This window comes from Umezawaea sp. NPDC059074 (genome assembly GCF_042738955.1).
GTDB lineage: Bacteria > Actinomycetota > Actinomycetes > Mycobacteriales > Pseudonocardiaceae > Umezawaea.
This window is the reverse complement of sequence record NZ_JBHYHC010000013.1, coordinates 1-114330: the sequence shown is the minus strand read 5'-3', so window position 1 is coordinate 114330 and position 114330 is coordinate 1. Positions and strand designations below refer to the sequence as shown.

The window sequence follows — 114330 nt, the reverse complement described above, 5'->3', positions numbered from 1 at the left end:
TCTGGCGTGGGCTGGTCCTTTTGTTTATACGACCCTGGCCCTTGTGGGCCCCCCCGGGCGGCGCCCGGCCGCCCCGCCCCCCCCACGGGGCGCCCGGGAAGGGGTCGTCACCGACCCGCGGGGGCGCGGAGCGGTTCGAGCGTGTTGCGGTCGGGGTTGACCAGGTAGACGCGGGCGGCGGAGATGTCGAAGTACATGCCCACGAGGTTGAGCGCGCCCGCGCTCATGGCCTCGCGGACGGCCGGGTAGGTGAGGAGGTTGTCGAGCTGCTGGGCGACGTTCGTGACGCTGAGGCGTTCGACCACCGGCAGCTCGTCCGCGCCGTGCGGCTCGTGGAAGCGGATGAGGCTGGGGTCGGCGTGGCGCAACCAGGAGCGCAGGGCGCTGCCGGGGCGGGTGGTGCCGTCGACCAGCGCGCCCATCGCGCCGCAGTGCGAGTGGCCGCAGACGGCGATCGTGGAGACGCCGAGGACGCCCACCGCGTACTCGATCGCCGCGCCCACGGAGTCGTCCGTGCCGCTGACCGGCACGAGGTTGCCGATGTTGCGGAGGCAGAACAGGTCGCCAGGCCCGCTGCTGGTGATCAGGTTCGGGACCACGCGGGAGTCCGCGCAGGTGATGAACAGCTGTTGCGGGCGTTGACCGCGCGCGGCCAGCTCGGCCAGGAAGGGGCGGACGAGCGGGGCGGAGTTGCGCTCGAACTCGTGCATGCCGAGGGTCATCGGGTCCGCGTCGCCGCGCTGCTTCGGGAGGACCACGTCGGCGGCGTCGCTCGGGCGGGTGCGCTGCCAGTGCGACCAGGGCGCGAACCAGCGGGGCAGTGGGGCCGGAGGCGTCTTGCGCAGACCGGGTTTGCCGCCGATGGCCTTGCGGAACCAGGTGTCGTGCACCTCGTCGACGTCGACCTGGCCGCCGAGCCGCTGGTAGCCGCCGCGCCAGTCGTCGATCGCCTCGAACGCGGCGTGGTCCAGGAAGTCGATGTGCAGCTCCAGCACGACCCGCTTGCCGAGCGGGATGCGGCGCAGCTCGCGCACGAGCCTGCCCACGCCGAGGAACACCAGCGAGCCGCGGATCGACACGCGCCAGCCGTCCGACTCCTCGTCCACGCGGACACTGCTGTGGGTCAGGCGGTACAGCGCCCGCAGGACGGCGATGGCCATGCCGATCAGCACGCCCTCGACCAGGCCGAACGCGAGCACGCCGAGGACGGTGCCGACGTACGGGGCGATCTCGCCGTGCTGGGCCAGCTTCCGGACGCGGTCGCGGTTCACCAGCCGGAGCCCGACGACGAGCAGCACGCCCGCCAGCGCGGCGAGCGGGATCAGCTCCAGCAGGCCGCCGAGCGCGACCACGAACAGGATGATCCAGCAGCCGTGGAGCACGGTCGAGGCCCGCGTGCGAGCGCCCGCGGCGACGTTGGCCGAGCCGCGGATGATGCCGCCGCTGACGGCGAACCCGCCCAGCGCGCCGGAGACGACGTTCGCGGCGCCCTGCGCCACCAACTCGCGGTCCAGGTTGGCGCGGGGGCCGTCGTGCAGCTTGTCCACGGCCACCGCGGACAGCAGCGACTCCATGCTGGCCACCAGCGCGACGGACACCACGGCCAGCGCCACGGCCCCGACACTGCCCTCGGGGATGCGGGGGAGCACGACGTCGGTCAGCGGCTCGTCCGGCAGGTCCACTGTGGACACGTGCAGCCGCAGCGCGATCGAGGCCAGGGTCGCGGCGAGCACGGCGGCCAGCGGGGCGGGCACGAGCGCCGAACGCGGGATCCTGGGCCACATCACCATGACCGCGATGGCGATCGCGCCGACGACGACCGACCCGAAGTGCGAGCCGCGGAGCTCGGCGGGGAGCTCGGAGAGGTTGGCCACCGTGGTGGCGTGGGCGTGACCGCCCAGGACGATCACGAGCTGGCCCAAGGCGATGCTGATGCCGATGCCCGCCAGCATGCCGTGCACCACGGCGGGCGAGAGCGACAACGCCAGCCGCGCCACCTTCGTCACGCCCAGGACGATCTGCACGAGACCCGCGGCGAGCGTGATGGCGGCCGTCGCGGCCCACCCGTACTTGGCGATCAGCCCGGCCGTGACGACGACGAGCCCGGTCGCGGCACCGCTGACCTGCAACGGCGTGCCGCCGAACAGCCCGGCGACGATCCCGCCGACCGCGCCCGCGATCAGCCCGGACACCAGCGGCGCGCCGGTCGCCGCGGCCACGCCGAGCGACAGCGGGACGGCCAGCAGGACCAGCACGAACGAGGCGGGGAGGTCGAACCGCAACGACGCGGGGAACGGAGGTCCCGCCGTGGTGTGCTCGCCTGCGTGGGACTTGTTGGAACGGGGGCGGTTCATGAGGTCCTCTCGAGATGATCAGCCGTGCGGCCATCGCCCGCGCCCGTGACGCGGGGAAGGAGTGGGGACCGCGCGTTACCGCGGTGCTAAGGGAACGTCGCGTGCCGAGGGCAGCAGAAGGCGCTGCCGGAGGGCGACGAGTGCGAACTCGGCCTCGGCGCGGTGGTAGGGGGACGCCACAAGGCACCTCCGTGTCGGCACCGTGGACGTGTCGGCACAACCCGCGTCGGGACTTCCCGACCGAGACCCGCTCGCGGATCGACGATCGAGAGGTCGCGTCCTGTCCATGATGGACGATGAAGTGGTGCGGATGACACCTGTTTCAGCCGGACGTGTCGATCATCGGCAACAGGTGACGCCAGGTAGCAAAGGACCGTGACGAAACCGACCCCGGTCGGGGGGTTCGAGGTCGGTTCCGCCACGGTCGGTTCCGGACGACGCTTGGTGGGGATGAAGGGGAAGAGCCGCGTCGTCCGGGGACTGGGGAGAACAGCCCGTTCACACCACGAGCACGAGGCCTGCACCTCGGTGGGGCGATGAACGGCCCGTTCGATCGAATCGACGGCTAGCTGTGGCGCGGGCTTTGCGGGGCCTCGCTGCCGGTGCCGGCGATTCGGGGCTGCTGATTCAGGTTTGTGGTGAGGCTGGGCTGCGGGTGCGGCTGGACTGTGGGCCGCGGGTGTGAGGTCGATGGCTTGGTGAGGGTGGACGGTCTGTTCGGTCGGGTCGGGGGCTGGTTGTGGGGCGGGTCTTGCGGGGGCTTCGGTGCCGGTGCTGGTGGTTCGGGGCTGTTGATTCAGGTTTTGTGAGGCTGGCTGCGGTGGTGCGGGTGCGGCTGGGCTGTGGGCCGCGGATGAACGGTCCGTTCATGCCGTGGGTGTGAGGTCGATGGCTTGGTGGGTGTGGACGGTCCGTTTGGTCGGGTCGGGGGCTGGTTGTGGGGCGCGTCTTGCGGGGGCTTCAGTGCCGGTGCTGGCGATCCGGGGCTGCTGATTCAGGTTTGTGGTGAGGCTGCGCTGAGGGTGTACGGCCCGTTCATGCCATGGGTGTGTGGCCTACGGCTTGCTGGGGGATGGACGGTCCGTTTGGTCGGGTCGGGGGTTGGCTGTGGCGTGGGCCTTGCGGGGGTTTCGCTGCGGTGGTGCGGGTGTACGGCCCGTTCAGGCGATGAGCGTGTGGCCTATGGCTCGGTGGGGGCTGGACGGTCCGTTCGAAGCGGGGTGCTGGGCTTGTGGGGCTTGCGGTGGTGCCGGTGGGGCTGGACTGAGGGCTGCGGGTGAACAGTCCGTCCATGCCATGGGTGTGAGGTCGATGGCTTGGTGGGGGATGGGCGGTCCGTTCGGTCGGGTCGGGGGCGGGTGTGGCCTGGCCTGGCCTTGTGAGGCTGGCTGTGGTGTCGGTGCGGGTGGATCGGGGCCTGCCGATTCCGCTTTGGCGGGGTAGGCCGGGTCTGCGCTGATGTAGGGGTGCGGCGGGGATGTGGGTGGGGCGGCAATGCGGGTGAGGCTGGTCTGCGGGGTGGCGGTGTGGGTGGAGTCGGGTGGCGGGGACTTGTGGATTAGCTGGTGAACGGTCCGGTCATGCCCTGTGTGTGGCTGGGGATGAAGGGGGTGCTCGGTGGTGGTGGGGGCTGGCCGTGTGTGGGCTGGTGCGGTGTAGGTAGTGGCTGGGATTCGGGGGCTTGCGGTTTGCGGGTGAACGGTTCGGTTATGCCTGGTGTGGGGCTGGGGATGAACGGTCCGTTCGGTGACTTCGAGAGCGGCTGAGGTACGGGGCCTGCTGTGGAGCGGCCGGCGCGAGGCGCGGTGGTGCCGAGTGCGGGGTGCTGCGGCCGGGTCTGTGAGTGGTGGGCTGGTTGTGGGTGGGCGGTCCGTTCAGCCTGTAGTGCGGTGAGCGCGGCTTGCTGAGGGGGAGCGGTGCTCGGGTTCGCGCTGGTGTGGCGATGTGCGGTGGAGAGGCCCAACTCGGGGCGTGGTCCTGCGGGGTGACTGCTGTGGTGCGGGGGCGCTTCGCCTCATGGGTGAGGAGGCCGCGTCTCGCCTAGGGGCGTTCGCCGGGCGTGGAGGCCGGGTGTGGTGTGTGCCGGAAATGGGCGCGGCGGAAAATGTCGTACCCCGGTCGTACTGTGTGCGTCGGGGGGCCTTGATTTTCGGGGGACTCCTGGTTTGGGCTGGTCAGGGACCTAGCCCACGCGGCGCAGGTGTCTGTGGGAGCCGCCGCCCGAGGACTGTTCGCCTGCCACCGTCAGGCACAGCTGGGCGCTGAGGTAGGCGCGGCACGGGGCCGGTAGGCGGCGGCTCCACCAGCGGGTTCGGCAGGTGGGGCAGCGGCCGTGTTCGTCCGGCTGGTGTTCGTCGAGCAGTGCCTTGATGGCTGCGACGATGCGGGGGAGTTCCGCTCGCGCCAGTTCGGCTACGGTCTGGTCGTCGCCGATCGCGGCTAACCTGGCGACGGTGGCCAGGTGCTCGTGCAACGACTTGTCGAGTTGGCTGAAGACGGTGACTGGCATGTCAGCGCTCCCCAGCCGATCCAGCCGATCGTGCCGGGGGTGTTCTCCAGGCGACGGCCCGCCGTCGTCCCGTGGCGCTGGTCATGCTGCGGCCCTCCGGTTCCTCGGTGCGACCGAACGGTCGCGAAACGTGCTCGTGCAGCCTGCGACCGTTCACCCGCGAACTGCAAGTTGCAGTACACGAATGGATGACGTCCCTTTGCTTGGGTGTCGTCTGGTCACAGACTGTGCATGACCCAGGAGGTGCTGGAGATGGCACGGGGCAGCAGCCCGACGTTGCGCAAGCGCAGGCTCGTGAACGAGCTGCGCAGGCTGCGCGAAGTGGCGGGGCTGACCATCGAGGAGGTCGGCGAACGCCTGGAGTGCTCGGCGTCGAAGATCAGCCGGATCGAGACCGGGCGGGTCGGGGTGACGCCGCGCGACGTGCGGGACATGCTCGACGCGTACGGCGCCGACGACCTGCTGCTCGACGAGCTGGTGCAGCTCGCGCGGGAAGCGCGGCGGAAGGGCTGGTGGGACGAGTACGGCGACATCGCGCCCGGCCGCTACATCGGGTTCGAGGCGGACGCGGAGTCCGTGCGCACCTACCAGGGGCTGATGATCCCCGGCCTGCTCCAGTGCGAGGAGTACACGCGGGCGCTGATCCGCGAGGTCCTGCCCAGCGCGTCACCCGGTGAGGTGGAACGCCGGGTGAAGCTGCGCAACGCCCGCCAGGCCCTGCTGCGCGAGGAGGACCCCCTCCGCCTGCACGTGGTCATCGACGAGGCCGCGCTCCGCCGTCTCGTCGGCGGTCCCTCGGTGCTGCGGGCCCAGCTCCGGCGACTCCTCGAAGTCAGCGCCCTGCCCAACGTCACCCTCCAGGTGGTCCCGTTCGCCTCCGGCGGTCACGCGGCGATGGACGGCCCGTTCGTGATCCTGAGCTTTCCCGAGCGGCTGGACCCCGACGTGGTATACATCGAAAGCACTAGAAGCGGCGTCTATTTGGAGCAACCCTCGGATGTCGAGTGGTACTCCGAGATATTCGAGCGGCTCTCGTCTTCCGCGCTTGACCCGGCGGAGTCGGCGGGCCTCCTCGACACTATGGCGCAGGCACTTTCCTCAGAACTGGAGTGAGTTCGCAGTGGAGACAACAACCGATTTCTCGAGAGCGGTGTGGCGCAAGAGCAGCCGGTCGTCCGCCGGTGGGCCGGATTGCGTGGAGATCGCCCTCGTGCCCGCGGCAGCAGGAATTCGTGACTCGAAGAACCCCTCCGGCCCTGTCCTGGGCTTCGACGCCGACGCGTGGGGCCGCTTCCTCGGCACCACCAAGCACGGCGGATTCGACCTGATCTAGGTCCTCCAGGGGAACGCCCGTTCGGGGTTTCCCTCATTCTTTCCTCAGGGTCTTCTACGACCTCGGTCTGGTTCGTGGTCAGACCAGGGAACCACGCGGTGTAGCCCGCGGTCCGATGTTCGCGACACCCCTTTCCGGTGAACTGTGTCCATTCACCGGAAAGGGGTTCACGTCGTGTCGTCACGCGTTCCCGTTTCCCTCGCGCTCGGGTTGTGCTGCCTCGTGGCCGGACTCGTCCCGGCTTTGCGCGAGGCGACCCGCTACCGCGGTTCCGACCTGCTCGACGGCCACTGGTGGCGTCTCCCCGCGAGCCTGTTCGGCTCCTACCACCTGGCGCACGTCCTGTGGACGCTCCTGCTCGTGGCGCTCGTCGTCGTCACCCTGGAACGGCTCGCCGGATCCGCCGCCACGGCGCTCGTCCTCGTCCTCGGGCACCTCGTCCCGACCTTGGTCGCCTTCGGTTTGGCGAACCTGTTCGCGCTGCACTCCGTGCTGCACCGGCTCGACTACGGCGCTTCGGCCGCGCTCGCGTGCGCCACCGCCGCTCTGGCGCTCCTGCGCCGGTCACGAGTGATCGGGGCGCTCCTGCTCGCGGTGCTCGTGGCCGACCTCTTCTACAGCGACTGGCTCACGGCCGCCGAGCACTGGGCCGCGGTCCTGCTCGGGCTGGGGCTGGCCGCGCTCACCTCCGGGGGACTCCATGGGATTCGTGACCGACGCGCTGGCCGGACTGGCCGGCTTGCCGCAACCCGCCGTGGTGGCGGTGACCGGGGCGATGACCCTGGCCGAGTGCACGCTGGGGGTGGGGTTCCTGGCGCCGGGCGAGGCGTCGTTGCTGATCGCGTCGACGACCGTGACGACCGTGCCCCGGTTCCTGGTCATGTGGCTGGTGGTGTCGGTGTGCGCGGTGGCGGGCGACAGCGTCGGGTACCTGATCGGCCGCCGCTACGGCGAGCGGCTGCGTGACTCGCGGATCGTCCGCAAGCTCGGGCAGCGGCACTGGGACAGGGCGGGCGACCTGCTGCGCCGACGGGGTGGGCTCGCGGTGTTCACCGCCCGCTTCCTGCCCGTCGTGCGGACGCTGGTCCCCGCGTCGGCCGGGGCCTCGAACCTGCCCTACCGGCGGTTCCTGCCCGCGTCGATCGCCGGCGCGGTCTGCTGGGCGGCGCTGCACATCGGCATCGGCTCGGCCGCGGGGGCGTCGGCGAAGTACGTCGAGTCGGTGCTCGGGGGCGTGAGCTGGGTCCTGTTCGGCGCGGTGGCCGTGGCGGGAGTCGTCTACGCGCTGCGCCGCCGCACGAAGGAGCGGGAACTCGAGGAAGTGTCCTGAAAAGGGCGAAGAGGGCCACCCCCTACCGGGTGGCCCTCTTCTTCTGATGGGGACGTGGGTCGGCCGGCGTTCCGCCGCCGCGGGCTGGATGCCCCTTGCACGCCGGACGACCCACGTCGATCAGGGAGATGGCGGAGGTTCGGTTCCGCCACCTGGTCCAACCTCCCCCACCGGGTTTCGCCCTGTGTGGTTGGTCGGACACGCTTAGCGTAAGAATGCGGCTACAGCGCGACTGGAGCCCGACTGAAGTGATCTCTAGGCTCAAGGCGTGGGGCACAGCACTTCGGCAAAGGACACGTCGGTGGCGCACGACAACCCCGAGTCTCTCCGGTTCGAGGTACTCGGCCTGCTTCGGGTTCTCCGCACCGGTCGCGAGGTCGACCTCGGTGCGGCCAAGCAGCGTGCCGTCCTCGCCGTGCTGCTGCTCAACCGCAACATCCCGGTGAGCCGCGACCACATCATCACGGCCGTCTGGGGCGACGCCGTGCCGTCCAGCGCGGTCAACCTCGTGCAGACCTACGTGGCCGGGCTGCGCCGCGCGCTGGAGCCCACCCGCGCCCGCCGCGCGCCCGCCGAGCTGCTGACCTCGGTCGGCGACGGCTACCTGCTGCGGGTCGAGCGCGGCGCGCTGGACCTGGACGTGTTCGAGTCCGGCGCCACGGAGGCGGGCAGGCTGCGGGCGGGCGGCGACCTCGCGGGCGCGGCCCGGCTGCTGGAGGACGGGCTGGCGCTGTGGCGGGCGGAGCCGCTGGGCGGTGTCGCCGGGCTGTTCGCCGAGGTCGAGCGCGGCAGGCTGGTGGAACGCCGGTTCGCGGTCCTGGAGGAGCGGGCGGAGCTGCGGCTCGCGCTCGGCCAGGGCGCGGACCTGGTCGGCCAGCTCACCACGCTCGTCGGCGACCAGCCGCTGCGCGAACGCGCCCACGGGCTGCTGATGCGCGCGCTGTGCCAGGCCGACCGGCAGGCCGAGGCGCTCGCCGTCTACCGCGAGGCCCGGCGCGTGCTGATCGACGAGCTGGGCGTGGAGCCGGGGCCGGAGCTGCGGCGCGTGCAGAAGGCCGTCCTGGCGGGCGAGGACCCGGAGCCCGGTCGGGCGGCGGCCCCGCCCGCGGCCCCCGCGCCCGTGACGCCCGCCGTCGGCACGGTGCCCGCCCAGCTGCCCCGCGCCCCCGCGTCGCTGATCGGCCGGGAGGCCGAGCTGCGCCGGATGGACGAACTCCTCGCCGACGACCCCGGCGGTGGCCTCCTGCTGGTCGTCAGCGGCCCCGCGGGCGTCGGCAAGACCGCGCTCGCCCTGCACTGGGCCCACCGGGTGCGCGACGCCTTCCCGGACGGGCAGCTCTACGTCGACCTGCACGGCTACGACCCGAACCAGGACCCGCTCGACGCCGGCGAGGTGCTCAACCGGTTCCTGCGCACGCTCGGCGTGCAGCCCGGCGACGCCCCGGTGACGGTCGAGGAGCGCTCGGCGCTCTACCGCACGCTCGTCGCGGACCGGCGCATGGTCGTGATGCTGGACAACGTGCTCGGCTCGACCGAGCTGCTGCCGCTGCTGCCGGGCTCGTCCTCCTGCGTCGTCGTCACGAGCCGCAGGCGGCTGGTGGGGCTCGTCGCGCACGCCGAGGCCCGACTGGTGGAGCTGGACATGCTCACGCCCGACGCGGCCGTTGAGGTCCTCGGCCGGGTCGGCGGGCGGGGCGGGGAGGCCGACGGGCTGCGCAGGCTGGCCGAGCTGTGCGACGGGCTGCCGCTCGCGCTGCGCATCGCCGCCGCCCGGCTCGCCGTGTCGCCGTCGCTGCGGGTGGCGGACTTCGTGGCGGAGCTGGACGACGAGCACGGCAGGCTCGCCGCGCTGGGCCTGGAGGACGGCGAGGGCCCGGTGCGGGCCGCGCTGGACGCGTCCCGCCGCGCCCTGCCGCCGTTGGCCGCCCGCCTGCTGGCCCTGCTCGGCCTGCACCCCGGCCCGCACGTGACGCCGTTCGTGGCCGCCGCGCTGGCGCTGGTCGACGCCGCGCAGGCGCAGCGCGCGCTGGACTCGCTCACGGCGGCGAACCTGCTGTCGGTCGGCGAGCCCGGCCGCTACGGCGCGCACGACCTGGTCCGCGTGTACACCAAGACGCTGGCGGGGGAGCTGTCGCCGGAGGAGCGCCGCGAGGCCACCGGCCGGATGCTGGACTACTACCTGCACGTCGCCGACGTGGCGGACGGCCTGCTGCCGATCGGCCGCAGCAGCGTGCGGGTCGAGCCGAAGCACCCGCCGACCGCCGTGCCGAAGCTGGCGTCCTCGGCCGACGCCATCGGCTGGCTGGAGGCCGAGGAGGCGAACCTGCTGGCCGTCGCGGACCTCGCGGCGGACGGCTCGGCGGCGGTGTTCGACCGCGACTGGCTCGTCCACGCCTGGCAGCTCGCGTACGCGCTGTCCCGGTTCTTCTGGCTGCGCACGGACCACGGGACGTGGCTGCGGGTTACCGAGGCCGGGCTGCGGGCCGCGACCGACCTCGGCGACCCGAAGGCGAAGTTCGTGATGCTGTTCAACCTCGGCTCGGCGCTGCTCCGGTTGCGCCGCAAGGACGAGGCGCTGGGCAGGCACCGCGAGGCGCTGGAGGTCGCGCGCGCCAGCGGAGACGTGGACCAGCAGGCCCGCGCGCTGGCGACGGTCGCGGACGTCCTCCAGGACGTCGGCCGGATCGAGGAGTCCGAGGAGTACTACCGGAAGGCGATCGAGGTCGCCCGCGTGGCCGGGTCGCGGTGGACCGAGGCCAACGCGCACCACAACCTCGGCCTGCTCTACCTGGCCAACGGTCGCGGCACGGAGGCCCCGACGTGGCTGCGCGCGGCGCTCGGCATGTACCGCGAGGTCGGCGAGCAGTGCGGCGAGTCGATCTGCCACTCGGACCTGTCCGGCGCTCTGCTGGCCGAGGGCCGGTTCGAGGAGGCGGCGGCGAGCGCGCGGTCGGCGTTGACGCTGGCGACCGACGCCGCGAGCCCGTACCACCAGGCGCTCGCGCACGACCAGCTCGCGACGGTGTTCGACCGGCAGGGCGCGCCGGGCGCGGTGTCGCACTGGCAGCGGGCGCTCGCGCTGTTCACCGATCTGGACGCCCCGGAAGCGGACCAGGTCAGGGCCAGGCTGGCGCGCACACGGGCGGTCTCGCCGACCGCGGTGTGACGATTGGTCTATACCTATTGACAGCGGGCACCCCCGCTACTTACGTTCAGCGCAGCGCGTCACGGGTGAGCCGTGACACATATCCCTGCTCTCTCAACACACCTGCCAGGCCGCCGCCAGGTGCAGGAGGTTTGCCGTGCCCAGAAAGCTGGTGCCGGTGTTGGCGATGCTCGCCACGCTGGCCGGACTCTTGATCGCCGTAGCCAACCCAGCCCCGTCCAGCGCGGCGGGCAACGAGGACTGCCGCCCGGACGGCCTCTACAAGACGCCCGGCGTCGACGTCCCCTACTGCACGGTCTACGACACCGCGGGCCGCGAGTCGTTGGACGCCAACCACTCCCGCCGCGTCATCGGGTACTTCAGCAGTTGGCGCACCGGCAAGGACGGGTCGCCCGCGTACCTGCCGAAGGACATCCCGTGGGGCAAGGTCACGCACCTGAACTACGCTTTCGCGCACATCGACAACCAGAACAAGATCTCCGTCGGCGATCCGGGCGCTAACAACGCCTCGACCGGCATGGAGTGGCCTGGTGTCGCGGGCGCGGAGATGGACCCGTCGCTGTCCTACAAGGGGCACTTCAACCAGCTGACGAAGTTCAAGAAGCAGAACCCGAAGGTCAAGACGCTGATCTCCATCGGAGGCTGGGCCGAGACCGGCGGCTACCTCAAGGCCGACGGCACCCGTGACGCCAACGGCGGGTTCTACAAGCTGGGCCAGAACCAGGCCGCGATCGACACGTTCGCCGACTCGGTCGTGACGTTCCTGCGCACCTACGGCTTCAACGGCGCGGACATCGACTACGAGTACCCGACGTCGAACAACAACGCGGGCAACCCGGACGACTTCGGCCTGGCCAACGCCAACCGCGGCAACCTGTGGTCCGGCTACGAGAAGATCATGAAGACGCTGCGCGAGAAGCTCGACCGCGCGAGCGCCGCCGACGGCAAGCACTACCTGCTGACCGCCGCCGTGCCCGCGTCCGGCTGGCTGCTGCGCGGCATGGAGGCCTTCCAGGTCACCAAGTACCTGGACTACCTCAACGTCATGAGCTACGACCTGCACGGCTCGTGGAACCACTTCGTCGGCCCGAACGCCGCGCTGTACGACAACGGCAAGGACGGCGAGCTGGCCGCGGGCGGCGTGTACACCGCCCCGCAGTACGAGGGCGTCGGCTACCTGAACACGGACTGGGCCTACCACTACTTCCGCGGGGCCATGCAGGCCGGGCGGATCAACATGGGCCTGCCGTTCTACACCCGCGGATGGCAGGGCGTGACCGGTGGCGTCAACGGCCTCGGCGGCACGGCCGCGTTGCCGGACCAGACGAAGTGCCCGGCGGGCACCGGCGGCACGGTCGGGTCGACCACGCCGTGCGGCAACGGCGCGATCGGCATCGACAACCTGTGGCACGACAGCACCGCGGGCAACGCGGAGGTGCCGTCGGGCGTGAACCCGATGTGGCACGCGATGAACCTGCAGAACGGGATCACGCCGGACTACCTGGCCGCGTACGGGTTGACGCCGGACACCGACCCGACGGACCGGATCACCGGCACGTACGCGCGCAACTACGACACGACGCTCGTGTCGCCGTGGCTGTGGAACGCCACCAAGAAGGTGTTCCTGTCCACCGAGGACGAGACCTCGGTTGCCACGAAGGCGAAGTACATCGCCGACAAGGGCATCGGCGGCGTGATGATCTGGGAGCTCGCCGGGGACTACAAGTACGACTCGGTGAAGAAGCAGTACACCATCGGCGACACGCTGCTGACGAAGATCAACGACGGTCTGCGCGGAGCCGCTCCGTACGGGAACCTCAAGGCCTCCACGGCCACGCCCGCCGACGTGCTGAACGTGTCGGCCGTCGTGGGCGGGTTCGCGTTGGGCGACGCCAACTACCCGATCACGCCGAAGCTGAAGGTCACCAACAACTCCACGGTCACGATCCCCGGTGGGACGAAGATCGAGTTCGACTACGGCACCAGCGCTCCGGGGAGCATGACCGACCAGTCCGGGTTCGGACTGTCCGTGGTCTCCAAGGGGCACACCGGGGCCAACGTCGGCGGACTGCGCGGCGACTTCCAGCACGTGTCGGTGACGATGCCGTCGTGGCAGACGCTGGCGCCGGGCGCGAGCGTGGACATCACGATCAACTACCAGCTGCCGATCTCGTCGCCGTCGAACTTCCGGTTCACCTTCGGCGGCAAGACCTACGCGATCGCGTCGGACTACCCGCGCGGGACGGTCGGCGGCCCGACTACCACGTCGTCGTCGACCACGACCACGACGTCCACCACGACCACGACGTCGACCACCACCACGACGCCGACCACCACCACCACCACGACCACTCCGCCGGGCAACTGCTCCGTGGCGGCGTGGGACCGGACGAAGGTGTACGTCGGCACGAACGTGGTGTCGTGGAAGAGCCGAAAGTGGACCGCGCAGTGGTGGACCACGGGCGAGGAGCCCGGGACCACCGGCGAGTGGGGCGTGTGGCGGGACAGCGGGGCTTGCTGATCGCCTGACGTGAACGAGGGGGGCGCATCCGGCTTCGGCCGGGTGCGCCCCCTTTTTTTTGGTTCACGGAGCCGTCAGCGGTGCGTCGTGCCCGCCGGGATCCGGTACGGGGCGGGCAGTGCCAGTGCGGTGAGCGCGGGGACTTCGGTGAAGGCGCCGGCGCCGTCGTTGCGGAAGTGCCGGAGGACGTTCACGCCGCCGGACCGCCGTTCGATGACGCCCGCGTCCGGGATGCCGTCGGAGTCGACGTCGATCGGGAAGACCTCCAGGTTCGTGGTGTAGGGCGCCGGCGACGTGGCCAGCACCGCTTTGGGCGCGCCGTTGCCGAAGTGCACCTCGGCGCGGGGGCCCTCACCCGCGGAGTCGCACCTGCGGGACACGAGCATGTCCTGCCCGCCGTCGCCGTTGAAGTCGACGAAGTAGTGCTGCGGCACCGCTTTCTGGCTGCACACGCTGAACGGCCCTGGCACGATCGCGCCCTGCGCGGTGCTCAGCAGCGCGTGCGCGGTCCTCTGCTGGTCGGTGGACTGCCAGATGTCGCCGAGCCCGTCGCCGTTGAAGTCCACCGTCTCGATAGCGCTCGGCATGCTCAGCCCGTCGTACCTCGCGATCGGCTGGAACCGGCTCAGCACCAGCAGGTCCGGCCCGTCGAACCCGTCGAACTGGGTGGTGACCAGCTCGGTCTCCCCGTCCCCCTTGAGGTCGACCGCGACGCCCATGTTCGGGCACCTCGGCTCCCTCGTCATCGGCGAGGTGTAGCTGTGCACGACCGGCGCCAGGTAGGTGCCGTCCGGTTTCCTGGTCTCGACGCTCACCGTGCAGGTGGGGTTGCCGATCCCGATGCGGCCGAGGGTGGCGCGATCGAGCCTGCCGTCCCCGTCGAGGTCGCCGATGATCGGCTGGTTCGCCAGGTTCGCCAGCGCCGGTGAGTGGACCCCGAGAAGTGCGGTGAAAGTGACTGCGAGCAGGACGAGGAGTCGTCGCATGTAAGTACCTCCACCTGGGGAAGCGCCGACCCTGGCCCGAGTGTTACGTCACGGAACCCGATCGGCCTACCGGCGGGTTGTCCCGACTTTCGCCACTCCCGGCCGGGGAATGCGCTAGGCGGCCTAAGGCCCTTGCGGCGTAAGGCGCGTGAACCTCCGATGCCCGGCGCCGCCCCTTACGTCGACTCTCGGTGTCACGAGCAAGCGACCCGAGGGAGTGGACATGAGCGTCGAGTGGACGCCGGAAGCGATCAAGGCGGAGATCGACTACCGGCAGGGTGCGATGAGGGCTGACGCGGAGCACGTGCGGGAGTTCCGGCGGACCTCCGGGCGCAAGGTGTCGTGGTGGGCGAAGGTGGCCGGGCTCGCTCGGTCGGACGTGCCGGAGCGTCGGGGCGATGCCGCCTGAGGTGTGCGAACATGCCTGTCGTGGCGCGTCTTGGTTCCGGCATCCCCCTGGTGGCCCGCGGTCGGGAGATGGGGCGGCTGCGGGCCGCTCTGGCGGCCGCGGCCGGGGGGAAGGCGTCCGCCGTGCTGCTCGCGGGGGACGCGGGGGTCGGCAAGACGCGCGTCGTGGACGAGTTGGCGTCCGCCGAGGGCACGCTCGTGCTGACCGGGCGGTGCCTGGACGTCGGGGAGATCGGCATCCCTTACCTCCCGTTCGCCGAAGTGCTCGGGCAGGTAAGGGATCGGGGGCTGCTCGACATCTCCGGGCGGCCCGCCCTCGCACGGTTGTTGCCGGAGTTGGCGCTGCCGGTCGGGCGGGACGAGGCTCGGGAGAGTTCGAACCAGCTGTTCCCGCAGGGGCGGCGGTCCGAACAGGACGTCGGGCAGCTCCAGCTGTTCGACGCCGTCCACGGGCTGCTGGGGGACCTGGCCGAGCGGCACACGGTGCTGCTGGTGCTGGAGGACCTGCACTGGGCGGACGCGTCGACGCGCTACCTCCTGTCGTTCCTGCTGTCCCGGCTGCGGTCGCAGCGGCTGCTGATCGTCGGCACCTACCGGTCCGACGACCTGCACCGCGCGCACCCGTTGCGGCCCTTGCTGACCGAGCTGCTGCGGCTGCCCGCGGTCGACCGGGTCGAGCTGCGGCCGTTCGGCGAGGAGGACTCGCGGGCGTTCGTGGACGCGCTGGCCGACGAGCTCCCGGACGACGTGGTGCGCGAGGTCGCGGAACGGTCGGAGGGCAACCCGTTCTTCGCGGAGGAACTGCTCGCCGCCGCGAGCTGCCTGCCCAGCGGCGGGATGCCGTCGGCGTTGGCGGACGTGCTGCTGACCCGCATCGAACGGCTCGGCCCCGGCACCCAGCACGTGGTGCGGGTCGCGTCCATCGGCGGCCGCCGGGTGAGCCACGACCGGCTGCGGACCGTGGCGGGGCTGGACGACGTGGCCCTGGACGTGGCGCTGCGGGAGGCCGTGCAGCACCACGTGCTGCTGGTCGGCGAGGGCGACGAGATCTACGTGTTCCGGCACGCCCTGTTGCAGGAGGCGGTGTACGGGGACCTGCTGCCGGGAGAGCGGGTGCGGCTGCACGCGGCGTACGCGCGGTACCTGACCGGGCGCACGGGCCGCGGCGTCGCCGCCGGGTTGGCCTACCACAGCCTGGAGTCGCACGACCTGCCGCGCGCGTTGGCCGCGTCGGTCGACGCCGGGCAGGAGGCGCACCAGACCGGCGCGCCCGCCGAGGCGCTGCGGCACTTCGAGCAGGCGTTGAAGGTGTGGGACGCGGTCGCGGAGGACCAGCGGCCCCCGGACGTGACGGAACTGGTGTTGTTGAGCCGGGCGTCTTGGTCGGCGGGCACGGCCGGGCAGCCGGAACGGGCGCTCGCGTTCGCCCGGTCCGCGACGAAGGTCGTCGACCCGGCCGACCCGGAGAAGGCCGCGGAGATGTGGCGGCGGGTCGCCCAGGCGTCGCAGGGCCTCGACGGGCACGACCAGGAGATGTACGAGGCCGTCGACCAGGCGTGGAGCCTGGTGCGGGACCGGCCCGCGAGCGCGTCCCGCGCGTGGGTGCTGGCCGTGTCGGCGTCGTGCCTGCGCTACGCCCGCGACCTGCCGCTCGCCCGTGAACGCGCCGAGATGGCCGTGCGGGACGGTCGGGCGTCCGGCGCGGCGGGGGCCGTGGCGGACGCGCTGGCGACGTTGGGCCTGCTGGACGACAGCGACAACCGCACGGAGTCCGCGCGCGAGCACCTCGCCGAGGCGATCGAGAACGCGGCCGAGGTCGACGCGGTGAACACCGAGCTGCGCGCCCGGTACTTCCTGGGCATGCACTTCTACGACCGCGGCGAACTCGGGCGGGCGCGGGAGGTGTTCGAGGAGGCGGCGTCGCGCGCCAAGGTCAAGGGGATGATCTGGAGCGGGTTCGGCCTGGAGATCCGGGTGCTGCTGGCGCTCACGCTCTACCACCTCGGCCGCTGGGACGAGAGCGCCGCGGCCGCCGAACCGCCCGGTCTGGCCGTGTCCAGCACGGTCGTCGCGCGGCTCGCCGCGGCGGGCACGCACGTCGCCGTCAGCCGCGGCGACTTCGAGCACGCCGAACGCCTGATCGGCGAACTGCGCAAGGACTGGCACCGGGACGTGCAGATCGCCCTCATCACCGGCGGCACGGGCGCGGAACTGGCGCAGTGGCGCGGCACGCCGGAGGTGGCGGTCGAGCGGGTCGCGGACACCATCGACTGGACCCGCCGGTTGGACGGCGAGTGGCTGCTCGCGGGCATCCGGCTCGGGGCGCTCGGCATCGCCGGGCACGCCGACGTGGCCGCCAACGCCCGCCGCCGCCGGGACAAGGCGGGCGAGGCGAAGGCCGTCGCCGAGGGCCACCGGCTGGCCGACTACGCCCGTGCCACGGCCGTGAACGGGCTGCCGCGCACCGGCGTCCTCGGGCCGGAAGGCCAGGCGTGGCTGGCCCGCGCCGAAGCCGAGGAGAGCCGGCTGGGCGGCGCGGGCGACCCCGAGCTGTGGGCGAAGGCCGTGGACGGCTTCGCCTTCGGCATGGTGTTCGAGCAGGCCGTGTGCCGGTGGCGACTGGCCGAGGCCCTGCTGGGCGCGGACCGCCGCGACGAGGCCGCGACCCACCTGCGGGAGACCGCCGAGTTCGCCCGCGACCTCGGCGCGGCCCCGCTCCTCGACGCCGTCACCCAGGCCGCCCGCCGGGCCAGGATCACCCTGCGCGCGACCGAGACCGAACCCCGCGACCACGTGGACCCGTTCACCCCGCGGGAACGGTCCGTGCTCGGCCTCGTCGCGCTCGGGCGCACCAACCGCGAGGTCGGCGAGGAGCTGTACATCAGCGAGAAGACGGTCAGCGTCCACCTCACCCGCATCATGGCCAAGCTCGGCGCGGGCCGCCGCGCCGAAGCCGTCGCCATCGCCTACGACCGCGGCCTGCTGGACCCGAGCCAGGACGACCGAGGTCTCCGGTAGGGGTTCGTCAACCGAGGAGAACCCGCGTACTGGAGACCTCGTGAGCACCCCGGCGGTGGCCAGGGGGACGACGACACCGCACCCGGCGGTGTGCGGAGCCCGGTCTAGCGGAACTGCCAGGCCGTGGAGTGCAGGGGATCCGAGCCGGGTCCTCCGTAGGTGACCTGGATCAGGGGCGTGCGGTCGGCGAGCGCCTCGGAGCGCATGATCAGGACCTTGCCGCTGTGCCGGGCGACGAGCTGCGGGAAGCCGGCGACACCGCTGTCCCCCTCCTTCCACTGCTGGTTGAAGTCGAGGTTGCACGGGTTCTGGACGACCGGGGCGCTCTCGGCCTGGCTGGCGTCCTTCACGGCCATGCACTGCCCGCTGGCGGCGACCCGGAGCCGGAAGTAGCCGCTGTCGGTGGGCAGCTTCTCCCACAGCTGCGCGACGGTGCCGTTGCAGGTGTAGATCTGGACCTTGGCACCGGACGTCTGGCTGGCGCCGTCGACGTCCACGCACGTGCCGGTGTGCCAGGACACGATCGTCCGGAACTCCGCGAGCGCCGCGGGTCCGTCCGCCGTGGACCGGTCGGCGCTCGCCGCGGCCGGAGCCACCAGACACAGGCCGAGACCGGCGGCGAGCACCACCGCCTTGGACACCTCGCGCAGCAGAGTACGCATCCGCTTCCCCTTTCCCCTCAGGATTCGGAGGCCCGCAGGAGTGCCGGTGGCGGCCGCGATCGTCTCGACCGCGGCCACCACACCCCCTGGCTGGGTCCTCCTCGAACAGGAAGCCACCGTCCCACGCCCCGTCGACAGTTCATCGACAATCCGGCGACAGCGCCGCCCCGACGTGCTAGGCGCGCTCCACCCTGATCCACAGCGCCGCGTCCGCCGTGGTCCCGTCGGCCGACAGGCGGGTGCTGAGGATCTCCGGGCCCGGCACGCTGCGGTACGGGTTGGACGGGAACCACTGGGTGAACACGTCGCGCCACACCTCCTGGAGCACCTTCGGGAACTCGCCCGAGCTCTCGAACACCGCCCACGTGCCCGCGGGCACGTCGAGCGCGTCCAGGTCGTCCGGCACGGTCGCTCCGCTGGCCACGGCGTAGTAGTAGTCGAGTTCCGTGCCCTCCTCGCGGCCGTCGGCGATGTTCACGCTGACGTTGAGCACCCCCGCGGGCTCCTGGTCCGACAGCGCCGCGACGCGCTCCCGCACCTCCGGGTCCAGGCCCTTCACGAACTCGACGATCGCCGGGTTCATCCCCTCGTGCACCAGCGGCACCCGCTCCTTGCGGCCCACCAGCCGGAACGCGTCCTTCTCCACGACCTTGTACTCCATGCTGCCACTCCCTTCGACGACGAGGCGGAAGGACATCCGGGGCTGGGACCGCAGGGCCGCGCCGGTCCTGCGGGCCTCACCGGGGCCGACGCCGTGCACGGCCCGGAACGCCCTGGCGAACGCCTCGCCCGAGCCGTAGCCGTACCGCACGGCGATGTCGAGCAGCGTCTCCCCGCCCGCCAGCACGTCGGCGCCCGCGACCGTGAGCCGCCTGCGCCGCACGTACTCCGACAGGGGCATCCCCGCCAGCGCGGAGAACAGCCGCCGCAGGTGGTACTCCGACGTCAGCGCGATCCGCGCCAGGTCGGCCACCTCGACGGTCCCCTCCAGGTTCCGCTCGACGTGCTCCATGGCCTGGTTCAGCCGTTCCAGCACTCCGGCCTCCCTTCCTCGACGCCAATGCTGCGGCCCGCACACCCTGCCGCACCCGACACTTGGGAGCCCGGTCCGGTCGGGTCGTGCGACCACGGGAGGACCCGAAGTCATCCTTGAGGGTGAGGCCGAGGTGGGCGTGAGGAGTGATGTCCGCGCACACCGCCGCTGCCTAGGTTTTCCCTTGTCAGCGTGACGATGAGCGAATGGGGCAGGGAATGTCTGCAGTGGTGTCCGAGACGGGCCGGGTTGGCACGCAAGCCGCCGTCGCCGCCTCCGGCCTGGTGAAGGTGTACGGCAAGGGCGACACCGCGGTGCGGGCGCTCGGCGGCGTGAGCGTCGCGTTCCAGGCCGGGAAGTTCACCGCCATCATGGGCCCCTCCGGCTCCGGCAAGTCGACCCTCATGCACTGCCTCGCGGGCCTGGACAACGTCGACGGCGGGTCCGTCCACATCGGCGGGACCGAGATCACCGGCCTCAACGACAAGGACCTCACCAAGCTCCGCCGCGACCGGATCGGGTTCGTCTTCCAGGCGTTCAACCTGCTGCCCACGCTGTCCGCCGAGGCGAACATCCTGCTGGGCCTGGAACTCGCGGGCCGCAAGCCCGACAAGCAGTGGTTCGACACCATCGTCGACGTGCTCGGCCTGCGCGACCGGTTGAAGCACAAGCCGTCCGAGCTGTCCGGCGGCCAGCAGCAGCGCGTGGCCTGCGCCCGCGCGCTGGTCGCCCGCCCGGACGTGGTGTTCGCCGACGAGCCGACCGGCAACCTGGACTCGCGCTCCGGCGCCGAGGTCCTCGACTTCCTGCGGATGTCCGTGCGCAAGCTCGGCCAGACCGTGATCATGGTGACCCACGACCCCGTCGCCGCGTCCTACGCCGACCGCGTCGTGCTGCTCGCCGACGGCCACCTCGCGGGCGAGATCCAGGACCCGACCGCCGACTCGGTGCTCTCCGCGCTCAAGCACCTGGGGGCGTGATGCTGAAGACCATCCTCGCGGGCGTGAAGGCGCGCACCGCGCGGCTCCTGCTGTCCTCCATCGCGATCATGCTCGGCGTCGCCTTCGTCAGCGGCACGCTGGTGCTCGGCGACGGCATCACCGAGGGCATGAAGGACGAGTTCGCCAAGAGCGCCCGCGGCGTCGACCTGTCGATGTCGCTCACCGGCGAGGGCCCGGAGTCCGACACCGGCATCACCCAGGCCACGCTGGACAAGGTCCGCGCGACGCCGGGGGTGGCGGGCGCGGACGTCCGCAGCGTCATCTCCGCCGCGCTGCTCACCGCGAACGGCAAGGCCAAGCCCGCCACCGCGGGCCCGCTGGCGTCCACCCCGGACCTGCGCGAGTACGACCTCAAGGACGGCCGCTTCCCCACGTCGGCCTCCGAGACCGCCGTCGACGTGCGGGCGCTGAAGACGGCGAACCTGTCGATGGGCCAGCAGATCACGGTGCTGGACAAGAACGACGGCAAGCACTCGTTCACGATCGTCGGCACGTTCGCGCAGGGCGCGAACTCGATGTCGCTCGGCGGCAGCGAGCACCTCGTCGTGCTGCCCGAGGTCCTGCCCGAACTGGCGGAGAAGGTCCGCGGCTACGAGCTGGTCGCCACGGCCGCTCCCGGCGTGACGCAGCGGCAGCTGGTCGACGCGGTCAAGAAGTCCGTCGGCGAGGACAAGGGCTACTCGTTCCAGACCGGCGACGAGCTGACCACCTCGACGCTGAAGCAGATCAGCGAGCAGGCCTCGCAGATCACCCAGGTGCTGCTGGCGTTCGCGCTGATCGCGCTGGTGGTCGCGGCCATGGTCATCTACAACACGTTCACCATCCTGGTCACCCAGCGCACCAGGGAGCTCGCCCTCATGCGCTGCGTCGGCGCGAGCCGCGGCCAGGTGTTCGGCAGCGTCATCGCCGAGGCCGTCGCGATGGGCCTGTTCGCCTCGGTCATCGGCCTGTTCGGCGGGATCGGCGTCTCCGCGCTGCTCCAGACCGTCATCGGGGCCTTCTCCGACGACAACACGGTCGTCCGCCTGCCCGTCACGCTCACCACCGTGCTCGCCGCGTTCGGCGTCGGCGTCCTGATCACGGTGATCTCGGCGGCGCTGCCAGCCCGCAAGGCCACCAAGGTCGCCCCCGTCGCCGCGCTGCGCTCGCAGCTCGACAGCAGCGAGGAGGTCGCCCGCACCGGCAAGTGGCGGATCGCGTTCGCCGTCCTGTTCGGCCTGGCCGGAGCGGCGGTGATCTCGTTCGGGATGGGCATGGAGGAGGAGGCCGCCATGCTCGTGACCGGCACCGGCACGATGCTGCTGCTGGCCATGGTCGTCACGCTCGGCCCGGTGCTCGTGGGCCCGGTCAACCGCGTGCTCGGCGTCGTGCCGAGGGCCCTGTTCGGCGTGCCGGCGAAGCTCGCGTCCGGCAACGCGGGCCGCAACCCCAAGCGCACCGCCGCCACCACGGCCGCGCTGATGATCGGCGTCACCATCGTCAGCCTGGTCACCGTCGTGGCGACCAGCGCGAAGGAGACCGCGAACGCCGAGGTCGACCAGCGCTTCCCGGCGGACTACACGGTCACCACGTCCGTCTACAGCAAGCAGCTCCCGCAGGAGCTGGTCGACCAGCTCGCCGGGCTCCCCGAGGTCGGCAAGGTGGCCCCGATGGCCGCGTTCTCCCCGGAGAGCGCCGACAACTCCAAGTTCAGCGCCTACCTCCTGGGCACGACCCCGGCCATGATCGGCGACCTGGTCCGGCCCAAGGCGTCCTCGGGCACCATCACCGGTCTGAAGGACGGCGACGTGGCCCTGGACAGCCGCTTCGCCAAGCGCTCCGGCCTGGCCGTCGGCGACGTCCTGCCCCAGGGCGTCGGCGACACCAAGCGGGACCTGAAGGTCGTCGCCATCGTCGACGGCCTCCAGGGCAACGGCCTGGTCACCCTGGACACGCTGAACTCGTTCAAGCCCACCACCGCGGGCTACGAGAGCGTCCTGGTGAAGCTCAAGGACGGCGTCACGACCGAGACGGGCCGCGCCGCGGTCGAGAAGGTCACCGACGCCTCGCCGATCGCCGTCATCGACAGCGCCGCCGAGACGAAGGCGCAGCTGAACACCCAGGTCGACCAGGTGTTGGGCTTCATCTGGGCCCTCATCGGCCTGGCCGTGATCATCGCCCTCTTCGGCATCGCCAACACGCTGACGCTGTCGGTGCTGGAGCGCACCAGGGAGTCCGCGCTGCTGCGGGCGCTCGGCCTCACCAAGGGGCAGCTGCGCTCGATGCTGGTGATCGAGTCGGTCCTGATGGCCGTCATGGGCGCCGCCATCGGCCTGGTGCTGGGCATCGGCTTCGGCTGGATCCTCGTCAAGGCCATGTCGTCGGCCAGCTTCGCCATCACGTTCGCCGTCCCGGCGGGCCAGATCGGCGCGATGCTGCTGGCCGCCGTGCTCGCCGCGATGCTCGCCGCGGCCATGCCCGCCCGCCGCGCGGGCCGCACCTCGGTCGTCGCCGGTATGGCCGAAGCCTGACCACCCGGTCCGCTCTCCGTCGGGGGAGCGCGGACCGTCGCCCCCGGTGCCCCGCGTCCCTCACGGCGCGGGGCATCGGCATGTCCGGGGTGGCGGGAAGTTGCCAATCAGCAGGTCAGGGCTCTGATCCGGGGTGGTGGTCGACATCTTCCCGGCACCGACCGAAGCCTTAAGTGTACTGTACGTACAGTTCACTTAAGGAGAATCCATGCGTACCTGGTTCATCACCGGAGCGTCCCGCGGCCTCGGCCGGGCCATCGCCCGCGCGGCGCTGGCGAAGGGCGACCGGGTCGTCGCCACCGCGCGCGACGCGGCCTCGATCGACCTGACGGGCCCGGAGCCCGACCGGCTGCTCGCCCTCCCCCTGGACGTCACCGACCACGCCTCGATCGACCGGGCGGTGCTCGCCGCCACGGAGGCGTTCGGCCGGATCGACGTGCTGGTCAACAACGCGGGCTTCGGGCTGCTCGGCGCGATCGAGGAGGTGACCGACGCCGAGGTCCGCCGGGTGTTCGAGACCAACGTGTTCGGGCTGCTCGCGGTCACCCGCGCCGTCCTGCCCGTGCTGCGACGGCAGCGGGCGGGGCACGTCGTCATGATCTCGTCGGTCGGCGGCTTCTCCGGCGCGTCCGGCTGGGGCGCCTACAACGCGACGAAGTTCGCGGTGGAGGGCGCTTCCGAGGCCCTGGCGGCCGAGGCCGCCCCGCTGGGCGTCAAGGTCACGATCGTCGAACCCGGCGGGTTCCGGACCGACTTCCTCGACGGCGGGTCGCTGCTCACCGGCGAGCGGGTCGTCGAGGACTACGCCGCCACGGTCGGGCGCACCCGCCTCGACGCGGCGGCCGCGCACGGCAACCAGAGCGGCCACCCGGACCGCTTGGCGGACGCCGTCGTCACCGTGGTCGAGGACCCCAATCCGCCGCTGCGGCTGGTGCTGGGCAGTGCCGCCCTCGCGCGCAGCCAGCGCAAGCTCGACCAGGCGCAGGCGGACTTCGACGCGTGGCGCGCGGTCACCGACGCCGTCGACGAAGAGCCAGTCCGGACCACGTCGTGACCGCCTGTTCGCGCGTCGACCCCCGACCCCCGACCGACCCCCGCGCCGAACCCGCGATCGCCACGGGTTCCACTCCGAAAGGCTCCTCGATGGTCGACGACAGGACCGGGGCCACCACCCGGCGTCGCCTGCTCCGCCTGACGGCCGCGCTCGCGACCGCCGCGCCCCTCACCGCCCTCGTGCCGGGCGGCACTGCGGGAGCGACGCCCGACCGTCGCGTGCGCCAGGTGGTGCTCGTGCCGCGGTTCGGCGGTGATCCCACCTCCGACTGGTACCCGTGGCTGTCCCGCCGACTGGCCGACCTCGGCGTCCGGCTGAAGGTGGTGCGGCTGCTGCCCGAGCCGACCGCTCCGGGCGTCGACCAGATGGTGGCGGCCATCGCCAAGGCGGTCGGGGACGACCGGGCGGGCACCCTGCTGGTCGGGCACAGCGTCGGCAGCCGGGCGCTGCTCGCCTACCTGAGCCGGCACGGAAAGGGCCGCGCGTTCGCCGGGCTGGTCTCGGTCGCGGGCTGGTTCACGGTGGACGACCTCGGCTCGTACCCCGCGCTCGTGCCGTGGGTGGACCTGGCGGTCGACGCCGCGGCGATCACCGCGGCGGCCGGGCCGATCACCGTGCACCTGTCGGACGACGACCCGTTCACCGCGGACTGGCGGACCAACGCGGGCAGGTGGTTGGCCGAGCTGGGCGCTTCGGTGCACCTCACGCCCGGTGCGGGCCACTTCATGGCGACCACCGCGCCCCAGGTCGTCGACACGATCCGCGCGGTGGGCGACCGTAGTATGGCGCGGTGACCGATCAAGAAGGCCCCCGTTCCGGGAGGACGTCCGCGGCGCCTTCCGGAGCGGAGACCCCCGCGGTGGAGCACCCGCGCACCCGCCGCGCCCGCAAGGCGGTGCTGGACGCCGCCACCGCCCTGATGCTCGAACACGGCCCCAACGCCGTCACCGTGGACCAGATCGCCGCCCTGGCGGGCGCGAGCAAGGCCACGATCTACAAGCACTGGCCCAACAAGACCGCGGTCACCATCGACGCCTTCGCCGCCCACATGGCCCAGGAGGTGCCCCGGCCGGACACCGGGTCCACCCGCCGGGACCTCACCGAGCAGGTCGTCGCGGTCTGCGCCTTCTACTCCTCGTCGGCGGGCCGGATCTTCGCGCAGCTGATCGCGGACGTGCAGACCGACCCGGACGGCGCGGGCCTGTTCCTGGACCGGTTCCTCGCCGGTCGGCGGCAAGCCGTGCGGGAGCTGTGGGACCGGGGCGTGGCGCGCGGCGACATCCGGCCGGGGACCGACGTCGAGATCGGCATCGACGTGCTGTTCGGGCCCGCGATCTTCCGGCTGATGACGGGCCACGCGCCGCTGGACCCGGCCTCGGCCGTAGCTATCGCCGACGCCGTCCTCGACGGCCTCCTCGACGACCGCGCCCCGGTGGGCTGAGTCACCCCGGCAGGCGGGCGAAGAGGAGCGCGCCGGGCACCTCCTCGTCGGGGTTCAGCAGCGTTTGCGCCTCGATCGCGAACCCGGCGGCGCGCAACCAGTCCGCGACCCGCTCCGGCCGACGGCGGTGGACGCGCACCCTCATCGGGTGGCCGCCGTAGCCCTCGGTCTTCAGCCGCGACCCGTCGCCGACGTGGAACCCGACCTGCACCCGACCACCGGGCCGCAGCACCCGCCGGAACTCGTCGAACACCCCCGGCACCTCCTCGTCCGGCACGTGGATCAGCGACCACCAGGCCAGCACCCCCGCGAGCGAGGCGTCGGGGAGGTCGAGGTCGGTCATGGAGCCGACCTCGAACCGCACGCCGGGGTGTTCCCGCCGGGCCACCTCGACCATGCCGGGGGAGAGGTCCACGCCGAACGCGTCGACGCCCAGCGCGCGCAGGTCGGCGGTGACGTGACCGGGCCCGCAGCCCACGTCCGCCACCGGTCCGCCCCCGTCCGCGCGCACGACGTCCGCGAACACCGCCAGCGCGGCCCGCAGGTGCGGCAGTCCGGAGAGGCCGTCGCGCAGCTGGTCGGCGTAGCTGGAGGCCACGGTGTCGTAGGAGGTCCGGGTGTCGGTCGGCCAGGTCATGGCGGACGACCGTAGTGCTCCGAACAGAAAATTAATCTTCTTCCCACGCGTCACGTCCGGGCCCGAAGCCCCTCTACCTGGGTGCGGGGTTGGCTCGGGCGAGGGCCGGGCCAACCCCCGCCTCTTGCCCCGCTGGGCCGTTCGGAGCACAGTTCACCCGGAGTTCACCCGTACTGGTGCTGCCGCCGCCACCTCGTACTGCTGAAATCACCGTCAGCGTCGCGTTCACCACGCGACGGCACCGGGAGCGGTCCTAAGGTTACGGAACGATGTCGACAACGGGGCTCCGGCTTGACAGCGGTCGCCGCCACGTCGACTGTGAGAGCGCTCTCACCACGTCGGGTCGCGCGGGAGAGCGCGTCGAGGAGGATGGATGAGCAAGAGTCTGGCCGGTCGGGCGGCGACGGCCGTGGTGGCCGTCCTGGCCGTGTCGAGCGCGGCGGCCTGCGGGGGAGGGGCGGGAGCGGACGGCGGGAAGGTCAAGCTGTCCATCGGCGTCTTCTCCGACTTCGGGTACGACACCCTGGTCAAGGAGTACCAGGCCGCGCACCCGACCATCGAGATCGAGCAGCGCAAGGTCAAGATGGAGCAGCACCACACCCAGCTCGCGACCCAGCTGGCCGGCGGGCGCGGAGCCGCCGACATCGTTGCCATCGAGGAGGGCAACGTCGCGCAGTTCCGCCAGTCCAAGGACAAGTTCGTGAACCTCGCGGACTACGGCGCCAAGGACCTCGCGGGCCAGTGGACGCCGTGGAAGTGGAACCAGGGCACGGCGGACGACGGGAACTTCGTCCTGGGGCTCGGCACGGACATGGGCAGCCTCGCCCTGTGCTACCGCCGCGACCTGTTCGAGGCGGCCGGGCTGCCGGTCGACCGCGAGGCGGTCGGCAAGCTGTGGCCCACGTGGCAGGACTACGTCGCCACCGCGCAGACCTTCACCGACAAGACGCCGAACGTGAAGTTCGTCGACACGGCGCTGAACGTCTACAAGGCGATCCTCGACCAAGCGGAGGAGGGCTACTTCGCGAAGGCGGACGACTCCTACATCGCCGACAAGAACACCAAGGTCAGCGAGGGCTTCACGCTCGCGGCCGTGCTCGGCGAGAAGAAGCAGACCGGCGCGGTCGCGCCGTTCAGCCAGGAGTGGAACGTCGCGCTGAAGCAGGCGTCCTTCGCCACCACCACCTGCCCCGCGTGGGCGCTGGCGCTCATCAAGGCGGGCGCGGGCGACGAGGCCGCGGGCAAGTGGGACGTGGCCGCCGCGCCCGGCGCGGGCGGCAACTGGGGCGGGTCCTTCCTGGCCGTGCCGAAGCAGGGCGCGCACCCCAAGGAGGCCTACGAGCTGGCCAAGTGGCTGACCGCGCCCGAGCAGCAGAAGCGGATCTTCAAGGAGACCGGCAACCTGCCGAGCGAACCGGTGGCCTACAAGGACCCGGAGGTCACCGCGACCGTGAACGACTTCTTCAACAAGGCCCCGGTCGGCCAGATCTTCGCCGCCTCGGCCGAGAGCCTCCAGCCGACCTACCGCGGCACCAAGGACTCCAAGGTGACGCCGGTGTTCAGCAACGCGCTCGCGCGCGTGGAGCAGGGCAAGCAGAGCACGTCCGACGCGTTCGCGCAGGCGTTGAAGGAAGCGCAGGACGTCGCCAAGTGACGACGGAACACCACCAGCGGAGCGGGGCCTCGGCCCCGCTCCGTTCCACGTCGGGGCGGGAAAACCGGAGTTGGGCGCTCACGCGGTTCGACAACCGGTACACGCCGTACCTCGTGATCGCCCCGTTCTTCGTGGTGTTCGGGATCTTCGGCCTCTACCCGCTGCTCTACACCGCGTGGGTGTCGCTGCACGACTGGCAGCTCATCGACGGCGACCAGGGCTTCACCGGCCTGGACAACTACGCGAAGCTCTTGGGGGACGCCAACTTCTGGAACGCGCTCGGCAACACGCTGAGCCTGTTCGTGCTGTCGACCGTGCCGCAGCTGTTGGCGGCACTGGGGTTGGCGGCCGTGCTGGACCGCGGCCTGCGCGGCAGGCTGTTCTGGCGCGCGGGCGTCCTGCTGCCGAACGTGATCTCGGTGGCGGCCGTGGCGCTGGTGTTCGCGCAGCTGTACGGCCGGGACTTCGGCGTGGTGAACTACCTGCTCGGCCTGGTCGGGATCGACCCGGTCGACTGGCACGCCGAGACGTGGGCGTCGCACCTGGCGATCAGCTCCATGGTGATGTGGCGCTGGACCGGCTACAACGCCCTGATCTACCTGGCGGCCATGCAGTCCGTGCCGAAGGACATGCACGAGGCGGCCGTGCTCGACGGCGCGTCGCGGTGGCGGTCCTTCTGGTCCATCACGGTCCCGAGCATCCGCCCCACGATCCTGTTCACCGTGATCACGTCGACGATCGGCGGCATGCAGCTCTTCGTGGAGCCGCAGCTGTTCGACCCCGGCGGCACGGCGACCGGCACCGGCGGCTCGGACCGCCAGTTCCAGACCCTGGTGATGTACCTGTACGAGAAGGGATTCCGGTTGTTCGACGCGGGTTATTCGGCCACGATCGCCTGGGTGCTCTTCCTCGTGGTGCTGGTCGTCGCGGGGGTCAACTTCACGGTGGCGCGGCGCATCGCGTCCCAGGGCTGAGGGGGAAGCCGTGGTCTCGGTCGTGACCGCTCCGCCCGCCGTGCGACCGGGACGGGGCACCAAGCGCCGCAAGGCGTCCGGCGACCGCGCCGGACCGCTCCTGCACGCGCTGCTGGTGGTCGTGCTGGCCGCCTCGGTGTTTCCGCTGTACTTCTCGTTCGTGGTCGCCAGCAAGGACAACTCCGTGCTGGGGGAGGCCGTCCCGCCGCTGACGCCGGGGGGCAACCTGATCGAGAACATCACCAGGGTGTTCGACACCGTCGACTTCTCCCTGGCGATGATGAACTCCCTGATCGTCGCGAGCACCGTGGCGATCTCCAACGTCCTGCTGGGCGCGCTGGCCGGGTTCGCCTTCGCCCGCCTCAGGTTCCGGGGCCGCAACTCCCTGTTCCTGCTCGTCGTCGGCACCTCCATGGTGCCGGCCCAGCTCGGCGTGATCCCGCTCTACATGCTGATGTCCGACCTCGACTGGTACGGCACCCTCCAAGCCGTCATCGTGCCCGCGCTCATCGGCGCGTTCTCGGTGTTCTGGATGCGGCAGGCGTGCGAGGAGTCAGTGCCGTACGAACTCATCGAGGCCGCGAGGGTCGACGGGTGCTCGGTGTTGCGCACCTTCTGGCACGTCGCGCTTCCCGCTGTGCGACCGCAGGCCGCCGTCATGGGCATGTTCACGTTCATGACGGCGTGGAACGACTTCTTCTGGCCGCTGATCGTGCTCGACCCCAACGACAGCCCGACCGTCCAGGTCGCGCTGTCGGCGCTCGCCAGCGGCTACTACACCGACTACTCGCTCATGCTCGCCGGCGCATCCCTCGCGGTGCTGCCGGTCGTCGCGATCTTCATCCTGCTGTCCCGCCAGATCGTCGGCGGGATCATGCGGGGTGCGCTGAAGGGATGACCTGGATGACCACGACCGACCCGAGCCGTCTCGAGGGGGCAACCGCCCTCGACGTCGACACCCTCCGCTTCCCGCCGGACTTCGTCTGGGGCGCGGCCACGGCCGCGTTCCAGATCGAGGGCTCGATCTCCGCGGACGGCCGCACGCCGTCCATCTGGGACACCTTCGCCGCCACACCGGGCAAGGTGCTCAACGGGGACAACGGCGAACCCGCGTGCGACCACTACAACCGGTCCGCCGAGGACGTGGAGCTGATGGAGCGGCTCGGCCTCGCGGCCTACCGCTTCTCCGTGGCGTGGCCCCGGATCGTGCCCGCCGCGGACGGCGTCGTCGAGCCGCGCGGGCTCGCGTTCTACGACCGGCTCGTGGACCAGCTGCTGGCCAAGGGCATCCAGCCCGTCGCCACGCTCTACCACTGGGACCTCCCGCAGTGGCTGGAGGACGAGGGCGGCTGGCGCAACCGCGACACCGCGTACCGGTTCGCCGAGTACGCGAAGGTCGTGCACGGCCACCTCGGCGACCGGGTCAAGCTGTGGAGCACGCTCAACGAGCCGTGGTGCTCGGCGTTCCTCGGCCACCACAAGGGGATCCACGCGCCCGGCCTGAAGGACTCGCAGGCGTCCCTGGAGGCCATGCACCACCTGCTCCTGGCCCACGGCCTGGCGACGCGGGCGATGCGCGAGCAGGCCGCCGACGACCACAAGTTCTCCCTCGTCCTGAACTTCACCCAGGCCTGGGCCGACAACGATGACACCGCGTCCAAGGACGTCGTCCGCAAGGTCGACGGCCTGCACAACCGGATCTTCCTCGACCCGGTGCTCGGCAAGGGCTACCCGGCCGACGTCGTCGAGGACGTCGCGTGGCTCGGCGACTGGCAGCGCGTGGTCCAGGACGGCGACCTGGACGTCATCGCCACCCCGATCGACTTCCTGGGCGTGAACTACTACAGCCCGACGCGCGTCGCCCCGGCCGCGGACCCCGAGGTCGTCACCGACGGCCCGTTCCCCGGCCTGCGCGGCGCCGAGCTGCTGGACCCGCGCGGCGAGCTGACCAGCTTCGGCTGGGAGCAGAACGCCGACGCGTTCGCCGAGCTGCTCACCCGCCTCGGCCGCGACGTGGACGGCCTGCCGATCGTGATCACCGAGAACGGGTCCGCGTTCACCGACGTCGTCGCCGACGACGGCGGCGTCGACGACCCGCAGCGCGTCGCGTTCCTGCTGGACCACCTGCGGGCCGTGCACCGGGCCATCGAGTCGGGCGCCGACATCCGCGGGTACCTCGCGTGGTCGCTGCTGGACAACTTCGAGTGGGCCGAGGGGTACAGCCAGCGGTTCGGCGTCGTGCGCGTCGACTACGAGACCCAGGAGCGGACGGTCAAGCGCAGCGGCGAGGTGCTGGCGCGGATCATCGGCCGCAATTCCATTCCGGCCACCGGGTACGACGTGGAGTAGGACCCCTCACGAGGGGCGCGGGGGGTGTCACGGCCGGGGGCCGGGGCGCCCCTCACTCCATTCGGGGTGAATACGTCGGGCGATGCCCACGCACGGTTGTTCGTCCACGTCACCGCGTCACTCGAATGCCACTCGCCGTGGACTTGATCACGAGCGTTCCTCTGCTTCTCCCGCCCACGGGGCATTCGGGGCGTGTTCCCCGCGGTCACGGCGTGATGCCGCCGCTCAGGCCTCCGCGATCACGACGTGGTGCTGACTCTCATGCTTCTGCGGTGACGGCGTGGTGCTGCCTCTCGGGCCGCCGCGGTCGAGCGCGCTCGACAGGGTGTCGAGCCGTGTCCCGTGCTCAAGGCCCGAGTGCACGGGGCCGCACCTCTGGGAGCGCTCCCTTGGCCGCCCACCGCGCTCGTGCCTCCCGATTCCCGCCACGTTCGGGAGGACTTATCTTTCGCGCATTCCGGCACTTCCGCCGAGGCCGATCCCCGACCCGTCCCCGCCCCACTTCCGGCCCGTCTCCGCTCATCTCCGACCCCAATGTCGAATCGGAGGTCCCCCGCCCAGGGGGACCCCCGAATTCCACATTACTTGAGGGGTCCGACAAATACGGTGGGTTGATCGCGAGAATGGATAACCCTCGAACGAGTGGCCTTTTACGCGAGGAAAACACATCGGGTCACGAGAATGTCCCCCGATGGTGGCATCAAGTCGACTGGCGGCGCACGAGAATCGTCGGCAGCACTTCCCGGCGGGCGCGGACCGGTTCGTCGCGGAGCAGGCGGAGCAGGTGCGTGACCATGTGCGCGACCTGGTCGTTCGGGTCCTGCTTGACCGTCGTCAGCGGCGGCTCGGTGTGCGGGGCGATCAGCGGGTGGTCGTCGAAGCCGACCACGGCCACGTCCTGCGGCACGCGCTTGCCCGCCTCGCGCAGCGCGTCGAGCGCTCCCGCGGCCATCAGGTCGCTCGCGACGAACGCGGCGTCCAGGTCCGGCACCCGCTCCAGGAGCTTGGCCATGGCCTGCTTGCCGCCCTCGCGGTCGTAGTTGCCGCTCTCGGTCATCAACGCCGTCATGGCGTCGTCCGCGCCCACGGCGGTGCGCCAGCCCTGCACGCGGTCGATCGACGAGAACTCGTCCACCGTGCCCGTGACGCTGACGATCTTCTTGCGGCCCAACGACAACAGGTGCTCGGTCGCGACGACCGCGCCGCCGATGTTGTCGTTGTCGACCAGGTGCAGGCCGCGCAGCGGACCCCACGGGCGGCCCGCGTAGACGACCGGCAGCGGCAGCTTGCGGGCGATCGACGGCAGCTGGTCGCCCTTGTGCGGCGCGAACAGCAGCGCGCCGTCCACGTGGCCGCCCGCCAGGAAGCGCTCGGCACGCGCCTGGTCCTCGGGGGAGTGCACGAGCATCAGGACCATCTGCACGTCCGCCGCCGCCAAGGCGCGCGCGCCCGCCCTGATCAGCTGGCCGAAGTGCGGGTCGTCGAAGATCTTCGGCTCCGGCTCGGAGAACACCACCGCGACCGCGTCCGTGCGCCGGGTGACCAGCGACCGGGCCGCGTGGTTCGGCGTGTACCCGAGCTCCACCACCGCCGCCGTCACCGCCTCGTGCGCTTCGGGGCTCACCCGCGGCGAGGAGTTCAGCACCCTGGACGCCGTCGCCCTCGACACGCCCGCCCTCTCGGCGACGTCCTCCAGGGTGGGTCGTGCCGCGCGCTGCGGTTGAACGGACACGGGCACCACTCCTCGGCGATCGACGAACCGGCTCAGCTTAGCCGGGCCGACCGTCGAGGGGAGCGCTCCCACAAGGTGCGGTCAGCGAGTTCCGCCGATTCGCGCGGGCACGGTCGGAGTGGGCCTGCGCAGCGGGGCGGGCGTCGGCGTGATGGACAGCCGGAGCAGCCCGTCCTCCCGCCGCACGGCCGTCTCCAAGCCCGCGCGGGCGGCCGTCCTGGCGAGGCCGGTCTCCGACGGCAGGCACCACGCCACGAGCTCGCGGTACCCGGCCGCGCGGGCGGTGTCGGCCAGCGCGCACAGCAGCGCCGTGCCGACACCGCGGTGCTGCCACGCGTCCTCGACGAGCAGCGAGATCTCCGCGGTGTCCGGAGTGGACGTTCGGATCAGCTGGCCCAGCGCCACGACCTGGTCCGCGCACTGCGCGACCACCGTGCTGCCGCGCGGCGGGCTGAGCAGCCGGTGCAGCCAGCGCCGCGGCAGCGTGCGCATCCCGGAGTGGTAGCGGGTGAACAGGGTCCTCATGGAGCACCGCGCGTGCAGGGCGGCCACGGCGTCCTCGTCGCCCAGGTCGCCCGCCCGCAGCACCAGCGCCATGCCGTCCGCGCTGATCAGCGCCGTCGGCTGCGGGGTGGCCGTGCCGGACTCGTCGAGCAGGTCGATCAACGCCGCCGCGCGGGCCAGTTCGACCTGGGTGAACGGCGACCAGCCGCGCCGCGCGACGACCACCGAGCCGTCACGGGTGAGCACCCGCACGTGGTGGCCCGGCTTGTCGTCGTCCAGGTCGCCCTCCGACCCCCGCGGCACCACGACGACCGAGTCCGCGGCCAGCACGGCGCGCAGGGCGTCGCACACGCTTCCGGGGTGGCGCACGGCGTTGCCCGCCGCCCGCAGCGCGGCCGTCGGCGCGTCCACCAGGTCCCGCACGTCGGCGTTGGTGATGCCGATGCACCGCCCGCCCTCGGCGCGGATCGCCTCGACCAGGTCCGCGGGCAGCAGGCCTGGCGCGACCTGCACCACGAGTTCGTCGATCACGCCGCCGGGCACCGGGATGACCGCCAGCGCGAGCACGTTGCAGTCGCGTTCGGCCAGTCTGATGGTGACCCGCGCGAGCGCTCCGGGGCTGTCGTCCAGCTGGACGCGCAGTCGCCAGGTCAGCGGTGTGGTCTTGCCGGTGGACTCCATCGCCCCAGGGTCACGAACCCCTGTTGCCGCTGGGGGACGGGCTTGTTTCGACTTCCGCTCAGGAGTTGCAGGACGGCGGCGGCAGCGGGTTGAGCGGGCTGCACGGCCATTCCCGGTTCTTCGTGGTGGTCGTCGTCACGGGAGGCGGCGTCGTCGAGGCGGGCGGGGCCGCGGCCTCGGTCGTCGTGGTCACCGGCGGCGGCGCGGCGGGCGGGCGCTCGGTGGTCGTCGTGGTGGTGGTCGTCGTCGTGGACGAGGACGGGCTGCTGCTGGAGGGGCCGCTGCTGGAGGACGAGGCGGGTCTGGAGCCGGTGGTCGGCATGACGGTCGCCCAGTTCAAGCCGGGCTTCGTCGAATCGCTGGGCTGGCTTCCGGGACCGTCGAGGAGAACACCCAGCAGCACACCCGCCAAAGCCGATGCCGCGACGGCCCCGCCGCACGCGGCCCAGAGCACTCGCACAGCAAACTCCTTCTCGACAAACAAGCACGTGGGGAGTGTTCGTCCGAGACAGTACAGGTGGTTCGACCTCGGATAAATGCGTCAGCTGAACTTAATCGAGCCATTCCAGGGTCGTCGGAGATGTGCGGAACTCGGTGAACCGATCGATCTCCCCGGCCACCCATTCGGGTGTCGACGCGCTGACCGGGAAGAATGGCCCGACCGTCGTCCCGACGCGCTCGCCTTTGTGCTCGACGGGCCGCACAGCGGCGAACTTTCCGTTCACCACGACGACCCGTGACGGCCAACCACCACGTCTGTCCACACGGTCGGGTGAAATGCGGTCAGCGACCGCGCCGCAGCGCGTTCAGGTCCTGCTGGATCCGGTCGAGCCTGCGCTCGACGCTCCCGGCGCCCGCGATCCGCGCGAGCACGAGGCTCGCGCCGGACAGGCCCGCGACCAGCACCGCGCCGGTCATGTGCCACGTCGGCGCGTCGCCGGTGCAGGTGAAGACCTCGGCGAACCGGTCGTCGGAGCAGGCGGCGAACGGGACGGCGGCCAGACCGATGCTGGAGGCGGCCACCCCGCCGAGCAGCGCGGAGCCGAAGGTGCGCATGAGGTCGAACGCGGCGTTCGCGGTGCCGACCGCGCCGATCACGAACAACAGGGGGATCGGACTGGGGAACGGACCCGCCGCGGCGCAGCCGAGCATGAGAGCCCCCACGACCACCTGCCCGACGGTCGTCTCCGTGCTCGTTCGTGACACCACCGGGGGACTTTAACCCGTTCAGGTGAGCTGCCGTCAGAACTTCGTAAGGCCGGAACAGGAGTGTGGCGGACGTCTTCCGGTGTCTGATTTGTCGAGGATGGACGGATGGACGAGCAGAGGGTGGTGGGCATGTCCCGGCGGGTTGTGCGGATCGCGGTCGCGGTGGTCCTGGTCGTGGGGGTCGGGGTGGCGCTGGCCCTGTTCCAGCCGTGGCGGCTGGTGACGACGCGGACGGCGAACGAGGCGTTGCTGGTCCCGGTGGCGAGCAGCGGCCCGCCGATGACCACGAGCGCGCCGCTGACGACCACGTCCGCGCCGACCACGAGCGCCGCGCCGCCGCCGACCACGTCCGCGCCGGCCGAGCCCGTGGCTCCGCCTGCTCCCGCGCCCCCGAAGGGTCCGGTCGCGCTGGCTTCGGGGCCGTTCCGCTCGCTGGAGCACGCGACGACGGGGTCGGCGACGCTCGTGCGGCTGGCCGACGGCGGGCACGCGGTGCAGTTCGAGGCGCTGGACACCAGCGACGGGCCGGACCTCTACGTGTACCTGTCGGACAAGGCGTCCACGGCGGGGGAGGCGGAGTTCGGCAGGGGGTTCACCAGCCTGGGCAAGTTGAAGGCCAACCAGGGCAACCAGGTGTACGCCATCCCGGCCGACGCCGACCTGAGCGGCGTGCGGAGCGTGGTCATCTGGTGCCAGCGGTTCTCCGCGGGGTTCGCGGTAGCCCCGCTGGAACAGGCCTGAGACGCGGGCGAAACATACCCGGTGGTCTGGTCCAGATAGGGCCGCAATGCCGTATTGACGTATCTGGTCTAGACCTCATAACGTGGTCTGCGACACCCGGGGCCCGGGGGGGGGGGGTGGGCCACCCCCCCGGGGGCGTGGCGGCGGCTCTGGGGGGTGAGCCATCGGGGGCGGGGGGCGCGCCCCCCCCCCCCCCCCCCGGACTCGGAACCCCGGATCTTCGGTGGGACACTGGTCCCGATGCTCACCAGGACCATCGCCATCCACTACGTCCGGGCCGCCCTGCGCGGCGCGCTCCGCGGTGGCCACGACGTGACCCCCGTCCTCGCCGCCGCGGGCATCAGCCCGGCGCTGCTGGAGGACGACCGCGCTCGGGTCACGGCCGAGCAGTACACGCTGCTCATCCAGGGCCTGTGGGAGGCGTTGGACGACGAGCTGATGGGGTTCGGCGCGAAACCCAGCAAGCGCGGGTCGTTCCAGACCATGTGCCTGCTCGCGGTGCACTGCCCGGACCTGGGGTCGGCGCTGCGGCGGGGGCTGGACTTCTACGAGCTGCTGGACTCGCGGCCCGCCATGACGCTCGTCGAGGACGACGACGGGTACCGGCTGGAACTGGACCTGTCCGACGCCTCCGACCCGGACCACTTCCTGGCCGAGTCGCTGCTGGTGCTGTGGCACCGGTTCTCCAGCTGGCTGATCGGGCGGCGGATCCCGTTGCGGCGCGTGGACTTCACCTACCCGGAGCCCGCGCACGGCGGCGAGTACCACCTGATCTTCGGGTGCCCGCTGCGGTTCGAGGCGCCCGTCACGGCGTTGCGGTTCGACGCCCGGTTCCTGCGGATGCCGGTGGTGCAGGACGAGGGGGCGCTGCGGAGGTACCTGCGCGGGTCGCCCGCGGAGTTGTTGTCCCGCAGGGACTACGGGGCGAACACCGCCGGGCTCGTGCGGCGCATCCTGGGCAACGGGATCACCGGGGGACTGCCCGAGGTGGCCGGTCGGCTCGGGGTCAGCGCGCCCACGCTGCGGCGGAAGCTGGCGGCCGAGGGGACGTCGTTCCGCGAGGTGCGGGAGCAACTGCTGCGGGACCAGGCCGTGGCGAGCCTCGTGCGAGGCGGGGAGTCGGTGGAGGACCTGGCGCTGCGGCTGGGGTTCTCGGAGGCCAGCGCGTTCCACCGGGCGTTCAAGCGGTGGACGGGCAGCAGTCCGGGCGCGTACCGGGCCGGGTCGTGACGTCGGGGCCCCCACCGCGGGAGCCCCGACGCCCGGCCGCCTAGAACTTCTCGTTCTTCGCCGCGCGCTCGCGCAGCGACGCCGGTGGGCGGAAGCGCTCGCCGTAGGTGTCGGCGAGGTAGTCGGCCCGCTCCACGAAGGCCGGGAGGCCGTAGGAGTTGACGAACTGGAGGGTGCCGCCGGACCAGGGGGCGAAGCCGAAGCCGAAGATGCTGCCGATGTTCGCGTCGCGGACGCTGGTCAGCACACCCTCGTCCAGGCAGCGCACGGTCTCCAGCGACTGCACGAACAGCAGGCGGTCGGCGACGTCCTGCTCGGCCACGCCCGCGTCGTCCTTGGCGTAGCGGGTCAGCAGTTCCGGCCAGAGGAACTTCTTGGCGCCCTCGGGGTACTCGTAGAAGCCCGCGCCGCCGGACTTGCCGGTGCGGCCCAGCGCCACCAGCTCCTCGATGACCTTGAACGCCGGGTGGGTGCCCAGCGCCGCCGCCTCCGGGTCGTCGGCGAGGGTCTGGTCGCGGATCTTGAGCTGGAGGGTGAGCGTCACCTCGTCGGAGACCGCCAGCGGACCCACGGCCATGCCCGCCTTGCGGGCCACGTTCTCGATCAGGGCCGGGCGCACGCCCTCGGCGACCATCGTGACGGCCTCGGTGACGTACGTGCCGAACGTGCGCGAGGTGTAGAAACCCCTGCTGTCGTTGACGACGATGGGCGTCTTGCCGATCTGGAGGACGTAGTCGAACGCCTTGGCGAGGGTCTCGTCCGAGGTCTTCTCGCCCCGGATGATCTCCACCAGGCGCATCTTCTGCACCGGCGAGAAGAAGTGCAGGCCGATGAACTTCTCCGGGTCGGTCACCGCCGTCGCCAGGCCGGTGATCGGCAGCGTGGAGGTGTTGGAGGCGATCACGGCGTCCGGCAGGGCCGCCGCCTCGGCCGCGGGCAGGACCTTGCCCTTGAGCTCGCGGTTCTCGAACACCGCCTCGATGACCAGGTCGCAGCCCGCGAGGTCGGCGTCGGAGTCGGTCGCGGTGATGCCCGCGATCCCGTTGGCGCCCTTCTCGGCCGCCTCGCGGGTCACGTCCTTGAGCACGACCTCGATGCCCGCCTTGGCGCTGACCTCGGCGATGCCCGCGCCCATCATGCCCGCGCCGAGCACGCCCACCTTGGCGGTCTTCCGACGGTCCACTCCGGACGGTCGGGAGCCCCCGGCGTTGATCTCGTTGAGCTGGAACCAGAACGCGGTGATCATGTTCTTGGACACCTGGCCGGAGGCCAGCTCCAGGAAGTACCGGCCCTCGATCAGCAGCGCGGTGTCGAAGTCGACCAGCGCGCCCTCGACGGCCGCCGCGAGGATCTTCTCCGGGGCGGGGAAGGCGCCGTGGGTCTTCTTGCGCAGCACGGCGGGCGCGGCGGCCAGCAGGGCGTAGACGTTCGGGTCGCCGGGCCGCATGTCCTTGATGGTGAAGCCGGGCTTGTCCCACGGCTGCTGCGGCGCCGGGTTCGCGACGATCCACGCCCGCGCCTTGGCGATCAGCTCGTCGCGGTCGGCGGCCAGCTCGTGGACGATGCCCGCCTGGAGCGCGCGCTCGGGGCGGAGCTGCTTGCCCTCCATGAGCAGCGGCAGCGCGGCCTGCACGCCCAGCAGGCGCACCATCCTGGTCACGCCGCCGCCACCGGGGAGCAGCCCCAGCGTGGCCTCGGGCAGGCCGAGCTTGATCTTGTCGTCGTTCAGGACCACGCGGTGGTGGCACGCCAGCGCGATCTCCAGGCCGCCGCCCAGCGCCGCGCCGTTGATCGCGGCGACCACGGGCTTGCCGAGCAGTTCGAGCCTGCGCAGCTGGCCCTTCACCTGGGAGACGCCCGCCAAGGCCTCCTCGGAGTTCTCCGGGGTGACCTGGATCAGCACGTTCAGGTCACCGCCCGCGAAGAACGTCTTCTTCGCCGACGTGAGCACCACGCCGGCGATCTCGTCGCGCTCGGCCTCCAGCCGGTCGACCGCCTCGCCCATGGCCTCCTGGTACTCGGCGTTCATCACGTTCGCCGAGCCGGACATGTCCATGGTGAGCGTGACGACGCCGTCGGCGTCCTTCTCGTAGTGCACAGGCACGGTCAGACCCTCTCGATGATCGTGGCGATGCCCATGCCGCCGCCGACGCACAGCGTGGCGAGGCCTCGGCGGAGGTCCTGGCGCTCCAGCTCGTCGAGCAGGGTCGACAGGATCATGCAGCCGGTGGCGCCCAGCGGGTGGCCCATGGCGATCGCGCCGCCGTTGACGTTGATCTTCTCCTCGGGCAGGTCCAGGTCGCGCTGGAACTTCAGCACCACGGAGGAGAACGCCTCGTTGATCTCGAACAGGTCGATGTCCTCGACGGTCAGGCCCGCGCGGTCCAGCGCCTTGCGCGCGGCCGGGGCCGGACCGGTCAGCATGATCGTCGGCTCGGTGCCGACCACGGCGGTCGCGATGATCCGCGCTCGGGGCGTCAGGCCGAGGTCGCGGCCCGCCCGCTCGTTGCCGATGAGCATCGCGGCGGCCCCGTCGACGATCTGCGACGAGTTGCCGGGGGTGTGGACGTGGGTGATCCGCTCGACCGCCGGGTAGCGGTCGATGGCCACCGAGTCGTAGCCGAGGTCGCCGTGGAACTGGAAGCTCGGCTTGAGGCCCGCCAGCCGCTCCAGCGTCGTCTCCGGGCGGATGGTCTCGTCGGCGGCGAGCACGAGCGTGCCGTTCTGGTCGACCACGGGGACGATCGAGCGGTCGAAGTAGCCCTTCTCCTGCGCCAGGGTCGCCAGCCGGTGCGAGCGCACGGCCCAGGTGTCGACCGCCTCCCGGTCGAAGCCCTCCAGCGTGGCGATCAGGTCCGCGCTCACGCCCTGCGGGACGAAGTTCGTCGCCATGTTGGTCTCCGGGTCCGACGCCCACGCACCGCCGTCCGAGCCCATCGCCACGCGCGACATCGACTCGACGCCGCCCGCCACGACCAGGTCCTCGAAACCGGACGCGACCTTCGCCGCCGCCATGTTCACCGACTCCAGGCCCGAGGCGCAGAACCGGTTGAGCTGCACGCCCGCCGTCCGCTGCGCCCACCCGGCCGCCAGCACGGCCGTGCGCGCGATGTCCGAGCCCTGCTCGCCGACCGGCGACACGACGCCGAACACCACGTCGTCCACCTGCGAGGTGTCCAGCGCGTTCCGCTCGGACAGCGCCCGCAGCACCCCGGCCGCGAGCGCGATCGGCTTGACGCTGTGCAGCGACCCGCGCTTTCCCTTGCCGCGCGGCGTCCGCACGGCATCGAAGATCAAGGCTTCGCTCATGCATTCGACGGTAGGCCGATCCCACTGGGATTCCCATGACCGGATCGACTGACAAATTCGCTCAGTGAGACCGGTGGTCCCAGGCCGTTGACCAGGCTCGGGTGATCACCGACCGACAAATTAGCTCACGTTCGGCGCTCCAGGTGAAGCTCGATGGTCATGGCAGACCGGGCGGTGCGGTGCTTGGCTGGCGGTATGCCGAAGCGCCGTTCCGCCTGGATGACCGAGGACCTCGACCAGCTGCGCGAGCTGGCCCGCACCTTCATGGCCAAGGAGGTGACCCCGCACCAGGAGCGCTGGGCCGAGCAGAAGCACGTCGACCGCGAGCTGTGGACCAAGGCGGGCGAGGTCGGGCTGCTCTGCCTGTCCATCCCCGAGGAGTACGGCGGTGGCGGCGGGACGTTCGCCCACGAGGCCGTGCTGATCGAGGAGCAGGCGCGCGCCGGGGACAGCGCGTGGGGCAACAGCGTGCACAGCGGCATCGTGGCCCCCTACCTCGTCGCCTACGGCACGGAGGAGCAGAAGCTCCGGTGGCTGCCGAAGCTCGCGAGCGGCGAGTACGTCGGGGCCATCGCGATGTCCGAGCCCGGCGCCGGGTCGGACCTCCAGGGCATCAAGACCAAGGCGATCCGCGACGGCGACGAGTACGTGGTGAACGGCTCGAAGACGTTCATCACCAACGGCAGCCAGGCCGACCTCGTCGTCGTGGTCGTCAAGACCGACCCGGCCGAGGGCGCGGCGGGCACGTCGCTCGTGGTCGTGGAGACGGACCAGGCGCCGGGGTTCCGGCGCGGGCGGGTGCTCGACAAGGTCGGGATGAAGGGCCAGGACACCGCGGAGCTGTTCTTCGACGACGTGCGCGTCCCCGCGGCCAACCTGCTCGGCGGCGCGGAGGGGCAGGGGTTCGTCCAGCTGATGAACCAGCTCCCGCAGGAGCGGCTGATCATCGCGGTGGCGTCCATCGCGGGCATCGAGGCCGCCGTGGCGATGACGCTGGAGTACGTGAAGGACCGCACGGCGTTCGGCCGGGAGCTGATCAAGTTCCAGAACACCCGGTTCACCCTCGCCGAGTGCGCCACCGAGGCGGCCGTGACCAGGTCGTTCGTCGACGACTGCGTCCAGCGGCACCTGGAGGGGCAGCTCGACATCCCGACGGCCGCGATGGCCAAGTGGTGGTCCACCGAGCGGCTCTGCCGGGTCGTGGACGAGTGCGTGCAGCTCTTCGGCGGCTACGGGTACATGACGGAGTACCCGATCGCGCGGGCCTGGGCGGACGCGCGGGTGCAGAAGATCTACGGCGGCACGAACGAGATCATGAAGGAAATCATCGCCCGATCCCTGTAGGAGGCAGTCGTGAAGCAGGGACCACTGGCCGGGCTGAGGGTCGTGGAGCTGGCCGGGCTCGCGCCCGCGCCGTTCGGGGCGATGGTGCTGGCCGACCTCGGCGCGGACGTCGTCCGGGTGGACCGGATCGGCGGCGACCCCGGCGCGGTGCCCGGCGACCCGCTGGGCCGCGGCAGGCGGTCGGTCGGCATCGACATCCGCACGCCCGAGGGGGCCGGGCTGGTGCTGCGCCTGGTCGACCACGCGGACGTGCTGATCGAGGGCTTCCGGCCCGGCGTGACCGAGCGGCTGGGCATCGGGCCCGCCCAGTGCCTGGCCCGCAACCCGCGGCTGGTCTACGGCCGGATGACGGGCTGGGGCCAGGACGGGCCGCTGGCCGACCGCGCGGGCCACGACATCAACTACATCGCCGTCGCGGGCGCGTTGGAGCCCATCGGACGGGCCGGTGAGGCGCCGACCGTGCCGCTGAACCTGCTCGGCGACTTCGGCGGCGGTGGACTGCTGCTGGCCATGGGCGTGCTGGCCGCGCTGTACGAGCGCGAGCGGTCCGGGCGCGGGCAGGTCGTCGACGCCTCGATGGTCGAGGGTGCGGCGCTGCTCACCACGTTCCTGCACGGGATGCGCGCGGCGGGCGGCGAGAAGGGCGAGCGCGGCACGAACCTGCTGGACGGCGGCGCGCCGTTCTACGACGTCTACCAGGCCGCCGACGGCCGGTACGTGGCGCTCGGGGCGCTGGAGGAGAAGTTCTTCGCCGAGCTGGCCGCGCTGCTGGGCCTGACCGACCTGCCGAACCGGCACGACCCGGCGAACTGGCCTGAGCTGCGGGAACTCATCGGGGCGGCGGTCGCGACGAAGACCAGGGACGAGTGGGCGGACCTCGCGGCGGGCACGGACGCGTGCCTCGCGCCGGTGCTCGAACCCGGCGAGGCGCCCTCGCACCCGCACAACGTCGCGCGCGGCACGTTCATCGACGTGGACGGGACGGCGCTGCCCGCTCCGGCCCCGCGGTTCGACCGGACGCCCGCGGGCCATCCCGAGCCGCCCGTGCGGGCCGGAAAACACACGATCGAAGTGCTCGAGGAGCTCCGTGTCCCAGAAGCTGAGATTACGGAACTGAGTCGGTCCGGAGTTATTGGCTGATCATTAAAAGGGCAGCGAAATACGCGCCGGGAAAGTGTCACGGCATTAGATCGCGGTTGTCACGCAGCGTGCTCGCCGAGCAGCGCTCGGGTGAGCGGCGGGACCCTCGGGGTGTGCTGATGGTTCGCGAGTACCTCGGTGCGCTGGCTGGGGATTGTCGGGCGAGACGCCCGTACCCAGGTCATCGTCCCGGCGAAGCGGGACCTTGAGCGGCCATTCGGGTGATGCTGGAGGGTCGCTTGACGCCATCAGGCGGCGGATCTTGGGTCCGGACGGGGGCAGGAGGCGTGTTCGACGTTCATCATCCGGGTGAATGGGGGACCATGTCGGGTGACGCGGCGTGCACCCGGTCGTCACCGGGGGTCCGCCGGCACGTACCTGAGCGGACGGAGTGGCTTGACGTGAACACGAAGAAGGTGGTCGTGCTGGCGGCGGTCGCGCTGGTGCTGTTCCTCCTGATCACCCGCCCGGTTGAGTCCGCGGACGCGGTGTCGCAGGTGCTCGCCTGGCTGCGCCAGGGCGCGGAATCCATCATCACGTTCGTCCGGAGCCTCTTCGGCTAGTAGCTCCGCGCCCGGTTCGTCCCGCTTCGCCGGGTGTCGCGGCCCGCCGCCACGGGGGCCGCGACAGCCGTGTCAGACCCGTCACCCACGGTGACACGGCCCCCGCGCCGTTGAGCCTTATGGGTGGAATAGGGGCTATAACACCCTGGTAACGGGGTTACTGACAAACAAGGGTCTAGCGGTTGCCCAAACCGTTGAATACGGTGCGCTGCATTGGCTGATCTTCGACCCCAGGGAGGCATAAATGGTCGAGGACTCCGGAGTCGACGAACTGCTTAGGCAGTGGGCGGCGGAGCGGTCGGACGACGCTGAGATGCAGGAGGTGAACCGGATCAAGAACGCCTGGCTGGCGGAGGCACCACCCAGCGCGTCGCCGGGGATCCCCAGCCAGCGGGCGAACGGTGGACCACGAGGCGTGGTGCGGGTCGAGTCGGCCAGCCCCGCGTACGTGGCGGCTATGCGGAGGAGGGCGCCCGAGGTGCCCGAGGTCCTCCTGGAGGCGGCGGCGAGCTACTGGCAGCTCGTGGGCGACCTCGCCGAGGCTGAGCAGTGGTGGGACGCGGGCATCAGCCCGTTGGACCAGCGCGCTCTGGACTACCGGGTGGCCGGGCTCCTGCCCGCCGACCTCGGTCGTCGACTCGGTCCGATGACGGTGCTCCAGCACCTGCGTCGGGGCAGCGCGGCGGCGTGGTGCGTCGCGCGTCTTCAGCGGCAGCGCCGGGACGGCGTCGCCTAGGACGGTCGGCGGTCCGGAAACGGGAGTGGGCTCCGAGGCGGAGCCCCAACCCTTGGGTCACCCGGCCCTGGACCTCCAACCGCGGTACCGCCGGTGCTAGCTTTGACTGGTGTCCGGCGGCCCGATCACCCCCCAGCGCGTGTCCATCGCGCTCCTCTGCGTGGTCACGCTGGTGGGTTGTTGCGGTCTCGCGTGGTGGCAGTGGACGAGGTTCGAGTCCGCCGCGGGGACCTTCCAGAACCTCGGCTACGTGTTGCAGTGGCCGCTGTTCGGACTCTTCCCGGCCTTCATGGTCTGGCGCATCCGCAGGCTCGACGCGCAGCGCGGGGCGGAGGCCCCGAAAACCGAGCCGCCCGTGGACGCGCCCACGCCTGTCGTTACCGTTGACGCCGTCAGTGCTCCCGTCGTGGACGAGGACGACGAGCTGGCGGTCTACAACCGCTACCTCGCCGACCTGAACGCGCGGGACTCGCGGTAGCGGAGCGAAGGCGGTCGGACGGGCGATGAGCGGTGCGTTGAACCGGTTCAGGTTCATGGCCTACGTGGTCGGTGTCGGCCTGCTCCTGCTGGTCGTGGCGATGCTGTTGAAGTACGTCGGCGACGCCCCCGGCATGGTCAAGGTCGTCGGCCCGGTCCACGGCTTCCTCTACGCCATCTACCTGGTCGTCGCGGTCGACCTCGGGCTCAAGTCCCGGTGGTCGATGAAGGGCACGATCCTGGTGCTGCTCGCGGGCACGATCCCGTTCCTGTCGTTCTACGCGGAGCGCAAGGTGGTCGAGCGCGTCCGCGAGGGCGTCCCACTGTGAGGCGACCCCTGTTGACCTGCGGCACGGCCTGCGAATAGCGTCTGGGCACATCAACTGAACACGGCCGTCGATGGCGCGCGGAAGAGTCCCCGCGAGGGGCGCCGAAGGAGCAACTCCTCCCCGGAATCTCTCAGGCACAGGTACCGCGCGACGCAGGCAACTCTGAAAAGCAGGCGCACCCGCGCGCCTCGCCCACGGTGCAAGTCGCGCTCGCGCGACGAAGCTCTCAGGCTCATGACAGAGGGGGAGGCTCGCTCACAGGAGGAGTCTCGCCGATGACCGTGTTCCCACTGCCCGCCGCCGGTCGACTCGACGCCCACGCGGCGGAGTCGGCCGTTGAGCATGCCCACCAGGGAGGATCCACCCAGATGGAAAGCCGTCGGACGCCGCTGCACGCCGAGCACGAGGCGCTGGGCGCCATGTTCACCGACTTCGCGGGCTGGCGGATGCCGCTGCGCTACGACAGCGAGCTGGTCGAGCACCACGCGGTCCGCACGACGGCCGGCCTGTTCGACCTGACGCACATGGGCGAGATCGTGCTGGAGGGCCCCGAGGCCGGCGCCGCGCTGGACTACGCGCTGGTGGGCCACAGCTCCGCGATCGGCGTCGGCCGCGCCCGCTACACGATGATCACCCGGGCCGACGGCGGGGTGCTGGACGACCTGATCGTGTACCGACTGGGTGAACTCGAGTACCTCGTCGTGGCGAACGCCTCCAACGCCGAGCTGGTGTTCGGCGAGCTCGTCGAGCGGGCGAAGGACTTCGACACCACCGTCGTGGACAGGTCGACGGACTACGCGCTGCTCGCCGTGCAGGGCCCCAACTCCACCGCGATCGTGGCGGGCCTGACGCCGACCGACCTGGCGACGGTGAAGTACTACGCGTCGTACCCGACCGAGGTCGCGGGCACGCCGGTGCTGCTGGCCAGGACGGGCTACACGGGCGAGGACGGCTTCGAGCTGTTCGTGGCCCCCGCCGACGCCCCCGCCGTCTGGGCGGCGCTGCTGGAGGCGGGCAAGGACCACGGGCTCAAGCCCGCCGGGCTCGGCTGCCGCGACACGCTGCGCCTGGAAGCCGGGATGCCGTTGTACGGCAACGAACTCGACACCGCGCACACCCCGTACCACGCGAACCTCGGCCGGGTCGTCAAGCTCGACAAGCCGGGCGACTTCGTCGGCCGCGACGCGCTGGCGAAGGTCGCGGAGTCCGGTGTGGACACCACGCTGGTGGGGCTCAAGGCCGCGGGCCGCCGGGCGCCGAGGCACGGGTACACCGTGCTCGACGCGGACGGCGCCGCGGTCGGCGAGATCACCAGCGGGGCGCTGTCCCCGACGCTCGGGTACTCGGTGGCGATGGCGTACGTGGCCAAGTCCAGCGCCGAGCCCGGCACCAAGCTGGCGGTCGACGTCCGAGGCAGGCAGGAGCCCGTCGAGGTCGTCGCACTGCCGTTCTACAAGCGCGCCAACTGATCCGGTCAAGGGAGATCACATGTCCGACCACTTCACCACCTCCCTCGCGGAGTTCGACCCCGAGGTGGCCGACGCCGTCGCCGCCGAGCTCGCCCGCCAGCAGAACACGCTGGAGATGATCGCGTCGGAGAACTTCACGCCGGTCTCGGTGCTCCAGGCGCAGGGCTCGGTGCTCACCAACAAGTACGCGGAGGGCTACCCCGGCCGCCGCTACTACGGCGGCTGCGAGCACGTCGACGTCATCGAGCGCCTCGCGATCTCGCGGATCAAGGAGCTGTTCGGCGCGGGCTTCGCGAACGTGCAGCCGCACTCCGGCGCGCAGGCCAACGCCGCCGCGATGTTCGCGCTGCTCAACACCGGCGACACGATCCTCGGCCTCGACCTGGCGCACGGCGGCCACCTGACCCACGGCATGCGGATCAACTTCTCCGGCAAGCTGTACAACGTGGTGCCGTACCACGTGTCCGATTCGGACGGTCTGGTCGACATGGCCGAGGTCGAGCGCCTCGCCGTGGAGCACCAGCCGAAGCTGATCGTCGCGGGCTGGTCCGCCTACCCGCGCCAGCTGGACTTCGCCGAGTTCCGCCGCATCGCGGACTCCGTCGGCGCGTTCCTGATGGTGGACATGGCCCACTTCGCCGGCCTCGTCGCCGCGGGCCTGCACCCGAGCCCGGTGCCGCACGCCCACGTGACCACGACCACCACGCACAAGACCCTCGGCGGTCCGCGCGGCGGCGTGATCCTGTCCAACGACGCCGACATCGCGAAGAAGATCAACTCCGCGGTGTTCCCCGGCCAGCAGGGCGGCCCGCTGGAGCACGTGATCGCGGGCAAGGCCGTGGCGTTCAAGCACGCGGCGAGCCCGGAGTTCGCCGACCGCCAGCGCCGCACGGTCGAGGGCGCGAAGATCCTCGCCGACCGCCTGCTCCAGCCCGACGCCGCCGCGGCGGGCATCAAGGTCCTCACCGGCGGCACCGACGTCCACCTGGTCCTCGTCGACCTGGTCGCGTCGGAGCTGGACGGCAAGCAGGCCGAGGACCGCCTCCACCAGGTCGGCATCACGGTCAACCGCAACGCGGTCCCGAACGACCCCCGCCCCCCGATGGTCACGTCCGGCCTGCGCATCGGCACCCCCGCCCTCGCCACCCGCGGCTTCGGCGCGGCCGACTTCACCGAGGTCGCCGACATCATCGTCGCCGCCCTCCAGGCCGAGCCGGACTTCACCGAACTCCGCACGCGCGCCGAGGTCCTGGCCGCCAAGCACCCGCTGTACTCGGACCTCTGATCCCGGTCCCGGCACACGAGAACGGCCCCCGCGGTGCGGGGGCCGTTCTCGTTTCTCACCGCGAAGCGAATGAGCGGCAAGACAATCGGGTGACCAGTGAAGCCCGGCCCCTTCCCCGGGGCCGGGCTTCACTGGTCTACCAGTGGTTTCGCACTACGCGGCGGGGGCCGTCACGCCCGGCGGCAGGCACTGGACGTTGCGCTTGCCATCCGGCTGGATGACGAACCACGTGCCGCCAACGCCCTGGCCCGCCCACTTGCCGGGGCCCGGGTCCTTGGAGTACGTGTACAGCGCCCAGCCCGCCAGGGTGACCTGGGTCTTGCCGTCGGCGCGGACGATCGTGCCGACGAGGGCCGGGTCGACGCCTTCGAGCTGCGGGGTGGAACCCGCGGCGACCTCGACCGGCGGCCAGGTCTCGGCGCACTTGTCGTTGCAGTTGGACGCCGGCGGCTTGGGGGTGTCCTTGTCGAAGCGGTACAGCGTGCGGCCGTCGCCGTCCTGCACGACGTCGCCCATCTTGTCGACGGTCTTGGCGACCAGTCGGATGTTCGACACGGCGGGGGCGGCGGGGGTCTGGGCGGCGCTCGTCTGGGCGCCCGCGGCGGGAGCCACAGCCTCGCTGCTGGTGGCCGGGGTGTCGTAGCCGTAGTCACCCGGCGCGGCAGCTGCCTCCACCGCGGAACCGGTCTGAGCCACGTTGGTGCCCTGAACGCCAACGGCGTTGGTGCTCCACATGACCAGGGCGAGCACGGTTGCCATGCCGCCTGCAACGGCGATGGCGATGCGGTTACGTCGGATCACTTCTCAACTCCTCCTCGTCCGTTCATTCGCTTCACTGGAGCAATACGGCCGGTCCGCGTGAGCGGTTCAGAACCGAACCGAAAACAATCTGGAGACGAACTACAGCTACCCGTCTTGGCTCAGGAGGCTCGTGGTGGTCGGTACCGGTGGAGTGGCAGGTCAGCTTGCCTCGGTGGTCGAGAAGGTGCTCGGAACGGCACTGCCGATCGGGCTGAGGGCGTGGGACGGGAGCAGCGCGGGGCCGACGTCCGGCCCGGTGGCGGTCATCCGGTCCAAGCGCGCGCTGCGCCGCCTGGTGTGGAACCCGAACGAGCTGGGCCTCGCCCGCGCGTACGTGGCGGGCGAGCTGGACGTGGAGGGCGACCTGACCGACGGCCTCGCCCGGTTCTGGGAGCTGGCCCGCGCGGGCGCGCTGCGCGTCGGCAAGCCCAAGCCCGCGGACGTGCTCGGCGCGGCGCGGGTCGCGCTGCGGCTCGGCGCGCTCGGCCCGCGGCCCGCCGCCCCCGGCGAGGAGGCCCGGCTGTCCGGCACGCGGCACACCCGCGGCCGCGACCGGGCGGCCATCGCGCACCACTACGACCTGAGCAACGACTTCTACCAGCTCGTGCTCGACCCGAGCATGGCGTACTCCAGCGGCTACTGGACGTCGGACAGCCCCGAGTACACCGTCGCCGACGCGCAGCGCGACAAGCTGGACCTCGTGTGCCGCAAGCTCGGCCTGCGCGAGGGCATGAGGATGCTCGACGTCGGCTGCGGCTGGGGTTCGATGATCATCCACGCCGCGAAGCACTTCGGCGCGTCGACCACCGGCGTCACCATCTCCCGCCAGCAGCACGCGCACATCAAGAAGCGCGTCGCCGACGAGGGACTGGAAGACCTGGTGACCGTCAAGCTCCAGGACTACCGGGAGATCGACGACGAGCCGTTCGACGCCATCTCCACGATCGAGATGGGCGAGCACGTCGGCGAGGAGAACTACCCCGAGTACGCCTCCACCCTGCACCGGCTGCTCAAGCCCGAGGGCAGGCTCCTGCTCCAGCAGATGTCCCGCGGCGCGAACGCCCCCGGCGGCGGCGCGTTCATCGAGTCCTACGTGGCCCCGGACATGCACATGCGGCCGGTCAGCGCGACGGTCGGCCACCTCGAGCGCGCCGGGCTGGAGATCCGTGATGTGGAAGCGCTGCGGGAGCACTACGTTTGGACCGTGCGCGCCTGGGCCGCGACGCTGGAAGAGCGGTGGGACGAGGTCGTCGCGCTGGTCGGCGAGGGCCAGGCGCGGGTGTGGCGCCTCTACCTGGCCGGTGGGGCGCTGACCTTCGAGGAGGGGCGGATGGGCGTGGACCAGATCCTCGCGGTGCGGCCGAGCGTGAACGGGACCAGCGGTATGCCGAGGATCCGCGACTGGGTGGTGCGGTGAACGCCGGAGCCTTCGGCCTGAACGTCCTGCTCACCGCCGTCTTCGTGCTGGTGCTCGTGTCGGCGCTGTTCACCGCCGCCAAGGCGCGCGGCCGCTACGACGTGATCGACGTGTTCTGGGGCGTCGGCTTCGCGATCATCTCCGTCGTCACGCTGCTGATCGCGGGCCCGACGCCGCGCGGCCTGCTGGTGGCGCTGCTGACGGTCGTGTGGGGCGTGCGCCTCGGCGCGCACATCCACCTGCGCAACCACGGCAAGGACGAGGACCCGAGGTACGTCGCGATCCTCAAGCGCCGCGGCGTCCTGGGCATGTACCGCGTGTACGTCACGCAGGCCGTGGTCATGGTGCTGGTGTCGCTGCCGGTGCAGGCCGCGTCGTACGAGACGGCCGCGCTGGGCGTGCTGGACTACCTCGCCGTGCTGGTGTGGGTGGTCGGGTTCGTCTTCGAGACGGTCGGCGACTGGCAGTTGACGCGGTTCCGCAACGACCCGGCCAGCAAGGGCCAGGTCATGGACCGCGGCCTGTGGCGCTACACCCGCCACCCGAACTACTTCGGCGACGCGGTCGTGTGGTGGGGCCTGTTCCTGTTCGCCGCCCACCACTGGATCGGCCTGCTCACGGTCGTGGCCCCGATCGCGATGACCTTCACCCTCGCCAAGGGCACCGGCAAACCGCTGCTGGAGAAGGACATGGCCAAGCGCAGGCCGGGGTACGTCGACTACGTGAACCGGACCAGCGGCTTCGTGCCGTGGCCGCCGAAGAAGACGGCTTGAGGGTTTTCGACGTCGGGCGCGACGACCGGTGGCGGCTGCGGACCCCTGACGGGGACCCGTTCCTGTCCATCGGCGTCGTGCACGCCGACGACACGAACCTGCGCTACCCGCACAACAGCGCGGTCTTCGCCGACCGCTACGGCTCGTCGCGCCGGAGGTGGATCGCCGAGGGGCTCGTCCCGGACCTGCGCTCGTGGGGGTTCACCACGATCGGGTGGACGTCGGAGTACGTCAGCGGGACCGGCCTGGCGGTGCACGGTCGGCGGGTCGACATCGGCCACTCCGAGGGGCTGAGCGGCGACGACCTAGCGAGCGCGGGCGTGCCGTACACGCTGTCGCTGCGGGTGGCCGAGATCGAGCGCTGGAACGGGCACCCCGCGTTCCGCGACCCGCGCGACCCGGCGTTCGCGCAGTGGTGCGACCACCTCGCGCGCACCACGTGCCGCCCGGACGACCCGAACCTGCTCGGCTACTTCCTCGTCGACGGTCCGGCGTGGAGCGGCCACCCCGCGGGCGGCGGCTACCCGGAGGCGGAACTGGCCGAGATCGCCGGGGCGTACTACCGGGTCGCGGCCGAGGCGATCCGCCGCCACGACCCGCACCACCTGGTCCTCGGCGACCGCTACGGCACCGTCGCGGGCGTCCCGGACGTGGTGCTGGACGCGATGGCCCCGCACGTGGACGTCCTGTCCGTGCAGACGTTCCCCGGCCTCGACCGGGCGGCGCTGGACGCCGTCACGGACCGGATCGACGGTTGGCACGAGCGCACGGGCCGTCCGGTGCTGATCGCCGACACCGGCAACTGGTGCCCTACCACGATGAGTCCGGACCGCACCGGCTCGGCACGTGACCAGGCCGAACGCGGGGTGGGGTACGCGATGGTGGCCGAGAACTTCGCCGCCCGCCCGTGGTGCCTGGGCTGGCACTGGTGCGGCTGGGTCGAGAACCCGCACCGCGGCTTCGGCCTGAAGGACCCGTGGGACGAGCCGTACCGCGACCTCGTGGACGTCGTGACCGAGACCAACGCCCGACTGCTCGCCGCGTTCTTACCCGCCTCTCACCGGGACGCGCCAGACTCCGTCGGGTGACGAGCACGGTGCTGCTGGCCGACGACGACCGGGCGATCCGCGAGTCCCTGGTGCGGGCGATGGAACTGGAGGGGTACCGGGTCATCCCGGTGCCCAACGGCGTCCAGGCGCTGAACGAGGTGCGCCGGTCCGGGGTGGACGCGGCGGTGGTCGACGTGATGATGCCCGGCGTGGACGGCTTGGACGTGTGCCGCCTGCTGCGCGCGGGCGGCTATCGAACGCCGATCCTGCTGCTGACGGCCCGGTCGGAGACCTCGGACCGGGTGGAGGGGCTGGACGCGGGCGCGGACGACTACCTGGTGAAGCCGTTCGAGCTGGACGAGCTGCTGGCCCGGCTGCGGGCGTTGCTGCGGCGCGTGGAGCCGCCCGAGGAGAACCGGGTGCTGCGGGTGGCCGACCTGCGCGTCGACCCGGCCGCCCGGCGGGTGTGGCGCGGCGACACGGCCGTCGAGCTGTCCAAGACCGAGTTCGACCTGCTGGAACTGCTGGTGCGCAACGCCGGGATCGTCCTGGACCACGGCACGATCTACGACCGGATCTGGGGCTACGACTTCGGCGTCGACTCGAAGAACCTCGCCGTCTACGTCGGCTACCTGCGGCGCAAGGTGGGCAAGCCGTCGCTGATCCACACCGTGCGCGGTGTCGGCTACACGGTGCGCGAACCGTGAGGGCGCGGCGCGGGGTCGAGCGGGCGTTCGCGGTCCTCGCGGCCGCGGTCGTCGTCACGACCGCGGTGGTCGGCTACGGCGTGGGGGCCGCCCTGCTCGACAGCGCGGCCGACAAGCGGAAGCTCGACAGCGCCGCGGAGCAGACGTTCTACGGCCTCGTGGACCTCACGAGGGTCTACGTCCAGAGCGGCGAGCGGGACCACACCACGTTCGGGAAGGACGGCACGGCCGGGTCGGCGCTGCTCACCTCGCCGGACGTCGTCACCCAGGTCCTGCGCGGCAACGGGACGGTCTACGAGGCCGAGGCGGGCCACGCGGCGCTCCCCGTCTACGCCACCGACCAGGAGTTGGCGCGCGAGGTCGCGGCGGGCGAGCGGTCCGAACGCCTCCTCACCGTCGGCGGCGAGAAGATGCGGCTGGTCACGATGTCGTTCGGCGGGGCTCGGGGCGCGGTGCAGATCGCGCGGCCGATCATCGAGGACCGGGACCCTTTCGGCGCGCTGGCGCTGTGGCTGGGAGGCGCGGCGGCCGTGGTGCTGCTGCTGGCCGTGCTGGCCGGGCGGTTCGCGGCGCGGCGGCTCACCCGTGGGCTGGAGCGGCTGGCCGAGACCGCGGAGGAGGTCGCCGCGGGCGGTCGGCTGGACGTCCTGCTGGCGACCGGCGGCGCCGACGAGGTGGCCAGGCTGGGGGCCGCGTTCGACACCGTGCTGGTGCGGCTCGCCGCGGCCCGCGAGGACCAGCGGCGGCTGGTGCAGGACGCGAACCACGAGCTGCGCACGCCGTTGACCAGCCTGCGCACCAACGTGTCCGTGCTCAAGCGGATGGACGAGCTGTCGCCGGAGTCGCGCGGGCAGCTCATCGAGGACCTCGACGGCGAGACGCGCGAGCTGTCGCACCTCGTGGCCGAGCTGATGGAGTTCTCCTCGGAGCGGCGGGTCGACGAGGAGTACGGCGCGGTCGACCTGCGCGACCTCGCCGACCGCGTGGCCACCCGAGCCCGGCGGCGCAGCGGCCGCGAGGTCGGCGTGGACGCCGAGGGCGTCGTCACGGGCCGCGCGCGGGGCCTGGAACGGGCGTTGGCGAACCTGGTCGACAACGCCCTCAAGTTCGCCCCGGACGGCCCGGTCGACCTCGTCCTGCGCCCCACAGGCTTCCGCGTCCTCGACCGCGGCCCCGGCCTCGCGCCGGAGGACACCGCCCGGATCTTCGACCGCTTCTACCGCTCCACGGCCGCCCGCTCGCTGCCCGGCTCGGGGCTGGGGCTCGCGATCGTCCACGAGGTCGCCACGACCCACGGCGGCGCGGTGTTCGCCCGATCCCGGCCAGGTGGAGGGGCCGAGATCGGGTTCACCCTGTGAGACCCCGCCCCGGCGGGCATGGCTCCGGTCGCCGCCCGGAGTCCCCGTCGCGACGGTCCTCAAGGCCACGTCGGAGTCGCCTCAACGCGCAGGTGGGAGCAACTAGGGTGGACCTGTGGGCAACGAAACCTCCTTCCCGCGCCAACACGCGCGCACCCAGCGGTTCACCCTCGGGGCTCCGAGGACCTTCACCGTCGCACCCGACGGGTCACACGTGCTCTTCCTGCGCGTCGCCTCGGCCACGAGCCGGGCGAACGGGCTCTGGGCCCTCGACCCGGCCACCGGGACCGAGGCGCTGGTCGCCGACCCGGCGGTGCTGCTGACCGACCCCGAGGACCTCTCGCCGCAGGAACGCGCGCGGCGCGAGCGCAGCCGGGAGTCCGGGGCGGGCATCGTCGGCTACGCCGTCGACTCGGCCGCGCGCCAGGCCGTGTTCGCGTTGTCCGGCAGGCTGTTCCTGGCCGACCTGGCGACGCGCGACGTGCGGGAGCTGCCCGCCGCGGGCTCGGTGATCGACCCGCGGCTCGATCCGACCGGGGCGCGCGTCGCGTACGCGGCGGACGGCGACCTGCACGTCCTGGACCTGGCGAGCGGTGCGGACGTCGTGCTGGGCCACGACGACGACCCCGAGGTGACGTGGGGCCTGGCCGAGTTCATCGCGGCCGAGGAGATGAGCCGGTTCCGCGGCTACTGGTTCGCGCCGGACGGCACGGCCGTGCTGGCCGCGCGGGTGGACAACTCGCCGGTGCCGCGCTGGCACATCGCCGACCCGGCGAACCCGGCGACGCCCGCGGCCGAGATCGCCTACCCGGCGGCGGGCACCGCGAACGCCGTCGTGAGCCTGTCCGTGCTGGGCGTGGACGGCGCGAAGGTCGACGTGGAGTGGGACCGCGACGCGTACCCGTACCTGGCGTCGGCGCACTGGTCGGCCGGTGGCCCGCCGCTGCTGCTGGTGCAGACCAGGGACCAGCGGACCGCGCTGGTGCTGACCGTGGACACCGCGACCGGCGCCACGGAGGTCGCGCACACCGACACCGACCCGCGGTGGGTCGAGATCATGCCGGGCGTGCCGGTGTGGACGCCGGACGGCAGGCTCGTGCGGATCGCCGTGCGCGACGGCGCGAACCGGCTCGTGGTCGGCGACGACGAGTGGACGCCGGACGGCTTCCAGGTGCGCGCGGTGCTCGACGTGCGGGACTCCGACGTGCTGGTGTCCGCGTCCGAGGACGACCCGACGCAGACGCACGTGTACCGCGTGACCGCCGAGGGCGTCGAACGGTTGTCCACTGTGGACGGTGTGCACCACGCCGTGCGCGGCGGTGAGGTCCTGCTGCTGGCGTCCACGAGCCTCGACTGGTTCGGCGCGAAGGTGACCGTGGCGGGCCACGAGATCGGTTCGTTCGCCGAGACGCCGGTGCTGACGCCGGAGGTCGAGCTGCTGACGGTGGGGGAGCGGGACCTGCGCGTGGCGCTGCTGTTCCCGACCGGCCACGTGCCGGGCTCAGCGAAGCTGCCGGTGCTGCTCGACCCGTACGGCGGCCCGCACGCGCAGCGCGTGGTGTCGGCGCGCAACGCCTACCTCGCCCCGCAGTGGTTGGCGGACCAGGGTTTCGCCGTCCTCGTCGCCGACGGCCGCGGCACGCCGGGGCGTGGACCGGTGTGGGAGCGGGAGATCGCGTTCGACTTCGCGGGCTCGACGCTGGAGGACCAGGTCGACGCGCTGCACGCCGTGGCGGCCCGCAACGGCGACCTCGACCTGTCACGGGTGGCGATCCGGGGCTGGTCCTACGGCGGCTACCTGTCGGCGCTCGCCGTGCTGCGCAGGCCGGACGTGTTCCACGCGGGCATCGCGGGCGCGCCCGTCACGGACTGGGCGCTCTACGACACGCACTACACCGAGCGGTACCTCGGCCACCCGGACGAGCGGCCCGAGGTCTACGAGACCAACTCGCTGCTCGCCGACGCGGCCAAGCTGGAGCGGCCGCTGATGATCATCCACGGGCTGGCCGACGACAACGTCGTGGCGGCGCACACGTTGCGGCTGTCCTCGGCGTTGCTGGCGGCGGGCCGCGCGCACACCGTGCTGCCGCTCTCCGGCGTCACGCACATGACCCCGCAGGAGCAGGTCGCCGAGAACCTGCTGCTGCTCCAGGTGGACTTCCTGAAGAAGTCGCTGGCCTGACCGGAAGGGGGAGCCGGGCGACCGGCTCCCCCCACGGTGCTACGCCAGGGACTGCCGCACGGTGAACGGCGGGATGGAGCCGGACAGCAGCGCCAGGTCGTCGATCGTCTCCGGCTGGTAGCCGGAGGTGAGCAGCCGCTCGGCCATCAGCGCGGTCGGGTCCTCGACCACGTCCGCGCGACCGAACAGGTACGCCCACTCGTGCTCGTCCGAGCCGTAGTAGACGATCGTGTCGAACACGTCGTTGAACCGCTGGAACGAGCGGATCAGCGTCTTGTTGCGCCACATGGTCTGGCACCCGGCCTGGGTGACGACCACGCCGCCGGGCGTGAGCAGCGCCTTGCACATGCGCAGGAACTCCTCGCCGTACAGGCGGTTGTGCTGCGCCTCCTCCTCGCGCTCGTCGGGGAGGTCGACCAGCACGATGTCGTACTTCTCCGACGTGGTGCGGATGTACTCCCACCCGTCGATGTACTTGACCCGCACCTTGCCGTTGCCCTCTTCGGCCTCGGCCAGCTCGGACGTCGTGTAGCCGTACGGCAGGTGCTCCGCGCACAGCTTCACGGCCTGCGAGTCGATGTCGATGTGGTCGACGACGGTCGCGCCCGCCTGGACGGCCATCTGGCAGACGACGCCCTCGCTGGAGCCGATGACCAGCACGCGGTCGACGGTGTCCGCGAGCAGCAGCGCCGGGACCATCAGCGCCTCGTGGTAGGTCAGCTGGCTGAACTCGGTGCTCTGGCGGTCGTCGTCGCAGAACAGGGAACGACCCTGCGCCGTGTCGGCGATCACCAGGTGCTGGAACTCGGTCTTGGTGTCGACGACGACGTCCTCGACGTTCCACAGACGGGTCAGTCCGTCACCCAGGGGTTCACGGATGCTGTTGTCGATCGTGGTCACGCTTTTTCCTCACCAACGAGAGCCGGGACGCGGTTGCCCCGGCTGATCATGTCCGTCCGTGTCGACGCGGCGCCGAGCGCCTCGGCGAGCAACTGCACCGCAAGCGCGGGTTTCGCCTTCGTACCGCAGGTGAACACGTCCACGAACACCGATCCGACCTCCGGGTAGGTGTGGATGGACGCGTGCGACTCCGAAAGCAGGGCCAGCACGGTGACTCCTTGCGGGTCGAACTGCTTGGAGATCACCTCCAGCACCGTGGCATTCGCCTGGGTGAGAGCCTCACCGAGCGCGTGTCGCAGGAACTTCTCGTCGTCGAGGATCTCGGGGCTCACGCCCTCCAACTCGGCGAGCACGTGCTGTCCTGCGAACAAGCCGACCGGCTCCGTCTCGCACGGAACTTCGGACATCAATCACTCCAAACATCTTCAGTGGTACTGAAATTGTGGACATCCGGGGGCGTGCTCACCGCACGCAGTAGGTGGCCAGCGGGCCGAAACCGTTGAAGGCCACCGAGGAGTAGCTGGACGTGTAGGCGCCCGCGCCGAGCAGGTCGACGTGGTCGCCCGCCCGCAGGTCGAGGGGCAGGTCGTAGCGGACGCGTTGGTACAGCACGTCGTCCGCGTCGCAGGTGGGGCCGGCGAGCACGACCGGGCCGCGCTGCCCGTCGTCCTTCGCGGTGCGCAGCGGGTACGCGATGGCCTCGCCCTCGGTCTCCGCCAATCCACCGTAGCGGCCGATGTCGAGGTAGACCCACCGCCGTTCGTCGGAGTACGACTTCCGCGACACCAGAACGACTTCCGAGCGGATCACGCCGGACTCGGCGACGACCGCGCGGCCGGGTTCGATCATCACGGCGGGCGCGTGGTCGCCGAAGTGCCTGCCGATCGCGGCCGTGATGGCCTCGGCGAAGTCCGCCAGCGGCGGCGGTTCCTCCAGGTACGCCGACGGCAGGCCGCCGCCGAGGTTGACCGTGGACAGCTCCAGGCCCTCGGCCCGCAGCTTCGCGGTGATCGCGCCCGCGTCGGCGATGGCGCTGTCCCACCCGTGCGGGTCCAGTTGCTGGGACCCGGCGTGGAACGCGACACCCAGTGCCCGCAAACCCAGTCGGGACGCCAACCTGAGCAGGTCGGTGGCCATCTCCGGGTCGCAGCCGAACTTCTTGCCGAACGGGTAGGTCGACTTGTTCGCCGACACGAAGATCCGCAGCAGCACGGCCGACCCCGGCGCGTGCTCGGCGATCGCCCGGACGTCCTGCTCGCTGTCCGACACGAACAGCCGCACGCCGCGCCCGAAGGCGTAGGCGACGTCGGCGGCCTTCTTGATCGGGTTGCTGTAGGAGATCCGCTCGGCCGGAGCGCCCTGCGCCAGGCACAGGTCGATCTCGGCGGGGCTGGCCACGTCGAACGAACTGCCCTCGGCGGCCAGCAGGCCGACCACCTCGGGTTCCGGGTTCGCCTTCACGGCGTAGAAGACGCCGACGCCCGGCAGGGCCGCCGAGATCGCGGTGTAGCGCTCGCGCACGGTCTCCAGGTCGATGACCAAGCAGGGTGTGGCCGGTTGCTCAAGATCCAGGAAACGGCGGATGCGAGCTTGTGCCTCCTCGCGCCCGGATCCAACGGGACGCGGCATCGGCGGTTCGACCGCCGGTGTGGCAACGCTCTTAGTCATTCCGCCAGGGATCTCCCATCACACCGTGTTCGGGCACGGCCGTCCACTCTAGGTGGTGTTGGCGGAAAACGGGGAACCGGATCTCGTCAATGTGATCGATCAGGCTGTGCGGAGTTCCACGACGGTGACGTCCGGCGGCGCTCCGACGCGGACCGGCGGTCCCCAGAAACCGGCTCCGTTGCTGACGTAGACCGGCATCCCGTCGACCTCGGCCAGCCCCGAGACCACCGGCTGCTGGAGCGTCACGGCGTAGTTGAACGGCCACATCTGGCCGCCGTGCGTGTGCCCGGACAGCTGGAGGTCGACGCCGAGCTTCGCTGCCTGGACGGCCTGCACGGGCTGGTGGGCGAGCATCACGACGGGCGTGGACGTGTCGCGGCCCGCGAGCGCCCGCTCCATGTCCGGGCCGTCGCCCTGTGCCTTGCCGGTCACGTCGTTGACGCCCGCGAGGTCGAACGAGGCCCCGCCGCGGGCGATGGTGAGCCGCTCGTTGCGCAGCGGGTGCACGCCGAGCCTGCTCAGCTCGGTCAGCCAGGTCTGGAAGCCGGAGTAGTACTCGTGGTTGCCGGTGACGAAGAAGCTGCCGTTCCGGCTGACGAGGTCGCGCAGCGGGGCGGCGGCCTCGCCCAGCTCCTCCACGGACCCGTCCACCAGGTCGCCGACGATGGCGACGAGGTCGGCGTCCAGGCCGTTGATGGTGGTCACGATGCGCTCGGTGTGGCTCCGGCCGAGCAGCGGGCCGAGGTGGATGTCGCTGACGACGGCGATGCGGAACCCGTTGAGCGCGGGGGAGAGCTTGCCGAGCGTGATCGGCACCCGCTTGACCACCGGTCCACCCAGCGCCTGCGTCGCGCCGTAGCCGACGACGCCGGTCGCGGCGAGCCCGCCCGCCACCGCCAGCGAGCGGGCGATGAACAGCCGCCTGCTCGTGTCCACGGGCCCGGCGGGCGGCTCCTCCACGGGCGCGGCGTCGGGCTCGGCGGGCACGGTGACCGGCGCGGGGACCTGCGCGCGCCGCCAGAGGCGGTTGAGCACCGCCCTGGGCACCTCCAGCACGGCCAGCAGCAGCGTGAGGTAGAGCGTCATCGCCAGCCACAGGTAGCCGGGCCAGGCCAGGACGCTCCCGAGCGTCGTGCCGAGCAGCCTGCCGCCCACCAGACCGGCGAGCAGGACCACGAACATGGCCGCGATCGCCGCCGTGCCGAGTCGACGACCGCGGGGGGTCGTCGTGGTGTCGCGGACGAGCCGCTTCCACAGGTAGAGGTGGGCGAGCCCGCACGGAACGCCGAGCAGCAGCAGGAAGATCACCCGGTCAGTGTCCACGTTCGGGTGTTTGTCCGGTGTCGGGCCCCGTGATCGGCCATTCGGGTTGTCGTGTCACGGGCGGTGGACCGACCGGTGCGCCCCGCGACCCGTTCCGCGGTGCCGCAGACCGGTGAAAATGCGGAAGGTGACCGGGATATTCCTTGTCCCACCCTCGTGGAATCAAGTATTGACAGGTTATCGGGACCGCTGTCACGCTCCCCGCAGCACCAGTGAAACCGCTTGCGACCCACGAGGAAGCACAACGGTGTGATTACCGCACTTTCGCGGCGACGTGGAAAGGGGAAAGTCGGGCAACTAAGTGGGGGTTTCCTTTTTTCCTGCTGAGGGGAACCTCCGTTGGGGATATGCGGCTGGAAAGAGGCGACGAGATGACCTCGACCTTCGACGACGTGCGGAACTCCATTTTCCTGAACGGTCACGACCTGACGCCGCGCGAGGTCGCGGACGTCGTGCGGCGCCCCGTGCGGCCGCGGGTGGACGTCGACCCCGAAGCACTCGAACGCATGGAAAGCTCCCACGGCCTCAAGCTCCGGCTGATCGACCTCGGCCTCCCCCTCTACGGGGTGACGACCGGGTTCGGCGACAGCAGCACACGCCAGATCTCCGCGGCCAAGACCGCCGAGCTCCAGCGCAACCTCGTCCGCTACCACCTCAACGGCACCGGCCCGGACAGCAGTCCCGAGGTCGTGCGAGCCACCCTGCTGATCCGGGCGAACTGCCTGGCCCGAGGCCACTCCGGAGTCCGTCCCGCGCTGGTCGCGCGCCTGTTGGCGCTGCTGGAGCACGACGTCCTGCCCATCATCCCGGAGCGCGGATCGGTCGGCGCGAGCGGCGACCTCGTCCCGCTCTGCTACGTCGCGAGCGCCGTCATCGGCGAGGGGACCGTCCGGTACCTCGGCCGAGACCTGGCCGCGGTGGAGGCGCTCGCGGCGTGCGGGCTGGAGCCGTTCGTGCTGGAGGCCAAGGAGGGCTTGGCGCTCATCAACGGCACCTCGTTCATGTCCGCGTTCGCCGCACTGGCCATCGAGGCGGCCAAGGAACTGGCGGCCATCGCGGACCTGTGCACCGCGCTCGGCGCGCAGGTGCTGCTCGGCAACCAAGGTCATTACCACCGTTTCATCCACGAGCAGAAACCGCATCCCGGACAACTCACGAGTGCGGACAACATCCGCGTGCTGTTGGACGGATCGGGCCTTTCGCGGTCCTACGGAGAAGTCCTGACGTCCGATCCGATGCCGTCGGGAGCGGGCTTCCACCACCTCGACCACGCGGTGCAGGATCGTTATTCACTGCGCTGCGCGCCCGCTGTCACGGGCGTGTTGAGGGATCTCGTGGAATGGGCCGAGAAATGGGTCACGGTCGAGATCAACTCGACCAACGACAACCCGCTGTTCGACAGCGCGGACAGCGCGGTGCGCAGTGGCGGCAACTTCTACGGCGGTCACATCGGCCAGGCGATGGACGGCCTGAAGCTCGCCGTGGCGAACGTGGCGGACCTGCTCGACCGCCAGCTCGCGCTCGTCGTGGACGAGAAGTTCAACAACGGGCTGCCCGCGAACCTCGCGCGGCCGTTCGCCGCCGACGACTGGCAGGCGGGCCTGCACCACGGGTTCAAGGGGATGCAGATCGCCGCGTCCTCGCTGACCGCCGAGGCGCTGAAGCTGACCAACCCGGCGAGCGCGTTCTCCCGGTCGACCGAGGCGCACAACCAGGACAAGGTCAGCATGGGCACGATCGCCGCCCGCGACGCCAGGACCGTGCTCGAGCTGGCCGAGCAGGTCGCCGCGATCCACCTGCTCGCGCTCTGCCAGGCCGCCGACCTGCGCGGGCCCGAGCTGCTGAGCCCCGCCACCCGGCCCGCGTTCGACCTGATCCGCGACCACGTGCCCACGGTCGAGGTCGACCGGCGGATGGACGCCGACATCCACGCCGTCGTCGCCCTGATCCGGAGCGGCGAGCTGCGGAAGTCCTGCAAGCTCCTGTAGACCGCCCGGTCAGACCGGCGGGATGAGCCCGGTGAAGGTGCGTCCGCCCTCGCAGTGGGGGCAGGAACGGCCGTTGTCGACGGTCCTCGGCGTGCCGCCGATGACGGCCAGCACCGGGTTCGCCACGAACCCCGCGCCACCGCACAGCTGGCAGACCGTGCGCACCTCGCGCGTCACCTCGAACAGGTCGGACGGGTCTTCTTCGAAATCGTCGTCGAAGCCCTCGTCGTCGTCTTCCGAGTAGTCGTCTTCCTGCTCTTCGTCCTCGCTCATCAGGGCACCACCGTACCTGGTGAGAGCTGTGCCACCGGCCGACGGTCGGGGTACTCCGTTCGAGTGTTTCAGCAGGTACCGTGCCGTACGTCATGCGCACGCTGTTGATCGACAACCACGACTCGTTCACGTTCAACCTGTTCCAGTACCTCGCGCGGGTGAACGGGCTCGATCCGGTCGTCATCGCCAACGACGACCCGCGCTTCCGGTTGGCCGATCTCGACGGATTCGACAACGTCGTGATCTCGCCCGGACCGGGAGACCCCCGAAATAGGTCCGATTTCGGGTTCTGCCAAGACGTAATAGCGCACGCGCGGATTCCGCTGCTCGGTGTTTGCCTCGGGCACCAGGGCCTGTGCGTCGAGCACGGCGCCACGATCGGGCTCGCGCCGGAACCGAGGCACGGCCGGATCGACCCCGTTCGGCACACCGGCGTGGACGTCCTCGACGGATTGCCGTCGCCGTTCTCGGTCGTGCGGTACCACTCGCTCGCGGTCACCGACCTGCCGCCGGAGCTGGAGCCGATCGCCTGGGCGGACGACGGCGTGCTGATGGCCGTCCGGCACCGGACCCGGCCCGCGTGGGGCGTGCAGTTCCACCCCGAGTCGATCTGCTCCGAGCACGGGCACCAGCTCCTGGCGAATTTTCGCCGTCTCACCGAGGCGCACCACGTGGTCGCGCCCGTGCCGCCGATCCCGGTCGTCCGGCCGACGCCCGTCCCGCCGCCGCGGGAGGTGCTGGTGCGGACGCTGGACGAGCACCCGGACCCCGAGGCCGTGTTCGCGCGCCTGCACGGCTCCGCGCGCGACGCGTTCTGGCTGGACAGCAGCCTGACCGGCGGGCGCGGGCGGTTCTCGGTGATGGGCGACGCGAGCGGGCCGCTGGCGCGGGTCGCGACCGTGGACGTGTGGGCCGGGCAGGTCACCGTGACCGGCGCCGAGGGCGTCGAGGTGCACGACGGGCCGTTCTTCGAGTGGCTGGAACGGGACCTGGCCGCCAACGCCGTCACCCCGCCCGACCTGCCGTTCGAGTTCGCGCTGGGCTGGGTCGGCTACCTCGGGTACGAGCTGAAGGCCGAGTGCGGCGGCGAACTGGCCCACCGGTCCGAGCAGCCGGACGCGGCGCTGGTGTTCGCCGACCGCGCGGTGGTGTTCGACCACGAGCTGCGGCGCGTCCACCTGCTGTCGTTGACCGACGACGACTGGTTCGACCGCACGTCGGCGGTGCTGCGCGAGGTCGGCCCGCTGACCGAGCCCGTGGTCGGCGTCCGGTCGGGCGAGGTCTCGCTGCGGCACGGCCGGGCGCACTACCTGAAGCTGGTCGACGCCTGCCTGGAGGCGATCACCGCGGGGGAGACCTACGAGGTGTGCCTGACGAACACCGTCACCTGGCGCGGCGAGGTCGACCCGTGGTCGGCCTACCGGTTCCTGCGGCGGGAGAGCCCGGCCCCGTTCGGCGCGCTGCTGCGGTTCGGCGGCCTGTCCGTGCTGAGCACGTCACCCGAGCGGTTCCTGGGCGTCGACCGGCACGGCGTCGCGCTGTCCGAGCCGATCAAGGGCACCCGGCCGCGCGGGCGGACGCCCGAAGAGGATCTTGCTCTGCGCCGTGACCTGGCCACGAGCGTCAAGGACCGGGCCGAGAACCTGATGATCGTGGACCTGGTCCGCAACGACCTCGGCCACCACGCGGAAGTGGGCTCGGTCGAGGTGCCGCGGCTGTTCGACGTGGAGACCTACGCGACCGTGCACCAGCTCGTGAGCGGCGTTCGGGCGAAACTTCGCCACGACAGTTCGGCCGTTCGGTGCGTTCGCGACGCGTTCCCCGGTGGTTCGATGACCGGTGCGCCGAAGATCCGGACAATGCAGATCCTCGATGGGCTGGAAGGGGGACCCAGAGGGGTCTACTCCGGCGCGCTCGGTTACTTCTCGCTGTCGGGATCAGCGGACTTCAGCATCGTCATCAGGACACTCGTGGTCCACGACGACAAGGTGAGTTTCGGCGTCGGCGGAGCGGTCATCGCCCTCTCCGACGGAGCCGAGGAATTCGAGGAGACAGCGGTCAAGGCGACCGCGTTGCTCCGACTGCTGGACACACCGTTTCCGGGTCGCTAGAGCGTCGATCGCGCGAGACCGGAATGGTCCCACGATGTGGTTAACGACCCGTTTCCCCGCGTTGACCCCGCCGGTGGGCCAGGTCAACGCGGCGAAACGACGACGTCAGGAAGCGTGCGCTTCCTGGAACTGCACGACCAGGCCCTGCGGAATGCGGCCACGGTCGGAGATCTGGTGCCCCTGAGCACGCGCCCAGTCGCGAATCGCCTGCGCCTGCGCCTTGTCGCCCGCCTTGACGGTGCTCTTGCCGGTGCCCTTGCGCTGCTTGCGGCCACCCGCGCGGCGCGCCTTGGCGACGAAGTCGCCGAGCGACTCGCGCAACTTGTCCGCATTCTCCTTGGACAGGTCGATGGAGTACTCCACACCGTCCAGCGCGAAGGTTACGGTCTCGTCGGCTTCGCCGCCGTCGAGGTCGTCGATGAGTTGGACGACGGTCTGCTGTGCCACTGTTCCTCCGTATGTGATCGCATAGCGCGTGCTGCCGTCGACTGTAACTTCGCCACACGCTTCGGGGTCACCATAGTGCACAGGTTGAATATCGGCTAACCTTTCGAAGGGAAAATGTGACAGAAGCCCCCCGGTCGGGTCATTTTGGTCCCAGACGTTTAAATGCACGCCAACGCGCGACCGTTACCGTCACAATCGGTGCACGCCCCGGCGGCGAGGACGCCTATCCTGGAGGCGATACCCACCCAGGGTAGGGAAGGCCGGGAGTGATGCACGGGTACACCTCGAACAAGGACGCCTACCTCAAGCGGCTGCGGCGCGTGGAGGGCCAGGTGCGCGGCCTCCAGCGCATGGTCGACAACGACGAGTACTGCATCGACGTCCTCACCCAGATCTCGGCGGCCACCAAGGCCCTCCAGGCCGTCTCCCTAGGGCTCCTCGACGAACACCTCAAGCACTGCGTCGCCCAGGCGGCCGCGGAAGGCGGCGAGGTGGCCGAGGAGAAGATCCGCGAAGCGAGCGAGGCCATCGGCCGCCTGGTCCGCTCCTAGGGCCCCTTTCCCGCGGGTCCGACCTGATCCAGTACAGTTGCCCCCTGCCGGCCCCCGTAGCCCAACCGGCAGAGGCAGCGGACTCAAAATCCGTCCAGTGTCAGTTCGACTCTGACCGGGGGCACGTACAGGATGCACACTGCTCGTCGGTGTGCATCCTTTCTGCTTCCCCTGGGGGGCTCGTACAGGATGCACACGGTGCGGGCCCTGATCGTTCCTGTGCCGCGTCCGGCCCGCTGTCCATGACGGTGGTGCCCAACGCCGAAATTTCCGGTGTGTGGGCCGCTGGGAGAATCACCCGCAGTGTTGCCTCGTTGGTCCGGTAGTGGACCTGGATCGACAACTGCGTCAGGTCGAACAAGCGGCTTAGCAGTTCGGTGGGCGCGCGGTGCAGGTTGACGGCCAGATGGGGAAGCGCGTCGAGGATGTCGATCTGCTCCGGGCCGGGAATGTCGGGCAGTTGTTCGCGCTCCCGGTCGAGTTCGGTGACCGCTGTCAGCAGCGCCTGTCGTTCGGTCTCCAGGTCGTTGTAGCGCTGCCGCAGCCCGTGGGTGAATGGATCACGTGGATCCGCTTCTTCGGCTTGCCGCAGCACGTTCTCCTGCTTTCGGGCGGCTTCCGCGAGTTTTCGCTGCAAGCGGAGATGTTGACCTTCGTATTTGCGCTTGGCGGTGTCGTCGACCAAAGACAGCCCCGCCAGGAACAGTTCACTTCGCTGTGGCCCGAAGACGCGCTCGGTGAAGAAGCGGGTCACTTCGGTCAGAATCAGGTCCTCTCGCATGTAGACGGTGGGCGGGTGGTCGGCGTACTTGTCCGGACGGCCGCGGTTGTTGGTCAAGGGATGGCAGCGGTAGTAGACGACATCGCCTCGGGCTGTTCCCATCATGGTGCGATCGCAGTCGCACTTCACCCGGCGGCGCAGCAGATAGGTACGCCGTGTCGTCGCGTCGTTCTTCGGTTCCGTGCCGTCGCGCGAACCCTGTCGCTGGTCGCTTCGCGCGGTGTACTCGTCGTACATCCATTTCGGCACCAGCGGCTCGTGCACGGGTTCGGTGGACCACACCCACATCTCCGGCGGATTCGCCTTGTTCCGGCCACCGCGACTCCGTCGGGCTCGGCGGTTGTAGACCTGGTAGCCGGTGTATTTCGGGTTCTTGAGGATGTCCGCGACGGTGGTTTTCGACCACGCGTTGCGCGCCCGAAGCCCTCCCGTGGGCTCCGGCGGCGGGAACCGGTCCAGGTCGAGGTTGAGGCGGTCGGCGATGGTGTCGAGTCCGAGCTGCTCGTGGTGTCGCCACTTCGCGATCAGGGTCACGGTCTCCCCGCGCAACCCATCGGGTTCGAGCCGGGTCTTCGTCAACCCCTTGTCGGCCTTGCTGGCGTTGGGGTGGCGGAGCTTCTTCGCCTTGTACCCGTAGGGCGGCTTGCCGATGTTGTAGCCCTCGCGCACGTGCGTGCACGTGCCACCCCAGGACAGCTCCAGCATGTTGAGCACTTCGTACTCGGCCACCGACTGGTTGATGCGCCGCTGGAGGATCTGCTGGGCCCGCCCGCCGGTGAGCATGATCGGCTCGTTGGACGCGAACACCGGCACCTCTGCCCGCTCCAACTCCCGCTCGACGGAGAGGGTCTCGTACATCTTGCGGGCGATGCGCGACATCGACTCGCAGATCACCACGTCGAACCGCCTGCCCGGCTTCGGCGCTTCCGTGAGCAGATCGGTGATGCCGCCGTCACGGGCGATCGGGATGTCGAACCGCTCGTAGTCCGTCCCCTTGCCCCGCTGGTGGATCTCCATGCGGCCGGACTCGACGTCGTAGAAGTGACACACGATCACCCACGAGGGCGGCAGAGATGCCTTCGACCGGTCCAGCTGGCGCAGCAGCGACTGGCGAGGGTCCTGGTGATCCTCGGTCGAGGTCCGTCCCACCCACGCGACCCGCACCTCTTTGCCGTGCAGCGCGAGCGGCAGCCCGAAGGGCGACACGGCCAGGTCGCTCAAACCGGGGCGGCGACCGTGCGGTCCTGTCGAGGCGTCGAACGCGGGGCCGTTCACGCCACCCACCTCATGACCGGGTGCTGCTGCTTGCGCTGGGCCTGGAGGTCGTCGTGCGCCCAGCTCAGCAGCGCCTGGAGAGCCGCGGCCAGTTCCTGCTCGAGCCACTGCTCCTGTCGGCCGTCCACCTGTCGCGCTTCGGTCGTGAACCGCCACGGCAAGGATGTCGATCGGGACGCCCGTCGACGGGCGTGAGGCGGGAACTGCTCGTGGTGGGCAGGACCGCTTGGTGGTGCTGCCGAGAAGCGGGTCGGCGGGCGGTGGGACATGCGCGTCGGCTTGCCCGGCGGACGCGCCGGGTGCCGGCTGTGTCGTGCCGGCAGGGCCGGGTCGTGTTGCTTCGGGGTGTTCGTCACGGTGCCCCCTGATGTCGTGGCCGCGATGGCATTGGTGCGCCAACGACACCTCCGTACCGGTCGAGCAGTCAAGTACACCAAGCGGTGGACTTGTTGCCCCGCAAGACATTCTGCGGGAATCCGCCTGCCTCGTTCGGATCCTTTCGATCAGTGAGGGGAAGTGTCGTCGTCACCCCTTAACTCCGCGAAACAACCGCCAAGGGGACAGCGACGAGCCTCTTTTCTTGCCCGCGGCTGTGCGGAGATCGACGCCGGGGACGTCCGGTCGCCGGCCTTCTCGATCGGGTCGCGCTGGGTTGTCGATGATGGTCGTCATGGCAGAACGCGACCTCGGCACGTTGTCCGACCTCGTCGATCTCGACGGAGCAACCACCTTGCGGGAGGCAGTGGTCGAACGACTGGGCCCTGCCGCGGCCCGGCACGACATCCACGCGATCACCAGGGCTTACCGTGACGCGATCAACGACCGGCTGCCGGACGATCTCGTCGTCGACGAAGACGACCGAGTTATTCTGGAGACCTGGATCGAGGACAACCCCCGCGAACTCCTCGACGACGCCCTGTTCGCTGCCGACCTCGACGCAATCATCCGGGGAAGCTCGTGAACCTCGTGGGGCTCGCTGTAAACGGGTACATCCCACATACACCAGGGAAAGACGAACGGCAGCTCGCGGCGTAGTTTCGGACATAGGAGCATCCCGCCTGCACAGGGAAGACTGCACAACTGGTCCTCGACGGGATGACGTCTCCGGACCACCTCCGCCTGCGTGGAGAAGACGTCAGGGCGGACATTGGCCGCGATCCACGGCCTGGGACGACCTCCGCCTGCGCGACGATGACGCCGTCACCGAGGAGATGCTGGAGACAGGCCCCGGACCACCCCCGCCTGCGCGGGGAAGACCAGACTTCGGGTAGCACCAGCGCGACGAAGTCGGGACCACTCCCGCCTGCACGGGGGAAGACAGCGGGATCTTTCCCGAGGTCTACAACTACGAAGGACCACCCTCGCCTACGAAGGGAAGACGACACGGCCGAGGTGGCGCGCGACCTCGACTGGGGACCACCCCCGCCTGCGCGGGGAAGACTCGACCGGCACCAGGCCGTCGACCTGCTCCACCTTGTCGGCGACGGCAGTGGTGCCGCCGAGCGGACCACCCCCGCCTGCGCGGGGAAGACGGCTGCACCACCGCCGACGGCACGTACATCACGGGACCACCCCCGCCTGCGCGGGGAAGACGGCTGGAAGGTGCTGACGAGCGCGGGCAACGCGGGACCACCCCCGCCTGCGCGGGGAAGACGCGCCCACGACCACCTGAAGTACCCGCATCCAGGGACCACCCCCGCCTGCGCGGGGAAGACTTGGTGGTGGCGGTGATCGACGCGTCGGGCCCGGGACCACCCCCGCCTGCGCGGGGAAGACTCCGCCGCAGGCCATCCGGGCCGTGGCGACCGAGGACCACCCCCGCCTGCGCGGGGAAGACACCGACGACGACGTGACCGTGATCGACGGCGAGGGACCACCCCCGCCTGCGCGGGGAAGACAAGTGCGGGATGCCGTCACCTGACTCGAACGGGGGACCACCCCGCCTGCGCGGGGAAGACTTCGCGACGAAGGTCGGCCAGTACGTCGTGAAGGGACCACCCCCGCCTGCGCGGGGAAGACGCAGGCGTGCTGTTGAACAGCCTGCCGAGTGCCGGACCACCCCCGCCTGCGCGGGGAAGACGAGGCTGAGGAGCACCACCGAGGCCTGGGTGTGGGACCACCCCCGCCTGCGCGGGGAAGACGCGTGTCGCGGGAGCCGGCCCGCGACGGTGGCCGGACCACCCCCGCCTGCGCGGGGAAGACCCCGAACGGTGGGCCGGCGTTTGACGCATCTGGGGGACCACCCCCGCCTGCGCGGGGAAGACGCTCTCCGGTCCTCAGACGTTCAGCGCGGCCAGGGACCACCCCCGCCTGCGCGGGGAAGACTTTGCGGAGTACGCGTCGGGTGTTGACGTTCGGGGACCACCCCCGCCTGCGCGGGGAAGACCAGGCCGGCGCCGCGACCATCCTCACCGAGGCGGGACCACCCCCGCCTGCGCGGGGAAGACCTGAGTGATTCGAGTACCGTTCGCCCCGGAATCGGGACCACTCCCGCCTGCGCGGGGAAGACAGCTGGTCGACGTCCTGCCGCGCCGGGTCGGTGGGACCACCCCCGCCTGCGCGGGGAAGACGGCGACATCACCGTGGAAAACGGTGCCGTGTCGGGACCACCCCCGCCTGCGCGGGGAAGACACAACCTCCAGAAACTCGAGAAATACGAGTGGCGGACCACCCCCGCCTGCGCGGGGAAGACACTTCTTGACCAGCAACGTTACTGGCTTGCTGGTCGTTTCAGCATGGGTTTGGCGCGCTTGATCGTCTTGGGTGGTTTTCATAGTCAGGATCGATGTGTGGCGACGTGCTGCTGGGTACTGGGGACCTGTGATTGCCTGTGACGGCGAAAACAGGGGTAACGGAAATTTGGTGGAATCGCGACCACCACGGTGATGGCCATCCTCCTGCCGGAGGGTTCCCGGCCAGGGTTCTCCGCCGGCCTGCCCGCGTTCGTAGGGTGCTCCGTAGTCGCCGCCAGCTGTGCTGTCGGCTCACCCTGGTAGGGCTGTGGGGACTGATCGGCTTGGGGTTGCTTGGGCGAAGGCGTTCCAGAGCAGGTTGAGCGGGTGGTCGTCGGCGTAGCGTTCGCGTTCGCCTGTGCGGGCGAAGATGCCGGTGGCGATTTCGAGTGCGGGGTCGTAGTCGTCGGCGAGGGTGATCTTGCGGAGGTCGCGGCCGGGGAGGCGTCCTTCGAGGGCGGCGTCGGCGACGCGTTCGGTGGTGAGCATGCAGCCGTGCAGGAGTTGGGCGTTGAGCAGGTTGAGGCCGTAGTTGAGGGAGTCGATGTCGGCGATGACGTCGAGTCGGCCGCGGTAGTCGGGGCCGTACCAGCGGCCCAGGAACTGCGACAGCAACCCGGCGGTCGGGGCCAGCAGCGGCAGGTGGGGGAGTTTGCCCGCGGTGACCGGGGTGTCGGGAAGTTCGCGGGCGGTGAGGTTGGTGAGCAGGGCGACGCGTTCGCGGTGCCATTCCAGGAAGTCGTAGGGCAGGTTCGGGGGCTTGCCGGGTTCGGCGGCGAAGCTACCGCACACCAGGTCGACCTTCTTCGCGTCGAGCTTGCGCCACAGGTCGCGGGTGCGGACGTGCTCGATGTTGAGGTGCACGTCGCGGCGTTCGAAGTCTTCCCGCAAGGTGGGCCAGACCGCGCCGAGGAACTCCACGGTGAACTCGGTGGTGCCGAAGGTGACGGTGGACCCGACGCGGCGCCTGCTTCGGTGCAGGCTGTCGGTCCAGGACCGCAGCGTTCGCACGGCCAGGGCCACGACCTCTTCACCTGAGGGGGTGAAGAGGAAGTTCTTGCCACGGCCCTGCTTGACCACCAGCGCCTCGCCGACCAGGCGGGTCGCCGCTTTGTTGAGGTTGTCCAGCTGCTTTTGCACGCTGGACTGCTCCCGGCCCAGCACGCGCGCGGCTCGCTGGGCGGTGCCGGTCGTGTGCACGACGGCCAGGGTGCGCAGCTGGTCGAGGCTGACGTCGAGCATCTCGGGCGGACACCCCAGCAGGGTCGCGAGCAGGTCCGCCGCGTCGAGTTCTTCCTCCGGCAACTCCGCCACCACGCCTCCTCGTTGCTGCTGCGATGAGGCCACACCCTGGCATGGGAGTTGTCCGGTCGGACAGTTGGGTTGTCGCTGATCGCAGGTGTACCCCAATTGTCCCGATGTGTCCGAGCGAACATCTAAAGTCGGAATACTGTTCGGTCGAACAACTAGATGAGGCGCGCTTGGTACTCGCCGAAACGGTGGAGGTTGTTCGATGGTCATTGCCCGCAGCATCGCCGAAGATCGTCTGGCCACGTCCTGCTACTTCCGGACCACAGTGGACACCCCGTACCGCAAGGCCCTGGTGCAGATCAACGAGGACTGCAACCTGCGCTGCGCCCACTGCTTCGTGTCCGCGACGCGGATCGGCAAGCAGATGCCGTTGGCCGACGTGGTCGACAAAGTGATCCCACGCCTGGCGGCCAGCCGCGTCCGGCGAATCACCCTCACCGGCGGCGAACCCAGCATCCACCCGGACTTCATGGCCATCGTGCGCGCGTTCCGCGCCGCCGACATGGAAGTGGGGATCTGCACCAACGCCACCACTCTGAACGACACCGAGATCGCCGAACTCGCGGAACTCGACGTGCACTGCAACGTCTCCCTCGACGGCTTCGCCGCCGACTCGCACGGCAAGTTCCGCGGCGACCGCGCCTCCTTCGACGTCACCGTGGCCACCGTGGAGAAACTCGGCGCGGCCGGGATCCTGCAAGGCCTGCTGTGCACACCGAACTCGCTGGCACAGAATCAGGAGTACGCCCGGTTGTGCGAGTTCGCTCGCGACAACGGCGCACGCTACGTGCTGCTCAACCCGCTGGGCAGCATGGGCCGCGGCGTCAAATCGCAGGCCAAGCTCGCGAAGACCACCCTGCACATGCAGGAGATCCACGCGCTGACCGCACCGTTCGACGGCCCCGACCTCGACATCGCCCACATCCGCTTCCCCAACACCGAGAACAAACCCCTGGCCGGATGCGAGGCCGGGACGATCATCTACGTGTTCACCCCCGGCGAGGTCACCGTGTGCCCGTACCTGGTGTTCGCCGCGCGAACCCCCGGCTCGCAGCACACCGACGCCGAGTTCATCGTCGGCAACATCCTCACCGACCCCGACATCGCGCAACGCCTGGACGACTACCGCTTCCACGACCGCTACCAGGTCGGGGACAACCCCACCTGCGGGTCCTGCTCGATGGCCGCTGGATGCGGCAAGGGTTGCCCAGCCGCCGTTGTCGCCGCGGGAGGCCGGATCGGCGACGTGGACACCGAGCAGTGCCCGGTCACTGAGGACGCGACCACCCGAGGACGTCGGCTGCTGCCGCTGATGCCGGTATGACGACCTTCGCTCCCCAACCACGCCGCCTGGCCGGAACCCTGATCACCCTCGACGGGCCAGGCGGGGTGGGCAAGTCGACCGCGGCCCGACTGGTCGCCGATGCGCTGACCGCGGCCGGACTGCCGGTTCACGCGACGACCCAGCCCTCCCGCGCAGCCCTGGGCGAAATGGCTCGACACGGCACCGACACCTACCAAGGCATGGCGTTGGCGTGCCTGTGCGCCGCCGACCGCCACCACCAACTCGCCGTCGAAATCCTGCCCGCGCTGCGCGACGGAAAGATCGTCGTGTGCGACCGCTACATCGCGTCCTCGCTGGTGCTGCAAGGCCTCGACGGCCTGTCCAGCGAGACCGTCTGGCAGCTCAACCACGGCGTCTACCGCCCCGATCTCGCGATCATCCTCAACGGCGACCCCCAGGTCATCGACGCCCGGCTCCGCAGCCGAGGCGGACACAGCCGCTTCGAACGCGCCGAGGACAACAGCGACCTCGAATCCGGCCTCTACCTCCACGTCGAACACGACCTGCACGCCAAAGGCTGGCCCGTGACCACCATGGACTGCACCACCGACACCCCTGACACGATCGCCGCCCGGATCGTGACCCTCATCCACCACGTCCTCCAGGAGAAGAACCCGGCATGTCTCTGAGCCTGCTCACCGTCAACATCGGCGCCTGCTCGCTCGACCGCGCCCGCCACCAACTGCGCTGGCTCACCCAACGCCCCGAGCAGGTGCTGGTGCTCACGGAGACCAAAGCCACCGCGGGCAGCCACTTCCTCGCCGAGTCGTTCACCGCCGCCGGATACGCGGTGACCTTCCCCGAACATGCCAACGGCGAACTCGGCGTGATGATCGTCAGCAAGGTCCCCACCACCCCCGACCCACTGGGTGCGGCGATGGACTACCTGCCCGCTCGCGCCGTCGGAGTCGTGCTCGACACCACCGATGGGCCTCTGCGGGTAGTGGGTGCCTACGTGCCCTCCCGCGACGCCACCCTGGACAAGACCGAACGCAAGAAGACCTGGATCACCCGCTTCCACGCCGCCTTGGACGCCACCGCCACCGACGCGCCCCTGTTGCTGCTGGGCGACCTCAACGTGCTCGAACCCGCCCACACCCCGGCTCACCGCGGTCAGTTCGCGCCGTTCGAGTACGACTTCTACACCGGCCTGACCACCCGGCACGGCCTGCTCGACCTGTTCCGGCACCTGCACCCCGACCGCGTCGAACACAGCTGGGCGCGCCGCGCGGACCTGGGCTACCGCTACGACCACGCCCACGGCTCACCCGCGCTGGCCGAGCGGATCGAGGCGTGCGACTACGTCCACGAGACCAGGACCCCCGCGGCGGACGGATCCCGGCTTACCGATCATTCCGGACTCGCCGTACGGGTGTCGCCGACCGCCACCACGGCGCTGCTAACGTCGGACCCCACCACGGCGGTCAGCGCCCACACCGAGTCGGAGCCCACTCTGTTCTGACCTCGGGAATCCTTTCGCGTTGGCGGCCGGACCGACCACAGCCGACCCGCGAGGACTCGTCGCCGGATGACCACCACCAGCACCACCACTCCCCGAATCGGCGCGCGCGTCCTGCTGCTCGACGCCGCCGATCGCGTGTTGCTCATCCACGCCAAGGATCCGCAGGATCCCGAGCACCACTGGTGGGAACTGCCCGGCGGCGGCCTGGATGAGGGCGAGGACCTCACTACTGCCGCGTTGCGCGAGGTCGCCGAGGAAACCGGCCTCACGCTCGCGGAGTTGGGTCGCGAGCTGTGGGTGCGTGAATCCCGGTTCCGATATAAGGGCCGCGAGCACCACCGCGTCGACCACGTGTTCCTCGGCCGCACGCCGAGCACTGTGCCGCAGGTTCCGCTCAAGCCCACCGAGAACGAGAAGGCCGGGCTCATCGAGCGCCGCTGGTGGTCGGCCGAGGAACTGCGGCACTGCCAGGACAAGCTGCTCCCCGGAACCCTGCCCGACCTGTTGGACGACCTGCTGGCCGGTCGATTGAACGACACGCCCTTGCTGCTGGTGGGCTGATCGGTCGTTTCTTGGGTTGGCCGCTGGAAGACGCGGCAGACACGTCGACGGAGCAGCCCGTGTGGTTGACCCCCAAGATCGACGGTGGCCAACGTACTGAGATCTGTTGCTGCGTAACAGCTTTCTCTGTCGGAGCAGGCGATGGTGAGCAGGTCAGCGTGAGGGGCGTGGGCAATCACGACCTGGCGGGCGGAAGCCGGATGGATGCTCTGATCAGGTGAACAAGGCCAGAATCGGTCAAGTCGGTGATTTCGCGTGCCGATGGCATGGGTAGCGCCGGAACCCTCCCCGCAGGGCTGGCGCTTCGTCAGGTCACGACCCGCCGTTCTCGCTCCGTGTAACCAGCAGTTCCATGTTGCCGATACGGGCAGTGACGGGACTGGAGGTGCGATGGAAGGGCGGGACACGACGAGCGACGGCGCGGACGCGGTGTTCAGGTGCTCGCTTCTCGCATTGGCCCTGGCAGCGGCGACCGACATCGTGGTGGCTGTGATCGACGCGGTGGAGTGGGCGTGGTGGATGGCAGGTGTCTTCGTGCTGGTGGCTCTGCTGCTGGCCGGGGCCAGGACAAGACCAGGGGGAGAACGCTCCCCGCAACGAGGAGATGAGCGCGCGCAACCGCCCGAGTTGGCCGCCAGCCTCGTGCGCCGCGACTCCTGAGCGGCCATCACCGTCTCGAGTGCACGTCGTGTCATCTTGCGTTCCCGCGCATAGACCTTTACGTGCCGCTATCGGCGTTCGCGACGGCTACTCGGCCGTACGAATCGGCCATCTCGACTCCATCCGGATGTGATCCTTGGGCGTAAGCGAGGCTCATTCATCGGCGGATCGACCAAGCATGGGCTGAGGTTGCAGCACCTGTCGGTGATGGTGGTCGTATGGGGATCGGCCCCGCGTACGCAGGGAAGCCTTCGGCCTATTTGGCGAAGATGGTCGGCCAGAAAGGGCCACCCCCGCCTGCGCGGGGAAGACGAACAGGAGCCTGGTCGTCACGCCCCTCACACGGGACCACCCCCGCCTGCGCGGGGAAGACCACCGGAGCCGGCGGCACCGGCGGTTCGTTCTCGGGACCACCCCCGCCTGCGCGGGGAAGACCTGGCCGACCGGTGCAACGTCCCGCTGCCCGTGGGACCACCCCCGCCTGCGCGGGGAAGACGGGCGGCATGGCGGCGGTGAGGCGTGGCGGCCGGGACCACCCCCGCCTGCGCGGGGAAGACCCGGTCGCGATCGTTGCGACCGGCCCGCACCCAGGACCACCCCCGCCTGCGCGGGGAAGACCGCGAGACCAGCAGGCCGCCCTTCACGAGGTAGGGACCACCCCCGCCTGCGCGGGGAAGACACTTGTTGACCAGCAACTTTATCGACTGTGGCGTGGTTTTGGCATGTGTTTGTTGTGACTGATCGTTTCGGTTGTCGGTTTGCTGAGCGTCAGACGGTGATCGCGCCAGGTGACGTGCTGCTGATGAGTCGGAGGCGGGGAAGTAGGGGTAACGGAAATCGGTGGAACCGCGACAATCGCGGAGGCGGCCATCCCCCCGGCCGCCGTGTTCCGGTAGGGGCCCTCTCCCCCCAAGTGCTCCGACCGGGCGTAGGCGGGCCAGTCGAATGGCCGTGGGCTGTTTCGTGACTTGACTGCCGTTCGAACACATGTGCGATCGTGTCGGCATGGCGGCGATGAGCATGATGCAGCGGCAGCACTTCGAGGACAAAGTCCAACGCTTTCGAAAGCTGGTCAACCGCACGCCGCGGTGGCACCCCGCCGAGGTTGACGGGCGGCCTGTCATGGTCGACGACAGCGGGGTGGTCGTCCTTCGATTCGAAGGTCCGTGGACACCTGATCTCGCTCGGCTGTTCACGCACCTGACCCACGATGTCGGCCTCAGCCTGTTGGCGTTGCTGGAAGCCGCTCCCGGCACAGCGGCACAAGGACAAGCGGTGAGGTTTCTCGACGCGTTGTACTTGGACGGCAGAGCCAAGACGCTCAACCTGCCGCACGAGTGACTACCGAGAGCGGCCGACGCCTTCGCGGACTAGGGGTACCGACGCGACGTCAACCCATTCGTAGGAGTGGCGGTCGCGGTTGAGGTCGATCAGCGACACCGAGGACACGGTCACCTCGGCCCTGTGTTCGCCGTGGGTAGTGAGGCCGCGTTCGACCGGCTCGGCCGGGCCCGAAGCGTTGGAGTAGCCCAGCGACACGTGTGCCCGGAAACCCGCTTCGGGCTCCGGTACGTTGTCCGGTCCCCATACGTCGCCGATCGCGGCGCGGATCGCCGACCGCAACTGCGTGATCGGTTCCAGCGGCCGGGCGGGCATCTGGATCGTCTCCGGGTCCACGTGCGCGGGCCCGATGATCACGGTGAACGGCTCCAGTGCGGCGCAGCGCTCGCGGGCGGCCCGCACGATGCGGTCGACGTCGGCGCGGTCGACCTCGTCGGTGAACCCGATCCCTTGCAGCGTCAGATGCAGCCACCGCACCGGAACCGGGTCGAGCATCGGCAGCGCGGCGAGGGCGGGGGCGTAATCGGACACGAGCCGCTGTGCGGCGGGTTGGTCGGCGAAGGTGATGTGCCAGGTGTAGAACGACCGCCCGACCCGCCATCCCGGCCGCCACCACCAGTGGTCCCGCATCGGCTCGGTCACGCGCTCAGCTCCTTGGTCACGGTGTCCCGCCGGAAGTCCGCGACGGCGTCGCGGATCCGCCGCGCGGCCGGATCGGCCGTCGTGGTGGCCATGGCACCCGCTTCCACCACGCGGTGCACCAGCGGCCTGACCCGGTGGGCGGGCGCGGTGTCGAGCACCGGCCGCAACGCCTCCTCGGCCGCGGCGAGATCGCCGAGCACCACGTGGGCCTTGACCTGCTGCAGACGTGTCATCCGCTCCGATCCCCGGCTGCGGTGGTCTTCCGGGGTGGCTTCGAACGCGGCCACCGCCCGGTCTGCGAAGGCGAGGGCGTTGTCGGCTTGGCCCAAGACCAACTCGGTGTCCGACCACAACGACCCGGCCCGCTCCACCGAGCACGTCAACGGCCCGGCCAGCTCGTCCTCGACGCGCTGCGCGGTCTCACCGGCCCGTTGGGCTCGGCGAAGTGCGGCGGTCGCGCCGTCGGCGTCGCCGACGCGGGCTAGGTCCAGCGCCAACGCGCTGGACAGGAACAGCTCGGCGCTGCCGCTCCCACGGTAGGTCAACCCGTCGGCGGCATACTGGGCGGCGGCGGTGAAGTCGTTCTGCCAGAACGCGGCCGTGTGCTGGGTGGCCCGCACCCACGCCCGCAGCGCGTGGTGATCGGCGCGCCCGGCACACATCCACGCCGCACGAGCGTGATCGTCCGCGGCGTCGGGACGGCCCAGGTCCACCGAGATCCACGACAGCACGGTGAGCGACCAGCCCGCCACCGCGTACAGCTCGCGGGTGTGCCGTGGGTCCTGGTGACCGGTCAGCAGCATGAACGCCCGGTCCCGCAGCGCCTTGGTCCGAGCGAACAACGGCAGGGTGGGCACCTTGAGGTAGGAGTGGGCGATGCGGCGCACGTCGGCGTGCATCTGGTCGATCGTCAACTCGCCGACGTTCGTGGATTCCGCCCACGCCAGGAAACTCGCCGACTCCTCCGCCGCGTCCATCAACGCCTCCTCCGTGCCATCCGAGGACACCCGCACCCGACGATCCGACCGCACCACACGCGCCGGGACGCGGGCCCGCGGGTCCGGGAAACCGAGGTCGGCGTCCGCGGCCACACCGAGCACCGCGCGCAACGCGGCGCGGTAGTGCTCCGAGGGCCGCGCCACGACGCCACGTTCCATCTTCGCGAGGTAGTGGGCGTCCAGGACGACGCTCTTACCGGTCCGGGGCACCCCCGCCTGAACGGGGAAGGTAAGTCGACACCGGTGTTGTCCCAGTTTCCGGTGGGGCCACTCCTGCTTCATGCGGGAACTTGACCTGCGATACGCACCTGTTCCAAGCCATGGTGGCGATTTACTGGATGCGCGCAGGAGCCAAACTGATCAGGCCGCAGCCGTAAGCCTTGGCGCGACCGATCCCAGCGACCAGCGCGCTGGTGAAGGCTTTGTCGTCCGTGACTACGAGATGCCCGTCGAATCGGACCGGGTCGACGGTGATCTTCCCGGCTTTGTCCTTGGAACCGGTCAACCGCGGTACGGCGGACGGTGCGACGTCGGCGCCACCTTGCTGTGCCGAGGGGATCACGAATCCGTGCTGTTCGCCTTTGCGGATGAGCCACTGGATCTGCTCGTCCTGAGTTCGCAGCGGAACGCGCTTGCGGCTGGAGAAGTCGCATTTGGTGGGGTTGGCCATGAGACGGAACGCGAGTTTGCGGCCGGGCCGGATCGCGTCGATGACCGGTTTGAGAGGCCGGATCTCCGGTGGGCGGATCAGGTGACCGGCGGGAAGTTTGCTCCAGTTCGGTTCAGTGGCACTCTGCACGTACTGGACGTATGTGCCGCGATTGTCGTCCAGACGCCACAGCACCCCGTGCGCTTCCCGAGCGGGAATGTCGTTGTCGATTTCGGGGTAGCCCGACATGACGGTGCGGTGCATGTCGTGGATGTTGGCGCAGTCGCGTCGGAACTCGCGGGATCGCGGGTCGACTGTCAGCTTGGTCAGGAACACGATCGGTCTCCGGGGGTGATCATGTCGTCGGTGAGGGGGACGTGGTCGACCAGGACCGAGCGGGTCGCGAACTGCCGGTCGATTTGGGCGAACGACAACGGCACGTCGTGACGCAGTTGCGCGCCGACCGCCTTCGCCTCGCAGTCGACCACGACACGCAGGCCAAGTCGGTCCGTGGCAAAACGATCATGCTGCCGGATGCGGTCGGGGTGCTCCAGCCACACGTGTTCCCGCAACACCTGCTCCAGTGTTGTGTCGTGGAAGCCGAGGAACAGCGGCCGGGTCGGAACGAAGGCCCGCCGTCCCAAATAGACAGGCCACCGGGGACGTTGAACGCTGTCGCCGATCTCGGCGATGAGATCCGATGGGCCTTCCAACGCGACGAGGAACAGCGCGTCGGCCAGGTAGTAGCGCTCGCTGACCACCGTTCTGTGCCCACGTCCTGCGGTGGTCGGCACGTTCTGGGTTGTGTGGAAGTCGCGTTCCAGCAGACCTTCGCGGTCGACTCGCACACCCAGCCGCAGAGCGGCGAGCCGCTTGAGCCGGGGGGTGTCGTCGCGGTCGATGCCCATCGCCGCGGCCAGGACGCCGAGGGTGCCAGACTTGGTGGGTTCCATGGCGGTGTCGCGCAGGATGCCGCGGGCGCGTATGCCCCAGGACTGCATGGGGGCGTCAAAACACAACGCGAGAGTTCGTGTCACCGGTTGGTCACGTTCCAACCGGTGCGAGCAGTCGCGCGGTGAACTCGTCGACCGTGCTTACCACGTCGCCAGCGTCGGTGTGAGGCACGTCGCCGGTGATGGATGCTGCGGCGACGGTGCGGATGCCGCTGTCACCGTAGAACGTGCGGAGCTGCCGGAAGTGGTTGGTGAGGCTTGCGGTCGAGGCCGCGAGCAGGTCGTGGTCGACGATCGGGTTGAGGAACGCGTTGGCCAGGTTCCAGGCGCCGTGGTCGCGTACGACGCCAAGCAGGGTGCTGGGCATGGTGCGTGCTGCCATCGAGTTCTGCTTGCCGCTGGGGACGGCGTGGATGAACGCGTTGAGCCACGCGCTGCTGGCCCGGCGGGCCAGGTCCTCGTCGTCGCCGAGGTTCTTCAGGAGTTGGGCCTGGTCGAGGTTGGCGTAGCGGTAGTAGCAGGCGGAGTTGAAGTCGACGGTCCCGATCATGTCGGCGCCGGATTCGTCCTCGGGCTTGAGATCGTCGACCGCGGTGTAGAAGTCGAACTCCGTCGCCACCGAGTGCGTGGACAGGGCATGTGCGACCTGGGACGCGGCGTTGACGTTGAAGTCCTTGTTGTCGGCGATCATCCGACCGAACAGCGCCACGTCAGCCACCCTGGAGCCATCGAGCAACCGCTTGGCTTCAGCGGTGGCATCCTTGTCCGTCTTCGCCTTCGCGGGCTTCTTCCCACCCTTGGCCTTCGCAGCCGCCAGCAGCTGGTCCCAGTTGTCCGAGCAGAACGTGGCCAGGTGGTCGATCGCCCCGTTGCCGACGAACAGCAGGTACTCGGTCAGCCCCTTCTCCTGGTCGACCCCGAACCCGAGCTGCTCCAATCCCGCAGTGACCACATCTCGGCTTTCCTGCAAGTCCCGACCAGCCTTGACATGGATCTCCACCGCACCGTCACGGAGCCGCTTGGTACGGACCCCGATCTCCGACTTGTCCAGGCCGTGCTCGGCGAACAACTGCCTCGCGGCCCTTTTGAGGCACTGGCTGGAGATCCGCCCACGAGTAGCGCCACCGAACGTGGCGGTCTTGGGCTGTCCCACGTCGTCCCGGTTGAGGTTGCTGACGGGAAACGACTGGAGCAGATGCAGTTCGATGATCACTGGTTCTCCGAGGATGACGGGATCGGCGTGCCGGTTGAGGTGGCCGCCTTCGTGGGTTTGATGTCGGGGAGGTGGAAGTCTCGGGCCCACTTCAGGCGGACGCGGTGTGCTTCCGGTTCGCGGTAGCGCTCACCCAGCAGAACGACGAGGTCGTCCAACAGTTGGCCGTAGTTGACCGGGATGCTGTCGGAGGCGAGCAGACGGATGGTTTGCCGAAGATGGTGGGGAAGCGCGCGACGGTCACGCCCGAGCAATTGCTGAAATCGACGCGTCGCCGAATCGGTGCGCTTGGCCCGCAGGTCACGCATTGAGGTGCCCAGCGACCGCCTGCCGCTGCGACCAGGCTGGGGATGTGTGGCGAACAGGCCCGCGACCAGCAGCCACGTCTCCTGCTCGGTCTCAGGCGGGTTCTGCTTGAACAAGAACTCGTAAGCGTCGACTTGGTACTGCGGTCCGTTCAAGCTGCGCCGAAGCCGGGCCAGTTGCGCACGGCAGTCGGACTGGTGTTTCGCGATTCCCGAGCTCGCACCATGGTGCAACTTGTGCAGTTGGTCGATGAAGGCGTCGCGTCGCTGCGCGAGCGGATCGCTCACTGGTCTTCATCCTTGCTGAGGTAGGCGGTGGCTTTGGCGTGGAAGGTGTTCACGTGCTTGGTCAATCGCTGCAGGAACACGCCCTGGTGCTTGCCGACCGTGCTCAGGTTGCGGTCTGCGGAGGCCGTGCCGTCGGCCCAACGCTCGGAGGCGCTTTCTGCGGCCACCCTGACGGCTCGTGCCCACGTGCGCGTGGCGGGCGCTTCGGATTTCGCGTCGAGTCGGGCGGCGTTGACCTCGCGCAGGAACGTCGCGAATGGTGCAGCCAGTTCCGGCCAGTAGGCGATGTCGAGTGTGTCGGACGGTTCTGCTCGTAGATCCTTGAGGTACTCGCGCTGCATTGATCGCAGAGCGGCGCCTGCCTCGTCCGCCAATTCCACCGTGCATCCCAAGAGGCCTGCCAGAGCCTTGTCCTGCGCACGTACCAGTGCCAGCGGGGCGGGTACCTCTTCTTCCAAGTATCCCTCGACGACGGAGGCGTTCTTGTCCAGTTGCTGGCCGAAGATCCGCAGCGTGTAGACCGCATCGGCGGGTACGCGTTCGAAGACCACGCGGTCGGCGATCTGCTTGAGCGCACGGGGCCGTTGCCGGGAGTTCTCCTCGGCGAAGGTATCAACCAACAGCAGTTCCACGCTGTGCCGCCACACACCGCGCACAGGGCGCAGTCTGATCGGCAACAGGGGAGCGTCGGCTTTGGGCTTGCCGTTGGCGGTGGTGGGCTTGCGATACGCCGCCATCATCTCCACCTCGGCGATTTCGCTGGTCATACGACTGCCCGGAGCCATGACCGACTCCCGCACGACCGTACGGTCGTCCACGGTGGTCGGGAACAGCAGGATGCGTCGTGACTGCCACGTCAACAGGTCCGTCCACCCGTCAGGCTGGCGTTCGTCCGGCTCCGGGGCGGCAGGCATCCCTTCCCACGCGGGAGCATCCGCCGGAAAGGTGTTGTGCGGCTTCCCGACCTCCGGTGAGTAGCGCAAGGCGTTGAGCAGCAACGTGTCCTTCAGCGTTGCGCCCTCCACCAGGACCACGCCGAGCCCGCTGCACGATGCGGCTTTGGACGATTTGACCTTGTGGTAGGGAGTTTTGGTTCCGCCAGGGTCGAAAGCGTGTGCCGTGACCAGCCAGCGCGTCGCTTCGCCCGGACTCAGGTCGAGCACGTCCTGTGCCGTGGTGTGGTCGAACAGGGTCACGTTGTTGCCGACGGACAGGTGCGGCACGAGCTTCGCGACCGTCGTCGTTTTCACCGAGGACAGCTGCGCACACTGCAAGAACGGATACGTCGAGTGAAAGAGGTCGAAACGATCCGGATGCTGGTCGAAGTACTCGGTCAACTCGTCCTTCGGCAGCGCGGCATCCGACCACAGACGTTTCCACGCCTCCTCGTCGGCCGGTCCGTAGGCACGGTGCAGCACTGCAAGCACAATCCGGTACAGCGCTGCCGTCATCGGCGGGGTCTGGCCGACAATCCGCCTGAGATTATGACCGTCGAGCAGCACATCGCGAAGGCTGACCTCCCGTGCCGCTCCGTCCAAGTCCACCACCGGAATCCACGGCTCGGAGACGACGTCGAACGAGGCCGTCACTCTCCCTCCACTGTGTACACACCGAACCCCTCGTCGTAGTGCAACTCATGGCCGTCCACCACACAACAACCCTCGATGAAGACGAGCGCACGGTGCTGGTCGAACCACGGATTCCCAGCACACTCGTCGGGCACTGAACTGCGCTGAATCGCCCGCAAGACCTCATGCGACACACTGGTCGGCGCGACCAGCACCGCACTGGAGTCGGCAAGACCGGCCTCCCCGACACCACACATCGGGACCACAGCCCCAGTAGCGTCACGCCGCATGATCACCACCCGGGCCGACAGCTCACCCAGGTTGGATTCGGCTATCACGAACGGTTCCCTCGCTGTCTTCTCGTCAAGCCGGGATTCTTCGGCCGCTCGGTGATGTTGGAAAGCCCGTCGACCGCGAACGGCATCGGCAGGTACAACCTCGCCGCGGCCTTCATGTCGCTGTCACGTGCCTTCGCCAACTGGGTAGCCGCTTTCGCCCAGGCCTGTTCCCATCCGGCAGGGCACTCGACCTCGTCCTGGTACACCCGGTCGATCAAAACCGGCACCTGGATCGGGGACTGAATGGTCGTCTCGCCGTCGAGAACCGCACAGGTGCGCAACAGCACGATCGGCGCGTAGACGGTGTGCAGAGAAGGCGGAAACCGAGGGCCGGTAGGCGTGAACTCGACACCGGTGACTCCGAGAACCTGCGGGCCCCGATCGGGATCGCGGTCATGCCGATGCACACGTCCGGCCCGCTGGATGAGCGAGTCGATCGGTGCCAAGTCGCTGAGCATCACGTCGAAGTCCAGATCCAGGCTCTGCTCCAGCACCTGGGTACCGACCACGATCGCCGGAGGTCGGTCTCCGCCCTTGCCGAAATACCGCTGCAAGTCGGCCTCGGCCTCACGACGCTTCTTGGCGGGCATCGGCCCGTTGATCTCCAGCAGCAGCGGTCGATCCTTCTCGGGCAGCTGGTCGATGCGGGCCTTCAGCGCGTCCCTGGTCGAGATCGCTCGCTTGACCAGGTTGTGCACCACAGCGACACAGCGCCCAGCCAGAGCGTGTCCCAGTAGCCAGTCGACCACGCCCTCGTCCGACACCCGCTCCAGGCGGATCGTCCGATTCGCGTTGATCTTCGAAATCTCCGCGGACTCGACCACCACGTCGTCCGCGGTCGCGATGCTCACCCGCGGATACGCCGCGCACTCCGGAACCGGGGACAGTTGCCCGACCGGACGCTCGAGCAGCCCGCCACGCCACGCCTGGATCAACCGGCCGCGCCGATCCGACGGCAACGTCGCCGACAACATGATCACCGACGCCCCGCACGCACCCAGCCACATCAACAACCGTTCCAACAGCGTCGACATGTAGAGGTCATAGGCGTGCACCTCGTCGATCACCACCACCTTGCTCGACAACGCCGCAAGCCGGACGAACACGTGCCCCGACCGAATCGCACCCTTCAACGCCTGATCGATCGTCCCCACCCCGAGCGCGGACAACAGATTCTTCTTACGGGTGAACCACGTACGTGCCACGAGGTCGTGGTCGCCGTCCTCGTCCCTGCCGACGTCGGTCGGACTCGTCACGCGCTCGACGAGGAAGTCCCTCGCGCTGGAGTGCGCCAGGTTCACCGGAGTCAGGTCACCCAATCCGGCGAGCATGTCTTCCACCACGCCCAGCGTCTGGTTGCTCGTGGCCTGAGTCGGCAGCGCGAAGTACATGCCGTTGGCCCTGCCTTGGCGCACCATCGCCGAGGCCGCCTGCAACGCCGCCTTGGTCTTGCCCTCACCAGTAGGCGCCTCGACCAACACCAGCGACGGACCGTCCAACCGCACCGTCAACCGCTCGACAACCTCCTGCACCGGGCGCTGCTCCGGATCGTCGAACAAGGCCGAGAAACCGGTATCCAAGGGCGCCGCCCACGGCTGCAACCGCGCACGCTCGATCGCGGCGTCAGCACGTCCGGCGGCGTCTACGAAGTATTTCTCGAGATCTAATCCCGCCATCGGCGAAGTGAAGTTTCCATCCCCCGAGGCGATCCAATCGCTCACGGTGGTCAGGGCGGCCAATCCGATCGCAGCCTGCACTGGAAGCACGACATCGCACCACGGCAACTGATCAGGGGCTGGCAGGCCACGCAGTCGGACCAGTTCGTGGAACAGTTCGGTGCGCCATGCTGCCCACCGCGGACCACCATGGTTGTTGACTTGGCCGCTGGCGTGCTCGAAGTCCTGCCCCGCCGGGAAGTGCCCGTGATGCCCACCCAACACCGCGGCTATCCCGACAGCCGTATCGACCGAGGCACCCCACTGTTTCAACACATCTCGAAAGTGCAGCGCCGTCACCAAACCGTGAGGCGTGTCCACTCGCCCCATGGTGACGTCGTTCTTCCGCGTCATCTCCAGATCTGCCAGTGCCCACTCGCCGAGCAAGTCTTTGGAAAGTTCGAAAACGAGTGACTGAAATGTTGGAGAACATTTCCCGATGTCATGAAGCCCGCACAGCGCCGCCGCCCACGGTATCGGATCGCCGAGTGGCGTGAACGCCTCTAGCAGCACGTCACGGGCATGTGGTCCCAACACCATGGGCAACAGGCGCTCAGCCACCAGCATCGTGTCGACGGCGTGGCAGATCAACGGGTGGTAGGCGTCCCGGCCTGAGGACTTGCCCCAAAACGCCTCAGTGGGTGGGCCGTTGTTGTTGTGGTCGCTCACTACTTCCGTCGCTGATGGAATCGTGATGGTTGACAGTGACGGATCAAAGCAGAGAAGCTGCCATTTTCGTGACCGCTGACGGCATGTTGCCCTCAGTCGACGGTGAATTCACCCGAATGGCCGAGTCTTACTGTTCGGTAGGTAAATTGAGATGCTCGAAAGGTTGGCTTGCTTTCCGCAATATTGCGGATTTTTGTTCATGGTGAAGGGGTGGGGTGGAAATTCTTGTCGACGCACAATGGAAGTCGGGGTGAACGCATTTCTGTTTGGCTTGGCGCGAAGAAACCGTTGACTGGGTCGACGAATTTGAATGGTTCTGATCGCTGACCGGTTGCCCACCCCGAATGACACGACGGTAACTTATGCGCTGCCCTCGCCATGGCCGCGGTGCTCACCCTGCTTCAAGAACCTCTCACGTGAGACAGCAGGTCAGTCCAGTTCGGTGTGGCGGGCGACCACGTTGCGGGCGAGAACGACGAGTTTGACGTTGAGCTCCTGAGAAGTACTGCGCAGCAGTTCGAAGGCCTGGTCGGCGGAAATACCCTGACGGTGCATCAGAATGCCCTTGGCCTTGCCGATGACGTCACGGGTTTCTACCCTCTGACGCCTTCGGACCAGAGAAAGGATTCGCAGCCCGTCCAGCACGATGAACATGGCACTGGTGCGGCTACTGGCCGGAGACGGCCAGGCGTTGCTCATGGTGGGCGAGTGCGGCAGCGCGCCACCCTGCGCACAGCATCCACGCCTCGATATTCGATTGCTCGTTACCGGACCGGATGGATCGGGTTCAGCCCAGTGCCCGTCGACGCTTCGTCCCGACCCCTTCGCGTTGGAGTCCCCGTGTCGCTGTTCTCCTTGCCCCGCCGTCGCGTCCACGACGCGGTATACGTGTTGATCGTCTCCGCTCCACCCGACATCGACAGTGCCATCGCAGCCACGTGGGCCACGGCGTTGGCAGACGCTACCGATGACTTCGACGGCTCCGACATCGTCGAACTCTGGGACTACAAAGGACAAGCCGTCGCGGGCGGCACGAACTACAGCGATGGTGATGAGTGACCGTGATCGTCGTCGCCGCGTGCCCGGTCGGCTTACGCGGACACCTGACCCGCTGGTTGTTGGAGATCTCGCCGGGTGTGTTCGTGGGCAAGATCAACGCTCGGGTCCGTGGCTTGATGTGGCTTCGCGTCCTGGACATGGTCAAGACCGGCCGCGCGATCATGGTCTATGGAGCCGACAACGAACAAGGATTGGCCTTCGAGGTGCATGAGCACAACTGGGAACCGGTCGACTTCGAGGGGGTAAACCTCATCCGTCGTCCGGCTCCGGCCGAAGAAGGTGAAGCGGTGGACCAGCGGTCGAAGGGATGGAGCACTGCTGGACGGCGCCGCCGTTTCGGCAAACCTGACTAATAGCGATGCGGGACACCTCGCCTGCGCGAGGACGACGACCGCGACGGCCGCCATTCGACGTTCCATGACGGAGCACCTCCGCCTGCTCGGGGAAGACCGCGACTCGAAGAACCCTGGCACCGTGTTGGAGGGAACACCCCCGCCTGCGCGGGAGGACCTTAAGCTGTCTGACACCAGCCGGGCCGGCTACGGAACACCCCCCCGCCTGCGCGGGAAGACGGACCTTCGGGGTGACCCGCGGCGTCACGGCGTGGAATACCCCCGCCTGCGAGGGGAAGATGCGCACGCACTACGGGTCCGGGCACGGTTCCTCAGGACCACCCCCGCCTGCGCGGGGAAGACCAATTTGGTGGACACACGGACCTGCGCGACGCGGAACACCCCTGCCTGCGCGGGGAAGACCGAACGGAGCTGGCGGCTGGACTTCGACAGCCTGGGAACATCCCCTCCTGCGCGGAGAAGACATGGCCCTCCTGTCGCTGGCGCGCGATCGGCCGGGACCACCCCCGCCTGCGCGGGGAAGACGTGGTCCCGATAGACGGCGTCGGGGTCGAGCGGGGACCACCCCCGCCTACGCGGGGAAGTCGCCGGGTTGAAAGCCGAGCCGATCCTGAACGACGGACCACCCCCGCCTACGCGGGGAAGACGACCAGCGAATACAGCTCGTAGGCCAGCGCGAAGGACCACCCCCGCCTACGCGGGGAAGACGACGATCTGGTGCTGATCCGCACCCTGCCGGGGGGACCACCCCCGCCTACGCGGGGAGGTCTCGACGGCGCGCAGGTCGTACTGCGCGTGCCCGGGACCACCCCCGCTACGCGGGGAAGACGTGATCTGCTCGAACGACTAGGCGATCGTGAGGGGACCACCCCCGCCTACGCGGGGAAGACATGTCCTTCGGGACAGGCTTGACCACACCGTCCGGACCACCCCCGCCTACGCAGGGAAGACACGGGTCTCGCGAAGGCGCCGTTTGTCGGCGAGGGATCACCCCCGCCTACGCGGGGAAGACGACGACGGCCACGCCGGTGAAGTCGCTTTTCTCCGGACCACCCCCGCCTACGCGGGAAGACACCGAGGCCGTAGCCCAGCGGACCGAGGCGCAGGGACCACCCCCGCCTACGCGGGGAAGACGTCGGTGAACCACTTCGTCATGAGCATGATGGGGGACCACCCCCGCCTACGCGGGGAAGACGTTCCGCGACATCCTCGACTACCGCTTCGGCCAGGGACCACCCCCGCCTACGCGGGGAAGACCGGGGTGAGCTGCACGAGGCGCTCCTCTTCTGGGGACCACCCCCGCCTACGCGGGGAAGACGCCCACGCCTTACGCCACGTGTTCGTGCGCGCCGGACCACCCCCGCCTACGCGGGGAAGACACTTGTTGACCAGCGCGTTTACCGGCAACTTGCCGGTTTTAGCATGGGTTTGGCTCGGCTGGGTGTCCCAGATGGGTCGCGGCGGCGTTGATCGTGATGCTTGTTGGCTTGTGTGCGGTGGTGCTGGACCTTTAAGCAGGGTTGAGCGTACCTGTTGGCAATGGCCTTCGGCGTTCCATCACCAGTGGGACCCGCGCTTCGATGACCAGCGGTTTTGTGTCGGAGCGGGGCGTGTGGGGGCGTGTTGGTTGTGCTGGGTGTACGGGTCGATTGCCTGTGTGCATCCTGTACGAGCCGGACCGGGGCACGCACAGGATGCACACCGCTCGTCGGTGTGCATCCTTTTTCTTTGCCCGGACGGTGCTCGCCGGATGCGCTCGGTCGTCGTCCGCTGGTCTTATGCCGTCGTCGGGCGGTGGTCCGCGGTGGTGTGCGGCCGTGGGGTGAATTGGCGGCTTCTTCGGGGTGCCGCAGCACGTTCTCCGGGGTTCAACGTCGTATCTGCGGGTTTTCGTCGCGGGCGGAGATGTTGACCTTCGTATTTGCGTCCCCTTCCGGGTGAGCGGTCGTGCGGGTGGTGTGAATGGGCGGTCCTCAGAGGACTGGTTTCCAATCGTGTCGTTGACGCTGGGTAGCGGGGCTTCGCGTGCGACCCCTGGTGGATGGGGAGTGCGCGGAAAACGAAGGCCGGGGGACGGGAGGGTCGCTTCAGCGGTCAAGAGCCCGTGGTTTCTCGCGATGGGCGGGGTGATCGCGTTGCCGAGCCTGGTGGCCGCGGTATTCGGGCCGGTTCCGGACCTGTTCGAGGACGAGACGACGGTCGCGAACTTCGTGGCCGAACCGGTGAACAAGCACGGGATCACGAACTTCGTGCTGCCGTTGGACGCGCCATTGGAGGAGATGCCTCCCGGATCCGACGGGTATTGCACGGACGACGTCCTGGAGTGGGTACCGAGGTACCGCCGTACCAGCGGATCGCCATCCGGAACTCGGCCGAGGACGGCGCGATGCTGTCGTTGTCGAACGTCCGCGCGGTCGACGTGCGCAAGTCGGATTCGCAACCGGTGATCGCGTTCGAGTGCTCCGACGGCGGGGCGAGGAGACCCGGACGTTCGCGTTCAACCTCGAACCGGGGGAGCGGGGGTCGCTGGAGGTGTGGCTGCTCGGCGACCGGGCGCACAGCTACTCCGGGCGGCTCGTCGTGGACGTGTCGACGGGTGGACGGACCGAGACCGTCGACCTGCCCCTCAACGGGCGGCGCGACGGGTTCGACCGGATCAGCGCGGGCGAGTTCGGGAAGCGGTCGAGCCGTGGTCCGCCGTCGAGGGGTGCTTCGCCTCGTCGGTGGCGGTCAGCGCGGACATCGTGGAGTGCTCGCCGACCGCGGCGGGGACCGACGTCTGTTGGGTCGCGCCCGACCGCGTCACGCTGCTGTGCGGCGACACCCTGTGGGTGAAGTCGTTGCGGCGCGCGACCTCCACGGAACCGGTCGAGGTGTACCCGAACGCCTACCCGTGGGGCCTGGAACTCGCCGATGGGACGAGGTGCCGGGCGCGCAACGGCGGCTCGTGGGGCGGCCGCGCCGACGGCTACTACTCCTGCGAGGGCTTCGAGAGCGTCGTCCTGGCCCCGCCGGACGGCAGCGGCCTGGTGGACCGGAGCCGTCCGGCCTGGACCGTGCCGATGGGCGACCTCGGCAGCGACAACCCGGAGTTCCCCGCTCCCGTCCGGGTCTGGGTCGCCACGGCGTACTTCGCCGTCTGAGGGAACCCCCGGCCCGCGGCCTCCGTGGTACCGGTGTGGGCAAACGACGAGACGATCCCGAGGACGAGGCGTTCCGTCGCTTCGCCGCCGGAGCCATCCCCGCGCTGGGCCGTCTGGCGCGGCTCCTCTGCGGGGACGGGCACACGGCCGACGACCTGGTGCAGGCGTGCCTGATCAAGCTGCACCGGGCGTGGCCGCGCATCGACCGGCCGACTGGCGTGGACGCCTACGTCCGCACGGTGCTGCTGCGGTGCTGGTTGGACGAGCGGCGGAGGCCGTGGCGGCGGCGCGAGGCGCGGGACGGCGTCGTGCCGGACGTGGCCGACGACCTCGCCGACCCGGCGGAGGCGGGCCCGGCGTTCGACGGCGACGTCGAGGTGCTGCGGCGGGCGCTGGCCGACCTCCCGGCGATGCAGCGGGCCACGGTGGTGCTGCGCTACTTCTCGCAGTTGTCGATCACCGAGACCGCGGCCGTGCTGCGGTGCTCGGAGGGAACGGTCAAGAGCCGGACGGCGAGGGGGCTGACCGCGCTGCGCGCGGCCGTCTCGGGGCCCGCGGGCGAGTTGACCCTGGTGGAGAGGCGGAACGACCGATGAACGACCAGGAGCTCACCACCGGCCTGATGGCGCTGGCGGACGGCGCGCCACCGGTGGACGTGGACGTGGACGCGGTGATCCTCCAGTCGCGCCAAGGGGTTCGGCGGCGGCGGGCCGTCGTCCTGGCAGTGGTGGCGACGGTCGCCGTCCTCGGCGGCGTCCTCGCGTTCGGCGGCCCGCCCGCGGGGATGTCACCCCCGCCCGCCACCGTCGTCGACAAGGGGTTGCACCCGTACGAGCGGCTCCCGTCCACGCCGGTGCCCGCGCCGAACGTCGACGTGTCCTCGAAGTCCCCCGCCTTCGAGGAGCTGCTGAAGACCAGGCTGCCCGCCGTCGTGCCGGGCGCCACGACGGGCGCGGGGTCGTGGGGGAGCGTGAAGAACTGGGACGTCGGGGGCTTCTTCGTGACGATCGAGGGAGCCGCGGGCGGAGGGATCACCGTCACGGTGTTCGGCCCCGAGTCGTCCAAGGTGATGCGGCAACTACCCCCCGGCACGTGCGTCGAGTCCGCGCGCGTCCCCGGCGAACCGGTGTGCCTCCGGCAGCCGGACAGGAGCTTCGTGCTGGTCGCCGACGTGACCGGTCGGGACGTGCGGCTGCCGGAGGTGCTGAAGGACCCGAGAGCCGTGCACTCGGAGGAGATCGACTCGCAGCGCTACCGGGTCGCCACGCACTACCGCCTCGACGGGACGATCGTCCGGGTCCAGGGGAACTCGCCGGACTCGCACAGCGCGCCGACGGCGTTCAGCAACGAGCAGCTCGTCGCGTTCGCGACCGACCCCGGCTTCGCCTTCTGAGGTGCGGGCCGCGAAACCCCTGCCGCGTAGGGGGTTCGCGGTCCCGGTGCGGGGGTGAATACTGGGTGGTGATCAGCGAGGCCGTCCACGCGAGGGGTGTCCGATGAGCGAGGGGGACCCGGTCGGCTTACCCGACTTCGGGCCGTACCACGTCCGGGAGTTGCTGGGGCAGGGCGGGATGGGGGTCGTGCACCGCGCGTACGACACGGTGAACGACCGGGTCGTGGCGTTGAAGCGGTTGTCCGGCGCCGATCGCGAGTACCAGGTCCGGTTCCGTCGCGAGTCGCGGATCGTGGCCGGGTTGAAGCACCCGAACGTCGTGCCGGTCAACGACTTCGGTGAGATCGACGGTCAGCTGTACCTGGACATGAAGCTGGTCGAGGGCGTCGACCTGCGCCGCGCGCTGGGGTCCGGGTCGTTGGACCAGGATGCCGTCCTGGGGATCCTGGCGCAGGTCGCGGACGCGCTGGACGCCGCGCACGCCATGGGGTTGGTGCACCGGGACGTGAAGCCGTCGAACGTCCTCGTCGACGGCTCCGGCCACGCCTACCTGGCGGACTTCGGCATCGCGCGCGAGACCTCGTCGGAGGTGACGGTGCTGACGGCGTCCGGCGACCTCATCGGGTCGTGGGACTACCTCGCGCCGGAGCGCCTGTCCGGCGGCGAGGTCGACGGCCGCGCGGACCAGTACTCGTTGGCGTGCGTGCTGTTCGAGTGCCTGACCGGCAGGCTGCCCTACCCCGGCATCGACACGGCGGCGAAGGTCGCCGCGCACCTGCTCCAGCCCGCGCCCGCGCCGTCGCTGTTCGTCCCCACCATCACGCCCGCGCTGGACGCCGTGGTGCTGCGCGGGTTGGCGAAGGCGCCGGGCCGCCGGTTCCCGACGTCGTCGGAGCTGATCGCCGCGGCGCGGGCGGCCGCGTACGCCGGGGTCACCGTGCGGTCGGCCGCGCACACCGCGCCCGGACCGTCGAAGGAGCGCGACCAGGGCAGGCTGGTGCGGGCGATCGTGCGGTCGACGGCGGTCCGCAAGCCGCCGACGCTGGTCATCCCGCACGACCGGCCGCCGACCTGCCCGTACCCCGGCCTGAGCGGGTTCGACCAGGAGGACGGCGACCTGTTCCACGGCCGCGACCACGTGGTCACGGACCTGTTGGTGCGCTTGGCCGAGCAGCTCGACGGCGGCGAGCCCGTGGTGCTCGTGGGGGCGTCCGGGGCGGGCAAGTCGTCGGTGCTGCACGCGGGGCTGCTGCCCGCGCTGGCGCTGGGCGACGGGCCGGGGCAGGGCGGGTGGCCGCAGGTCGTGCTGACGCCGGGCCGCGACCCGATCGTCAACCTCGCCACGGCGTTGGCCGGGCACGGTGACATCGTGGCGGCGGAGTGGGTCCGGGTGCTCCGCGAGAAGCCCGCCGAGTTCGGGTCCGTGTGCGCGCGGGCGCTCGGCGGCGACGGGGTGCGGCCGGTGATCGTGGTCGACCAGTTCGAGGAGCTGTTCACCCACGGGACGTCGGAGGCGGACCGGGTGGCGTTCGCGACGGCGTTGGCGAGCGCGAGCCCGGCACTGGTGGTGCTCGCGGTGCGCGCCGACCTGGTCGACCGGTGCATCGACCTGGCGCCGCTGCTGCCCGCGTTGACCTCGCCGGTGCTGCTGGGCGCGATGGACGCCACGGAACTGCGGCAGGCGATCGTCAGCCCCGCCCGCGACTCCGGGATCGAGGTCGAGCCCGGCCTGCCGGAGCGGCTGATCGCCGACCTCGGCGTGCGCGGCGAGATCGGCTACGACCCCGGCGCCCTGCCCCGGCTCGCGCACGCGCTGCGGGAGTCGTGGAACTACCGCGACGGCGACGTGCTGACGCTGGCGGCGTACCGGCGCGCGGGCGGCATCGACGGCGCCGTGTCCCGTACCGCGGAGGAGATCCACGGCGGACTGGACGACTCCGGGCGGCGGACCCTGCGCACCATCCTGCTGCGGCTGGTGACCGTGTCCGACGACGGCGGTGTCGCCCGGCGGCGGGTCGACCCGGAGGAGGTCGCCGAGTCGGACCAGCGGGGCATCGTGGACGCGCTGATCGCGGCCCGGCTGGTGACCGTGGACGGGTCCGGCGCGCGGTTGAGCCACGAGGCGCTGCTGACGGCGTGGCCGAGGCTGCGGGACTGGATCGACGAGGACCGCGCGGGACTGGTGCAGCACCGCAGGCTCTCCGACTCGGTGCGGGCGTGGGCCGAGTCGGGGCGGCAGGAGGACGACCTCTACCGCGGCGCGCGGCTGGCCGCGTTGACGTCGTGGCTGGACTCGGCGGCGGACCGGGTGCGGCTGAACCCGGTGGAGCAGGACTTCCTGGCCCGTTCCACGGAGGCCGAGCACGCGGGCCACGTGGCCGCGCGCCGCCGGACGACCCGGCTGCGCGGGATGGTGACGGCCCTCAGCCTCCTGCTCGTCGTGGCCGGGATCGCGGGCTTCGTCGCCTACCGGCTGGGCCAGGACGCGCGGGCCGAACGGGACCGGGCGGACGCGGGCAAGCAGCAGAACTTGTCCCGCCAGCTCGCCGCCGAGTCGGCGCTGGCCCGCGGGGTCGACCCGCGCAGGCAGGCGTTGGCGGCGCTCGGCGCGTGGGGCGCTAGCCCGACGGTGGAGGCGCGCAGCGCGGTGCTGGCGGGCGCGTCCGACGGCTACCGGGGGCGGATGACCGGGCACGTCGACGCGGTCACGTCGATCGCGCTGACCCCCGACGGGCAGACCGCCGTCACCGGCGGCCGGGACGGCTCGCTGCGGCTGTGGGACGTGCCGAGCAAGCGGCAGCTCGCCGTGCTCGCCGACGGCGACGGCTGGTACCGGACCGTGTCGCTGCGGGCGGACGGCCGGGTGTTGGCGGCGGTGGACCTGCTGAGCAAGAAGACCCAGCTGTGGGACGTGCCGAAGCGCGAACTGCTCGCCACGGTGCCCGTCCCGTCGGCCGACACGGCGCTCGCGCCGGACGGCAGGACCGTCGCCGTGAACATCGGCAACGCCATCGTCGTGTTCGACACCACGACGCTGGTGGAGCTCACGCGGTTCCCCGTCGGCGTCTCGCTGGCCGTCGTCTACAGCCCGGACGGCTCGCTGATCGCCTCGACCGCGGACAACGACGTCGAGGTGCACCGCGCGGCCGACGGCGCGCCGGTCGCGCGGCTGACGGGGCACACCGACAAGGTCAAGGCGGTGGCGTTCAACAAGGCGGGCACCGCGTTCGCCACGGTGTCCGACGACGCGACGGCCCGGCTGTGGGACACCGGGACGTGGACCACCACGGACACCCTGGACACCGGGGACTCCGCGCTGGCCTCGGTGGCGTTCGACCCCCAGGGCACGGTGCTCGTGACGGGCGGCGTCAGCTCGGCGCTGTCGGTGTGGGAACCGAAGAGCGGCGCCCTGCTGATCCGGTACGCGACCGGGGCGTCGACGATCCTGAGCCTCGCGGTGAGCGCCGACGGGCACACCCTGCTCGGCGCCGACGTCAACGGCACGGTGCGGAAGTGGTCGTACGCCAAGAACGTGCTCGGCGCCCGGCAGAGCCCCGTCCTCGCCACGGCCTACCAGCCGCGCGGGACGCTGCTGGCGACGGCCGACGCCACGGGGATCGTGCGGCTGTGGGACGCCGCCACCGGCGACCAGGTGCGGCAGATGGCCGGGCACCAGGGCGGCACGCTGGACGTCGCGTTCAACGCCGACGGCACGGAACTCGCGACGACGGGGGAGGACGGCGCGGTCGTCGTGTGGACCGTGGCGACCGGGGCCGAGGCGCGGCGGTACTCCTCGCCCGGTTCGGTGTACCTCGCGGTGGCGTTCAGCCCGGACGGCACGCGGATCGCGGTCGGGGGGCGGGCCACCACGGAGTCCACCGAGGACCGCGACGAACTGGTGCTGCTCAAGGCGGACGACCTGTCCGTGGTGAGCCGTCGGGCGACCAGGAAGGAGGAGCGCAACTCGCAGCCGAACGGGATCGAGTCGAACTACCCCACCGGGATCGCGTTCAGTCCCGACGGTCGCACGCTGGCCGTGCCGCTGTCCGGAGGCAAGGTGGCGCTGTGGAACCTGGTGGACACCGGCTCGGCGCTGACGCTGCTGGGAGGCCACGACACGGGCGCGCTCGACGCCGAGTTCTCCCCGGACGGCACGACCCTGGCGACCGGCGGCGTCGACCGGCTGGTGCGGCTGTGGCGGGTGCGGGACGGGCAGCAGGTGGGCCAGCTGACCGGCAGCGACTCGCCGTTGCGGAAGGTGGCGTTCAGCCCGGACGGGAAGACCCTCGCGGCCGCGAGCCAGGACACCGTGCTGCGGCTGTGGGACGTGGCGGCCGGGCAGCCGCTGGCCCGGCTCGACCGGCACTCCGACGACCTCAACGACGTGGCCTTCGACCCGAGCGGCGAGCACGTCGCCAGCGGCGGCGCCGACGGCACCACCCGGATCTGGGACCTGGTCCCGGACCACGGAGTGCGGGTGCTGTGCGGCCTGCTGGACCGCGACACCCTGGTCGACGAGTGGCGCGCGCTGGGACCCGACCGGGGCGATCCGCCCACCTGTCCGAACTGAGCCGGGGAGAGCCATGCCGACGGTCGTCGTCCGGGGAACCGGGGTGGCCTCCGTCGTGCTGCGGCCGGGGCAGTCGCTGCTGTTCGGGCGGGCGCCGCACTTCGCGCTCGACCCGAGCCGTCCGGGGCGGGCCGCGCTGACGCTGCCGGACTGCGCGCCGCACGTGTCGCGGCTCGTGGGCGAGCTGGTGGTCGGCGCGGACACCGTGACGCTGACCTGGCTTGGCGCGGGGGAGGCGCAGCTTTCGGGGCTGTTCGACGCGCCCGGCGGCGCGCGTCGGGTGATCATGACCCGGTCGGTGTCCGCGCTGCTGGACGACGGGGAGAACCAGCTCGCCGTGCTGCTCGGCCGGGTCGCCGAGGACGGCGGACTCGTCGACCTGCTGATCAGCGTCGACGTCGAGCCCACCCGAGCGGAACGCTTTGGCGTGCAAGGGGTTCCGGAGGGCGAGGACACCAGGACCGGGCCGGGGCTGGTCCGGCACGGGCGGGACTGGTTCGTGGCGCTGGCGCTGACCGAGCCGTGGCTCGTCGGCAAGGACGACTACCCGCGACCGCCGTCCAACCGGGAGATCCACGAGCGCGTGCTGGAGTGGCACGGCTACGCGTGGAACCTCCACCGGGCGCAACGGGTCGACGAGGCCATCCGGACCATCTCGGCCATCGCGTTCGGCGGCCGCGACGACCCGTTCCTCGCGCAGCACGCCGGCCGGTTGCAGAACACCCGGTTCGCGGTCGCCCGCCGGGCGGCGGAGACCCGCCTCGTCACGGCCCACGACCTCGCGGAGGTCGAGCGGGCCGCCCGGAACCGGAAACTTCCACCCCCGCAGGCCTCGCCGGGCCACCCCGCCGCTCCCTAGCCTTCGAAGCACGCGAACGACCGCACTCCGGTCGGAAAACCCACTCTCCCACGACGTTCCGCCGTGCCCGGATTCGGCTTCCGGCGTGGCGCCACGCCGTTTTCCGGAAGGACCGCCGCCATGATCCAGCCCCACACCTCCGAACAGTCCGCCGCGTCCGCGCCGGAGCCGCGCGCCAAGAAGAGCAAGGGCATGATCGTCCTGCTCTCCTACCTCACCCTGTCCAACGTCTTCGGGCTGGTGCTCGGGATCGTCGGCTGGGCCGACTGGTCCGACCACGGTTCCCGGTACGACGACATGGAACTACGCGCGGTGGTCTTCGTGACGTTCGCCAGCGTCGTCGCGCTGATCGCCCTCGGCGGCGCCTGGGCCACCCGGCGCTGGGGACCCCGGCTCTACGTCGGCACCGTGTGCCTCAGCCTGGTCATCGGCCTCGTCATCAGCGAGGGCGCGTTCTCGCCGTTGAGCCTGATCGGCGTCGCCTTCGCCGTCGGGCTCTGGCTCAACGCCGAGAGCAACTGGTAGACCGAGCGGGGGTGTGTCCACAACGGACGGAGGGCGCCCCTGCCGCCAGACGAGGACCAGCGCCGCGGCCACGGCCGCGGCGATGCTCCACCCGAGCACCGAGAGCACGAGAGGAAGGGCGGGGCCGCGACCGGCGGCCCCGCCCTTCTCCGTCGCCAGCCGCCGGTACTCCGACGCCTGCCGGTGCGCCGGGTCGATGGCCAGGACGGCGTCGAGGTAGTCGACCGCCCCGTCGAGGTCGTCGGCGAAGTACCGGTCGAGCCCGGTCCGGAAGTCGCGATCCGCCACGCCCAGCGCGCCGCCGATCCCCTTGCCGCGCAACAGGTCCACCAGGGTCGCCGAGGTGGCGGCCAGCGAGTCGCGGCTCACGACTCCCACCACGCGGCCCTGCTCGTCGACCACCGGGCTGCCGTCCATCTGCGGTGTCGTCTTGGCGGTGACCTCGTGGAACGGGCGGTCGCGCAGCACCCGGTGCGCGGCCAGCCGCCCGGCGCGGGCGCTGGGCTCCCGCGTCCGGTCGTCCGGGTCCGGGTAGCCGACGGCCAGCACGGACGTGCCGACCGGCGGCTCGTCGGACCGGACCTCCAGCGCGGGCAGGTGGTCGCGCGGCACCTTGAGCACGGCGACATCGCCGTCCGCGGGCGCGACCAGGTCCACCACGGTGGCCGGGGCGACGTCCCACGTTGGATTCCCGTCGGCGTCGACCTCCGGCCGCTCGACCTCGATCAGCCGGTCGACCGGCCGGTCGCGGACCGCGCCCTCGGCGAGCGCGTGCTCCACCATCGCCTGCTTGGCCTTGACCGGGTCGCCGACCCGGCCGACGCGGGCGAGGTCGGCCAATGCCGCGTCGAACAGCAGCCCCGCGCCGCCCTCGGGTCCGGTGTGGACGCAGTGGCTCGCGGTCGCCACGTACCCGTCCGGGTCGACGACGGCGCCACCGCAGGACCCCTCGACGGTGTAGCCGTCGACCCCGCCGAACACCTCGCCGGTGGTCTTGTCCCGCACCCAGCCGTGCCACTTCACCGTCACCAGCACGATTCCCGAGCGCGCCACGGCCGCCGCGTGCTCCTCCCGGTCTGCGGCCGCGGGCGCCGCGATGGTCAGCACGAGCGCGGCCGCCCCGCACAGCGCCGCCGTCGCGGCCATCAGCCGTACGTCCCGTACGCCGAGGTCCGCACCCAGTGCGAGGTGTAGCCGGTGGAACTGCTCTCCACCACCGTGTCCCCGGAGCAGACGTAGTCGTCGACCTCGTTGAGCGCCGGTTCCGGCTGCCCCGTCCAGGTGCCGATCAGGCCGCGCTGGTCGTAGGAGGCCCAGGTGATGTCGGTGCGGGTCCTGGCGGGGTAGGTGATCGCCCGGTCGGTCGCGGTCCACGTCAGCTCGGAGGTGCCGTTGCCGACCATGCGCACCTCGTTGCCCTGGTAGGTCCCGGTGAGGACGAGGTCGGTCTGCTTCTCGCTCGCCGTCCCGTCCGGTCGGAACTCGAGCACGCGGCCCTTGCCGGTGAACCGGATCTTCGCGACACCGGTGTAGAACTGGATCATGAAGGTCTCGTCGACCGTGCGCCACGAGCCGATCAGGCACAGCGGCGGTCCCGCGGGGCGGGTGGTGGTCGGCAGCGGCGTCGGCGTGACCCGGCTCGTGCCGGAAACGGCCGCACAGCACCGTTCCGGAGCTTTTCGCGACAGCACGGCGGCGGTCGACGGCACGGCCAACCCCACCGCGCCGGAGATGACGGTGATCAACACCGCGACGGCTGATCTGCCCGCTAACCGAGGCGAATCGTTCACCTTTCCAGGCTAGTGAGCCGGGCGCCGCTCCAGTTCACCCGCGAGCCGGAAGTTTCCGGGAATTCACCGCCGACCCGTGCCCCGCAACGACTTCGCTGTCCCAGTGGACGGAAGTTGGTCAGAACGTGGACGGTAACAAAGCCCCTGAGCAGGCGATTCCTGAAGGGGAGAGCCAAACGGAGGTGTCGGCGGTGGGCCATCTGATCGGGATCGACCTGGGGACCACGTGTTCCGCGGCCGCCCGGATCAACGACCGCGGCGTGCCGGAGATCATCCCGAACCGCGAGGGCGAGAGCAGCACGCCGTCGGTGGTGCTGTTCCGGGCGGGCACGACGCTCGTCGGGACGACGGCGGCCCGGTCGGCGGCGTCGGCGCCGCTGGACGTGGCGCGGTACGCGAAGCGGGGCATGGGCGAGTCGGCGTGGCGGTTCGAGACGACGCGCGGGGAGTCGTTCCGGCCGGAGGAGATCTCCGCGATCATCCTCAAGCGCCTCAAGGAGGACGCCGAACGGCACCTCGGCGGTCCCGTGACGGACGCGGTGATCACCGTGCCCGCGCACTTCGACGACGGCGCGCGGCGGGCGACCAAGGACGCGGGGGCCATCGCCGGCCTGACCGTGCGCCGGGTCCTCAACGAGCCTACGGCGGCGGCGCTCGCCTACGGCGTCGACGGCACCGTGCTGGTGTGCGACCTCGGCGGCGGCACGGTCGACGTGACGGCGCTGCGCATCCACGACGGCGACTTCGAGACGTTGGCGACGAGCGGCGACCGCAACCTCGGCGGGCTCGACTGGGACGACGAGCTGATGGCGCTGCTCAACCGCCGGTTCGGGGAGGCGGGCGGGCCGAACCTGTTCGACGACGAGCGCACCGAGGCGGACCTGCGGGACCGGGCCGAGGCGGCGAAGTGGGAGCTGACCAGGGTTCCGGAGACGCGGGTCGTGCTCACGGCGGACGGGGTGACGAGGGAAGTCGACCTCACCAGGGCCGAGTTCGAGGACAGCACGTCCAGGCTGCTGGACCGGGTGGGGGAACTCGCCGAGTCGGTCGTGGGCGACGCGGGGCTGCGGTGGCCGGACGTCGACCGGTTGCTGCTCGCGGGCGGCTCGACCCGGATGCCGATGGTCCGCGAGCTGGTGGAACGCCTGTCCGGCAAGGAGGTCGAGCCGTTCGGCGACCCGGAGGAGGTCGTCGCGCTCGGCGCGGCCGTGCAGGCGCACCTCGTCGACGACGGGCCGTTCGGCCGGGGGATCAGCGTGCGGGACGTGACGTCGCAGGGGCTCGGCGCGCTCGTGCGGTCCGAGACGTCGCAGCGGGTCGAGAACGTGGTCGTCATCCCGCCCAACGCCCGGATCCCGGCGAGGCTGACCACCCGGTTCCGGACCGTCGCCGACGAGACCGAACTCCGGGTGCGGGTGACGCAGGGGTGCGGCGACTACGTGAAGGTCCTCGGCGAGCAGGTGCTGCCGATCCCGCCGCACGCCGCGGGCGCGCTCGTGGACGTGACGTTCGCCTACGACCACGACCAGGCGGTGTCCGTCGGGGGGTGCGAGGGCCCGGTCGACGCGGCGAACATGGACGACCTCGAACGGGACCGCGCCACCGCCAAGATCCGCGCGCTGGAGGTGGGCTGACGTGCGCTTTCCCGAACCCGGTACGGTCGGGCCCATGTACGTGAAGCTGTGCGGCCTGCGCACCGGGGCCGACGTCGAGGTGGCCGTCGACGCGGGCGCGGACGCGATCGGGTTCGTGTTCACCACGAGCGCCAGGCAGGTCGACCTCGACACGGCGAAACGCCTGGTGGCCGCCGTGCCGCCGGAGGTGCTGACGGTCGGCGTCTTCGCGGGCGTGCCTGCCCTGGAAGCGGCCGACCTGGCCGTCGCGGCGGGCGTGGGCGCGATCCAGCTGCACGGCGACTACCCGCGCGAGGCGTTCACCGAGTTGGCCGACCTCCCGGTGAAGCTGATCCGCGCCACCTCCCTCAAGCCGGACACGGACCTCCGCGTCGGCGCCTACGGCGAGGACCTGCTGCTCCTGGACTCCCCGATCCCCGGCTCCGGCCACACGTGGGAGCTCGACACCGACACCCGCCTCGAAGGCCACTGGCTGCTCGCGGGCGGCCTCACGACGACCACCGTTGCCGAGGCGATCAAGCGGACCCGCCCGTGGGGCGTGGACGTGTCCAGCGGCATCGAGTCCAGCAGGGGCGTCAAGGACCACACCCTCATGCGCGCCTTCGTGACAGCCGCCCGCGAAGCCTGACCGGTTCCTCCGCACTTCCTCCACATCCCGCTGGTTGGCTGGGCACATGGCCGACATCGCTTACCTCGACCACGTGGCGACCACACCCGCGGGCCGGTCCTACAAACAGGCCCTGCTCAAGGCCCTCTCCCCGTCCCTCGACCACACCGTCCTGGACGTGGGCTGCGGCCCCGGCACCGACCTCCCCGCCCTGGCGGCCTTGGCGGACACCGTGATCGGCGTGGACCACGACCCGACCATGACCACCGAGGCCACCCGCAGAACAGCGGCACTACCGAACGTCCGCGTCCTCACCGCCGACGCCCACGCCCTCCCCTTGGACGACAACACCATCGACCGCGCCCGCGTGGACCGCGTACTCCAGCACGTGACGTCCCCCCTCGCGGTCCTCACCGAACTCCACCGCGTACTCCGCCCCCACGCCCTGGCCGCCTTGGCCGAACCCGACTGGGAAACCCTCACCACAGACCCGGGCGACCCCGACACCACGAGGGCCTTCACCCGCCACCTCCGCACCGACGTGGTCCGCAACGCCACCATCGGCCGCCAACTACCCCGCCTCTCCGAACAAGCAGGCTTGACGGTCCACTCGGCCACAGCCACCACCCCGGTCTTCCGCGACTTCCCCACGGCAAACCGCCTCTTCGCCCTGACCCGCAACACCACCCGCGCCATCAACGCGGGCCACCTGGACCCCCAGGCCGGCGCCGAGTGGCTGAAAGCCCTGACCACCGGCCCATTCCTGGCTTCGGTGACCCTGCACGTGGTGGTGGTCGGTGTGCCGGGGTGAGCAGCGGAAGGTGACCGGCGTCGGACGTCACCCGACCGGGTTCGTCGTTTCCCCTTGGTCAACTTATGCGACCATTCATCCGATCGAGGTTGCACTGTCGTTCGGTGCCGATCGACGGTGAGACCGACGGGTGGGGGACGAATGCCTCGTGTGCTGATCCAGCCGGTGGCGAACGCCGAGGCCGCGCGGAACCGGAAGAAGACCCTGCACGCGGAGGTCGACTTCAGCGCCCGGAAGTACCTGTCCGCTCTCACCGAGGACGAACGGTCCCGGCTGGAGTTGTTGCACCCCACCGGCAAGGCGCGATTCTGGGGCACCCGCCCGTTCCTCGACGAGGAGATGAGCACGGTCGCCACCGGCGACGTCGTCCTCTTCACGTGGAAGAACCACATCCGGGCCATCGGGGAGCTGGGCGCGAGCTTCCGGAACCAGGCCTTCGCCGACGCCCTCTGGCGCGAGTCGCCGACGGAGGACAGCTTCGTCAACGTCTTCAGCCTGCTCGGGCTCCTCGAGGACGTCGCCATCCCGTACTCGCAGCTCGAGCGGGCGACCGACGGCGCGCTCGTCGGACCGTTCCGGTCCGGGGAACTCGTCGCGGACCCCGTGCTGGTGGACAAGGTGATCAGCGGCCTGGACATCGTGACCGCCAGCTCGGTCGAGGAGGTCCTCGACCAGGAGCGGCGGATCCAGACGCGGCTTGAGGAAGGTCTCGCGGTCGAGTTGGAGAAGACCCACAAGACCAGCACGACGTACCACGCGCCCTCGAGGACCATCTCCGTCCACCGAGGCGAGTCGATCCTGGTGGACGAGTACGCCAAGGCCAACGTCGACGTGTCGTTCAAGAGGTTCGTGTCGCCCGCGGGCATCTCCGACATGTACGTCGCGGACCCGGACGGAGCCGAGATCATCGAGGCGAAGGGCGGCGCGACCCGCGAACGCGTGCGGCAGGCCGTGGCGCAACTCCTGCACTACGCCCAGTGGTGCCCGAACCGGGTCGCCCGGTTGACCGCCCTGTTCCCCCTCCGCCCCGCGGACCAGGACGTGGAGTTCCTGAACAGGCTCGGGATCGACTGCGTCTTCCGCACCGACCAGGCCACCTTCACCAGGGTGGAGGCCTCCGCGGCGCGCCGCGAGCACATGCTGCCGATCTGGAACGACGAGGTCTGATCCCCGCCGTCAGCGTGCTGTGGACGGCCTGTCCAGCAAGGTCCGGATCAGCTTCTCGACGACGTCCGCCTCGGCGACCCGGTTCTGCGACCGGTAGAGGCGCGCGGCGTGGCCGAGCGGTTCTACCGCCTCGTCGCGCCTGCCCAGCAGGACCAGCGAACGGCCCAGCCCCTCGGCGCTCTCCGCGGCCCCGTAGTCGTTGCCGAGCCGCGTCCTCAGCGCCAGCGCCTCCTCGTAGAGTTCGGCGGCCCGTGCGCGCTCGCCGGAGTGGTGCGAGATGTCGCCGAGGCAGTGGAGTGTCGCGGCGTCGCCGTCGAGGTCCCCGTGGAGCTTCGACAGGGTGAGCGACCGCTCGCACAGCCGTCGCGCCTCGCCGTGCTCACCGAGGCGGAAGTGGTAGAGGCCCGCCAGGCTCAGGGCGCGCGCCTCCCACACCGGCGCGCCCGCCAGTTGGAAGAGCGGCCACGCCAGCAGCGCTTGGTGCAGGGCGAGGCGGAAGAGGCCTTGGCGTTCCCACGCGTGGGCCAGGTCCTGACGGGCACGGGCTTGCTCCCGAATGTCCCCCACCTGCTTCCCGAGGTTGAGTGCGGTCGTCAGGTGTCGCACCGCCTCGTCGTGGTGGCCCGCCCTCGAGCAGGCGAAGCCCAGGTAGCGGTGTGCCCTGCCCTCGACGCCGGGGTCGCCCAAGAGCGACGCCGACGCGAGCGCGTCGCGCCAGGTGGCCACGTGGTCGTGGACGTGCCCGCGCCGCCAGTGGAAGGTGTCGAGGGCGAACGCCAGGTTCCACACGCGCGCGTGCCAGCCGTGGCGCACCGCGACCTTCCCCGCCGCGAGCAGGCACGCGTGCTCGGAGTCGAGCCACGCCAACGCTTCCGGGCGGGCCGTGAAGGCGACGGGCGTGCAGCCCGCGTCGGGAGGCTCCAGCGCGGTCCGCTGGCGCTGCGGGTCGAGGCACGCGGAGGCGGCGGCCGCGCTGTGCAGGTGGAAGTCCACCCAACGCCGCTGAGCCCCGGCCAGGTCCGCGTCGGTCTCGACCTCGCCCGCCTTCTCGGCCGCGTACAGGCGGACGAGGTCGTGCAGGCGGAACCGCCGCGGCTCGTGGTTCTCGACCAGGTTCGCGTTCACCAGGCCGCGCAGGAGCCTCGCCGTCTCGTCGGTGTCCAGCCCCGCGAGGCCCGCGGCGGCGTCCCTGGTGATGTCGGGCGAGCCGACCGTTCCCAGCAGCCGGAACAACCGGGCCTCGACGGGCCGCAGCGCCAGGTACGACCACTCGAAGACGGCCCGGAGATCGGAGCGGACGTCGTCGTTGCCCAGCACGTCCAAGCGCCGTCGGGCGTCGCGCAGTTCCGCCGCGAACTCCCCGAGCGGGAAGGTGCTGTGCGCGGCGGCTCGGCCGCCGACGATGCTCAACGCGAGCGGAAGTCCTCCGCTGAGGGCGATCAGGTCCCGGACCGCTTCGGGATCGGCGTCGACGCGGGCGCGGCCGACGTGGCCGACGAGGAGGTCAACGGCTTCCTCGGCCGCCAGGACGTCCAGGGAGATCAGGTGCGCGCCTTGGCCGGTGGCCAACGACACCAGCCTGCGGCGGCTGGTGACGAGGACCGTGCAGGCCGCGCTGCCGGGCAGCAGGGGGACCACCTGGTCCGCGTCCCGCGCGTTGTCCAGCACGATCAGCATCCTGCGTCCGCTGACCGCGCTGCGGTACAGGGCCGCTTGGGCGTCGACGTCGGCGGGGATGGACTCGGGAGGGACGTTCAACGCGTCCAGGAAACCGCGAACCGCGACAGCGGCCGCCATGGGTTTCCCTCCGGGATCGAAGCCGCGGAGGTTGACGTACAACTGGCCGTCGGGGAAGCGGTGGCGATTGCGGTGCGCCCAGTGCAGGGCCAGGCAGGTCTTGCCCACGCCGCCCATTCCGCCGATCGCGGAGATGGCCACGGTCGTGGACCCGTCGGGATCCCGGTCGACCGCCGAGGTGAGCGCGGCCAGTTCGTGGCCGCGGCCCGCGAACGCCCTGGTGGGCGCGGGTAACTGGTGGGGTGCGACGAGATCGGGCCGGTGGTCCGAGTGCAGGTGGACGTCACCGTGGACGGCACCCGCCTGCAGGGACGGGCCCGACGCGCCGTTGACGACGTTCGTCGTCTCCGCGCGCATCGGAGGTAATCGCCGCGGGCGCATCGGCAGCCTTTCGGTGGGCGTCTCTCGCGAGTGCGGTGGTCCGGGTGGGCAGGCGTCCGCCGGGCAGGCGGAAGCCGATCACCCGAGCGCCGCGATGATCCAGATTTAGCAGAAGGAACCGCTTCGCGAGTCCGGATCGGCGAGTTCGTGCCACCGAAGACTTCGGGGCGCGCTACTCCACGGACTTCCCCGCCGCCACGATCGCCTCGTACACGCGGTCCACGTCCGCCTCCGTGGTCCGCCAATTGCTGAACGCCGCCCGCAGCGCGGGCACGCCCCGGAGCACCGTGGGCGTCACGAAGGCCTCCCCGGACGCCGTGATGGCCCGCGCCGTGGCGGCCACGTCGCCCGGTGGGGTGAAGCAGACGACGTTGAGGCTGACCGGGGACAGGAGGGTGTGGCCGGGGGTCGTGGTGAGGCGGGCTGCCAGGTGGTGGGCGTTGGCGATGTTGTTCTCGACGATGGCTCGGTGGCCCTCCGCGCCGTACGCGGTCAGGGTGAACCACGCCGGGAGGGCGCGGAGTCTGCGGCTGCTCTCCGGGGTGAGGTGGAAGAGGTCGCCCGCGGTCGGGGTGGGGAGGTACGGGCCGACGTTCTGGAAGATCGGGAGTTGCAGGGACTGGTGGCGGGTGAACTGGACCGCCGCGTCGTAGGGGACGTTGAGCCACTTGTGCAGGTCCACGCACACCGAGTCGGCTTCCGCCATGCCGTCCACGAGGTGGGCGTGGGCGGGGGACAGGGCGGCGAAGCCGCCGAAGGCGGCGTCCACGTGCAGCCAGAACGGGAACTCGTCGCGGAGGGCGGCGATCGCGCGGAGGTCGTCGAAGTCGACGGTGTTCACCGTGCCCGCGTTGGCCACGACGATGGCGGGCGTGCCGTTCAGCGCCTCCAGCGCACGGCGCAGGTGCACGAGATCCACGGCTTCCCGGTCCTGCTGTACCGGCACGTGGTGGACGTGGTCACGGCCGATGCCCAGCATCGACAGCGCCTTGTACACCGTGGAGTGCGGCGTGCCGGAAAGCACGCGCACCGGGCCCAGCGCCTGCACGCCCGCGTGCGCCACCGAGATGCCCCGCTGCTCGCCCAGCCACTGGCGGCCGAGCGCCAGGCCGACGAAGTTGGACATCGTGGCGCCGGTCACGAACGTGCCGGTGTGCTCGACGCCGAGGCCGAACAACTCCGCCAGCCAGCCGACGGTCTCGCGTTCCAGGTCGACGGCGCTGGAGTCGCTCGCGACGGCGTTCTGGTCGAACGTGCTGGTCAGCCAGTCGCCCGCGAGCGCGGCCGGGGTCGCGCCGCCGGTGACGAACCCCAGGTAGCGCGGTCCCGCGCTGCCGGAGAAGCCCGGTTCCCACCGGCGCGCGAACGTCGCCAGCGCCTCGTCGAACCCGACCCCCGCCACGGGCAGGGGCGACGCCGCCACGGGGGCGGGCGGGTGGGCGACGGGGCGGTCGGCGACGCCCGCCAACGCCTGGTCGGCGAAGCGGTGGACGGTGTCGAGGACGGCGGGGAACGACTCCGGTTCGGGCAGCACGGAACCGACGATAGGACGGGTCGCACGTCGGTGTCGCGGGCCAATCCCCGACAACTGGACCGGTGACCCGAGCCGTTCCAGACGGACAAAGCGGGCGCACGGCGGGGGCTGACCAGCGTCCACGAGGCCGGTCGGGCATCCTTGCCTGGACTTGCCGGACCGGTCAGGTGGTAGGAGATCCATGAGCACCACGCCCGAACTCGTCGTTCCCGAGAGCGTCGACTCGCCGGTCCGGCCGAAGCCGCCCGGCACCCCGCTGGCGCGCTGGCTGCTCGCGAACCGGGTGCAGCCGGTCGGGCCGGAGGCGGACGAGTCGCACGCCGCGCCGCAGTCGTGGTGGAAGGTCATGTGCCTGACCGGGGTCGACTACTTCTCCACGCTGTCCTACCTGCCCGGCATCGCCGCGCTCGCCGCGGGCGCGCTGTCACCGTTGGCGACGCTGCTGATCGTGCTGCTGACGCTGCTGGGCATGCTGCCGATGTACCGCCGCGTGGCGCGGGAGAGCCCGCACGGCCAGGGGTCGGTGGCGATGCTGGAGGACCTGCTGCCGTTCTGGCGCGGCAAGGTGTTCGTGCTGGTGCTGCTGGGTTTCGTGGCGACGTCGTGGATCATCACGATCACCCTGTCGTCGGCCGACGCGACCGTGCACATGCTGGAGAACCCGTTCCTGCCGGGCTTCCTGCACGGGCACGCGGTGCTCATCACGGTGGTGCTGCTGCTGATCCTCGGCGGCGTGTTCCTGCTCGGGTTCAGCGAGGCCGTTGGGGTCGCGATCCCGTTGGTGGGCCTGTTCCTGCTGCTGAACACCGTCGTGGCCGTGGTGGGGCTGGTCGACGTGATCGGCTCGCCGGACGCCGTGTCGCGCTGGCTCGACGCGCTGACCGCGGGCGGCGGGATCGGTGACGTGGTCGGGCCCGCGATCCTCGCGTTCCCGTTGCTGGTGCTGGGGCTCTCCGGGTTCGAGACCGGCGTGAGCATGATGCCGCTGGTCGCCGCGGACGGGAAGACGCCGGAGGAGAAGCTGGAGAGCCGGGTCCGCAACACCCGCAAGCTGCTCACGGTCGCCGCGCTGATCATGTCGGTCTACCTGCTGCTGACCAGCTTCATCACCACCGTCCTCATCCCGGCCGACGCGTTCAAGGAAGGCGGCGAGGCCAACGGCCGCGCGCTCGCCTACCTGGCGCACCAGGAGCTCGGCAACGTCTTCGGCACGCTCTACGACATCAGCAGCATCCTGATCCTGTGGTTCGCGGGCGCGTCGGCGATGGCGGGCCTGATCAACATCGTGCCGCGCTACCTGCCGTCCTACGGCATGGCGCCGGACTGGGGCCGGGCCGTGCGCCCGGTCGTGCTGGTCTACACGGTCATCAGCGTGCTCATCACGATCGCGTTCGGCGCGGACGTCAACGCCCAGGCGGGCGCGTACGCGACCGGCATCCTGGCGATGATGGTGTCCGGCGCGGTCGCCGTGACCATCTCGGCGGTGCGGCGCAAGCAGAAGCGCGCCACGGTCGGGTTCGCCGTGCTGACGCTCGTGCTGCTGTACGCGCTGGCGGAGAACGTCCGCGAGAAGCCGGACGGCATCGCAATCTCCGGCGTGTTCATCCTCGGCATCGTGGTCGTGTCGCTGGTGTCGCGCGTGTCCCGCACGACGGAGCTGCGCGTCGACCGGCTCGAGTTCGACGAGGCCGCGCGCCGGTTCGTGACGGACTCGATCGCGTTCGACGGCGCGCTGAACCTGATCGCGAACCGCAGGCAGGCGGGCGACAAGGCGGAGTACGACGCGAAGGAGACCGAGCAGCGGGCGATGAACCCGGTGCCCGGCAAGGCGGACGTGCTGTTCCTGGAGATCGACGTGGACGACCCGTCGGAGTTCAGCGAGGTCCTGCGCGTGCGCGGGGTCGAGATCGGCGGTCACCGCGTGCTGCGCGCCCACAGCCCGGCCGCCCCGAACGCCATCGCGGCGATCCTGCTGTCGTTGCGCGACACCACGGGCGTGCGCCCGCACTGCTACTTCGAGTGGTCCGAGGGCAGCCCGCTCGGCCACCTGTTCCGCTACCTGATCCTCGGCCGCGGCGACACGGCCCCGGTCGTGCGCGAGGTGCTGCGCAAGAGCGACGACGACCCGGCCCGCCGCCCCGGCATCCACGTGGGCGGCTGAAAACCCTTGCGCGGCAGGGCCTAGGACGCGAAGAACTCCACCAGCAGCCGGTTGACCTCGGCGGGCTGCTCCAGGTAGCCGAGGTGGCCCGCGTCGGCGACCTCGGTGTAGCGCGAGCCGGGGATGGCGGCGGCGACCTCGCGGGCCAGGTGCGGCGGCAGCGTGCGGTCGTCGGTGAAGCCGATCACCAGGCACGGCACGGTGATCCGCCGGTACTCGGCGAGGCGGTCGGTGAAGTCGTTGAGCGCCATCTGGGCCCGCGTGCCCGCGCCGACGGAGGAGCCGCCGAACTCGAACAGGTCGAGCCAGTCCCGCGCCCGCACGGGGTCGACGAGCGTGGCGGGGGACAGGTAGCGCAGCGCGGTGATCGCCGCGTGGAACTTGGCGGGCAGCTTCACGCCCGCGTCGTGCAGTTCCCGTTCCCCCAACGACAACGAGTCGCGCACCGGGTCCGGGCGGCCGTAGGTGGCCAGCAGCGCCGCGTGCGACACGAGGTCCGGCCGCGCCAGCGCCAGCTCCTGCGTCACGCGCGCGCCGAGCGACGTGCCCGCGACCCTCGCCGGGCCGCCGCCGAGGTGCTCGATGAGCGCCGCGGTGTCGCCGACCATGTCCGCGACGGTGAACCCGCCCGCGCACTCGTCGGTCGGCGGGATGCCGCGGTTGTCGAACGTCGCGACCCGGTACCCCGCGGCGACCAGCGCGGGCACCTGGTGCGCGCGCCACACCCCGCCGGGGCTGCCGGTGCCCATCACCAGGACGACGAGCTCGCCCTCCCCGGCGACCTGGTAGTTGACGGTGATCCCGTTGAGCGGCGCGGACGGCATGCCAAATGCTTACGGCAGCGTCGTCGGCGATGTCAACGCGCCCTGCGGCGGCCCGGATGAGACTTCGGCAACCCCACCGCGGTTGCGGTTACGGTGGGAGGACACCGAGCGAGGGGGTTCGATGGCGAAGAACGGTCCGACCTACGACCGGCGCGAGCAGTACGAGCAGATCGTGAGCGGTCTGCTGGACGGCGAACGGGTCATCGCGGTCTACGACGCCATCGGCACGGGCACCGGGTTCATCGGCATCACCGACCTGCGGGTGATCATCCAGGACAAGTCGTTCATCGGGAAGAAGACCGCGCTGGTCTCGGTGCCGTACTCGAAGATCAGCAGCGTCGCCGTGGTGTCGAACAAGAGCTGGGGCGGCAGCTTCTTCAGCACGTCCGCCATCGCCGTCACGGCGGGCACCCACGTGCACGAGATCGAGTTCCGCGGCTCGGAGAAGGCCCACCACGTGCACAACGTCGTGCTCTGGCACATCACCCGCTAGCTAGGCTGGACGGCATGGGAGACCGCCGCGCCATCCTGTCCGGGTCCACGTTCGAGGAGCAGATCGGCTACGCGCGCGCCGTCGTGGACGGCGACTGGGTGCACGTCTCCGGCACGACCGGCTTCGACTACACCACGATGACCATCGCCGACGACGTCGTCGAGCAGGCCGAGCAGTGCCTGAGGAACATCGCCGCGGCCCTCACCGAGGCCGACTGCACGTTCGCCGACGTCGTCCGCGTCCGCTACCTGCTCCCGGACCCGGCCGACTTCGAACCGTGCTGGCCCGCCCTGCGCCGCACGTTCGCGGACGTCCGCCCGGCCGCCACGATGATGTCCGTCGGCCTGGCCGACCCCCGGATGCGCATCGAGATCGAGGTCACCGCCCGCAAGCGCTAGCGCGGCCCGCGAGCCGCCCACTCGATGGCGGGGCAGTGGTCCATCACCATGGACAGCCCCGCCGCACGGGCCCGCTCGAACGCCAGTTCGTCGATCACGTCGAGCTGGAACCACACCGCTTTCGCCCCGATCGCGATGGCCTCGTCGACGAACGCGCCCGCGCTGTTCGACCGCCGGAACACGTCCACGCAGTCGACCGGGAACGGGATGTCCGCCAGCGTCGCGTAGCCCTGCTCGCCGTGCACGGTCGCCGCGCTCGGGTGCACCGGCACCACGCGCTTCCCGTGCTGCTGGAGGAAACGCGCCACCCCGTACGCCGCGCGCGACGGGTTGTCGCCCAGTCCGACGACCGCCCACGTCTCGCACTTCGCGAGCACCTCGCGGATGGTGTCCGGGTCGCCCCACGGTTCGTTCGTCATCCATCGATCGTACGTCTCGGCCGAGTGTGAACATTTAATGAAACACTTTCGCATTCGTCTCGGGTGCGTGATCCTGGCGGCACCCTGCCCCGCCGCGAAGCCTCCGAGAGGACCTTCCATGCGCGTCTTCCGCTCAGCCGTCGCCGCCACCCTGCTGGCCGGCCTGATCGTCCCCACGGCCAGAGCCGACGTCCCCGCACAAGGTCAGTACTACCTGCAAAGCGTCACCACGGGCCTCAACGCCGCCGTCACCGGCGACTCCGTCGACCAGCACCGCCCGAAGGGCAACGAGGACCACCAGCAGTGGACCCTGCGTTCCGACGGCCGCCTGGAGGAAGGCGGCCGCTGCCTGGGCCGCTCCGGCGACCAAGCCGCGATGCGCGCCTGCGACAGCGCCGACACCACCTGGGAGATCACCGCAGACGGCGACCGCGTACGCCTCAAGGCCCCAGGCACAGACCGCTACCTCAAACCCGCCACCCCGCTGGCAATCGGCACGGGCGCAGACCAGTGGTACCTGACCCCCGTCACGCCACCCCGCCTACCCGCCCTGCCGGACGGCCAACGCACCCTCGACCAGGTCACGTTCCTCACCACCCACAACGCCTACGCGAACGGCGTGGACGGCGGCTTCGCACCCCCGTTCGTGAACCTGTTCCCCAACCAGGCCCGCGGCATCACCCAACAGCTCACCGACGGCGTACGCGGCTTCATGCTCGACATCCACCAGACCGGGGACGGCGCGATCCTCTGCCACAACAGCTGCACCCTGGTCAGCAAGCCCGTGGCGCTGTGGGTGGACATCCAGCGCATCGTGGACTTCCTCAACACCAACAGGTCCGAGTTCGTCACGGTCTTCCTCGAGGACTACGTCTCAGCCGACGTCCTCCGCGCAGAACTGGCCCGCGTCAACGGCCTCCAGAACGTCCTCTACCGCCCCGACCAGACCGGCGTCCGCCAGAACGGCTGGCCCACCATGGACGACCTGCGTTCACGCAACCAACGCCTGCTCATCTTCACCGACCACTCCCCGGACGGCCGTGACAGCTCAGGTGTCCAGTACCAACGCGACTGGACCGTGGAGAACTACTGGTCCATGGGCTCGGGCGTGGGCGCCTCCGACTGGTCCTGCTACAGCAGGTGGAGCGACATCCCGTTGTCCCGCACCGAGTCCGCGTTCCGCCCCCTGTTCGTGATGAACCACTTCCGCGACGTCCCCATGACCGGCACCGTCACGGACGACAACACCAAGCTCACCAACCGCGCCCAACGCTTCTGCGAACCGGCGGCCCGCAAGAAGCCCACGTTCCTGGCGGTGGACCACTACCACCTGGGCAACCCCAGGGCGGCAGTGGACACCCTCAACACCTACCGCTACTGAGGCAACCCGCATCCGGGCGCGGACAGCACGAACACGCTGTCCGCGCCCACGCAAGGCACGGCAAGCGCGATCTGCTGCCCGTACCCAATCCCCCGCCGCACGGAAACAGCCCCGTTCTCATCCACTTCACAGGGGTTGTTCTGCGTACACCGCTTCCCGTTCTCATTCACGGTGTTGTTCACCCCCACCACCTTGCCGGAGGCGGCATCCACGATCGGCGACCCGGAAGTACCACCGATCGTGTCGCAAGGCGCGCTGTACCGAATAGAATCAACCCAGGTCCAGGCACCTTCACGCAACTCGTGCGCGATCCCGTCAAGCTTGCACGAGTACAACCGCTTCCAATACCCGGACACGACCCGAATGTCCGCCCCCACCCCAGCACGCCGCCCGGACAACTCCAAAGCCTTACCCCCCAACGCCTCCACCTGCGCGTAGGTCTGATCAAGCCGGTAGAACGACACGTCAGTGACGGTCATCGTCGCGTAAGCGACAGACACAGCCCGCAACGTCCCCAACGTCCCCTTACCGCTGGAGTCGAGCAACGTGAACGTCCGATCACTGGGCTGATCAACAACAACCTCACCAGCAGCCATCAACTTCACACAGTGCCCGTTCGACATCACCAACGCCGCATCCCCAGGCTTGGCCCCAGGTGTTCGCACCACAGCCCCAGAACACCCACTCAACGCAACAGTCCCGGTGAAGTCCACCCCCACCACAGCATCAGCAGGCACAGCAACCAAAGCCAAGCCCAACACGACACCAGAAACGACACCCAACACCCGCTTGATCATCAAAGCATCAAACCAGCACCAACCCACTCCCATCGACCGAACCGGTTAGCTCGATCGGGCTATCTCTACCCACACCGCACGAGACCAGACCAAATATCTTCCGGCCCCCGGCCGGCACTCGCACCGGGACCAACCGCACCATGCCGGCAGGTTCTTTTAACCCCCACCCCGGCCGGCCCCCGGTTGTTTTT

Annotated in this window: 97 protein-coding genes, 1 tRNA gene, 1 pseudogene, 3 CRISPR repeat arrays and 1 riboswitch; of the genes and pseudogenes, 59 read left to right on the top strand and 40 right to left on the bottom strand. The window is 70.4% G+C overall.

Annotated elements, in window-relative coordinates; genetic code table 11:
- Window positions 1-107: 107 nt before the first annotated feature.
- Both ACFWW9_RS09555 and ACFWW9_RS09550 read right to left on the bottom strand, forming a co-directional pair.
- Window positions 108-2354, bottom strand: a complete 2247-nt coding sequence (locus ACFWW9_RS09555) for a SulP family inorganic anion transporter (RefSeq protein ID WP_390373857.1) — start codon at window positions 2352-2354, stop codon at window positions 108-110.
- A gap of 2182 nt (window positions 2355-4536) precedes the next feature.
- Window positions 4537-4863: a hypothetical protein gene (locus tag ACFWW9_RS09550; protein WP_390373854.1), complete on the bottom strand. Its 327-nt coding sequence runs from the start codon at window positions 4861-4863 to the stop codon at window positions 4537-4539.
- 231 nt (window positions 4864-5094) lie between these two features.
- Between ACFWW9_RS09550 and ACFWW9_RS09545 the strand changes: the two genes are divergently transcribed.
- Window positions 5095-5976 carry a helix-turn-helix domain-containing protein gene (locus ACFWW9_RS09545; protein ID WP_390373852.1) on the top strand — a complete coding sequence of 294 codons (882 nt, stop codon included), beginning with the start codon at window positions 5095-5097 and terminating at the stop codon, window positions 5974-5976.
- The gene (locus tag ACFWW9_RS09540) at window positions 5861-6196 is read left to right on the top strand and encodes a DUF397 domain-containing protein (protein ID WP_390373850.1); all 336 of its coding nucleotides are present in this window, start codon (window positions 5861-5863) and stop codon (window positions 6194-6196) included. The genes ACFWW9_RS09545 and ACFWW9_RS09540 overlap by 116 nt, the downstream gene beginning before the upstream one ends.
- Window positions 6197-6376: 180 nt before the next feature.
- On the opposite strand, the gene ACFWW9_RS09535 is transcribed toward ACFWW9_RS09540, so the two are convergent.
- Window positions 6377-6682 (bottom strand): hypothetical protein, encoded by a 306-nt coding sequence (locus ACFWW9_RS09535; protein ID WP_390373847.1) that lies wholly within the window; start codon window positions 6680-6682, stop codon window positions 6377-6379.
- A 214-nt stretch (window positions 6683-6896) separates the two neighbouring features.
- Here ACFWW9_RS09535 and ACFWW9_RS09530 point away from each other — a divergent pair, with 214 nt between their 5' ends.
- The 3 genes from ACFWW9_RS09530 (at window position 6897) to ACFWW9_RS09520 (ending at window position 13213) form a co-directional block, all read left to right on the top strand.
- A complete protein-coding gene (locus tag ACFWW9_RS09530) occupies window positions 6897-7526 on the top strand; it encodes a DedA family protein (protein WP_390373845.1) in 630 nt (209 codons plus the stop codon).
- A 268-nt stretch (window positions 7527-7794) separates the two neighbouring features.
- Entirely contained in the window at window positions 7795-10692 is a 2898-nt protein-coding gene (locus ACFWW9_RS09525) for a BTAD domain-containing putative transcriptional regulator (protein ID WP_390373843.1), read from the top strand.
- A gap of 166 nt (window positions 10693-10858) precedes the next feature.
- Window positions 10859-13213: a chitinase C-terminal domain-containing protein gene (locus ACFWW9_RS09520; RefSeq protein ID WP_390373868.1), complete on the top strand. Its 2355-nt coding sequence runs from the start codon at window positions 10859-10861 to the stop codon at window positions 13211-13213.
- A gap of 74 nt (window positions 13214-13287) precedes the next feature.
- Here the strand turns inward: ACFWW9_RS09520 and ACFWW9_RS09515 are convergent, their stop codons facing one another.
- Window positions 13288-14199, bottom strand: coding sequence for an FG-GAP repeat domain-containing protein (locus ACFWW9_RS09515; RefSeq protein ID WP_390373841.1), 912 nt, complete (start codon window positions 14197-14199; stop codon window positions 13288-13290).
- Window positions 14200-14422: 223 nt separating this feature from the next.
- Between ACFWW9_RS09515 and ACFWW9_RS09510 the strand changes: the two genes are divergently transcribed.
- Both ACFWW9_RS09510 and ACFWW9_RS09505 read left to right on the top strand, forming a co-directional pair.
- Complete coding sequence (locus ACFWW9_RS09510; RefSeq protein WP_390373838.1) at window positions 14423-14608, top strand: hypothetical protein; 186 nt, start codon at window positions 14423-14425, stop codon at window positions 14606-14608.
- Window positions 14609-14619: 11 nt separating this feature from the next.
- Window positions 14620-17625: an AAA family ATPase gene (locus ACFWW9_RS09505; RefSeq protein ID WP_390373836.1), complete on the top strand. Its 3006-nt coding sequence runs from the start codon at window positions 14620-14622 to the stop codon at window positions 17623-17625.
- A 104-nt stretch (window positions 17626-17729) separates the two neighbouring features.
- On the opposite strand, the gene ACFWW9_RS09500 is transcribed toward ACFWW9_RS09505, so the two are convergent.
- Both ACFWW9_RS09500 and ACFWW9_RS09495 read right to left on the bottom strand, forming a co-directional pair.
- The gene (locus tag ACFWW9_RS09500) at window positions 17730-18287 is read right to left on the bottom strand and encodes an RICIN domain-containing protein (RefSeq protein WP_390373833.1); all 558 of its coding nucleotides are present in this window, start codon (window positions 18285-18287) and stop codon (window positions 17730-17732) included.
- 175 nt (window positions 18288-18462) lie between these two features.
- Window positions 18463-19323, bottom strand: coding sequence for a helix-turn-helix domain-containing protein (locus ACFWW9_RS09495; RefSeq protein WP_390373831.1), 861 nt, complete (start codon window positions 19321-19323; stop codon window positions 18463-18465).
- A 215-nt stretch (window positions 19324-19538) separates the two neighbouring features.
- Between ACFWW9_RS09495 and ACFWW9_RS09490 the strand changes: the two genes are divergently transcribed.
- The 5 genes from ACFWW9_RS09490 (at window position 19539) to ACFWW9_RS09470 (ending at window position 25326) form a co-directional block, all read left to right on the top strand.
- On the top strand, window positions 19539-20300 hold the full coding sequence (locus ACFWW9_RS09490) for an ABC transporter ATP-binding protein (protein ID WP_390373829.1): 762 nt from the start codon (window positions 19539-19541) through the stop codon (window positions 20298-20300).
- A complete protein-coding gene (locus ACFWW9_RS09485) occupies window positions 20300-22831 on the top strand; it encodes an ABC transporter permease (protein WP_390373827.1) in 2532 nt (843 codons plus the stop codon). The genes ACFWW9_RS09490 and ACFWW9_RS09485 overlap by 1 nt, the downstream gene beginning before the upstream one ends.
- A 208-nt stretch (window positions 22832-23039) precedes the next feature.
- Window positions 23040-23885 (top strand): oxidoreductase, encoded by an 846-nt coding sequence (locus tag ACFWW9_RS09480; protein ID WP_390373824.1) that lies wholly within the window; start codon window positions 23040-23042, stop codon window positions 23883-23885.
- Window positions 23886-23974: 89 nt separating this feature from the next.
- The gene (locus tag ACFWW9_RS09475) at window positions 23975-24679 is read left to right on the top strand and encodes an alpha/beta hydrolase (RefSeq protein ID WP_390373823.1); all 705 of its coding nucleotides are present in this window, start codon (window positions 23975-23977) and stop codon (window positions 24677-24679) included.
- Entirely contained in the window at window positions 24676-25326 is a 651-nt protein-coding gene (locus ACFWW9_RS09470; RefSeq protein ID WP_390373821.1) for a TetR/AcrR family transcriptional regulator, read from the top strand. The genes ACFWW9_RS09475 and ACFWW9_RS09470 overlap by 4 nt, the downstream gene beginning before the upstream one ends.
- A gap of 1 nt (window position 25327) precedes the next feature.
- Here ACFWW9_RS09470 and ACFWW9_RS09465 read toward each other — a convergent pair whose 3' ends face one another.
- Window positions 25328-25963, bottom strand: a complete 636-nt coding sequence (locus ACFWW9_RS09465) for a methyltransferase domain-containing protein (protein ID WP_390373819.1) — start codon at window positions 25961-25963, stop codon at window positions 25328-25330.
- Between the two features lie 373 nt (window positions 25964-26336).
- On the opposite strand from ACFWW9_RS09465, the gene ACFWW9_RS09460 reads away from it, so the two are divergent.
- The 4 genes from ACFWW9_RS09460 (at window position 26337) to ACFWW9_RS09445 (ending at window position 30940) form a co-directional block, all read left to right on the top strand.
- Window positions 26337-27617: an extracellular solute-binding protein gene (locus tag ACFWW9_RS09460; RefSeq protein ID WP_390373816.1), complete on the top strand. Its 1281-nt coding sequence runs from the start codon at window positions 26337-26339 to the stop codon at window positions 27615-27617.
- A 113-nt stretch (window positions 27618-27730) separates the two neighbouring features.
- Window positions 27731-28591, top strand: coding sequence for a carbohydrate ABC transporter permease (locus ACFWW9_RS09455; RefSeq protein ID WP_390373865.1), 861 nt, complete (start codon window positions 27731-27733; stop codon window positions 28589-28591).
- A 100-nt stretch (window positions 28592-28691) separates the two neighbouring features.
- Window positions 28692-29489: a carbohydrate ABC transporter permease gene (locus ACFWW9_RS09450; RefSeq protein WP_390373862.1), complete on the top strand. Its 798-nt coding sequence runs from the start codon at window positions 28692-28694 to the stop codon at window positions 29487-29489.
- 5 nt (window positions 29490-29494) lie between these two features.
- Window positions 29495-30940 carry a GH1 family beta-glucosidase gene (locus ACFWW9_RS09445; RefSeq protein WP_390373813.1) on the top strand — a complete coding sequence of 482 codons (1446 nt, stop codon included), beginning with the start codon at window positions 29495-29497 and terminating at the stop codon, window positions 30938-30940.
- Between the two features lie 700 nt (window positions 30941-31640).
- Here ACFWW9_RS09445 and ACFWW9_RS09440 read toward each other — a convergent pair.
- Together ACFWW9_RS09440 and ACFWW9_RS09435 are read right to left on the bottom strand one after the other, a co-directional pair.
- Window positions 31641-32672: a LacI family DNA-binding transcriptional regulator gene (locus ACFWW9_RS09440; RefSeq protein ID WP_390373811.1), complete on the bottom strand. Its 1032-nt coding sequence runs from the start codon at window positions 32670-32672 to the stop codon at window positions 31641-31643.
- A gap of 81 nt (window positions 32673-32753) precedes the next feature.
- Complete coding sequence (locus ACFWW9_RS09435; RefSeq protein ID WP_390373808.1) at window positions 32754-33857, bottom strand: GNAT family N-acetyltransferase; 1104 nt, start codon at window positions 33855-33857, stop codon at window positions 32754-32756.
- A 65-nt stretch (window positions 33858-33922) separates the two neighbouring features.
- Here ACFWW9_RS09435 and ACFWW9_RS09430 point away from each other — a divergent pair, with 65 nt between their 5' ends.
- Window positions 33923-34393, top strand: a complete 471-nt coding sequence (locus ACFWW9_RS09430) for a hypothetical protein (protein WP_390373806.1) — start codon at window positions 33923-33925, stop codon at window positions 34391-34393.
- Between the two features lie 15 nt (window positions 34394-34408).
- Here ACFWW9_RS09430 and ACFWW9_RS09425 read toward each other — a convergent pair whose 3' ends face one another.
- The gene (locus tag ACFWW9_RS09425; RefSeq protein WP_390373804.1) at window positions 34409-34582 is read right to left on the bottom strand and encodes a hypothetical protein; all 174 of its coding nucleotides are present in this window, start codon (window positions 34580-34582) and stop codon (window positions 34409-34411) included.
- Window positions 34583-34640: 58 nt separating this feature from the next.
- Window positions 34641-35066, bottom strand: a complete 426-nt coding sequence (locus ACFWW9_RS09420) for a hypothetical protein (protein ID WP_390373801.1) — start codon at window positions 35064-35066, stop codon at window positions 34641-34643.
- Between the two features lie 105 nt (window positions 35067-35171).
- Here ACFWW9_RS09420 and ACFWW9_RS09415 point away from each other — a divergent pair, with 105 nt between their 5' ends.
- Together ACFWW9_RS09415 and ACFWW9_RS09410 are read left to right on the top strand one after the other, a co-directional pair.
- Window positions 35172-35807 carry a DM13 domain-containing protein gene (locus tag ACFWW9_RS09415; protein WP_390373800.1) on the top strand — a complete coding sequence of 212 codons (636 nt, stop codon included), beginning with the start codon at window positions 35172-35174 and terminating at the stop codon, window positions 35805-35807.
- Window positions 35808-36047: 240 nt separating this feature from the next.
- The gene (locus ACFWW9_RS09410) at window positions 36048-37037 is read left to right on the top strand and encodes an AraC family transcriptional regulator (protein WP_390373797.1); all 990 of its coding nucleotides are present in this window, start codon (window positions 36048-36050) and stop codon (window positions 37035-37037) included.
- 40 nt (window positions 37038-37077) lie between these two features.
- On the opposite strand, the gene ACFWW9_RS09405 is transcribed toward ACFWW9_RS09410, so the two are convergent.
- Complete coding sequence (locus ACFWW9_RS09405) at window positions 37078-39141, bottom strand: 3-hydroxyacyl-CoA dehydrogenase NAD-binding domain-containing protein (RefSeq protein ID WP_390373794.1); 2064 nt, start codon at window positions 39139-39141, stop codon at window positions 37078-37080.
- Between the two features lie 2 nt (window positions 39142-39143).
- Complete coding sequence (locus tag ACFWW9_RS09400) at window positions 39144-40346, bottom strand: acetyl-CoA C-acetyltransferase (protein WP_390373792.1); 1203 nt, start codon at window positions 40344-40346, stop codon at window positions 39144-39146.
- 195 nt (window positions 40347-40541) lie between these two features.
- On the opposite strand from ACFWW9_RS09400, the gene ACFWW9_RS09395 reads away from it, so the two are divergent.
- The 8 genes from ACFWW9_RS09395 (at window position 40542) to glyA (ending at window position 47689) form a co-directional block, all read left to right on the top strand.
- Window positions 40542-41690: an acyl-CoA dehydrogenase family protein gene (locus tag ACFWW9_RS09395; RefSeq protein WP_390373790.1), complete on the top strand. Its 1149-nt coding sequence runs from the start codon at window positions 40542-40544 to the stop codon at window positions 41688-41690.
- A gap of 9 nt (window positions 41691-41699) precedes the next feature.
- Window positions 41700-42830 carry a CaiB/BaiF CoA transferase family protein gene (locus ACFWW9_RS09390; RefSeq protein WP_390373788.1) on the top strand — a complete coding sequence of 377 codons (1131 nt, stop codon included), beginning with the start codon at window positions 41700-41702 and terminating at the stop codon, window positions 42828-42830.
- 401 nt (window positions 42831-43231) lie between these two features.
- Window positions 43232-43393 (top strand): hypothetical protein, encoded by a 162-nt coding sequence (locus tag ACFWW9_RS09385; RefSeq protein WP_390373785.1) that lies wholly within the window; start codon window positions 43232-43234, stop codon window positions 43391-43393.
- A gap of 244 nt (window positions 43394-43637) precedes the next feature.
- Window positions 43638-44129 (top strand): helix-turn-helix transcriptional regulator, encoded by a 492-nt coding sequence (locus ACFWW9_RS09380; RefSeq protein ID WP_259623720.1) that lies wholly within the window; start codon window positions 43638-43640, stop codon window positions 44127-44129.
- 109 nt (window positions 44130-44238) lie between these two features.
- Window positions 44239-44607 carry a hypothetical protein gene (locus ACFWW9_RS09375; RefSeq protein WP_390373783.1) on the top strand — a complete coding sequence of 123 codons (369 nt, stop codon included), beginning with the start codon at window positions 44239-44241 and terminating at the stop codon, window positions 44605-44607.
- Between the two features lie 25 nt (window positions 44608-44632).
- On the top strand, window positions 44633-44935 hold the full coding sequence (locus ACFWW9_RS09370) for a DUF3817 domain-containing protein (protein WP_390373780.1): 303 nt from the start codon (window positions 44633-44635) through the stop codon (window positions 44933-44935).
- A gap of 68 nt (window positions 44936-45003) precedes the next feature.
- Window positions 45004-45091: riboswitch (glycine riboswitch) on the top strand.
- A 212-nt stretch (window positions 45092-45303) separates the two neighbouring features.
- Window positions 45304-46404 carry a glycine cleavage system aminomethyltransferase GcvT gene (gcvT, locus tag ACFWW9_RS09365; RefSeq protein ID WP_390373777.1) on the top strand — a complete coding sequence of 367 codons (1101 nt, stop codon included), beginning with the start codon at window positions 45304-45306 and terminating at the stop codon, window positions 46402-46404.
- 19 nt (window positions 46405-46423) lie between these two features.
- On the top strand, window positions 46424-47689 hold the full coding sequence (glyA, locus tag ACFWW9_RS09360) for a serine hydroxymethyltransferase (protein WP_390373775.1): 1266 nt from the start codon (window positions 46424-46426) through the stop codon (window positions 47687-47689).
- Between the two features lie 153 nt (window positions 47690-47842).
- Here the strand turns inward: glyA and ACFWW9_RS09355 are convergent, their stop codons facing one another.
- Window positions 47843-48490 carry a hypothetical protein gene (locus ACFWW9_RS09355; protein ID WP_390373772.1) on the bottom strand — a complete coding sequence of 216 codons (648 nt, stop codon included), beginning with the start codon at window positions 48488-48490 and terminating at the stop codon, window positions 47843-47845.
- A 172-nt stretch (window positions 48491-48662) separates the two neighbouring features.
- Between ACFWW9_RS09355 and ACFWW9_RS09350 the strand changes: the two genes are divergently transcribed.
- The 6 genes from ACFWW9_RS09350 to ACFWW9_RS09325 all read left to right on the top strand — a co-directional run bounded on the left by ACFWW9_RS09350 (window position 48663) and on the right by ACFWW9_RS09325 (window position 55976).
- Complete coding sequence (locus ACFWW9_RS09350; RefSeq protein ID WP_390373770.1) at window positions 48663-49907, top strand: class I SAM-dependent methyltransferase; 1245 nt, start codon at window positions 48663-48665, stop codon at window positions 49905-49907.
- Window positions 49904-50680 carry a DUF1295 domain-containing protein gene (locus tag ACFWW9_RS09345; protein ID WP_390373768.1) on the top strand — a complete coding sequence of 259 codons (777 nt, stop codon included), beginning with the start codon at window positions 49904-49906 and terminating at the stop codon, window positions 50678-50680. The genes ACFWW9_RS09350 and ACFWW9_RS09345 overlap by 4 nt, the downstream gene beginning before the upstream one ends.
- The gene (locus tag ACFWW9_RS09340; protein WP_390373766.1) at window positions 50677-51768 is read left to right on the top strand and encodes an agarase; all 1092 of its coding nucleotides are present in this window, start codon (window positions 50677-50679) and stop codon (window positions 51766-51768) included. Before ACFWW9_RS09345 ends, ACFWW9_RS09340 begins: the two co-directional genes overlap by 4 nt.
- The gene (locus ACFWW9_RS09335; protein ID WP_390373764.1) at window positions 51765-52436 is read left to right on the top strand and encodes a response regulator transcription factor; all 672 of its coding nucleotides are present in this window, start codon (window positions 51765-51767) and stop codon (window positions 52434-52436) included. The genes ACFWW9_RS09340 and ACFWW9_RS09335 overlap by 4 nt, the downstream gene beginning before the upstream one ends.
- Window positions 52433-53794 carry an ATP-binding protein gene (locus tag ACFWW9_RS09330; RefSeq protein ID WP_390373762.1) on the top strand — a complete coding sequence of 454 codons (1362 nt, stop codon included), beginning with the start codon at window positions 52433-52435 and terminating at the stop codon, window positions 53792-53794. Before ACFWW9_RS09335 ends, ACFWW9_RS09330 begins: the two co-directional genes overlap by 4 nt.
- A 115-nt stretch (window positions 53795-53909) precedes the next feature.
- On the top strand, window positions 53910-55976 hold the full coding sequence (locus tag ACFWW9_RS09325) for a prolyl oligopeptidase family serine peptidase (RefSeq protein WP_390373760.1): 2067 nt from the start codon (window positions 53910-53912) through the stop codon (window positions 55974-55976).
- Window positions 55977-56015: 39 nt separating this feature from the next.
- On the opposite strand, the gene ACFWW9_RS09320 is transcribed toward ACFWW9_RS09325, so the two are convergent.
- The 4 genes from ACFWW9_RS09320 to ACFWW9_RS09305 all read right to left on the bottom strand — a co-directional run bounded on the left by ACFWW9_RS09320 (window position 56016) and on the right by ACFWW9_RS09305 (window position 59867).
- Entirely contained in the window at window positions 56016-56867 is an 852-nt protein-coding gene (locus ACFWW9_RS09320) for a spermidine synthase (RefSeq protein WP_390373859.1), read from the bottom strand.
- A gap of 5 nt (window positions 56868-56872) precedes the next feature.
- Window positions 56873-57283 carry an adenosylmethionine decarboxylase gene (gene speD / locus ACFWW9_RS09315; protein ID WP_315932321.1) on the bottom strand — a complete coding sequence of 137 codons (411 nt, stop codon included), beginning with the start codon at window positions 57281-57283 and terminating at the stop codon, window positions 56873-56875.
- A 55-nt stretch (window positions 57284-57338) separates the two neighbouring features.
- On the bottom strand, window positions 57339-58505 hold the full coding sequence (locus ACFWW9_RS09310; RefSeq protein WP_390373757.1) for a type III PLP-dependent enzyme: 1167 nt from the start codon (window positions 58503-58505) through the stop codon (window positions 57339-57341).
- 138 nt (window positions 58506-58643) lie between these two features.
- Window positions 58644-59867 carry a metallophosphoesterase gene (locus tag ACFWW9_RS09305; protein ID WP_390373754.1) on the bottom strand — a complete coding sequence of 408 codons (1224 nt, stop codon included), beginning with the start codon at window positions 59865-59867 and terminating at the stop codon, window positions 58644-58646.
- A gap of 371 nt (window positions 59868-60238) precedes the next feature.
- On the opposite strand from ACFWW9_RS09305, the gene ACFWW9_RS09300 reads away from it, so the two are divergent.
- Complete coding sequence (locus ACFWW9_RS09300) at window positions 60239-61855, top strand: aromatic amino acid lyase (RefSeq protein ID WP_390373751.1); 1617 nt, start codon at window positions 60239-60241, stop codon at window positions 61853-61855.
- Between the two features lie 9 nt (window positions 61856-61864).
- On the opposite strand, the gene ACFWW9_RS09295 is transcribed toward ACFWW9_RS09300, so the two are convergent.
- Window positions 61865-62128: a hypothetical protein gene (locus ACFWW9_RS09295; protein WP_390373748.1), complete on the bottom strand. Its 264-nt coding sequence runs from the start codon at window positions 62126-62128 to the stop codon at window positions 61865-61867.
- A 92-nt stretch (window positions 62129-62220) separates the two neighbouring features.
- Here ACFWW9_RS09295 and pabB point away from each other — a divergent pair, with 92 nt between their 5' ends.
- Window positions 62221-64239 carry an aminodeoxychorismate synthase component I gene (gene pabB, locus ACFWW9_RS09290; protein WP_390373745.1) on the top strand — a complete coding sequence of 673 codons (2019 nt, stop codon included), beginning with the start codon at window positions 62221-62223 and terminating at the stop codon, window positions 64237-64239.
- Window positions 64240-64344: 105 nt separating this feature from the next.
- Here the strand turns inward: pabB and ACFWW9_RS09285 are convergent, their stop codons facing one another.
- Window positions 64345-64686, bottom strand: coding sequence for an Lsr2 family protein (locus tag ACFWW9_RS09285; RefSeq protein ID WP_259623707.1), 342 nt, complete (start codon window positions 64684-64686; stop codon window positions 64345-64347).
- A 269-nt stretch (window positions 64687-64955) separates the two neighbouring features.
- Here ACFWW9_RS09285 and ACFWW9_RS09280 point away from each other — a divergent pair, with 269 nt between their 5' ends.
- Both ACFWW9_RS09280 and ACFWW9_RS09275 read left to right on the top strand, forming a co-directional pair.
- The gene (locus tag ACFWW9_RS09280) at window positions 64956-65237 is read left to right on the top strand and encodes a metal-sensitive transcriptional regulator (protein WP_390373742.1); all 282 of its coding nucleotides are present in this window, start codon (window positions 64956-64958) and stop codon (window positions 65235-65237) included.
- A 50-nt stretch (window positions 65238-65287) separates the two neighbouring features.
- Window positions 65288-65361, top strand: a tRNA-Leu gene (locus tag ACFWW9_RS09275).
- Here the strand turns inward: ACFWW9_RS09275 and ACFWW9_RS09270 are convergent.
- Together ACFWW9_RS09270 and ACFWW9_RS09265 are read right to left on the bottom strand one after the other, a co-directional pair.
- Entirely contained in the window at window positions 65338-67293 is a 1956-nt protein-coding gene (locus ACFWW9_RS09270) for a recombinase family protein (protein WP_390373740.1), read from the bottom strand. The two genes, ACFWW9_RS09275 and ACFWW9_RS09270, sit on opposite strands and share 24 nt — an antisense overlap.
- Window positions 67290-67421: a hypothetical protein gene (locus ACFWW9_RS09265; protein ID WP_390373738.1), complete on the bottom strand. Its 132-nt coding sequence runs from the start codon at window positions 67419-67421 to the stop codon at window positions 67290-67292. The genes ACFWW9_RS09270 and ACFWW9_RS09265 overlap by 4 nt, the downstream gene beginning before the upstream one ends.
- 542 nt (window positions 67422-67963) lie before the next feature.
- On the opposite strand from ACFWW9_RS09265, the gene ACFWW9_RS09260 reads away from it, so the two are divergent.
- Window positions 67964-68254, top strand: a complete 291-nt coding sequence (locus ACFWW9_RS09260) for a hypothetical protein (RefSeq protein WP_390373735.1) — start codon at window positions 67964-67966, stop codon at window positions 68252-68254.
- Window positions 68255-68399: 145 nt separating this feature from the next.
- Window positions 68400-69985: a CRISPR direct-repeat array (repeat unit 28 nt; unit sequence GGACCACCCCCGCCTGCGCGGGGAAGAC).
- Between the two features lie 292 nt (window positions 69986-70277).
- On the opposite strand, the gene ACFWW9_RS09255 is transcribed toward ACFWW9_RS09260, so the two are convergent.
- Window positions 70278-71339: a LysR family transcriptional regulator gene (locus ACFWW9_RS09255; protein WP_390373733.1), complete on the bottom strand. Its 1062-nt coding sequence runs from the start codon at window positions 71337-71339 to the stop codon at window positions 70278-70280.
- 199 nt (window positions 71340-71538) lie between these two features.
- Here ACFWW9_RS09255 and ACFWW9_RS09250 point away from each other — a divergent pair, with 199 nt between their 5' ends.
- From ACFWW9_RS09250 to ACFWW9_RS09225, 6 genes are all read left to right on the top strand, one after another.
- On the top strand, window positions 71539-72660 hold the full coding sequence (locus ACFWW9_RS09250) for a radical SAM protein (RefSeq protein WP_390373730.1): 1122 nt from the start codon (window positions 71539-71541) through the stop codon (window positions 72658-72660).
- Window positions 72657-73310, top strand: a complete 654-nt coding sequence (tmk, locus tag ACFWW9_RS09245; RefSeq protein WP_390373727.1) for a dTMP kinase — start codon at window positions 72657-72659, stop codon at window positions 73308-73310. The genes ACFWW9_RS09250 and tmk overlap by 4 nt, the downstream gene beginning before the upstream one ends.
- Window positions 73301-74143, top strand: a complete 843-nt coding sequence (locus tag ACFWW9_RS09240; RefSeq protein WP_390373724.1) for an endonuclease/exonuclease/phosphatase family protein — start codon at window positions 73301-73303, stop codon at window positions 74141-74143. The genes tmk and ACFWW9_RS09240 overlap by 10 nt, the downstream gene beginning before the upstream one ends.
- A gap of 66 nt (window positions 74144-74209) precedes the next feature.
- Window positions 74210-74704 (top strand): NUDIX hydrolase, encoded by a 495-nt coding sequence (locus tag ACFWW9_RS09235; protein WP_390373721.1) that lies wholly within the window; start codon window positions 74210-74212, stop codon window positions 74702-74704.
- 390 nt (window positions 74705-75094) lie between these two features.
- A complete protein-coding gene (locus tag ACFWW9_RS09230; protein ID WP_390373718.1) occupies window positions 75095-75364 on the top strand; it encodes a hypothetical protein in 270 nt (89 codons plus the stop codon).
- Window positions 75365-75586: 222 nt separating this feature from the next.
- Window positions 75587-76043: a CRISPR direct-repeat array (repeat unit 28 nt; unit sequence GGACCACCCCCGCCTGCGCGGGGAAGAC).
- 326 nt (window positions 76044-76369) lie between these two features.
- Window positions 76370-76705 (top strand): hypothetical protein, encoded by a 336-nt coding sequence (locus ACFWW9_RS09225; protein WP_390373715.1) that lies wholly within the window; start codon window positions 76370-76372, stop codon window positions 76703-76705.
- On the opposite strand, the gene ACFWW9_RS09220 is transcribed toward ACFWW9_RS09225, so the two are convergent.
- The 10 genes and pseudogenes from ACFWW9_RS09220 to ACFWW9_RS09175 form a co-directional block, all read right to left on the bottom strand.
- Window positions 76706-77347 (bottom strand): 2'-5' RNA ligase family protein, encoded by a 642-nt coding sequence (locus ACFWW9_RS09220; RefSeq protein ID WP_390373713.1) that lies wholly within the window; start codon window positions 77345-77347, stop codon window positions 76706-76708. It abuts the gene before it with no gap.
- On the bottom strand, window positions 77344-78555 hold the full coding sequence (locus ACFWW9_RS09215; RefSeq protein WP_390373711.1) for a hypothetical protein: 1212 nt from the start codon (window positions 78553-78555) through the stop codon (window positions 77344-77346). Before ACFWW9_RS09215 ends, ACFWW9_RS09220 begins: the two co-directional genes overlap by 4 nt.
- A 121-nt stretch (window positions 78556-78676) precedes the next feature.
- On the bottom strand, window positions 78677-79330 hold the full coding sequence (cas6e, locus tag ACFWW9_RS09210) for a type I-E CRISPR-associated protein Cas6/Cse3/CasE (protein WP_390373708.1): 654 nt from the start codon (window positions 79328-79330) through the stop codon (window positions 78677-78679).
- Window positions 79321-80031 (bottom strand): type I-E CRISPR-associated protein Cas5/CasD, encoded by a 711-nt coding sequence (gene cas5e, locus ACFWW9_RS09205; RefSeq protein ID WP_390373705.1) that lies wholly within the window; start codon window positions 80029-80031, stop codon window positions 79321-79323. Before cas5e ends, cas6e begins: the two co-directional genes overlap by 10 nt.
- A 7-nt stretch (window positions 80032-80038) precedes the next feature.
- Window positions 80039-81160: a type I-E CRISPR-associated protein Cas7/Cse4/CasC gene (cas7e, locus tag ACFWW9_RS09200; protein ID WP_390373702.1), complete on the bottom strand. Its 1122-nt coding sequence runs from the start codon at window positions 81158-81160 to the stop codon at window positions 80039-80041.
- Window positions 81157-81753 (bottom strand): type I-E CRISPR-associated protein Cse2/CasB, encoded by a 597-nt coding sequence (gene casB / locus ACFWW9_RS09195; RefSeq protein ID WP_390373699.1) that lies wholly within the window; start codon window positions 81751-81753, stop codon window positions 81157-81159. The genes cas7e and casB overlap by 4 nt, the downstream gene beginning before the upstream one ends.
- The gene (gene casA / locus ACFWW9_RS09190) at window positions 81750-83342 is read right to left on the bottom strand and encodes a type I-E CRISPR-associated protein Cse1/CasA (protein WP_390373696.1); all 1593 of its coding nucleotides are present in this window, start codon (window positions 83340-83342) and stop codon (window positions 81750-81752) included. The genes casB and casA overlap by 4 nt, the downstream gene beginning before the upstream one ends.
- Window positions 83339-83659 (bottom strand): hypothetical protein, encoded by a 321-nt coding sequence (locus ACFWW9_RS09185; RefSeq protein ID WP_390373694.1) that lies wholly within the window; start codon window positions 83657-83659, stop codon window positions 83339-83341. Before ACFWW9_RS09185 ends, casA begins: the two co-directional genes overlap by 4 nt.
- Window positions 83656-86043, bottom strand: coding sequence for a CRISPR-associated helicase Cas3' (gene cas3, locus ACFWW9_RS09180; RefSeq protein ID WP_390373692.1), 2388 nt, complete (start codon window positions 86041-86043; stop codon window positions 83656-83658). Before cas3 ends, ACFWW9_RS09185 begins: the two co-directional genes overlap by 4 nt.
- Before the next feature lie 429 nt (window positions 86044-86472).
- Window positions 86473-86649 (bottom strand): annotated as a pseudogene (locus ACFWW9_RS09175) (ANTAR domain-containing protein); the annotation flags it as partial.
- Window positions 86650-86883: 234 nt separating this feature from the next.
- Between ACFWW9_RS09175 and ACFWW9_RS09170 the strand changes: the two are divergent.
- The 7 genes from ACFWW9_RS09170 to ACFWW9_RS09140 all read left to right on the top strand — a co-directional run bounded on the left by ACFWW9_RS09170 (window position 86884) and on the right by ACFWW9_RS09140 (window position 97420).
- Entirely contained in the window at window positions 86884-87102 is a 219-nt protein-coding gene (locus ACFWW9_RS09170) for a hypothetical protein (protein ID WP_390373689.1), read from the top strand.
- On the top strand, window positions 87099-87455 hold the full coding sequence (gene cas2e, locus ACFWW9_RS09165; RefSeq protein ID WP_390373686.1) for a type I-E CRISPR-associated endoribonuclease Cas2e: 357 nt from the start codon (window positions 87099-87101) through the stop codon (window positions 87453-87455). The genes ACFWW9_RS09170 and cas2e overlap by 4 nt, the downstream gene beginning before the upstream one ends.
- 12 nt (window positions 87456-87467) lie before the next feature.
- A CRISPR array of direct repeats spans window positions 87468-88834; the repeat unit is 24 nt; unit sequence GGACCACCCCCGCCTACGCGGGGA.
- A 1344-nt stretch (window positions 88835-90178) separates the two neighbouring features.
- Window positions 90179-90598 (top strand): hypothetical protein, encoded by a 420-nt coding sequence (locus tag ACFWW9_RS09160; protein WP_390373683.1) that lies wholly within the window; start codon window positions 90179-90181, stop codon window positions 90596-90598.
- Window positions 90599-90633: 35 nt separating this feature from the next.
- Window positions 90634-91194 carry an RNA polymerase sigma factor gene (locus ACFWW9_RS09155; protein WP_390373680.1) on the top strand — a complete coding sequence of 187 codons (561 nt, stop codon included), beginning with the start codon at window positions 90634-90636 and terminating at the stop codon, window positions 91192-91194.
- Window positions 91191-91991, top strand: a complete 801-nt coding sequence (locus ACFWW9_RS09150) for a hypothetical protein (protein ID WP_390373677.1) — start codon at window positions 91191-91193, stop codon at window positions 91989-91991. The genes ACFWW9_RS09155 and ACFWW9_RS09150 overlap by 4 nt, the downstream gene beginning before the upstream one ends.
- Window positions 91992-92094: 103 nt before the next feature.
- Window positions 92095-96561 (top strand): WD40 repeat domain-containing serine/threonine protein kinase, encoded by a 4467-nt coding sequence (locus ACFWW9_RS09145; protein ID WP_390373674.1) that lies wholly within the window; start codon window positions 92095-92097, stop codon window positions 96559-96561.
- 13 nt (window positions 96562-96574) lie between these two features.
- The gene (locus tag ACFWW9_RS09140; protein ID WP_390373671.1) at window positions 96575-97420 is read left to right on the top strand and encodes a hypothetical protein; all 846 of its coding nucleotides are present in this window, start codon (window positions 96575-96577) and stop codon (window positions 97418-97420) included.
- A gap of 303 nt (window positions 97421-97723) precedes the next feature.
- Here ACFWW9_RS09140 and ACFWW9_RS09135 read toward each other — a convergent pair whose 3' ends face one another.
- Complete coding sequence (locus tag ACFWW9_RS09135; RefSeq protein ID WP_390373668.1) at window positions 97724-99091, bottom strand: serine protease; 1368 nt, start codon at window positions 99089-99091, stop codon at window positions 97724-97726.
- Window positions 99091-99735 (bottom strand): hypothetical protein, encoded by a 645-nt coding sequence (locus tag ACFWW9_RS09130; RefSeq protein WP_390373665.1) that lies wholly within the window; start codon window positions 99733-99735, stop codon window positions 99091-99093. Before ACFWW9_RS09130 ends, ACFWW9_RS09135 begins: the two co-directional genes overlap by 1 nt.
- Before the next feature lie 191 nt (window positions 99736-99926).
- On the opposite strand from ACFWW9_RS09130, the gene ACFWW9_RS09125 reads away from it, so the two are divergent.
- The 4 genes from ACFWW9_RS09125 to ACFWW9_RS09110 all read left to right on the top strand — a co-directional run bounded on the left by ACFWW9_RS09125 (window position 99927) and on the right by ACFWW9_RS09110 (window position 103954).
- On the top strand, window positions 99927-101369 hold the full coding sequence (locus ACFWW9_RS09125) for an Hsp70 family protein (RefSeq protein WP_390373662.1): 1443 nt from the start codon (window positions 99927-99929) through the stop codon (window positions 101367-101369).
- 34 nt (window positions 101370-101403) lie between these two features.
- Window positions 101404-101997, top strand: a complete 594-nt coding sequence (locus ACFWW9_RS09120; protein ID WP_390373659.1) for a phosphoribosylanthranilate isomerase — start codon at window positions 101404-101406, stop codon at window positions 101995-101997.
- Window positions 101998-102043: 46 nt separating this feature from the next.
- Window positions 102044-102787: a methyltransferase domain-containing protein gene (locus ACFWW9_RS09115; RefSeq protein ID WP_390373656.1), complete on the top strand. Its 744-nt coding sequence runs from the start codon at window positions 102044-102046 to the stop codon at window positions 102785-102787.
- 141 nt (window positions 102788-102928) lie between these two features.
- A complete protein-coding gene (locus ACFWW9_RS09110; RefSeq protein WP_390373653.1) occupies window positions 102929-103954 on the top strand; it encodes a hypothetical protein in 1026 nt (341 codons plus the stop codon).
- 9 nt (window positions 103955-103963) lie between these two features.
- On the opposite strand, the gene ACFWW9_RS09105 is transcribed toward ACFWW9_RS09110, so the two are convergent.
- Both ACFWW9_RS09105 and ACFWW9_RS09100 read right to left on the bottom strand, forming a co-directional pair.
- Window positions 103964-106108, bottom strand: a complete 2145-nt coding sequence (locus ACFWW9_RS09105) for an ATP-binding protein (protein ID WP_390373650.1) — start codon at window positions 106106-106108, stop codon at window positions 103964-103966.
- A 196-nt stretch (window positions 106109-106304) separates the two neighbouring features.
- Window positions 106305-107666, bottom strand: coding sequence for a pyridoxal phosphate-dependent decarboxylase family protein (locus tag ACFWW9_RS09100; protein WP_390373647.1), 1362 nt, complete (start codon window positions 107664-107666; stop codon window positions 106305-106307).
- A 181-nt stretch (window positions 107667-107847) separates the two neighbouring features.
- Between ACFWW9_RS09100 and ACFWW9_RS09095 the strand changes: the two genes are divergently transcribed.
- Entirely contained in the window at window positions 107848-109827 is a 1980-nt protein-coding gene (locus ACFWW9_RS09095) for an amino acid transporter (RefSeq protein WP_390373644.1), read from the top strand.
- Between the two features lie 20 nt (window positions 109828-109847).
- On the opposite strand, the gene ACFWW9_RS09090 is transcribed toward ACFWW9_RS09095, so the two are convergent.
- Window positions 109848-110651 (bottom strand): alpha/beta fold hydrolase, encoded by an 804-nt coding sequence (locus ACFWW9_RS09090; RefSeq protein ID WP_390373641.1) that lies wholly within the window; start codon window positions 110649-110651, stop codon window positions 109848-109850.
- 121 nt (window positions 110652-110772) lie between these two features.
- Here ACFWW9_RS09090 and ACFWW9_RS09085 point away from each other — a divergent pair, with 121 nt between their 5' ends.
- On the top strand, window positions 110773-111144 hold the full coding sequence (locus ACFWW9_RS09085) for a PH domain-containing protein (protein ID WP_390373638.1): 372 nt from the start codon (window positions 110773-110775) through the stop codon (window positions 111142-111144).
- A gap of 14 nt (window positions 111145-111158) precedes the next feature.
- Entirely contained in the window at window positions 111159-111542 is a 384-nt protein-coding gene (locus ACFWW9_RS09080; protein ID WP_390373635.1) for a RidA family protein, read from the top strand.
- Here ACFWW9_RS09080 and ACFWW9_RS09075 read toward each other — a convergent pair.
- Entirely contained in the window at window positions 111539-111961 is a 423-nt protein-coding gene (locus ACFWW9_RS09075; protein WP_390373632.1) for a CoA-binding protein, read from the bottom strand. The genes ACFWW9_RS09080 and ACFWW9_RS09075 overlap by 4 nt on opposite strands.
- Window positions 111962-112079: 118 nt before the next feature.
- Here ACFWW9_RS09075 and ACFWW9_RS09070 point away from each other — a divergent pair, with 118 nt between their 5' ends.
- Window positions 112080-113342, top strand: coding sequence for a phospholipase (locus tag ACFWW9_RS09070; protein ID WP_390373629.1), 1263 nt, complete (start codon window positions 112080-112082; stop codon window positions 113340-113342).
- Here the strand turns inward: ACFWW9_RS09070 and ACFWW9_RS09065 are convergent.
- Window positions 113336-114139 (bottom strand): serine protease, encoded by an 804-nt coding sequence (locus ACFWW9_RS09065; RefSeq protein ID WP_390373626.1) that lies wholly within the window; start codon window positions 114137-114139, stop codon window positions 113336-113338. The two genes, ACFWW9_RS09070 and ACFWW9_RS09065, sit on opposite strands and share 7 nt — an antisense overlap.
- Between the last annotated feature and the right edge of the window lie 191 nt (window positions 114140-114330).

What these genes read in the sequence shown, in the direction of transcription:
- ACFWW9_RS09500 (WP_390373833.1), bottom strand. Translation starts at nt 18,287, where the DNA reads ATGCGTACTCTGCTGCGCGAGGTGTCCAAGGCGGTGGTGCTCGCCGCC.
- ACFWW9_RS09280 (WP_390373742.1), top strand. Translation starts at nt 64,956, where the DNA reads ATGCACGGGTACACCTCGAACAAGGACGCCTACCTCAAGCGGCTGCGG.
- ACFWW9_RS09075 (WP_390373632.1), bottom strand. Translation starts at nt 111,961, where the DNA reads ATGACGAACGAACCGTGGGGCGACCCGGACACCATCCGCGAGGTGCTC.
- ACFWW9_RS09445 (WP_390373813.1), top strand. Translation starts at nt 29,495, where the DNA reads ATGACCACGACCGACCCGAGCCGTCTCGAGGGGGCAACCGCCCTCGAC.
- ACFWW9_RS09485 (WP_390373827.1), top strand. Translation starts at nt 20,300, where the DNA reads ATGCTGAAGACCATCCTCGCGGGCGTGAAGGCGCGCACCGCGCGGCTC.
- ACFWW9_RS09070 (WP_390373629.1), top strand. Translation starts at nt 112,080, where the DNA reads ATGCGCGTCTTCCGCTCAGCCGTCGCCGCCACCCTGCTGGCCGGCCTG.
- ACFWW9_RS09400 (WP_390373792.1), bottom strand. Translation starts at nt 40,346, where the DNA reads ATGAGCGAAGCCTTGATCTTCGATGCCGTGCGGACGCCGCGCGGCAAG.
- ACFWW9_RS09225 (WP_390373715.1), top strand. Translation starts at nt 76,370, where the DNA reads ATGGCGGCGATGAGCATGATGCAGCGGCAGCACTTCGAGGACAAAGTC.
- ACFWW9_RS09135 (WP_390373668.1), bottom strand. Translation starts at nt 99,091, where the DNA reads ATGGCCGCGACGGCGGCGCTGTGCGGGGCGGCCGCGCTCGTGCTGACC.
- ACFWW9_RS09555 (WP_390373857.1), bottom strand. Translation starts at nt 2,354, where the DNA reads ATGAACCGCCCCCGTTCCAACAAGTCCCACGCAGGCGAGCACACCACG.
- glyA (WP_390373775.1), top strand. Translation starts at nt 46,424, where the DNA reads ATGTCCGACCACTTCACCACCTCCCTCGCGGAGTTCGACCCCGAGGTG.
- ACFWW9_RS09370 (WP_390373780.1), top strand. Translation starts at nt 44,633, where the DNA reads ATGAGCGGTGCGTTGAACCGGTTCAGGTTCATGGCCTACGTGGTCGGT.
- ACFWW9_RS09415 (WP_390373800.1), top strand. Translation starts at nt 35,172, where the DNA reads ATGGACGAGCAGAGGGTGGTGGGCATGTCCCGGCGGGTTGTGCGGATC.
- ACFWW9_RS09395 (WP_390373790.1), top strand. Translation starts at nt 40,542, where the DNA reads ATGCCGAAGCGCCGTTCCGCCTGGATGACCGAGGACCTCGACCAGCTG.
- ACFWW9_RS09510 (WP_390373838.1), top strand. Translation starts at nt 14,423, where the DNA reads ATGAGCGTCGAGTGGACGCCGGAAGCGATCAAGGCGGAGATCGACTAC.
- ACFWW9_RS09095 (WP_390373644.1), top strand. Translation starts at nt 107,848, where the DNA reads ATGAGCACCACGCCCGAACTCGTCGTTCCCGAGAGCGTCGACTCGCCG.
- ACFWW9_RS09460 (WP_390373816.1), top strand. Translation starts at nt 26,337, where the DNA reads ATGAGCAAGAGTCTGGCCGGTCGGGCGGCGACGGCCGTGGTGGCCGTC.
- ACFWW9_RS09540 (WP_390373850.1), top strand. Translation starts at nt 5,861, where the DNA reads ATGTCGAGTGGTACTCCGAGATATTCGAGCGGCTCTCGTCTTCCGCGC.
- pabB (WP_390373745.1), top strand. Translation starts at nt 62,221, where the DNA reads ATGCGCACGCTGTTGATCGACAACCACGACTCGTTCACGTTCAACCTG.
- ACFWW9_RS09435 (WP_390373808.1), bottom strand. Translation starts at nt 33,857, where the DNA reads ATGGAGTCCACCGGCAAGACCACACCGCTGACCTGGCGACTGCGCGTC.
- ACFWW9_RS09295 (WP_390373748.1), bottom strand. Translation starts at nt 62,128, where the DNA reads ATGAGCGAGGACGAAGAGCAGGAAGACGACTACTCGGAAGACGACGAC.
- ACFWW9_RS09065 (WP_390373626.1), bottom strand. Translation starts at nt 114,139, where the DNA reads ATGATCAAGCGGGTGTTGGGTGTCGTTTCTGGTGTCGTGTTGGGCTTG.
- ACFWW9_RS09380 (WP_259623720.1), top strand. Translation starts at nt 43,638, where the DNA reads ATGGTCGAGGACTCCGGAGTCGACGAACTGCTTAGGCAGTGGGCGGCG.
- ACFWW9_RS09480 (WP_390373824.1), top strand. Translation starts at nt 23,040, where the DNA reads ATGCGTACCTGGTTCATCACCGGAGCGTCCCGCGGCCTCGGCCGGGCC.
- ACFWW9_RS09115 (WP_390373656.1), top strand. Translation starts at nt 102,044, where the DNA reads ATGGCCGACATCGCTTACCTCGACCACGTGGCGACCACACCCGCGGGC.
- ACFWW9_RS09090 (WP_390373641.1), bottom strand. Translation starts at nt 110,651, where the DNA reads ATGCCGTCCGCGCCGCTCAACGGGATCACCGTCAACTACCAGGTCGCC.
- ACFWW9_RS09230 (WP_390373718.1), top strand. Translation starts at nt 75,095, where the DNA reads ATGGAAGGGCGGGACACGACGAGCGACGGCGCGGACGCGGTGTTCAGG.
- ACFWW9_RS09085 (WP_390373638.1), top strand. Translation starts at nt 110,773, where the DNA reads ATGGCGAAGAACGGTCCGACCTACGACCGGCGCGAGCAGTACGAGCAG.
- tmk (WP_390373727.1), top strand. Translation starts at nt 72,657, where the DNA reads ATGACGACCTTCGCTCCCCAACCACGCCGCCTGGCCGGAACCCTGATC.
- ACFWW9_RS09515 (WP_390373841.1), bottom strand. Translation starts at nt 14,199, where the DNA reads ATGCGACGACTCCTCGTCCTGCTCGCAGTCACTTTCACCGCACTTCTC.
- ACFWW9_RS09465 (WP_390373819.1), bottom strand. Translation starts at nt 25,963, where the DNA reads ATGACCTGGCCGACCGACACCCGGACCTCCTACGACACCGTGGCCTCC.
- ACFWW9_RS09550 (WP_390373854.1), bottom strand. Translation starts at nt 4,863, where the DNA reads ATGCCAGTCACCGTCTTCAGCCAACTCGACAAGTCGTTGCACGAGCAC.
- ACFWW9_RS09300 (WP_390373751.1), top strand. Translation starts at nt 60,239, where the DNA reads ATGACCTCGACCTTCGACGACGTGCGGAACTCCATTTTCCTGAACGGT.
- ACFWW9_RS09110 (WP_390373653.1), top strand. Translation starts at nt 102,929, where the DNA reads ATGCCTCGTGTGCTGATCCAGCCGGTGGCGAACGCCGAGGCCGCGCGG.
- ACFWW9_RS09120 (WP_390373659.1), top strand. Translation starts at nt 101,404, where the DNA reads ATGTACGTGAAGCTGTGCGGCCTGCGCACCGGGGCCGACGTCGAGGTG.
- ACFWW9_RS09490 (WP_390373829.1), top strand. Translation starts at nt 19,539, where the DNA reads ATGTCTGCAGTGGTGTCCGAGACGGGCCGGGTTGGCACGCAAGCCGCC.
- ACFWW9_RS09310 (WP_390373757.1), bottom strand. Translation starts at nt 58,505, where the DNA reads ATGCCGCGTCCCGTTGGATCCGGGCGCGAGGAGGCACAAGCTCGCATC.
- speD (WP_315932321.1), bottom strand. Translation starts at nt 57,283, where the DNA reads ATGTCCGAAGTTCCGTGCGAGACGGAGCCGGTCGGCTTGTTCGCAGGA.
- ACFWW9_RS09545 (WP_390373852.1), top strand. Translation starts at nt 5,095, where the DNA reads ATGACCCAGGAGGTGCTGGAGATGGCACGGGGCAGCAGCCCGACGTTG.
- ACFWW9_RS09260 (WP_390373735.1), top strand. Translation starts at nt 67,964, where the DNA reads ATGGCAGAACGCGACCTCGGCACGTTGTCCGACCTCGTCGATCTCGAC.
- ACFWW9_RS09235 (WP_390373721.1), top strand. Translation starts at nt 74,210, where the DNA reads ATGACCACCACCAGCACCACCACTCCCCGAATCGGCGCGCGCGTCCTG.
- ACFWW9_RS09505 (WP_390373836.1), top strand. Translation starts at nt 14,620, where the DNA reads ATGCCTGTCGTGGCGCGTCTTGGTTCCGGCATCCCCCTGGTGGCCCGC.
- ACFWW9_RS09150 (WP_390373677.1), top strand. Translation starts at nt 91,191, where the DNA reads ATGAACGACCAGGAGCTCACCACCGGCCTGATGGCGCTGGCGGACGGC.
- gcvT (WP_390373777.1), top strand. Translation starts at nt 45,304, where the DNA reads ATGGAAAGCCGTCGGACGCCGCTGCACGCCGAGCACGAGGCGCTGGGC.
- ACFWW9_RS09105 (WP_390373650.1), bottom strand. Translation starts at nt 106,108, where the DNA reads ATGCGCGCGGAGACGACGAACGTCGTCAACGGCGCGTCGGGCCCGTCC.
- ACFWW9_RS09475 (WP_390373823.1), top strand. Translation starts at nt 23,975, where the DNA reads ATGGTCGACGACAGGACCGGGGCCACCACCCGGCGTCGCCTGCTCCGC.
- ACFWW9_RS09530 (WP_390373845.1), top strand. Translation starts at nt 6,897, where the DNA reads ATGGGATTCGTGACCGACGCGCTGGCCGGACTGGCCGGCTTGCCGCAA.
- ACFWW9_RS09140 (WP_390373671.1), top strand. Translation starts at nt 96,575, where the DNA reads ATGCCGACGGTCGTCGTCCGGGGAACCGGGGTGGCCTCCGTCGTGCTG.
- ACFWW9_RS09240 (WP_390373724.1), top strand. Translation starts at nt 73,301, where the DNA reads ATGTCTCTGAGCCTGCTCACCGTCAACATCGGCGCCTGCTCGCTCGAC.
- ACFWW9_RS09080 (WP_390373635.1), top strand. Translation starts at nt 111,159, where the DNA reads ATGGGAGACCGCCGCGCCATCCTGTCCGGGTCCACGTTCGAGGAGCAG.
- ACFWW9_RS09520 (WP_390373868.1), top strand. Translation starts at nt 10,859, where the DNA reads ATGCTCGCCACGCTGGCCGGACTCTTGATCGCCGTAGCCAACCCAGCC.
- ACFWW9_RS09250 (WP_390373730.1), top strand. Translation starts at nt 71,539, where the DNA reads ATGGTCATTGCCCGCAGCATCGCCGAAGATCGTCTGGCCACGTCCTGC.
- ACFWW9_RS09410 (WP_390373797.1), top strand. Translation starts at nt 36,048, where the DNA reads ATGCTCACCAGGACCATCGCCATCCACTACGTCCGGGCCGCCCTGCGC.
- ACFWW9_RS09145 (WP_390373674.1), top strand. Translation starts at nt 92,095, where the DNA reads ATGAGCGAGGGGGACCCGGTCGGCTTACCCGACTTCGGGCCGTACCAC.